Here is an 82,412-nt window from a genome sequence, read left to right on the forward strand (position 1 = left end):
GTTGAGCACCTTCAGCGCGCTGGTACCCGGGGTGGCGGCCTTGATGTCCTCGCTGCCGATGGTCTGCACCTGGCGGGTTTCGCCGGTGGCGACCACCGAGATCGTCTGCAGCTGCTTGGCGTTGTCGGCAGCCGACGCATCGGCCGGTGCGGCGACGGGGACGTCGGCGGCGAAGACGTTGCCGTGCAGAACGGCGAACAGGGCCAGCGCGAGGCCGGTGCGGCGTAGCGGGAAGCGGGAAGACATGCGTAGGCATCCTCGGCGCGCAGGTCCGCGGACCTGTCGCCAACGTGGGAGATGGGGGTGAACGAGCGCCGTCGCGTGACGGATCGCCACAAGCATGGGCGGCGCCCGTGAAGATTCGTTTACATCCGTGTGTACGCAAGAACGGACGTCTAAACGCAACTGTCACATGACGGCGCGCGCCGCGCGCGATCAGCGCGTGTCCACTGCCTCGCGACCCAGCGCCGGGTCGTCGGTGAAGAAGGCATCGATGCCGGCGGCCAGATAGACCTTGAGCTCGGCGACCATGCCGCGGGCGTTGACCGTGTCCGGACGGTCGCCCTCCCAGAACGCTTTCGCCAGGAAGGTGTTTTCCGGGCGGAAAGTGTATGGATGCACTTCCAGCCCTGCCGCGTGCGCATCGTGGACCAGCGCGGTGGGACGGCCCAGTTGGCCATCGGCGGTGTACGGGATGATCGCCTGGTAACCGGGGCCGATCGCATCGGCATAGCGGGCGATCGTCTTGAGCCCGGCCGGGGTGGTCATCTGGCCATAGGTGAGCGTGCCGCCGGCGGCGAGCACGTCGCCGGGGCGCACATCCGGATCGTCGATCAGCTGCAGCAGGCGGATGTTCGGGTGCGTGCGACCGAGCTTCCCGCGCAGGTACTTCAGGTTGCCGATCTCGAACGACTGGATCTCCACCGGCGCGGTGCGCGTATAGGCGTGCGCGGCCAGCGTGACCAGCAGCCTGTCCTCCATCGGCAGGCCGATGCCGCGGAAATAGGTCCCGTGCTTGATCTCCGGTATCAGCCCGACCGGGCGCCCCCGCGCGGCCGATTCGGCGGCGGTGAAATCGATGATCTCGTCCAGCGTGGGGATCTGGAACTGGCCGTCGTACGCGGTGCCGCGCAGCTCGGGCAGCCGCTCGCGGGCGCGCAGGGTCTTCAGCTCGGCGAGGGTGAAATCCTCGGTGAACCAGCCGGTGACGCGGTGGCCGTCGATCACCTTGGCGGTGCGCCGGCCGGCGAACTCCGGATGGCCGGCCACGTCGGTGGTGCCGCCGATCTCGTTTTCGTGCCGGGCCACCATCACTCCGTCGCGGGTCATCACCAGGTCCGGCTCGATGAAGTCGGCGCCGTCGGCGATCGCCCTGGCGTAGGAGGCCAGGGTGTGCTCCGGCCGCAGCGCGCTGGCGCCGCGATGGCCGATCACCAGCACGCGCTGGACCAGCGCCGGTTCGGTGGCATACGACGCGCTGGACATCGACAGCATCCCGAGCAGGAGGGCATGAAGGGCTGGACGGTACATCGGCGCGACTCCGGCTGCGGATCCGCCTTGTAGCCGGTGAACCTTACCGCCTGATGGCAGGCCGCCGCGAGCCTACAGCTTGAGGTACATCCCGCGCCGATCCATCGCCCACACGATCGCCCACCACAGCGCCACGAAAGCGATCGCCCAGGCGAGCGAGGCCACCCGGGGGCCGGCCAGCGGCGTGATCCAGCCGGCGAAGCCATGCTGGTAGAGCAGCGGCTGCAGACCGCTGGCCGGCAGCAGGATCTGCATCAGCTCGGAGCCGGCGTAGGCGGCGATCGCATTGACGCCGAAGCGACGACCCAGCGCGGGCCAGCCGCGCCGGTCGATCAGCACGTGGCAGGTCAGCAGCGCGAGCATCGCCCAGCCGGCGGTCCACAGCACGAAGCTCGGCGTCCACAGGTTCTTGTTGAACGGCTGCACCGTGGCGGCCAGCCAGCCCGCAACCACCGCCATCACACCGGCGATCAGCAGGGCTCGACGCGCTCCGGCGCGCAGCCAGGTACCGGCACACAGGCCGAGCAAGGTGCTGGCGATGGCCGGCAAGGTGCTGAGCAGCCCCTCCGGATCGTGCACCTGCCCGGTGACGGCGTTGTGGTCCCAGACATAATGACCGAACACCATGCCGTCGACCCGGTCGACCGGGTTGTCCCACCTGGCCGTTCCACCGAAGTGAAGCAGCACGGCATAGCCCGCCAGCAGGCTGCCGAGCGAGATCCACCAGGCCCGGCGCGGCGTGTGGATGGCCAGCGCCGCGGTCACCGCGAAGCACACGCCGATCCGCTGCAGCACGCCCGGCCAGCGCATGTCGCGCCCCGGCAGCAGCCAGGCCGCCAGCAGGTTGATCGCCACGCCGAGCAGGAGGATGCGCAGCGCCCGGCCCATCGCCGCCCGCAGCAGCGGGGCGCGCGCGTCGCCACGCTCCAGCCGCGGCCCGAGCGCCAGCGCGATCGACACACCGACGATGAACAGGAAGAACGGAAAGATCAGGTCGGTCGGCGTGCAGCCGTTCCACTCGGCATGCTCCAGCGGCCAGTAGACGCGGCCCCAGTCGCCGGGGTCGTTGACCAGCAGCATCGCGGCCACGGTGAGCCCACGCAGCGCGTCGACGCTGGCGAGGCGGCCGGAGGACGAAACGGCAGCGTTCGACACGGCGGGGGCCTCCGCTCAGGGCGTCGGCGCGGCGTCGCGCAACTGCACGCGGTCGAACGCGTACAGCGGCCCGTCGGTCGGCGCGGTGAGCGCGAAGCACAGCGTGTGCCGCCCCGGCGGCGGCGCGATGGCCGCGTCGAAGGCCAGCGAGCGCGGGGCGCTGGCCGGGTCCGGCAGGGTCCAGCGGGTCAGCTCGACGCCGTCGCAGGTGTCCAGGTGCACCACCAGCTCGCCGAACGGCGTGGCGTGCGGGCGCTGCACCACCAGCTTCGCCTCGTGTGCCAGCGCATAGTTGTTTGGCAGGCGCTGCAACGCCACGTGCAGGCCGTGGATGCCGTCCAGCGGCGCGTCGGCCCACTGCTGGCAGGCGTTGAACAGCGGCAGCTCGTACACCGGCGACAGCGAGGTGACATCCGGCAGCGGCTGCACGCGCAGGCGGAACGGGCTGCCCGGGCAGTTCGCCAGCGCCGTGGTGCCGCGGGTGAGCAGCGCGGCGCGATCGATCACCCGGCTGCGCGGCGCGCCGAGCACGCTGCCATCGGCGGCATAGGCTGCGGCGCGCACGGTCACCGGCAGGCTCACCTCGAACGGGGCGGTGTAGACCGGCGCGCGCGCGCCGGGGGTACTGCCGTCGAGGGTGTAGCGCAGCGTGCCGTACCTGGCTTGGTTGGACAGCGTGACGCGGGTACGACCGGAGGCCAGTGCGGCGTCGGCGTCCACGTCGATGTCGGGTGCGAAGGCACTGTCGGCATAGCCGATGCCGGCCGCGCGGTAGCGCGCCAGCTGCGCCGGCAGACGGGCGAGGAAGTCGTGCCAGTCGCGACGGGCCGGCGTGGTCCAGGTCGCCTCGGCCAGCGCGTCCAGCCGCGGGAATACCGCGTGCTCGACGTGGGCGAAGCTCGGCATGTGCTCGGTCCACACGTTGGCCTGCGCACCCAGCACGTGGGTCGCTTCGGTCGCATCGAGCTGCTTGGGCACCGGCTCGAACGCATAGATGTCGGCCAGCGACTTCACCGGGATGCGACCGGTGGTCTCGTCGGCGCGGTCGCTCTGCAACTGGTCGAAGTAGAGGTCCGGCGCGGGTGACAGGATGACATCGTGCCCTTTGCCGGCCGCTTCCACGGCCCCCTTGCTGCCACGCCAGGACATCACCACCGCATCGCCGGGTACGCCGCCCTCGAGAATCTCGTCCCAGCCGATCATGCGGCGGCCGTGGGCGCCGAGGTAGCTACCGAGCTGGTTCATGAACCAGCTCTGCAGCGCATCGTCGCTGGCCAGGCCGAGGCGCTTGCGCTGGGCCTGCACCGCCGGCGAGGCCTGCCACTGGTCCTTCACCGCCTCGTCGCCGCCCAGGTGGATGTAGTGCGAGGGGAACAGCGCCATCACCTCGTCCAGCACGTGCTCCATGACCCGCACGGTCGCGGGACTCGGGTTGTACAGCGTGGTGTTGACGCCCCAGTCGACCGACACCTTCGGCCGCTTGCCGGTGACGCCCAGACGCGGGTACGAAGCCACCGCGGCGGTGGCGTGGCCCGGCAGGTCGATCTCCGGCACCACGGTGATGTGGCGGGCCGCGGCGTAGGCGACCAGTGCGCGGATCTGCGCCTGCGTGTAGAAGCCGCCGTAGCGCTTCGGCTCGCCATCATGGCCGGCGTCGGGCGGCGTGCGCCAGGCGCCGATGCGGGTGAACTCGGGATAGCGCTTGATCGGGATGCGCCAGCCCTGGTCGTCGACCAGATGCCAGTGCAGCACATTGAGCTTGTGCTCGGCCATCTGCTCGATCAACGTGCGGATCTCGTCCGGCGTCTGCATGTGGCGCGCGGAATCCAGCATCAGACCCCGCCAGGCGAAGCGCGGGGCATCGTCGATGGCAAGCGCCGGCAGCGGCGCGCCGGCCGGCACCGAGGTCAGCACCTGCCACAGCGTCACGGCGCCGTAGAACAGGCCGGCGTCGGTGCGCGCGCGGATCTGCACGCCGTCGGGTGCGATCACCAGCCGGTAGCCCTCGGCGGCAGCGACCGATCCATCGCGCACGAAGCGCACCGCGGCAACATGGCCATCGGTCGCCAGTGGCAGCGCAAGTCCACGGCTGGCCTGTGCCCTCTTTGCCAGCCATTGCGCGGCACCGGCAGCGGCCCGATCGCCATCGGGGACGCCCAGCGCGTCACCGGAGCGGAGCACGAAGCTGCCCGACGCGCGCTGAAGGGACGCGACCTGCGGGATCAGCGACAGCGGCGGCACGGCGGGGGCCGGCGGCACCACGGCGACGGGGGCGGCGGGACGGGTTGCGGTGGTCGGCGAGCACGCCGCCACGAGCGAACCGGCGACGACCAGGGCCAGGCGGATCAGGGTCGGGCGGCGGGGCATCGATCACTCCTGCAACGGTGGCAACCTGCATGCTGCCACGCAGTTCAAAAAAAACGGGCCCGAAGATCGGACCCGCGGGGAGTAGAAAGAAACTCTTCTAAAGGGAGGCGGCCATCCATGGCCGGGGCCCTACGCGACATCGGGGTCGAGGCGATGCCGCGCAGGACAGGTCAGAGCTTGAAGCGCAGGTTGAGGTAGTACTGCCGGCCGTTGACATAGAACGCGTACGGCTGTTTTCCGTAGGCGTCGTTCTTGGTGTAGTACTTCAGCTTCGGGTTGTTGAGGTTCATCGCGTCCAGCGACAGCGACATGTAGTCGGTCAGCTGCACGCCGAACGACGCCGCAAGGTTGCCGATGCCCTGCTGGAAGTAGGTGTCGGTGCGGCTCACGCCGGCGTAGAACTGCGAGCGGTAGGTGTAGCTGATGCGGGCATTGAAGCGCTTGTTCTCGAAGTAGCCCGACACGTTGTAGGTGTTCTTCGAGGTGCCCTGCAGCGGCTTGTTGCCGGTGGCGTGGCCGTCGGCGTAGGTGTAGTTCGCCTGCACGCCGAAGTTGTCGCCGATCGGCTGGATGTAGTTCAGCTCCAGCCCGCGTACCTGGCCCTTGACGTTGGTCGGCACGCTGATCAGGTAGTCCGAATAGACGTCCTGGCCGGCGTTCTGGGTGGCCTGCAGATCCTTGAAGCTGCGCACCTCGTTGCCGAAGTTGACGTAGTCCTTCAGGTTCATCGCATAGACGCCGGCCGACAGCAGGCCGCGCGGCGCGAAGTACCACTCCACCGCCGCGTCGAAGTTGGTGGAGATCAGCGGCTTGAGCTTCGGGTTGCCGCCGCTGCCGGTGTGGGTCAGGTCGTCAGCCGACACCGAACCGGCCAGCGCGGAGTAGTCCGGACGGGTCATCGTCTGCGAGGCGGCGAAGCGGGCCACCCACTGGTCGTTGATGTCGAACTTCAGGTTGGCGCTGGGCAGGAACTTGCCGTAGTTGTGCTTGTAGACGTTCCAGTAGTAGGCGCCGAACGCCGAGCCGGTGATCGGCCCGGTGACGCTGCTGGCCTCCGCATCCGGCGCGGTACTGGTGTAGCCGATGGTCTCGTCGGTCTTCACGTAGCGCACGCCGACGTTGCCGCTGGCGATGCCGGACTGCCAGTTCAGCTGCACATAGGCGGCCGAGTCCTTCTCCTGCACCTTGTAGATGTCGTTGAAGTAGAAGCGGCTGACCGGGTCGCGGTTGGCGAACTGCGCGTCGATCTGCGCCAGCTGGCCCGGCGTGTAGTACCAGATGTTCGACGGGAAGGTGGCGCCCAGCGAGCTGCCGAAATCGCCCGGGTAGTTCTGGTGGCTGGTCGGATAGGCGGCCGGGTTCTGCCAGTCGGTGGCGAAGTTCGGACCCTGCGCCACCTCGAACGGGTTGCTGCGCTCGTGCTTGGCGTAGCGACCGCCGAACTGCAGCGAGGTGAGCGCGCCGTCGTCGAAGTCGAGCTCGCCGTCGAACTGCGCCCAGTCCTCCTTGTCCTTCACCTTGATGCCCTGGCCACCGAAGATCCAGCCGGCCTGCGGGTAGATGCCCGAGGGCGAGCTGTTGTCGCCGCCCAGGGTCCAGTTGGTCGGCTGGCCGATGCCGCGCATCCCCCAGCTGGCGCCCGCGCCCACGGCGGTGCCCAGTTCGATCACGTCCTGGGTGGGGCTGGCGCCGGTACCACGCGTGGTGCCGACCTGGCCCTTCAGGTCGAAGTGGTCGGTGACACGCCAGTCGGCGTCGAGGGTGAGGTACTTGGATTCGGACGAGGCGCCCGGACGCGAGATCTGGTCATACACGCCATAGGGCGTGGTGCTGCCGGCAACCGGCGCGAAGTTCGCGCTGGTGAGCACGCCGTTGCTGACGGTGTAGCCCGGCTGCAGGCCCGCGCCCGATGGCACGAACTGGCTGGCCCACATCAGGTAGTTGCGGTTGTAGTTGTCGGCCTTGAGCTTGGAGTAGAAGCCGCTCAGGTCCAGCGTGAGGTTGTCGGTGGGCTTGATCTCGAAGTCGACCACGCCACCCTTGCGCTCGCGCTGCTGGGTGAACAGTGCCGCGCCGGTGAGGTTCGGGTAGTAGACGCCGGCGAGATCCGGATGCGCGACGGCGATCGGATCGGTCGCCTGGATCTGGCTGTAGCCGCCCACGATCTCCTGGCCGTTGCGCTGCAGCGAACGCTTCTCGTAGAACGCCTGCACCAGCACGCCGGCGGTGTTGGAGTCGTTCTTCCAGTTGAACAGGCCACTGAACTGCGGCTTGGTGTCGCTCGGCAGATCGGAGTACACGCCGCCGATCGAGGCCTCGGCGGTCATCGGCTTGGCAAACTCCAGCGGCTTGCGGGTGATGATGTCGACCGAACCGGCCGCGCCGCCTTCGACCAGGCGCGCCTCGGAGGTCTTGTGCACCACCACCTGGCTGACCACTTCGGCCGGCAGCAGGCTGTAGCTGACGCTGCGGCCCACGGTCTGCACCTGGCTCAGCACGAACCAGTCGCCGGTGCCGATGGTGTGGCCGTTGACCAGGGTCTGGGTCAGGCTGGGATTGGTGCCGCGCAGGCTGACGCGGTCGTTCTCGTCGAAGCCACCCTCGCTGGCACTGGCCGAGCTGATGTTCACGCCGGGCAGGCGCTGCAGCGTGTCGGCCACGTTCTTGGCCGGCAGCTTGCCGATGTCCTCGGCGGTGACGATCTCGACGTGCGAGGCGGCATCCTTCTTCAGCGCGAGCGACTCGGCCTCGCTGTCGCGGATGCCGGTGACGGTGATGGCAGCCAGCTCCTTCACCTTTTCCTTGCGCGGCGCCGTGTTCTGGCTGGTGTCCTGTGCGTGCAGCGTTCCGCCGATGCACAGGCTGGCGATGATGCTCGCGGCTAACAGCGTCTTGCGATGTGACATGGTGTCCTCCCCTCAGAGCCATTCGGCGACGGTCCTCTTGCGGGATGCCGCGGCCGGTGAAGTTGCTGGGCTTGCGCCCGTTGACGTGGAACTACTGCATCGTGGGTGTTGCGAAACCGGAAACAGCACGACGGCGTGCTCAGCACTCCGTCGCCGAATGACTCTCCAGGTACAGTCCCGCCGCGCCGATCACGCCATGCTGGCCGTGCTCCATCAGGCGTACCGGGACCTGCTGCAGGTAGGCGTGCATCACGCCCTTGTTGAAGAACCGCGTGGCGAACGAGCTGGTCAGCAGCAGCTCGCGGATCTGCGGCAGGATCCCGCCGGCCAGGAACACGCCCCCGCGTGCCCCGTACAGCAGGACCAGGTCGCCGACGAAGCTGCCGAGCAGCCCGCAGAACACTTCCAGCGCCTCCACCGCCTGCGCGTCGGTGCGATCCAGCGCGGCGCGGGTGATGTCGGCCGGGCGCGCCAGCGTCGGCTCGCGGCCTTCCAGCTCGCACAGCGCCTGGTAGAGATTGAGCAGGCCCGGGCCGGACAGCGCGTGCTCGAACGACACGTGCGAACGCTCGCGGGCAAGGATGCGCAGGATCGCGATCTCGCGCTCGTTGCCCGGCGCCAGTGCGATCTGCCCGGCCTCGGTGGCCAGCACGGTCGGACCCTGCGGCCCCGGCAGCAGCACCGCCGAACCCAGCCCGGTACCCGGCCCCATCACCAGCACCGGACCCGGCGCGGCTGGCGCGGTGTTGTCGATCACGCCGATGGTGTCGGCGCGGGTGAGGAACTGGGTGGCGAAGGCGACCGCCTCGAAATCGTTGACCACCGCCAGCCGCGCCAGCCCGAGCCGCTCGCGGATCTCGCGGATCGACACCGGCCACGGCAGGTTGTCGTTGACGATGGCGTCGCCCAGCACGTAGCCGGCACTGGCCACCGCGCACTGCTCGATCGGCGCTGTCGGCGCCAGGTGGGTGACGAAGTCTTCCAGCACCGCAGTGAGGCTGGGCCAGTCCGCGCAGGCGTAGCGGTGGTAGGCATGCACCTGCACCGGCTGCGCGGTGCCAGGCGTGCGACTGACCAGGCCGATGCGGGCGTGGGTTCCGCCCACGTCGGCCGCCAGGAACGGTCGCGTGGCGCCCGCCGCCATCGTTGCTGCGCTTTGTCCCGCCACGTCCGCCACGCCGGATTCCCCCGTGTTCCCTCCGGTCCCTGGCGGCAAGCGCCCGTGGGACCCCATGGCGACCGAGTGTGTCTACGCCGTGACAACGTTGTCAACCATTTCCTTCGGCACGGTCGCGGTGATCGATGGCGCGACGCAACAAGCCCCTCCGGCGAGCGGCTGACCGGACACCCCCAGCGGACTCCCGGGGCGCATGAAAAGGCGGGGTTTCGGCGGCATGGGTCACAAAATCGCGCTGCCGCATCGCATCACTCGCGGGTATGGGCAGGCGTCCGGCAGCGCGCCGGACGGGTCATCTTCGCCCCGACACGATCCGTCGGGCCCGATTGACAACGTTGGCCATGGACGTCCATAAAGCGAGCCTGGGAAAGGCGAAGCCGGGGAGCATCGCCCGACCATCCATCACGCCGTTGCAGACCGTTCCGGGGAGTTCCGCATGTCGTCCACCACGCTCGACGCCGCGCCGATGGCCGGCCGCTCCACGCTCGGGCCGATGATCATCATCGGCGTGCTGTTCTTCATCTTCGGCTTCGTCACCTGGCTCAACGGGCCACTGATCACCTTCGTCAAGCTGGCGTTCAACCTCGACGACGTGAACGCCTTCCTGGTGCCGTTCGCGTTCTACATCTCCTATCTCGTCTTCTCGCTTCCCTCGTCGGCCGTGCTCCGGCGCATCGGCATGAAGAAGGGCATCGCTGCGGGCCTGTTCGTGATGGCGGTCGGCGCGGCGACGTTCGGCCAGTTCACCACCATGCGCATCTATCCGGGCGCACTGACCGGCCTGTTCGTGATCGGCGCCGGCCTGTCGATGCTGCAGACCGCGTCCAATCCGTACATCTCCATTCTCGGCCCGATCGAAAGCGCGGCGCAGCGCATTGCCTTCATGGGCATCTGCAACAAGATCGCCGGCATTGCGGCGCCGTTCGTGATCGGCGCGCTGGTGCTGAGCGGCATTGACAACATCGACGCCCAGGTCAAGGCGGCGCCGACCCCGGAAGCCCGCGAGGCGCTGCTGAACGCCTTCGCCGGCAAGGTGCACCTCCCCTACCTGGTGATGGCCGGCCTGCTGGTGCTGCTGGCGATCTGGATCGCCTTCTCCTCGCTGCCGGAGATCAAGCCCTCCGGCGCGAATGCCGAGACGGCGATCGGCCACCGCGACGGCAGCCTCTTCAGCTTTCCGCATCTGTGGCTGGGCGTGCTGTGCCTGTTCCTCTACGTCGGCGTGGAGGTGATGGCCGGCGACGCGATCGGCACCTACGGCGCCAGCTTCCACCTGCCGCTGGACCAGACCAAGTTCTTTACCGCATTCACCCTGGGCGCGATGCTGGTCGGCTATCTGGCCGGGCTGGTGCTGATCCCGCGCTTCATCAGCCAGCAGCGCTACCTGGCGGTGTCGGCGGTGCTCGGCGTGCTGTTCTGCCTGGGCGCCTATGCCACCTCCGGCTATATCTCGGTCGGCTTCGTGGCGGCGCTGGGCTTCGCCAACGCCATGATGTGGCCGGCGATCTTCCCGCTGGCGATCAACGGCCTGGGCCGGCACACCGAGGCCGGTTCGGCCTGGATGATCATGGGCATCGCCGGCGGCGCGATCCTGCCGCAGGCCTTCGCGCATCTGAAGCTGCACATCGACTTCCAGCTCGCCTTCGTGCTGCTGATGGTGCCGTGCTACCTGTACATCCTGTTCTACGGCCTGCGCGGGCACCGCGTCGGCCAGCACGCCGGCTGAGATCGCGATGACGGCGGCGCACCCCGTATCCGCCACCGGCCGGGCCGGGTGGGCTACGATGCGTCGCCCCCTGCCAGGAGTGTCCCGCGTTGCGCCATGCCACCATCAAAGACGTCGCCAAGCGGGCAGGAGTCTCGCTGAAGACCGTCTCGCGGGTGATCAACCAGGAGGCGTCCGTGCGCGCCGACACCCGGCAGAAGGTGGAACGTGCGGTGGAGGCGCTGGGCTACCGGCCCAACCTGTCCGCGCGCAGCCTGCGGGCGGCGCACTCCTATGCGATCGGCCTGGTCTACGACAACCCGAACGCGCACTACGTGATCAGCCTGCAGGAGGGCGTGCTGTCGGCCTGCCGCGAGCGCGGCTTCGGCCTGCAGATCCATCCCTGCGACGCGAGCTCGCCGCACCTGGCGGACGAACTGGTCTCGCTGGTCAAGCGTGCGCGGCTGGCCGGCCTGGTGCTGGCGCCGCCGATGTCCGAGCAGGCGGAGCTGATCGCCACGCTGAAGGAACACGACGTGGCCTTCGTGCGCATCATCGCCTCGCGCGAGGATCCGCGGGACGGCTACCCCTGCGTCTACGTGGACGACCGCGACGCGGCCTACGCGATCACCGAGCACCTGATCCAGCTCGGCCACACGCGCATCGGCTTCCTGTGGGGCGAACCGCATCACCGCTCCAGCCCCGAGCGCTACCAGGGCTACGCCGACGCACTGAAGGACTACGGCATCCCGCTCAACAAGAAGCTGGTGCTGCCCGGTCGCTACGCCTTCGACGACGGCTTCCGCGGTGCGCGCAAGCTGTTCACGCTGAAAGAGCCGCCCACCGCGATCTTCGGCAGCAACGACGAGATCGCCGCCGGCGTGCTGGCCGCGGCCCGCTCGACCGGGCTGGACGTGCCGTGGGATCTCTCCATCGCGGGCTTCGAGGACAATCCGTTCTCCAAGCAGGCCTGGCCGGCGCTGACCACGGCGCGCCAGTCCACCCGCGAAATCGCCCGCCACGCCGCGCTGCGGCTGATGGACGAGCTGGCCCATCGCGAGGCCGGCGAGGACACACCGCCGCCAGCCAACGAGGGCTTCGTGCCCGAGCTGGTGGTGCGCGGCTCCACCGCGCCGCCGCGCGGCGCCGCGCCGCGCAAGCGCGCGGACTGACCGCCGGCTGCGCGCCGGCCCAACCCCATTCCCGCCACCGCCATCCACGTCGCCCGCCCGGCGCCGTGGCGCGCGGCTGCGCGTTCCCTTTTGCCTGACGGATGCCCCGATGAAAGACGCAAGCACCACCCTGATGTACCGCGAGGCCGGCGAGAGCGCCGAGGTGATCGAGCGCCAGTTCGCCCGCAATGCCGAGCGGCTGGCCGAGCTGGGCGAGCGCCTGCGCGCGGATCCGCCGCGCTTCATCGTCACCTGCGCCCGCGGCAGCTCCGATCACGCCGCGGCCTACGCCAAGTACGTGTTCGAGACCCAGCTCGGGCTGGTCACCGCCTCGGCCTCGCCGTCGGTGTCCTCGATCTACGACGCACCGCTGAAGCTCGAGGGTGCGCTGTTCGTGGCGATCTCGCAGTCCGGCAAGAGCCCGGACCTGCTGCGCGCGGCGCAGGCGGCGAAGGACGCCGGCGCCACCGTGCTGGCGCTGGTCAACGTGGAGGACTCGCCGCTGGCGGCGATGGCCGACACCTTCATCCCGCTGCATGCCGGCCCGGAAAAAAGCGTTGCGGCTACCAAGAGCTACCTCGCCTCGCTCGCCGCGGTGCTGCAGCTGACCGCCTGCTGGCGCGGTGACGGTGCACTCGACGCGATGCTGGCGGAGCTGCCCGGCCAGCTGCGCGCCGGCTGGAACGCCGACTGGTCGCCGATGGTGGATGGCCTGCGCGATGTGCAGAACCTGTTCGTGGTCGGCCGCGGCCTCGGTTTCGGCGCGGCGCTGGAGGCCGCCCTCAAGCTCAAGGAGACCTGTGGCCTGCACGCCGAGGCATTCAGCGCCGCCGAAGTGAAACACGGCCCGATGGCGCTGGTCGGCGCCGGCTTCCCGGTGCTGTTCTTCGCCCAGGACGACGGCACGCTGCCGAACACGCTGGCGGTGGCCGGCGAGTTCCGCCAGCGCAACGCCCGCGTGCTGCTGGCCGCGCCCGGGGTGGACGACGACGACTGCCTGCCACTGGCGGCAGGCGTTTCGCCGCTGACCGCGCCACTGCTGGCGGTGCAGAGCTTCTACAAGGCGGCCGCGGCGCTGGCGCTGGCGCGCGGGTACGATCCGGACGTACCGCCCCACCTGCGCAAGGTCACGGAGACCGTCTGATGTCCGCCACCACCGCCCTGGTCAATGGCCGCGTCATGGGTGAGCACGGCCCGCGCGACGGGCTCGCCGTGCTGCTGCGGGACGAACGCATCCTCGCCGTGTGCCCGGCCGACGACCCCCGCGTGGCTGCGGCGCAGCGGCACGATCTCGGCGGCCGGCTGCTGCTGCCCGGCTTCATCGACGTGCAGGTGAATGGCGGCGGCGGCCTGCTGTTCAACGACGCCCCCACGGTCGAGACACTGCGCGGCATCGCCGCGGCGCACCGGAAGTACGGCACCACCGGCCTGCTGCCCACCCTGATCACCGACACGCCGACGGTGATGGCCAACGCGCTGGATGCGGTGGACGCGGCGATCGAGCGGGGCGTGCCGGGCATCCTCGGCATCCATCTGGAAGGCCCGTTCCTTGCCGGCGCGCGCAAGGGCATTCACGACAGTGCGCTGTTCCGCCCGCTGGGCGAGGACGACCTGGCGCTGATCTGCAAGCCGAGGCTCGGCGTGGTGATGCTGACCCTGGCGCCGGAGTGCGTTTCCACCGACACCATCCGCCGGCTCAGCGAGGCCGGCGTGGTGGTGGTGGCCGGGCACACCGGTGCCGACTACGCCACCACCCGCGCCGCGCTCGACGCCGGCGTGCGCGGCTTCACCCACCTGTACAACGCGATGACCCCGCTGACCAGCCGCGAGCCCGGCGTGGTCGGCGCCGCGCTGGAGGACGCCGACAGCTGGTGCGGCCTGATCGTCGACGGCCATCACGTGCATCCGGCCAGCCTGCGCGTGGCGATCGCGGCGAAGGCCCGCGGCAAGAGCGTGCTGGTCACCGACGCGATGCCGCCGGTCGGCTCGGATCGGCCCGATTACGTGCTCAACGGCCAGACCATCGTGATGAAGGACGGCATCTGCCAGAGCGACGACGGCGTGCTGGCCGGCTCCGCGCTGGACATGGCCACCGGCGTGCGCAACCTGGTGCAGCTGGTCGGCCTGCCGCTGGCCGAGGCCTCGCGCATGGCCAGCGCCTATCCCGCCGACTGGATCGGGCTGGGCGCCACCCACGGGCGCATCGCGGCCGGCCAGCGCGCCGACCTGGTGCTGCTGGACGACGCGCTGACCGTGCAGGGCAGCTGGATCGGCGGCGCGTTCGCGGCCTGAGCGCCACTGCCACGGGACTGCAACCGGGGCGATGCGATCATCCGTAGTCCATCGCGTCGCCACCGTTGCATCGAGGTCCCCGCATGTCCCTGCTCCGTCGCCTGGCCGCCCCGCTGCTCGGCCTTGCCGCTCTGTGCGGCACGGTCCACGCCGCGCCCGCCGCGCACCACCGCGTCATCGTGTTCGTGTGGGATGGGATGCGTCCCGACGCGATCAATGCCGAGGACACGCCGAACCTGCTGGCGCTGTCGCAGCGCGGGGTGTTCTTCACCGACAACCACTCGACCTACCCGACCTTCACCATGGCGAACGCGTCGAGCTTTGCCACCGGCGCGTTTCCCGGCCCGATCGGCTTCTACGGCAACAGCTTCTGGGCGCCCGGCGGCGACGGCCTGAACGCGAGGGGCAAGGCGGCGGACTTCCAGAACCCGATCTACACCGAGGATTACGCGGTGCTGCGCGACCTCGACCGGCTCGAGCACGGCGAGCTGCTGCAGGTGCCGACGCTGCTGGCCACCGCGCACCGGGCCGGGCTGACCACCGCGGTGATCGGCAAGTCCGGCCCGGCCTTCCTGCAGGACTACAAGCTGCCGGACCAGGGTGGCGACAACGTGCTGCTGGACGAGAACACCGTGCTGCCGCTGCGCTTCGCCAAGGAGCTGCAGCGCGCCGGCTACCCGCTGCCGGCGAACACGATCCACGCCTATGCACCGTCGCAGCTGCAGCTGGCCGCGGACAACGGCGCGCCCACTGCGCCGGGCAAGCTCGCCACCCTGCGCGACGGCGTCACCTCCGACGCCACCGCCGGCGGCGAGACCACGCCCGGGCCGGCCAACGCCTGGATGATGCAGGTCTATCTCGACGAGGTGCTGCCCAAGCACCGGCCGGACATCAGCGTCGTCTGGCTGCGCAATCCCGACACCACCCAGCACCAGTACGGCGTGGGTTCGCCCGAGTTCCACCGCGCGCTGCAGGCGCAGGACGAACTGCTGGGCCGGCTGCAGGCGAAGCTGCGCGCGCTGGGCATGGCCGACGACACCGACCTGGTGGTGGTGTCCGACCACGGCCACAGCAACGTGGCCGGTCCGGCCGACCTGTTCCCGCTGCGCACGATCAACGACGGCCGCGTCGGCGGACGCGACCCGGAGTGGGGCTACTCGGTCTCCGGCAGCCTGCGCATGGCCGACGACCTCACCCGTGCCGGCTTCCACGCCTACGACGGCCAGGGCTGCACCTACGCGCCGGTGATGAGCGGCATCCGCGCCGACGGCACCCGCCTGCACCCGACCCGCTACGACGACGACGGCAGCATCTGCGGCAAGCCGGGTCCGTACACCACGCCCAGCTACAAGGTGCCCGACGAGCTGCCGGCCGACGCAGTGGTGATCGCGCCGAACGACGGCACCGACTACTACTACGTGCCCTCGCACGACCCGGCGCTGGTGCGGCGGCTGGTGCGCTTCCTGCAGTCGCGCGCGGTGGTCAACACGGTCTTCGTCGCGCGTCGCTACGGCGCCCTGCCCGGCACGCTGCCGGCCGAAGCGGTGCACCTGGGCAACGCGAAGCGCGGACCGGACGTGATCATCAGCTACGCCTGGGATGCCCACGCCGTCGTGCAGGGCTTCCGCGGCACCGAGGTCGGCACGGTATCGACCGAGCGCGGCCAGCACGGCAGCTTCAGCCCGATCGACGTGCACAACACGCTGGTGGCCAGCGGCCCGGACTTCCGGCAGGCGATGCGCGATCCGCTGCCCAGCGGCAACGTCGACCTGGCGCCGACGCTGGCCGCGGTGCTCGGCCTGACCCTGCCGACCGCGCAGGGACGCGTGCTGCACGAGGCGCTTTCCGGTTCGCTGGCGCGACCGGTATCGGACTACACGGTGGCGCCCGCCGCGATCCGCCCGGCGACGGCGGCGACCGGGCTGAAGACGGTGCGCATCGACGGCGCGCCGCTGCCGGCCACCCGTTTCAGCTTCACCGTGAAGCAGAAGGTGCTGCGCTTCGACGGCCGCCGCTGGACCTACTTCGACCAGGCCGCGGCGGATCGCCACTGAGCCGGTCCGGCGACCGCCTCACTGGTAGACGTGCAGGCGGTCGAAGATCCAGGCGTGGTACGAGGCCAGCAGCGCGGGCTGGGCGCAGTCGGTGTACAGGCCGCCGCAGCGGTCGCGCAGCGCGGTCTCGGCCGCGAAGTACGGATCGGCCGGCAGGCCGGCGGCCTGCAGCACCATGCTGGGCAGGAACGCGATGTCCAGCACCGGATAGCGCGGCAACAGCGGCGGATCGGCCAGGTTGCTCTTGAGCATGTAGTAGGTGAGGTAGTCCCGCTTGGCGTCCAGCGCCGGCGGCACGCCGGCCGGCAGCGTGCGCGCGAGGTCGCGGATCAGCCCGCCGAAGGCTGGCTGGTGGTCGCCGAAGCTGAGCAGCACGGTCGGCTGCGCGCGGCCGAGGAAGTGCCCCTCCAGCCCGCGCATGGCCCGGTCCGAGGCCTGCAGCCGGGCCAGGTAGGTGTCGAAGTTGAGCGCCGCCGGCGCCGGCAGGTCGTGCAGCAGGCCGCGGTTGTACGGCGGCGGCAGCGAGGACAGCGGATGCAGGTCGTGCGGGCCGTGCTGGGCCAGCGTGAGGATCATCATGAACACCGGGCGGCCCGGCCGCTTCAGCTCGCCGTAGACCTTCCACGCGGCGTCGAAGATCTGCGCGTCGCTGCTCTTCCACGCCACCAGGCCGAGGTCGTTGACGTCGTAGAAGCGGTCGAAGCCGTAGTCGCGGTAAGCGTTGCGGCCGTTGATGAAGCCGCCGGCGGTCGGATAGATCGCCACCGTGAGGTAGCCCAGCCGCTGCAGCTGGCGCGGCAGCGTGTCGCGCACCCGCGGCGCCAGCACGTACGGCGCGTACATGCCGCCGGGTCCGAAGATGCTCTGCGGCAGCCCGGTCAGCGAGGCGAACTCGCTCACCCAGGTGCCGCCGCCGAAGGTATGCACGCGCAACGCACCGTTGGCGCGGGTGCGCGCGTCGGGACGGAACATGCCGACCCGGCACGGCGGCAGGTTGCAGGCGGCGAAGCCGGAAGGGTCGAAGGTGCTCTCCTCCAGCACCTGCACGATGTCGGGATACCCCGCGGCCCCGGCCGGGGTGGCCGGACGCACGCCCGCCGCGGTGGCGGCCCATTGGCGCTCGGCCTGCGCGTCGCCCGAACGCGGCGGCAGGTGGATGTCGTCGTCCTCGAGGTTGACGAAGAAGTTGGTCAGCTGGGCCGGATCGGACAACTTCTCCCACGCGTTCCGTCGGTGCGCCGCGGCGAACGGCCCGTCCGGCGCCAGCACCACGTGCATCGCCAGCACGCCGACGGCCACGCCCAGCAGGCGGGTGGCCAGCGCACGGCGCGGCGCGAGCGCACGATCCACCGGACGCTCGCGCCGCCACAGCCACACCGCCAGCAGCGGCAGGCCCAGCACGACGGCGACGGCACCCAGCAGCAGCGGCGGGTAGTGCTCCAGCGTCTCCAGCAGGCTGGCTCGCACGAAATAGACGAAATCCGCCGGCATCAGCGACGAGTCGAGGTAGCGCAGCTTGAACTGGCCCAGCACCTTCAGCAGCACGAACGCGCCGCCGCCGAACAGCAGCGCCAGTGCCGGCCGCGCGGTGGCGGCCAGCAGGATCGCGGCGGTGGCCAGCATCACCGACAGCACGAACAGGCGTTCGCCGGCGGCCGGCTCCTGCCCCGCGGTCCAGATCACGCAGGCGACGAAGCCGGCAAGCACCAGCCAGCGCCACCACGAGGGCGGCGGCGCGCGGACATCGGACGTTGGCATCGATCCACCCCTGTGCGGACCATGATTGATCGTGACGCGGATGTTACGGCCACATGACGGGCGCTGCCGCGTGCCATCCGCGCCCCCTTTGCCGGCCGTTCGGCGACCCGCCCGTGGGCCGTCGGTCACGCCGATCTGCTAGGTTTCGCCTCCCCGCCCGCCAACGGCCCCGCCCCATGCGTCCATCCCGTCCCGCCCCCACCGCCTCCTTCGCCCTGGCCGCGCTCGGCGCCGCCCTGCTCGCCGGCTGCAGCCAGCTCGGCCTGCGCCCCGCCCCGCTTCCGGACGGCGCGCGGGCCGACGTCGCCGTGCTGGAGACCACCGACATCCACTCCAACCTGCTCGGCTACGACTACTACAAGGAAAAGGCCGACCCGACGCTGGGCTACGAGCGCACCGTCACGCTGATCCGCCAGGCGCGGCGGGAATTTCCCAACACCTTCCTGTTCGACGACGGCGACACCATCCAGGGCAGCGTGCTGGCCGATTACCAGGCCCTGGCCAAACCGGTGACCTGCGACCAGGAGCTGGCGGTCTACCGCGCGATGGACGCGGTGGGCTACGACGGCGGCACCGCCGGCAACCACGAGTTCAACTACGGCCTGGGCTTCCTGTCGCAGGTCACCGGCACGCCGATGAACGTGGACGGCGGCACGCACAAGCGTTGCGCCGGCCCGCATTTCCCGCTGGTGCTGTCCAACGTGTACAGCGCTCGCGACGGCCAGCCGATCTTCAAGCCGTGGACCGTGGTCACCAAGACCATCGAGGCCTACACCCCCGACGGCAGCCGGATCGAGGTGCCGCTGAAGGTGGGCATCATCGGCTTCACCCCGCCGCCGATCCTGGACTGGGACAAGCAGAAGCTCCAGGGCAAGGTCACCGTCAGCGGCGTGGTCGAGGCGGCCAGGAAGTACCTGCCGCAGCTCGAGGCCGCGCATCCCGATCTGGTGGTGGCGATCCTGCACGGCGGGCTGGACACCCATCCCTACACGAACCGGATGGAGAACGGCGGCTGGTACCTGGCCGGCGTGCCGGGCATCGACGCGCTGCTGCTGGGCCACTCGCACACCGAGTTCCCCGGGCCGCACTACGCCGGCATGCAGGACGTCGATGCCACGCGCGGCTTCGTGCGCGGCGTGCCGGCGGTGATGGGCGGGTTCTTCGGCAAGGACCTGGGCGTGATCAAGCTGGCGCTGGTGCGCCGTGACGGGCGGTGGGTGGTCGACAAGGCCGACAGCCACAGCGAAGTTCGGCCGATCTGCCAGCCCGCCGCCAGGGGCAAGGCGCCGGACTGCGTCACCCCCGATCCCGCGATCGCCCCGCTGGTGGCCAGGGTGCACGAGGCCGCCATCGCCTACGTCAACACGCCGATCGGCGACACCACGGTCCGGCTCAGCAGCTACTTCGCCGACGAGGGCAACATGACCGCACTGGCGCCGATCAACGCGGCGCAGGCCGACTACGTGCGCCATGAGCTGCCCAAGACCCACCCGGAGCTGGCCGGGGTCCCGGTGCTGTCGGCCGCGGCGGCATTCCGCACCGGCTTCGGCGGTCCGGACGACTACACCGACGTCGCGCCCGGCCCGCTGACCCTGCGCAACGCGGCGGACCTCTACTTCTACCCCAACACCCTCGCCGCCGTGAAAACCGACGGGGCCGGCCTGAAGGCCTGGCTGGAGCAGTCGGCCCGCCGCTTCAACCGCATCGACCCGACCAAGGCCGGCCCGCAGGCGCTGATCAACCCGCACTACGTGGGCTACAACTTCGACCAGATCCAGGGTGGCATCGCCTACACCATCGACCTCACGAAGCCCGCCGGCCAGCGCATCACCTCGCTGACCTACCACGGCAAGCCGGTCACCCCGGACCAGCCGTTCATCGTGGCCACCAACAACTACCGCGCCAACGGGGGCGGCCGCTTCCCCGGCCTGGATGGCAGCGGCATCGTGCTGGCCTCGCCCGACGGCGCCCGCGAGATCCTGGCCCGCTGGATCGAACACAAGCAGCACCTGGGACCGGGCGACCTGGAGCCGACCTCCTGGCACTTCGCCCCGCTGCAGACCCGCGGCCCGGTGGTGTTCAAGGGCGCCGCCGGCAAGCAGGCCGTGGCCGCCGCAGCCGGCCTGACCGGCATCCGCCAGCTCGCCGACCACGGCGACGGCACCGCGACCTATGCGATCGACCTGTCGCCATGAAATCGGGGTAGGGGGGTAGGGCGCCTCGGACGTTGAACGAGGTGTGGGCCGGATGCCGACCGGCAACCGGCCCGGATGCCCCCCGCGCATGGAGAGCGGCCCAAAGACTTCCGCATGGACGCGGAAGCACTTTTATTTCGTTAGCCACAAGCCGCGGCGGTTGCGATATCGTGACGACTGTTTCCCTGGTCAATACACGGTGTCGCGGCATGGCCCTGGGTCCGGCCGGCCCGAAGCGAACACTCGCGCAGGCCGATGATGCAAACGAGTTCGAAGGCTTCGTGCGATCGCAGCGCGACGGACTCGTGCGCTTCCTGCAACGCCGGACCCGTTCGGCCGACGATGCCGAGGACCTGGCCCAGGAAAGCCTGACGCGGCTGATCCGCTATCGCGGCTACGCACCGGATACCTGGTCCGGCCTGCTCTACCGGATCGCGGTGAATGCGCTGCACGATCGCGGCCGGCGTGCGGCCAGCCGTTTCGATGCCCAGCACGTGAGCCTGGACGAAGAGACGGTCGAACTGGCCACGAGCGAGCCGTCGCACGAGCAGCGCACCGCTTCCGAACAGCAGCTCGCCGCCTTGCAGCGCGCATTGCTGCGCCTGCCCGACCGCTGTCGCCAGATCTACCTGCTCAACCGGATCGAAGGAATGAGTTACACCGAAATCGCCGAACACTGCGGGATCAGCGTGAAGGCGGTGGAGAAACACATCAGCCGGGCCCTGCGCCTGCTGCGCGAGCGCCTGGGCGCATATCACACGGAGGTCAGGCCATGAACCGGCGAGCAACGGAACACGCAACCCCCGACGTCCCCAGCAGTGCCGAGGACTGGCTGGCCCGGCTGCATTCGCCGGCCCGCAGCCCGCAGGACGAGGACGCCTTCGAGCGCTGGCGATCGGCCGACCCCGACCACGCTGCCGCCTACGCGGAGGTGGAGTACCTGCACCGCAATGCCGCGCTGCTCGGCGGCGACCCGATGCTGCGCGCGGTGGCGCGCGCCGCGCGACGCGACTTCAGCCGGCGCCGCGCAGCCCGGCCACCCCGGCGCGCCTGGTGGCTGGCCGCCGGCATCGCCGCCAGCCTGCTGCTTGCGGTCAGCGTCGTGCAGATCATGACCGACCGCCCGGACCTGGGCGGCCAGACCTACGCCGCCGGCGTCGGCCTGCCTCGCGCGATCACCCTCGCGGACGGCACCGAAGTGGCGCTGGATGCGGATACCAGCCTGGTCGCGCGCTTCGATGGCCACCGGCGCGAAGTGATCCTCCGCAATGGCCGCGCCCAGTTCCACGTGGCGCATGACCCCGCCCGCCCGTTCATGGTGGTGGTCGACGGCAACCTGGTCCGCGATATCGGCACCACGTTCCAGGTCAGCCGCAGCGCCGACGGCGTCACTGTCGGTCTGCTGGAAGGCCGCGTCTCGGTCAGCCGCGATGCGGTGGGACATGCCTGGATCAGCGACCTCAAGCCCGCCGAGCAGGTGCACATCGACGCCAGTGGGCAGGCCGGCCCGGTCACCCCGCTGGACGTGGACGCAGCGCGCGGCTGGACCCGGGGCGAGTTCACTTTCAGCGAGCAGCGCCTGGACGAGCTGCTGCGGGCCATGAACCGTTACTCGCAAACCCAGCTGCGCCTGGGCGATCCGTCGCTGGCCGGGCTCAGGGTCAGCGGCCGTTTCCACGCAGGCGATCAGCAGGCGCTGGCCGAGGCGCTCGCCCAGGGCTGGAAGCTGCGCGCAGTGCGCACCGGTGCAAAGGAACTCACCCTGCTGCCGCCTGCCGAGGCACGCTGAACGGCATGCCCCCGCGCCAGTCCGCGCCCGCCGCGCCGCTTCGCCGGTCCGTCGCAGTCGCGCTGGCGCTCATGTTCGGAATGGCCTGCGCCGTAGCGCATGGCCAGGGTGCGACCCGACACTACCAGCTGCCTGCGGGCACGCTCGACCAGTCCCTGCGTGCGCTGGCCCGCAGCGGAAACATCCAGCTGCTGTATCCGCCGGAGCTCACCGCCCATCGCCGGGCCGGGCCGCTGGAGGGCGACTTCACGCCAGCCGATGCCCTGGCCGAACTGCTGCGCGGCAGCGGCCTGGAGGCGCAGCGGGTCACGGCGGACACCTTCGTGCTCCGGCTTCCCGCGGCACGAACGGCGCCCGCGCTGCCCGTGGGGCGCGCGCTCCCGGCGGTCCCCCTGCAGGACGTTCCGGTACCGCTGCTGCCGGTGGAAGTGACCGGCACGCATCTGCGCCGCACCGAGGTGGAGACAGCCTCGCCACTTACCGTCATCACGCGCCAGCAGATCGAGCGGAGTGGCTACCAGACGCTGTTCGAACTGCTGCGCGCCCAGCCGGGCGTGCGGGTAAACAATGCCCCGGTGGCGATGACCGACAACGCGCTGTATCAGGCCAACGGGTTGTCCGGGGCCACGGGCGCCGCGGCAGTCGACCTGCACGGACTGGGGGCCACCGCCACGCTGTTCCTGGTCGACGGCCAGCGCATGGCCGGCTATGGCCTGGCGCAGGGCGAATTCGCCCTGGTCAACGACCTGGAGAGCATCCCGCTGCCATTGGTCGAGCGGATCGAGGTACTGCGCGACGGCGCGTCGGCGATCTATGGTTCCGACGCCATGGCGGGCGTGGTCAACATCATCCTGCGCAAGCAGTTCCAGGGCGTCGCGGTGGATGCCAATACCGGCATCTCCTCCCGTGGCGATGCGGCCCAGCACCGCGGCACGATCAGCGCCGGTACGGCATTCGGCCACGGCGGACACGTGATCCTGGGGCTGGACTACCTCGAGCGCTCGCCGCTGCTCGGCCGGGACCGTGCCTGGGCACGCAACTCCGGCGAGGACAGCAACGGCTACTACTACTTCGACGGTGGCCAGATCGGCTACGACAGCCAGGGCGGCGGCTGCACCCGCACGTCGCTGGACGGACCGTGCGTCAACACCTCCGGCCCGGTCACCACGCTGCAGACACAGCTCGACAGCCGCTCGCTGCTCGCCCACGTCGATCATCCGCTCGGCTCGCTGCGGGCCTACGCCGATCTGCGCTGGAACATGGTGCGCCAGCACCAGCAGACCGGCCCGGCCACCGAGCAGATCGGGTTCTACGATCCGGCGACGCCGCAGAACACGCAGGTAGTCAACTACGCATTCAGCGACGTCGGGCCGATCCGCGACTTCACCCAGTCGCGCAGTACCCAGGTCAGCATCGGTCTCCATGGCACGCCGGGCGACTGGGCATGGGATCTGCGCCTGGACAGCCAGCACAATGCCGGGACCGACCGGGTACAGGGCCTGTTGCGCTCCAGCGTGCTCGATCAGGCGCTGGCCGATGGCAGCTACCAGCCGGGAGGACACAACGATGCGGCCGTGCTGGCGGCGCTGGCGCCCGCGCTGATGCGCACCGGCCACACCAGCCAGACCGGCTTCAGCCTGCGCACCGATGGCCCGCTGACCGAGTGGCGGGAGGGTAGCGTCGGGCTGGCCGCGGGCATCGAGGGCTACCGCGAAAAACTGGACGACCAGCCCGACCCGCTGCTGATCTCCAACGACGTGTTCCAGTTCCAGTCGCCTTACGTGCGGCGCGGCGACCGCTGGATCTCGGCGGCCTACGTCGAGCTGGAAACGCCGCTGGCCCGGGGGCTGGCCATGAACCTGGCTGGTCGCGCGGACCACAGCGGCGGTTTCGGCTGGGCCTTCTCCCCGAAGCTGGGGCTCAAGTGGGACCTGACCGAGAGTGTCAGCCTGCGCGGCACCCTGGCGCGCGGCTATCGCGCGCCGACGTTGCCCGAACTGGACCGACCGCAGGCGCTGCTCCCCACCGGCGTGCGGGTGGAGGTCCCGGACAACCTGCTGCCGTGCCAGAGCCGGGTGGCGACCTCGCCGGGCTACTCGTTGTGCACCCTCCGACTGGACAGCGTGAGCAACCCGGCGCTGCAGCCCGAACGCTCGCGCAGCCTCACCCTGGGCGTGGTGTGGGCGCCGAGTCCGGCCCTGGGCGTGGCGCTGGATGTCTACCAGGTCGATCGCCGGAACGAGATCCGGCCACTGCCGGTGTCCTACGCGCTGGACCACCCGGATGCCTATCCGGAGCTGTTCCGCCGCAACGACAAGGGCGTGCTGTACGCGTTCGACCAGCAACTGGTGAACCTGGGCAGGACCATGGTGCGTTCGTTCGACCTGGACGCGCGCTACCGGCTCGATACCGCGCGCCACGGCAGCCTCGCCTTCAGCCTCGGCGTGGACTGGCTCTCCAAGCTGCGACGGCAGATCGAACCCGGCGCGACACCGCAGTCCTACGATGGCTACGCGGACCAGCCCAAGGCGACCGCGCTGGCCGGCGTCGAATGGACGCTGCGCAACTGGGTGGCCACCGCCAACCTGCGCTACACCGGGCACTACGCCTTCCAGTCCAGTGCCGACAGCCCGCTCGCCTGCCCCAAGGCCCTGCGCGATACCGGGCATTGCGACACGCCGGCCTTCACCCTGCTCGACCTCAACCTCGAATACGGCGGCATTCCCCACTGGCGCTTCGGCCTGAACATCCACAACGCCCTGGATCACCAGCCGGTCTATTACGGCCGGCCTTCGCTCGCCTACAGCCCTTCATTCGACGACGTGGTCGGCCGATACTTCCTCCTGAGCGTCCACTACCAGCGCTGACCATGGCGCCGGCATGGTTGCAAATGCACCTGTTGACGCCGCCACAAACCCGCCCGTAGTGTCTGAACCATGTCGATCGACAACGCCCCCGCCAGCCTCCGCCCCGCTCGCCTCCCCGGCGTGGCGTGCTGCGCCGGCGGGCGCTGCGTCGACACCCCCTGCGTCGCCACCATTACCACCACGACCATTACTACCCGGTCCGGGTGGGTGTCCGTGCGCGACTAGTTTCATCACACGCAACGGCCCCGCCCTCGACGAGGCGGGCCGGCATCCACACCGACACGCCAGCGAGCACGGGCCTCATCCGGAGGCTTACCGTGAATTCCTGTGCACCCCAGCTGCTCGAACACCCCAAACCGCTGCCGTCGGCGTTTGCGCCGGCGGCTCCGGTCTCCCGTTGCCGCGAGCTGGCCGTCGGCGTGATCGGCCCCGGCCGCGTCGGCAGCGCCCTGCTCGACCAGCTGCGTGCCGCGCAGCCGCGGCTGCAGCGCGAGGGCCGCGTGCGGTTGCGCCTGTGCGGCGTGGTCGCCAGCAAGCGCATGTGGCTGGACTGCGACGACGCCGAGTTGAACAGCCGCCACGGCGGTGCACAGGTCTGGCGGCCCAATGACCTCGATGCCTTCGCCGCCCACGTGCGCGGCATCGAGCCGCGCGACGCACTGCTGATCGACTGCAGCGCCAGCGATGCGGTGGCCTCCCGTTATCCCGCCTGGCTGGCCGCCGGCCTGCACGTGGTCACCCCGAACAAGCTGGCCGGCAGCGGTGCACTCGAGCGCTGGCAGGCGATCCGCGCCGCCAGCGCCGCCAGCGGCGCGCGCTTTCGCTACGAGGCCACGGTCTGCGCCGGCCTGCCGGTGGTACAGACGCTGCGCGACCTGCTCGACACCGGCGACGAGCTGACCGCCGCCGAAGGCATGTTTTCCGGCACGCTGGCGTGGCTGTGCAACCGCCACGACGGCTCGCGACCGTTCTCGGCACTGGTGCACGAGGCGCATGCGCTGGGCTACACCGAACCGGACCCGCGCGACGACCTGTCCGGCATGGACGTGGCGCGCAAGCTGGTGATCCTGGCGCGCGAGGCCGGCTGGGCGCTGTCGCTCGATGACGTCGCGGTGGAGAGCCTGGTTCCGGCCGCGCTGGCATCGCTGTCGCGCGACGACTTCCTGGAGCGGATGGCAGAACTCGATGCGCCGATGGCCGCGCGGCTCGCCGAAGCGCGGGCTGAAGGCGGCGTGCTGCGTCACGTCGCCCACCTGGATGCCCGCGGCCGCGCCAGCGTCCGGCTGGCGGTGCTGCCGGCCGACCACGCTTTCGCCCATTCGCGGCTGACCGACAACGTGGTGCAGTTCACCACCCGTCGCTACTGCGATAATCCGCTGCTGGTGCAGGGCCCGGGTGCCGGTCCCGAGGTCACCGCCGCCGGCATCTTCGCCGACCTGCTGCGCATCGCCGAATCGCTCGAGGTGCGCGCGTGAATGCCCAACTGCGAGACCGCATGAGCCAAGCTCCGCAACGCGCCCTCCATGCCTATGCCTTCGCGCCCGCCTGCGTGGGCAATGTCGGCGTGGGCTTCGACATCCTCGGCCATTCGATGGCCGGTGCCGGCGATCGCGCCGAAGTGCGCCGCATCGACGAGCCGGTGGTGCGCATCGCCGCGATCGAGGGTGTGGTCACCGAGCTGCCACGGGATCCACAGCGCAATACGGCAGGCATGGCGCTGATCTCCCTGCGCCGCGCACTGAGCCTGCATCATGGCTTCGAGCTGACCCTGCACAAGGGCATCGCACTGGGTTCGGGCATGGCCGGCTCGGCGGCCTCCTGCGTGGCCGCGCTGGTCGCCGCCAACGCCCTGCTGGAGCGTCCGCTGCCGCCCGAGTCGCTGTACGAGTTCGCGCTGGACGGCGAGGCCGTGGCCAGCGGCAGCCGCCACGGCGACAACATCGGCCCGATGCTGCTGGGCGGTCTGGTGCTCGCCACCCACGACCGGCTGGTGCGCATCCCGGTGCCGGCCAGCTGGCACTGCGCCCTGGTCCATCCGCATTTCGTGCTGGAAACGCGCAAGGCGCGCGCCGCACTCGCCGGCGACTACCCGCTCGGCGGCTTCGTGCAGCAGAGCGCCAACCTCTCGCTGGTGCTGGCCGGTTGCTACCGCGGCGAGGCGGCGCTGGTGCGTGAAGGCCTGAAGGACGTGCTGGTCGAACCACGCCGCGCGCCGCTGGTGCCGAACTTCGCGCGGGTCAAGCAGGCGGCGATGGACCACCGCGCCATGGGTGCCAGCATTTCCGGCGCCGGTCCCAGCGTGTTCGGCTGGTACGAGCAGCGCGCCGATGCGGAAAAGGCGGCCGCTGCCATGCGCGGCGCCTTCGCCGAGGCGGGGCTGGACAGCGATGCCTTCGTCGCTCCCGTCGATGGCCCCGCCGCCTGCGTGCTCGACACCCTCGACGCCGGGGTCGATGCATGAGCGAGGCGTTGCGTTACGTCAGCACGCGGGGTGACTGTCCCGCCGCGGGACTGAGCGCGGCCATCGCCGCCGGACTGGCGCCCGACGGCGGCCTGTACGTACCGCAGACGATGCCCCGGCGGGACATCGCGGACTTCGATCCGGCCGGCACGCTGGCCGACACTGCCACCACCCTGCTCGCGCCGTTCTTCGCCGGCGATCCGCTGGCCGATGCGCTGCCGGCGATCTGCGCCGAGGCACTGGATTTTCCGGTACCGCACCGCGCGCTGACGACCGACGGCGCCCATGTGCTGGAGCTGTTCCATGGCCCCACCGCCGCGTTCAAGGACATCGGCGCGCGCTTTCTCGCCGCCTGCCTGGCGCGCCTGCCGCGGGCCGACACGCGTCCGCTGACCATCCTCGTCGCCACCTCCGGCGACACCGGGGCTGCGGTCGGTGCCGCCTTCCACGACCGTCCGGGCGTGCGCGTGGTGATCCTGTACCCGGACGGCAAGGTGTCGCCACGACAGGCGCACCAGCTCGGCTGCTTCGGCGACAACGTGACTGCCCTGCGCGTGGCGGGCCGCTTCGACGACTGCCAGCGCATGGTCAAGGCGGCGCTCAATGACGCCTCGCTGCAGGCCGTGGTACCGCTTTCCTCGGCCAACAGCATCAGCCTCGGCCGCCTGCTGCCGCAGATGAGCTATTACGCGCATGCCGCGCTGGGCTGGTGGCGGGAGCGCGGGCAGCCGCTCGACCTGATCGTGCCCACCGGCAACCTGGGCAATGCGCTGGCCGCGCTGTGGGTGCGCGAACTGGGCCTGCCGGTCGGCCGGGTGCATCTGACCTGCAATGCCAACGCGACGCTGCCCGAGTTCCTCGCCGGCGCCGACTACCGCCCGCGCGAGGCGGTGGCGACCATCGCCAACGCGATGGACGTGGGCGCGCCAAGCAACGTCGAGCGGCTGCGCTGGACCTTCGACGACGCGACCCTGCGCCGCGAGCTGCCGGCCACCTGCGTCGACGACGCAGCGATCCGCGACACCATCGCCCGTCACGCCCGCGAGCATGGCGAGGTGTTCTGCCCGCATACCGCCACGGCCATGCACGTGCTCGACACGCTGCGGGCGGCAGGCGACCGCGATGACTGGACGGTGGTCGCCACCGCCCATCCGGCCAAGTTCGAGAGCGTGGTGGAACCGCTGGTCGGCCATCCGGTGGCGGTGCCGCCGGCGCTGGCGGCCATGCTGGCCCGCCCGTCACTGGCCGATCCCCTGGCCGCCGACGACGGGACGCTGAAGGCCTGGTTGAAGTCGGCGCTACGCTGATCCATACCTTCGCGAACGGAACTGCGGCGATGCGTCACGACGCATCGCCGCGGCTCTCCATGGCAGCCAGGGCCGCCCCTGTGACGCAGCAGCGGGAGAAACGCAGATCCATGCGGATCGGGCGGAACCCTTGCGCACCAAGGCCTGGATGGTTTCCACGATTGGCCATCTGGACGTCCGAATGAAAATTTCCGCTTGGATTCACATGAAACTGTTGACGCGGCCTTTTCCGCTGCCCTAAGGTCGATCGCATGTCGCAGCGCAGCAGCCACCACAGCCTCGCCCTGAGCCGTCGTCCCACGACGGTCGGCGACCCGCTGCCGGCCGGCGGCACCCTCCTTCTTATTGGCCTTGTACTCGTACTCCTCATTACCAGCGGAGGTGCGGGCTAGCGGCTGCGTCCCAGGCAAAAGGAAACACACCTGAGACCCCCCAAGACCCCGCACCGACACCGGAGCGGGGTTTTTTTTCGCCTGCGTTCCGCCCCCTCCCGGAGATCCCGATGAACCGCGACAACGACGTAGCCGTAGCCGATCCGAACGATGCCGACCGCGTACGCATCTTCGACACCACCCTGCGCGATGGCGAGCAGGCGCCCGGCTTTTCGATGGACCGCCGGGCCAAGCTGCGCATGGCGCAGGCGCTGGAGGCGCTGGGGGTGGACGTGCTCGAAGCGGGCTTCCCGCAAGCCTCGCCGGACGATTTCGCCGCCGTCGCCGAGATCGCGCGCACGCTGAAGACGACCACCGTCTGCGGCCTGGCGCGCTGTCAACCAGGCGACATCGACACCACCGGCCGGGCGCTGGAGAAGGCGCAGCGCTCGCGCATCCACGTGTTCCTGTCCACCAGTCCGCTGCACCGCGAGCACAAGCTGCGCATGAGCAAGGCGCAGGTGCTCGATGCCGCCGTCGCCGCCGTCGAGCGCGCGCGCCAGCTCTGCCACGAAGTCGAGTTCTCCGCCGAAGACGCCCTTCGCACCGAGCCCGACTTCCTGGCCGAGGTGTTCAGCGCCGCGGTCGCCGCCGGTGCCACCACGCTCAATGCGCCGGACACCGTGGGCTACACCACGCCGGCAGAGATCGCCGAGCTGTTCGGCTACCTGCGCCAGCACGTGCGCGGCGCGGACAAGGTGGTGTTCTCCAGCCATTGCCACGACGACCTCGGCATGGCGGTGGCCAACTCGATGGCCGCCATCGGTGCCGGCGCGCGCCAGGTGGAGTGCACCATCAACGGCATCGGCGAGCGCGCCGGCAATGCTGCGCTGGAAGAGATCGTGATGGCGCTGAAGGTGCGCAAGCCGTACTTCGGCGTGGACACCCGCATCGACACCCGCAAGCTCTACCCGACCTCGCGCCTGCTGGCGCAGCTGACCGGCCAGCCGGTGCCGCGCAACAAGGCGATCGTCGGCGAGAACGCCTTCGCGCACGAGTCGGGCATCCACCAGCACGGCATGCTCAAGCACCGCGGCACCTACGAGATCATGCGCCCGCAGGACGTCGGCATCGGCGAGACCCGGCTGGTGCTGGGCAAGCACTCCGGTCGCGCCGCGCTGCGCCAGCGGCTGGAATCGCTGGGCCAAGCCCCCGACGAGGCGGCGATGGACGACATCTTCGCCCGCTTCAAGACGCTGGCGGACAAGAAGCGCGAGGTGCACGACGAGGACCTGGAAGCGATCGCGCTGGGCCAGGACCCGGAGGCCACCGGTCCGTGGCGCATCGTTCAACTCAACAGCACCACCCATCTGGGCAGCGCGTCCGCCTCGGTGAAGCTGGCCCACGACGACGGCCACGAGGTCAGCGAGGCGGCGATCGGCGACGGCCCGGTCGACGCCGTGCTGCGCGCGATCGAGCGCGCCACCGGCCACGCCGTCGAGCTGACCGACTTCAGCGTGCGCGCGGTCAGCGAGGGCGGCGACGCGCAAGGCCAGGCCCAGCTCACCGCCCGCCATGCCGACCGCGCCTGGCGCGGCCACGGCATCAGCACCGACATCGTCGAAGCCACCGCGCTGGCCGCGCTGGCCATCGTCAACCGCATCGAACGCCAGCAGCCGGTCCCCGAGCCGGCGGCCGTGGCGCACCTGTGATCCCGCCCATGCCGCACCCAGCCACCGCACGGAGCCACCGATGAGTACGCCCTTCCTCTGGCACAACGGCCGCATCAAGCCCTGGGCCGACGCCACCGTCCACGTCACCACCCACGCGCTGCACTACGGCTCGTCGGTGTTCGAGGGCGAGCGCGTCTACGCCACGCCGCAGGGCCCGGCCTATTTCCGTCTGGCCGACCACACCCGCCGCCTGTTCGAGTCGGCGCGCGTGTACGACATCGACATCGGCTTCAGCGAGCCGGAGATCAACGCCGCCTGCCTGGAGGTGATCCGCGCCAACGCCATGCGCGCGGCCTACGTGCGGCCGATCGTGTTCCGCGGCGCCGGCGGCCTCGGCGTGCTGCCGAAGGACGGCTCGCCGGTGGACGTGGCGATCATGGCGATGGAATGGGGTGCCTACCTGGGCGACGCCCGCGAGAAGGGCGCCAACGTCTGCGTGTCGTCCTGGCACCGTCCGGCACCGAACACCCTGCCGAGCTGGGCCAAGGCCGGCGGCAACTACCTGTCCAGCCAGCTGATCGCCGCCGAGGCGCGGCGCGGCGGCTACGACGAGGGCATCGCACTGGGCCACAACGGCCTGCTCAGCGAGGGTGCGGGCGAGAACCTGTTCCTGGTCAAGAAGGGCAAGCTGCTCACCCCGCCGTCCAGTGCCGGCATCCTCGCCGGCATCACCCGCGACTCGGTGATCACCCTGGCCGAGGACCTGGGCCTGACGGTGGAAGAGCGCGACCTGCCGCGCGAGGCGCTGTACTCGGCCGACGAGGTGTTCATGACCGGCACCGCCGCCGAGATCACGCCGGTGCGCTCGGTCGACCGCAAGCCGGTCGGCGCCGGCGAGCCGGGTCCGGTGACGCGCGCGCTGCAGCAGCGCTTCTTCGGCCTGTTCGACGGCAGCACCGAGGACCGCTGGGGTTGGCTGGAGGTGGTGCCTGCGGTCGCTTCCGAGGAGATCGCCGCATGAGCCCGCGCACCCTGTTCGAAAAATTGTGGGACGCCCACCTGGTCGCGCCGGAATCGGCCGACACCCCGGCGATCCTCTACATCGACCTGCACCTGGTGCATGAGGTGACCTCGCCGCAGGCCTTCGACGAACTGCGCGGTCGCGGCCTGTCGCTGCGCCGCCCGGACCGCACCCTGGCCACGCTGGACCACTCCACCCCGACCCTGCCGCCCGGCCCCGACGGCGAGCGTCCCTACGCCAACGCGGAAGCGAAGGCACAGGTCGCCAAGCTGGAGACGAACTGCCGCGAGTTCGGCATCGAGCTGCACGGCTGGGACAGCAGCGACCGCGGCATCGTGCACGTGATCGGCCCGGAGCTGGGCGCCACCCAGCCGGGCATGACCATCGTCTGCGGCGACAGCCACACCTCCACCCACGGTGCCTTCGGCGCGCTGGCCTTCGGCATCGGCACCACCGAGGTCGGCCATGTGATGGCCACCCAGTGCCTGCTGCAGCGCAAGCCGAAGACGCTGGCCATCCACGTCGACGGCGCGCTGCCGAAGGGCGTGGGCGCGAAGGACCTGATCCTGCACATCATCGGCCGGATCGGCGTGGACGGCGGCACCGGCCACGTCATCGAGTACCGCGGCCCGGCGATCGAGGCGCTCTCGATGGAAGAGCGCATGACCGTCTGCAACATGTCGATCGAGGCAGGCGCGCGCGCCGGCCTGATCGCCCCGGACGAAACCACCTTCGCCTGGCTGAAGGGTCGTCCGCACGCACCGCAGGGCGCGGCCTGGGACGCGGCGGTCGCCGCGTGGCGGCAACTGCCCAGCGACGAAGGCGCGCGCTACGACCGCGAGGTGCGCATCGACGCCAGCCAGATCCGACCCACCGTCACCTACGGCACCCATCCCGGCATGGCGATCGCGATGGACACCCCGGTGCCGGCGCCGCGCAACGCGGTCGAGCAGCGCGCGCTGGACTACATGCAGGCCCGCGCCGGCCACGCCATGCAGGGCATGCCGGTGGACGTGGTGTTCGTCGGCAGCTGCACCAACTCGCGCCTGTCCGACCTGCGCGAAGCGGCCGAGGTACTGCGCGGCCGCCACGTCGCCAACGGCGTGCGCATGCTGGTGGTGCCCGGCTCCGAGGCGGTGCGCCGCGATGCCGAGCGCGAAGGCCTGCACGAGGTATTCACCGCCGCCGGCGCCGAGTGGCGCGTACCGGGCTGCTCGATGTGCATCGCCATGAACGGCGACCTGGCGCAGCCGGGCCAGCTGGTCGTATCCACCTCCAACCGCAACTTCGAGGGTCGCCAGGGCAAGGGCGCACGCACCGTGCTGGCCAGCCCCGCCACCGCGGCCGCCTCGGCCGTGGCCGGACGCATCACTGATCCGCGGGAGTACCTGGTGGAGGAGGCGGCGTGAGAAGCAGGAGCGAGGGCAGAGGAGTGAGAAGTGAGAGAGAGCAAAAGCCGTACGCCGGCGACTTCTCTCGGCGCGCGCCCGCTCTTCGCCCTTCGCTCACTCCTCACTCCTCTCCACTCACTTCTCCCAGGAGCCAGCCATGAAGCCCGTCACCCGCATCCACTCGCGCACCGCCGTGCTGGCGGACGAGAACATCGACACCGATCGCATCATCCCGGCGCGCTTCCTCACCACCACCACCCGCGAAGGGCTGGGCAAGCTGTGCTTCCACGATTGGCGCTACCAGGCCGACGGCAGCGACAACCCGGCCTTCCCGCTGAACCGTCCGGAAGCGCGCGGCTGCGCGATCCTGGTCGCCGGACGCAACTTCGGCTGCGGCTCCTCGCGCGAGCACGCGCCGTGGGCGCTGCTGGACTACGGCATCCAGGCGGTGCTGTGCAGCGAGATCGCGGACATCTTCCGCAACAACGCGCTGAAGAACGGCCTGCTCGCCATCGTGGTGTCCGAGGCCGAACACCGCTGGCTGCTCGAGCACCCCGGCGTGGAGCTGGCCATCGACGTGCGCGAGCAGCACATCAGCCTGCCCGACGGCGGCCGCATCGCCTTCCAGCTCGAACCCTTCGCCCGCCACTGCCTGCTGGAGGGCGTCGACCAGCTCGGCTTCCTGCTGCAGCACGCCGAGGCGATCACCCGTTACGAACACCTGCACGAGGAACACGCTGCATGAAGGCGCATATCGTCACCCTGCCCGGCGACGGCGTCGGCCCCGAGGTCACTGCCGCCGCGGTGGCCGTGCTGGAGGCCGTGGCCGAGCACTACGACCACCAGTTCAGCTTCGAGGAACACCTGATCGGCGGCTGCGCCATCGATGCCAGCGGCGAGCCGCTGCCGGCCGCGTCGCTGGAGGCATGCAGGAAGGCCGACGCGGTGCTGCTCGGCGCGGTCGGCGGGCCGAAGTGGTCCGACCCGAACGCGCCGGTCCGCCCGGAACAGGGCCTGCTGGCGCTGCGCGCGGCGCTCGGCGTGTACGCCAACCTGCGCCCGCTGCAGGTGCACCCGGCGCTGGCCAACCTGTCGCCGCTGAAGAACGAGAAGCTCAAGGATGTCGACGTGCTGTTCGTGCGCGAGCTCACCGGCGGCGCCTACTTCGGCGCCAAGACGCGCACCGCAGACGCCGCCACCGACGAGTGCAGGTACACCGAAGCCGAAATCGAACGCGTGGTGCGCCGTGCCTTCGCGCTGGCCCGCGAGCGCCGCCATCACCTGACCTCGGTCGACAAGGCCAACGTGCTGGAGACCTCGCGCCTGTGGCGCAACGTGGTGCAGCGCATCGCGCCGGAATACCGCGACGTGAAGGTCGAGCACCAGCTGGTCGACTCGATGGCGATGCTGCTGCTGACCCAGCCGGGCCGCTACGACGTGGTGGTCACCGAAAACCTGTTCGGCGACATCCTCACCGACGAGGCCGCCGCACTGGCCGGTTCGCTGGGCCTGCTGCCGTCCGCTTCGCTGGGCGAAGGCAAGCGCGGTCTGTACGAACCGATCCACGGCTCGGCGCCCGACATCGCCGGCCAGGGCGTGGCCAACCCGACCGGCGCGATGCTCTCCGCCGCGATGCTGCTGCGCCACTCGCTCGGCCTGGAGGAAGAGGCCCAGTGCGTGGAGGCGGCGGTATCGCAGGTGCTCGAGCACGGCCCGCGTACCCGCGATGTCGGCGGCAAAGGCAACACCGCTGCCGTGCGCGACGCCGTGCTGATGGCGGTGGAAGACCACGCCAGCACCCACCACGCCTTCTTCGCCGGTGGCCGCGCATGCGGTTGATCCCGGCCCACGCTTGCTTTCCCCGCGCGTCCGCGACCGGCCCCTGTCACGTGTGCGGCGACACCTCCCCGGCGCCCGCACTCGCCGGCCGGGACGCACGGGGGAGCTTTTCTATCCGTTCCACGGGAGCCACCGATGCGCAGTGATGTGATGAAGACCGGCCCGGATCGCGCGCCGGCACGGGCGATGATGCGGGCCACGGGCCTGGACGACGCGGCCATCGCCAGGCCGCTGGTGGCGATCGTGCACACCTGGTCGAACGTCAGCCCGTGCAACCTCAACCTGCGCGAGCTGGCCGAGGCCGCCACCGCCGGCGTGCGCGCCGCCGGCGGCACGCCGATCGAGTTCAACACCATCGCGATCACCGACGGCATGGCGATGGGCACGCCCGGCATGCGCGCCTCGCTGGTCAGCCGCGAGGTGATCACCGATTCGATCGAGCTGGCCGTGGACGGCCATTCGCTGGACGCGATGGTGGTGCTGTGCGGCTGCGACAAGACCATTCCCGCCGCGGCGATGGCGCTGGCGCGGCTGAACATCCCCGGCGTGGCGTTGTACGGCGGCACCATCGCCCACGGCAACCACGACAACCACCCGATCACCATCCAGCAGGTGTTCGAGGCGGTCGGCGCACACGGCGCCGGCAAGATCGACGACGCCGAGCTGACCTCGGTGGAACGCGACGCCTGCCCCGGCGCCGGCGCCTGCGGCGGCCAGTTCACCGCCAACACCATGGCGATGGTGCTGACCACGCTGGGCCTGTCGCCGATGGGCTTCAACGACATCCCGGCCACCCATCCGGCCAAGCAGCAGGCCGCCTATCGCTGCGGCGAGCTGGTAATGGAATGCCTGAAGGCCGAGCGCCGTCCGTCCGACCTGCTCAGCCGCACCGCGTTCCAGAACGCCGCGCGCATGGTCGCCGCCACCGCCGGTTCCACCAACGCGGTGCTGCACCTGCTGGCGATCGCCCGCGAGGCCGGCGTGGAGTGGACCATCGAGGACTTCGAGCCGGCCTCGGTGCACACCCCGGTGATCGCCGACCTGCTGCCCGGCGGCCGCTACACCGCGGTGGAGATGTTCGGTGCCGGCGGCGCCGCCCGCGTGGCGCAGGAGCTGATCGCCGCCGGCATGCTCGCCGACACGCCGACCGTCACCGGCCGCTCGCTGTTCGCCGAAGCCGAGGCCGCCCCGCGCGCGGACAACCAGGACGTGATCCACCCGGTGAGTGCGCCGCTGAAGCCGCGCGGCGGCTACTCGATCCTCTACGGCAACCTCGCCCCCGAGGGCTGCATCCTCAAGCTGGCCGGCAAGACCGGCACCCAGTTCGAGGGCCCGGCCCGCGTGTTCGAGAGCGAGGAAGCCGCGTTCGCGGCCGTGCAGTCCGGCGGTATCGCCAAGGGCGACGTGGTGGTGATCCGCAACGAAGGCCCGGCCGGCGGCCCCGGCATGCGCGAGATGCTCGGCGTCACCGCCGCCCTGGTCGGTCGCGGCCTGGGCAACGACGTCGCCCTGATCACCGACGGCCGCTTCTCCGGCGCCACCCACGGCTTCATGGTCGGCCACATCGCGCCGGAAGCCGCGCGCGGCGGCCCGATCGGCCTGCTGCAGGACGGCGACCGCGTGGTGATCGACGGCGAGAAGCGCGAGCTGCGCACCACCGCCGACCTCGACGCCCGCCGCGCCGGCTGGACGCCGCCGCCGCCCAAGGTCACCCACGGCGCCCTGGCCAAGTACGCACGACTGGTCGGCTCCGCTTCCGACGGCGCGATCACCCGCGCCTACGCCCCCTCCACCTCGGCCGCACCGGCGGCCCACGTTTCCGAAGAACACACCCAAGGAGTCACCGCATGAGCACGAACCAAGACAACCTCCTCGCCAAGGGCCGCATCGCCGTGCTCGGCTACGGCAGCCAGGGCCGCGCCCATGCGCTGAACCTGCGCGACTCCGGCCTCGACGTGGTGGTCGGCCTGCGCCCGAACGGCCCGACCTGGCACAAGGCCAAGGCCGAGGGCTTCACCGTGGTCGAGCCTGCCGAAGCGGTGAAGGGTGCCGACCTGGTCGCCGTGCTCACGCCGGACATGGTGCAGCCGACGCTGTACACCGAGTCGATCGAGCCGAACATCAAGCCCGGTGCCGCCCTGCTGTTCGCGCACGGCTTCAACGTGCACTTCGGCCAGATCACCCCGCGCAAGGACATCGACGTGATCCTGGTCGCGCCGAAGGGCCCGGGCGCGCTGGTGCGCACCGAGTACGAGCGCGGCCGCGGCGTGCCGAGCATCTGGGCGGTGTACCAGGACGTCAGCGGCCAGGCCGAGGCCAAGGCGCACGCCTACGCCGACGGCATCGGCGGCGGCCGCGCGCTGCTGATCAAGACCGACTTCAAGGAAGAGACCGAGACCGACCTGTTCGGCGAGCAGGCGGTGCTCTGCGGCGGCGCCAGCGAGCTGGTGAAGGCCGGCTTCGAGACCCTGGTGGAAGCCGGGTACCAGCCGGAGATCGCCTACTACGAGGTGATGCACGAGCTGAAGCTGATCGTCGACCTGTTCTACGAAGGCGGCCTCACCAAGATGCTGCAGTTCGTCTCCGAGACCGCGCAGTACGGCGACTACGTCAGCGGCCCGCGGGTCATCGACGCCGGCGTGAAGGCGCGCATGAAGGACGTGCTGACCGACATCCAGGACGGCACCTTCGCGAAGAACTGGACCGAGGAATACAAGGCCGGCCTGCCCAACTACAAGCGCATCAAGCAGGCCGACCTCGACCACCCGATCGAGCAGGTCGGCGCCAAGCTGCGCGCCCGCATGCCGTGGCTGCAGACCGGCAACGCCCAGCCGGCCGCCGCCGGTGAACCGCTGAAGAAGGTCGGCTGAAGCCGCCGACCCGCCGGCCGCGCGTGATCCGCGCGCGGCCGGACCGAACGCAACGCTTGAGGAACCGTCCCGTGAACCTGCAGACCGTGAAGTCCGATCCCGCGCCGATCCAGCCGCCGCCCGGCGTGCACCCGCTCGCCGGCACCCCGATGAGCGGTGCCGAGATCGTGGTGCAGGTACTCGCCGACGAAGGCGCGGACGTGCTGTTCGGCTACTCCGGCGGCGCCATCCTGCCGGTGTACGACGCGGTGTTCCGCTACAACGCCGAGCACCCGCGCGAGGACGGCCGCGATGCGATGCCGCTGATCGTGCCGGCCAACGAGCAGGGCGCGGGCTTCATGGCGGCCGGCTACGCCCGCGCGTCGGGCAAGGTCGGCGTGGCGGTGGTCACCTCCGGCCCCGGCGCCACCAACACGGTGACCCCGGTGCGCGACTCGATGGCCGACTCGATCCCGATGGTGGTGATCTGCGGCCAGGTGCCCACCGCGGCGATCGGCAGCGACGCGTTCCAGGAGGCGCCGATCAGCAGCATCATGAGCGCCTGCGCCAAGCATGTGTTCCTGGTCACCGATCCGGCGAAGCTGGAACCGACCCTGCGCACCGCCTTCGAACTGGCCCGCAGCGGGCGCCCCGGACCGGTGGTGGTGGACATCCCCAAGGACGTGCAGAACGCCGCACTGACCTTCCAGGGCGAGGGTCAGCTGGCGATTCCCGGCTACCGGGCACGGATGCGCGCGGTGGAACAGGCCCACCTCACCGATGCCGACTGCGCCGCCTTCTTCGCCGCGCTGGGCCAGGCCAAAAGACCGCTGATCTACGCCGGCGGTGGCGTCATCGCCGCAGAAGCCGCCGAGGCGCTGCGCGCGTTCGCCGAGGCGTTCGGCCTGCCGGTCACCACCACCCTGATGGGCATCGGCGCGGTCGACACCACCTCTCCGCTGGCCCTGCACATGCTGGGCATGCACGGCACCGCCTACGCCAACTACGCGGTGGAGGACTGCGATTTCGTGCTGGCGCTGGGCGCGCGCTTCGACGACCGCGTGGCCGGCGTGCCGGCGAAGTTCGCGCCGCGCGCGCGCTTCGTCGCCCAGGTCGACATCGATCCGGCCGAGATCGGCAAGGTGAAGGCGGTGCAGTGGCACCACTGCGGTCCGCTGGTGCGGACGCTCGACCGGCTGCGCCGCTACGGCAAGGCGCAGGGCTTCCGCCCGCAGTCCGACGGCCGTTACGCGGCGTGGCACCGGCACGTGGCCGAACTCAAGCGCGTGCATGCGATGAACTACGACCGCGCCAGCACGATGATCCAGCCGTACGCAGTGATCGAGGCGATCAACCGCATCACCGACGGCCGCGCGATCATCGCCACCGGCGTCGGCCAGCACCAGATGTGGGCGGCGCAGTACTTCGACTTCCGCGGGCCGCGCCAGTGGCTCACCTCCGGCTCGATGGGCACGATGGGCTTCGGTCTGCCGGCGGCGATCGGCGCGCAGTTCGCGCGACCGGACGCGCTGGTGATCGACATCGACGGCGACGCCAGCATCCGCATGAACTTCGGCGAGCTGGAGACCGTCACCACCTACGGCCTGCCGCTGAAGGTGGTGGTGTTCAACAACGCCGGCGACGGCATGGTGCGGCAGTGGCAGAAGCTGTTCTTCGAGAGCCGCTTCGCTTCGTCGGACAAGACCCTGCACACCAAGGACTTCGTCAAGGCCGCGCAGGCCGACGGCTTCGCTTGGGCGCAGCGGCTGGACCAGCCGGCCGACATCGAACGGGTGATCGCCGACTTCCTCGCGTTCGAAGGCCCGGCCTTCCTCGAGGTGATCATTGATCCGGACGCCGGCGTCTACCCGATGGTCGGCCCCGGCATGACCTACGCGCAGATGATCACCGGCGAGCACATCGCCTCGCGCACGCCGCCCGAGGCTGCCGATGGCGCGCCGGCGGACATGTTCTGAGGGGGCGACCGACGGCACGACGAACGGAGTCGCTGGATCCCGGCTTTCGCTGGGATGACGAAGTGTGAGACCGCGATGCAGCTGCGGATGGGTTGCCGGGTCTGCCCGAAACCTCCAGCCCGTCATCCCAGCGCACGCCTGGATCCAGTGACTCTCCAGTCCAGGCCCGGTGCCCACCTGCGCCAGACCACCGACATCAAGGCAACAAGCGCGTTACGGAATCCCCATGAAGCACACCCTCTCGATCCTGCTGCAGAACGAATCCGGCGCGCTGGTGCGCGTCGCCGGCCTGTTTTCCTCGCGCGGCTACAACATCGACTCGCTCAACGTGGCGCCGACCGCCGACATCGAGGTGTCGCGGCTGACCCTGGTCACCCATGGCGGCGACGATTCGATCGACCAGATCCTCAAGCAGGCGCGCAAGCTGGTGGACGTGATCGAAGCGGTGGAGCTGCCGTCGCCGGTGGCGGTGCCGTCCGACCCGGCCGCAGGCGCGTGAACGCGATGGGCGACGACGGCCTCGACCTGCTGCGCCGCGTGCTCACCGCGCGTGTGTACGAGGTTGCGCGCGAGTCCGAACTCGATCCGGCGCCGGCGCTGTCGCGGCGACTCGGCAATACCGTGCTGCTCAAGCGCGAGGACAACCAGCCGGTGTTCTCGTTCAAGCTGCGCGGCGCCTACAACAAGATGGTCCACCTGGACGCGCCGGCACGCGCCCTGGGCGTGATCGCCGCTTCCGCCGGCAACCACGCCCAGGGCGTGGCACTGGCCGCGGCGCGGCTGGGGGTGCGTGCCACCATCGTGATGCCGCAGACCGCGCCGCAGGTGAAGGTGGATGCGGTGCGCACGATCGGCGGGGAGGCGGTCACGGTGGTGCTGGCCGGCGACTCCTACAGCGAGGCGCAGGCCGAGGCCGCCCGCCTGCAGGCCGAACACGGCTATACCCTGGTGCATCCGTTCGACGACCCCGACGTGATCGCCGGCCAGGGCACGGTGGGCATGGAAGTGCTGCGCCAGCACGCCGGCCCGCTGCACGCGATCTTCGTGCCGGTCGGCGGTGGCGGCCTGCTCGCCGGTGTCGCCGCCTTCGTCAAGGCGGTGCGGCCGGAGGTGAAGGTGATCGGCGTGCAGAGCACGGCGGCGAACGCGATGACCCGGTCGCTGGCCGCCGACGAACGGGTGGTGCTGGACGAGGTCGGCCTGTTCGCCGACGGCACCGCGGTGAAGCAGGTCGGCGCGCTCACCTTCGCGATCTGCCGGCAACATGTGGACGACATGATCTGCGTCGACACCGACGCGATCTGCGCGGCGATCAAGGATGTGTTCGCCGACACGCGTACCGTGCCGGAACCCTCCGGCGCGCTGGCCATCGCCGGCCTGAAGCAGTACGCCGCCGCGCACGGCCTCAGGGACCAGACACTGGTGGCGGTGTGTTCCGGCGCCAACATGAATTTCGACCGGCTCAGCTTCGTCGCCGAGCGCGCCGAGGTCGGCGAGCGGCGCGAGGCGCTGTTCGCGGTCACCATCCCGGAGGAGCGCGGCAGCTTCCGCCGCTTCTGCGAGGTGCTGGGCGGGCACAGCCTGACCGAGTTCAACTACCGCATCGGCGACACCCGCGAAGCGCACCTGTTCGTCGGCGTGCGCACCGGCGGGCGCGAGGAGAGCGAGGCGCTGGCGCGCGCCTTCCGCGCGCAGGGCTTCGGCGTGCTGGATCTGTCCGACGACGAGCTGGCCAAGCTGCACCTGCGGCACATGGTCGGCGGCCGCTCGCCGCTGGCGCAGGACGAACGGCTGTACCGCTTCGACTTCCCCGAGCGCCCCGGCGCGCTGCTGCGCTTCCTGGCGCAGCTGCACCCGGACTGGAACGTCAGCCTGTTCCACTACCGCAACCAGGGCGCCGACCACGGCCAGATCCTGGTCGGCCTGCAGGTGCCGCCGGCCGAGCGCGCGCTGTTCGCACGCTTCCTCGCCACGCTGGGCTATCCGCATCGCGACGAGAGCGCCAACCCGGCCTATCGCCTGCTGCTGTGCGAGGCACCGGCAGAGGTCCGGACCGAGGCGCTGCGGGCGATCTGAGGCGTGTCGCCGCTCAGAACAGGTCGACGCTGCCGGCGGTCACATCCCCGTCCAGCGCGCCACGGGCACGCAGGTCCTCGTAGCTGAAGACCTGGTTGCGGCCGCTGTTCTTGGCGAAATACAGCGCCTTGTCGGCGCGGTCCAGCACGGTGGCCGGATAATCGTGCGGGCCGATCACCGCGAAGCCCACGCTCACGGTCACCTGGCCGACCTGCGGAAACTCATGATCCTGCACCCGCGTGCGGAAGCGCTGCAGGGCGGCAGTGGCTGCCTCCCGGTCGATCGCGGACATCAGCACCACGAACTCTTCGCCGCCGAAGCGGAACAGCGCGTCGCCGTGGCGGAAGCTGGCGCGCATCTGCTGGGCGATCATCAGGATCACCTCGTCGCCGTAGAGGTGACCCCAGGTGTCGTTGATCCGCTTGAAGTGATCGATGTCGAGGATCGCCAGCCAGGTCTGTCCCGCCTGCTCGCCCTCGCGAGGGCGCGTGCCATGGAGCTGCCGCTGCAGGTGGCGATCGAAGCTGCGGCGATTGTACAGGCCGGTGAGCTTGTCGCGTTCGCTCTCGTCGAGCAGACCGACGTAGTTGGCGTAGATGCGGGCGAAGCCCTCCACCAGCGGCCGCAGCATTTCCAGCGGGTGCTCGGACTCCAGCATGAGTGCGCCGATCATCCGGCCATCGTGGCGGATCGGCACCAGCATCCCGTAACCGCCGTCGCGCAGGCGTACGCAACCGCCGTCACGCTCGCCCTGTTGCAGCAGCAGATCGGTGGAGGCGTCCGCCGACCGCGGCACCAGATCGATGTTGAAGCGACCCAGCGCGTTGCGGGAGCAGCGCACCAGGCTCTCCTGCGGTCCGCTGCGCTCGCCCGCGCGCTTGTACAAGGTCACCGAGCGCGCGTCGGCCAGCTCGGCCAGCGACAGGGTGAGGCTGTGATCCAGCGCCTCGGTGTCGCGCTGGTGGGTGAAGTGCGCCACCGAGTCCACCAGGCGTGCCTGCGTAGCCTCGCCCCCGGACACCCAACCCGGCACCTCCGCAGAACGCGGCGGCACGGGATCGACGGTGGCGACTGGATCGATGGACACGAGACTCCCGGACTCGGACTGCGTTCGGGCACCCTCCCCGGGTACCCGGCATCGGGTGATGCCAGTGGGGGCTTATCGACCCGATGCGCAACAACTTGAGGTGGCCGCACCGGTGGTACGGCCCGGGACGCGGTGTCCGGCCGGCCCCGCGCGCTAGACTTCGCCGATGGCACCGACCTCGCGCAAACGCCCCCACCGCCCCGCCCCGCCTTCGCCGGCCACCCGAAACCGACCGGCACCCAGCCGCGCCACGCCGCGGCCCGCTGACGCGTCGAAACGCGCCACCCGGGTGCTGGATGTGCTGCTTGCCCCGCTGCCGCCCGGCGCACGCGCGAAGGCCCACGATTACCTCGTGCTGACCCGCATGGATCGTCCGATCGGCGCCCTGCTGCTGCTGTGGCCGACCTGGTGGGCGCTGTGGCTGGCCGCGGACGATTTCCCGCCGTGGCCGACGCTGGTCATCTTCACCCTGGGCGTGTTCGCCATGCGCGCAGCCGGCTGCGCCATCAACGACTACGCCGACCGCGAACTGGACCCGCAGGTGGCGCGCACCGCCGGCCGGCCGATCGCCAGTGGGCGGGTCACCCCGCGCGAGGCGCTGGTCGTGTTCGGCGCACTGCTCGCGTTCGCCTTCGTGCTGGTGCTGTTCACCAACGCGCTGACCATCAAGCTGTCGTTCGCCGGCGCCGCGCTCGCGGCGCTGTACCCGTTCACCAAGCGCTACACCTACATGCCGCAGGTGGTGCTGGGCGCGGCGTTTGGCTGGTCGATCCCGATGGCCTTCGCCGCGGTGTCCAACACCGTGCCGCCGCTGGGCTGGCTGCTGTTCCTGGGCAACGTGGTGTGGTCGGTGGTGTACGACACCGAGTACGCGATGGTGGACCGCGAGGACGACATCAGGGCCGGCGCCAAGTCCACCGCGATCCTGTTCGGCGATGCGGACCTGCCGATCCTCGGCATCCTGATGGCCACCTTCGCGCTGGCGATGCTGTTCGTCGGCCAGCGCGCCCATCTGGGCTGGCCATACTGGCTGGCGCTGCTGGCCAGCCTCGGGCTGTTCGGGCATCAGCTCTGGCGCATCCGCACGCGCGACCGCGAGGCCTGCCTGGCCGCCTTCCGCCACAACAACTGGCTCGGCCTGGTGTTGTGGGTGGGGATCGTCCTAGCGCTGGCGCTGCGCTGACGGCAACGGTCGCGGCCGACCCGCTGCCTTGGGCACGTGCGGCGGCCGCTCCCGCTGCGAGGCCTCCACCGCTGCGGCGCGGGGACGCGCCGGGCTGCCCGAGGGAGTCGCTTCCTTGCCGGCGACGCGGAACACGCTGACCGCCTCGCCAAGCACCCGGGACTGGTCGAGCAGACCGCCAGCCGAGGCGCGGATTTCCGACGCCATCGCCGCATTGCGCTGAGTCACCACGTCGAGGTTGGCGATGGTGTCGTTGATCTGGCCGATCGCCGAGGCCTGCTCGTCGGCGGTGGCGTGGATCTCCCCCACCAGCATGCGCGTGCGCGCTACGGCCTCGACGATGGAGCCGACCTGTTCGTCGGCATGCTCGACCGAGCGGCGACCCTGCTGCACGTGCTCGCCGGCGGTGCCGATCAGGCGCCGGATGTCCCGCGCGGCGCCAGCGCTGCGCTGCGCCAGCTGACGCACTTCCCCGGCCACTACCGCGAAGCCGCGGCCGTGTTCGCCGGCGCGGGCCGCCTCGACCGCCGCGTTGAGCGCCAGCAGGTTGGTCTGGAACGCCAGCTCGTCGACCAGCGCTGTGATCTCGCCGATGTCGTCGGATGACTTGTGGATGGCGGCCATCGCCGTACGGACGTCCTCAATGGCTACCCGACCCTGGCCGGCCGCCTCGGCCGCGGTGTCGGCGGTGTGCGAGGCCTCGCGCGAGCGTTCGCGGTTCTGCTGCAGCGTGGCGGTGAACTCCTCCATCGTCGCCGCGGCCTCCTCGAGACTGGCCGCCTGCGACTCAGTGCGTTCGGCTAGGTCGCTGACCGCGCCAGAGATGTACTGGGCCGTGCCGCCGAAACGGCCCACTTCCTCGCGCACATCGCCCACCACCGCCTGCAGGTTGACGCTGAGCTGGGTCAGCTCGCGTCCCACGGCCCGGGCGAGGAAGCTGTCGCGGCTGAACATCGGGCGTGACAGGTCGCCGGCCGCCACCGCTCGCGCGTTCGCCGCGAGGTCCTCCAGCGTACGCTGGACCGAGGTGCGGTAGAGCGCGAGGCCTCCCACGGCCTCCAGCACCACCACGAGGGGCACCAGCCAACCGGCGTACGCGGCCGCCCACGGGCTGCGGGCCACCACCAGCGGCAGCGCAACGATCGCAGTCATGCCCAGCAGGGTGCGCAGCGCGGTGGACCCTGCCACCCGGCGGACCAGCGCGCGGGCCACGCCTGGACGCTCGATGCGGCCCTCGCGCAGGCGTAGTGGCAGCGGCTGGTCGGCGCGCTCGGCCTCGACCATACGCGCGTAGATGGCAACCGTCTCGGCGATCTCCGCTGGCGATGCCCACGTGCGCACCGACATGTAGCCGGTGATGTCGCCGCCCGCGGTCACCACCGGAGTGACGTTGGCGCGGACCCAGTAGTGGTCGCCGTTCTTGCGACGGTTCTTCACCAGAGCAGTCCATGGCCGGCCAGCCTTGAGCGTCTCCCACATGTCGCGGAACGCTTCGCGTGGCATGTCCGGATGGCGGATCAGATTGTGCGGGCTGCCGATCAGCTCGTGGCGCTCAAAGCCGCTGACGGTGACGAAAGGCGGATTGCAGTAGGTGATCTGCCCCCGCAGGTCGGTGGTGGAGACCAGCGCATCGCCGGGATGCAGCTCATAGTTGTTCTGGGTAACCGGAAGGTTGACGCGCATGGCAGATTGCACCTCGGGCCCGTTTCGTCGGGCGTTCGGTGCGGGTATCGGCGCAGCGCGGGGACAGCTTGATTGACGCTGATCAAATTTCCGCGCATTGGTCCCTGGCGCTCAGCCGCGCGGCGCTGGTGCACGCGCCAGTGCCCATGCATCGACCCGGCCGACCCCGGCCCGCCGCAGGACGCGCGCGCACTCGGCAAGCGTCGAACCGGTGGTCATCACATCGTCGACGATCGCCACGTGGGCCGGGAGCACGACTCCCTGGCGCAACGCGAATGCACCGCGCACATTGCGGCGACGGGCGACGGCGTCCAGCTCGCTCTGTGCCCGCGTGTCGCGCGGACGCTGCAGCAGGTCCTGGCGCAGCGGAACGCCGAGCCCACGGGACAGCGGGCGCGCCAGCTCCAGCGCCTGGTTGTGGCCACGCTGGCGCAGTCGTCCACGATGCAGCGGCACAGGGAGGATCAAGTCCGGCAACGGCACCGGACAGGATTCGCGCAACCACAGCGCCGCCAGCGAGCGCCCGGCGGCGAGATCGCGTCCGAACTTGAAGCGCGACTCCAGCCGGTCCAGCGGCCAGCCATAGCGGAACGGCGCCCATGCCGCGTCCCACGGCGGCGCGCGTCGCTGGCATCGTCCGCACAACGCCGCCGGCATGGCCAGCGGCAGGGCGCACCGGGCGCAGCACGACCGGTTGCGCGGCAGTTCGGCGGCGCAGTCGCGGCACAGGTCCAGGTCGTCGTGGCCGGCCGCGCCGCACAGCAGGCACCGCGCCGGCAGCAGCCAGCGGCCGAGCTCGGCCAGTCGGGAACGGAGCGCCTCCATGCGCGGGCGGGACCGGTCAGTTCGACGGCTTGAACATCGCCGCGTCGAGGATCGACCACAGGTGGATGATCCAGCCCAGCAGGAACCACCACAGCACCGCCGCCAGCACGAACATCACGATCGCCTTGAGCAGACGGCCCTGTACGAGCTGGCCCAGCCCGGGGATGAAGAAGCTGCACACTGCCGCGATCACGTTGCCGGTGCTGCCCTGTCCTGCGCTCATGCCGTCATCTCTCCGATGGTGTCCCCGTGATGGTAGCGGACCCTTGCACGGCCCACCGTCAACCATTCGTACGCGCATCGAGTTGACACTCCGGAAGCGGCTTCCCACACTCGCGGCCTGCCCGATGGAGCCCCTCCCATGACCGCACCTGCCCTGCGCCACGACTGGACCCGCGAGGAAGTCGCCGCGCTGTTCGCCCTGCCGTTCAACGAACTGCTGCACCGCGCGCACAGCGTGCACCGCGCGCACCACGATCCGAACGCGGTGCAGGTGTCGACCCTGCTGTCGATCAAGACCGGCGGCTGCCCGGAAGACTGCGCCTACTGCCCGCAGGCGGCGCGCTACGCCACCGGCGTGCAGGCGGAGAAGCTGATGAGCGTGGATGCCGTGGTCGCCCGCGCCCAGGCCGCCAAGGCCGCCGGCGCCAGCCGCTTCTGCATGGGCGCGGCCTGGCGCAGTCCGAAGGACCGCGACGTGGCGAAGGTCGCCGAAATCGTCTCGGCGGTGAAAGGGCTGGGCCTGGAGACCTGCGCCACGCTGGGCATGCTCAGCGGCGAACAGGCCGCCACGCTGAAGCAGGCAGGGCTGGACTACTACAACCACAACCTGGACACCGCGCCGGAGTTCTACGGCGAGATCATCCACACCCGCGAATACCAGGACCGCCTCGACACGCTCGAGCACGTGCGCGAGGTCGGCCTGAAAACCTGCTGCGGCGGCATCGTCGGCATGGGCGAAACGCGCGGCCAGCGCGCCGGCCTGCTGCAGACCCTGGCCAACCTGCCCGAGCATCCCGAGTCCGTGCCGATCAACCAGCTGGTGCAGGTGGAAGGCACGCCGCTGCACGGCACCGAGGCGCTGGACCCGTTCGAGTTCGTGCGCACCATCGCGGTGGCGCGCATCCTGATGCCGGCCTCGATGGTGCGGCTGTCGGCCGGGCGGCAGCAGATGGACGACGCGGTGCAGGCGCTGTGCTTCTTCGCCGGCGCCAACTCGATCTTCTACGGCGAGAAGCTGCTGACCACCGGCAACCCCGACGTGGAAGCCGACCGGGCGCTGTTCCGCCGGCTCGACCTGCACGCGCTGGAAGTGGTGGAGGAGTCCGGCACCGTGCACGCCGACATCCTGGAAGCCGGCACCAGTGCCGCCGGCTGCGGCCAGGGTTGCGGCTGCGCCGCCTGACCCTGCGGCGATGACCCGCCCCGACCTGCTCGCGCGGCTGGCCGTCCAGACGGCCGAACGCGCGCGCGCTGCCCTGCTGCGCCGCACACGCTCGGTCGAGCATGCCGAAGGCCCATGGCTGGAGATCGACGGCCGCCGCCTGCTCGGCTTCTGCAGCAACGACTACCTGGGGCTGGCACAGCATCCGCAGCTGATCGCCGCGTTCAAGCGCGTCGCCGACGACGAGGGCGTCGGCAGCACGGCGGCACACCTGGTCTGCGGCCACCGGCGCGAGCACGCGAAGCTGGAAGAGGCGCTGGCCGACTGGACCGGCCGCGAGCGCGCGCTGTTGTTCTCCACCGGCTATGCCGCCAACCTCGGCGTGCAGCAGGCCCTGCTCGGCGGCGTGGATGGCGCCATCTGCGTGCAGGACAAGCTCAACCACGCCAGCCTGATCGACGGCTGCCGCCTCGCCGGTGCCGAACTGAAGCGGTATCCGCACGCAGACCCGGCCGGCGCGGCCCGCCAGCTGGCCAGCCGCGCCAGTGCGCCGGCCCTGCTCGCCACCGACGGCGTGTTCAGCATGGACGGCGACGTCGCGCCGCTGGCCACGCTCGCCGCGCTCGCTGCGCGCGAGGGCGCCACGCTGATGGTCGACGACGCGCACGGCCTGGGTGTGCTGGGCGAACAGGGTGCCGGCAGCGTCGCCGCCGCCGGCCTTGGCGAGACGGAAGCCCCCGTGCTGATGGCCACGCTGGGCAAGGCGTTGGGCTGTGCCGGGGCCTTCGTCGCCGGATCCGCGGCGCTGATCGAGGGACTGACCCAGTTCGCCCGCCCCCACGTCTACTCCACCGCGATGCCGCCGGCGCTCGCCGCAGCCGCGCTCGCGGCCGTGAGACTGGCCCGTGAGGAGGACTGGCGGCGCGAGAAACTCGCCGCCCTGGTCGCGCGCTTCCGCCACGGCGCGGCCGAGCTTGGCCTGCCACTGATGGATTCACCCACCGCGATCCAGCCGCTGCTGCTCGGCGATGCCGGAGCCGCGCTGGCCGCCTCGCAGGCGCTGGAGGCGCAGGGCCTGCTGGTCACCGCGATCCGCCCGCCGACCGTGCCGTCCGGGCAGGCGCGCCTGCGCATCACGCTGAGCGCCGCGCACGAGGAAAACCACGTGGACCGCTTGCTGGAAGCACTCGGACGCGTTCGTCCGGCGGCTGCCGGCCGATGATCAGTCCCGTCGTGGCGGCGCCAGCGTCTGCTGCGCCAGCTGCAGGCGAACCAGCCGCCGGAACGATTCCGACGGTGCAACGGGCGCGCCGCGGAACGCGGCCGCGAGGTTGCGCCCGACCTGCACCGGCGTCACCACCAACCCCCATGGCAGGCCCCACCACCCCAGCACCGCGGAATACAGCGCGCTGGCGATCTGGCTGCGTCGCCCGCAACGACGGCAGCTCACGCTCTGCCGGGTGTGCCACTGGGTCAGCAACACGAAGGAATGCACGCGATGGTGGCGATAGACGTCGATCGGACCGGGCCGGTTGCAGCGCGGGCAGGCACTGCGGTGCCAGTCCTCGACGTGCTTCTGCAGCACGTGCTCGGGTACCAGCTCGGCGCGCGCCAGCAGCGGATGTCGCCCCGCGCAGGCGGCGCTGCAATAGCGCACGCCATCGATCCTTCGCCCCCCGAACAGGATCGTCTTGCCGCAGTGGTTGCAGTCGGCCACGTTCCCCTCTCCCTGTCGTTGCCGCCAGGCAGTCTAACCGCTGGCCGCACCGACGGAAGGGGACAGATTCCTAGTCGACCTATAATGCGCAGTTGCCCGACCCCCATTCCCATGTCGATCGTCAATCTCTCCGCCTACCGTTTCGTGCCGCTGGACGACCTGCCCGCCCTGCGCGAGCGGCTGCGCGAACGCGCCGAGGCGCTGGCACTGAAGGGCACCGTGCTGCTGGCGCCGGAAGGCATCAACCTGTTCCTGGCCGGTCCGCCCGAAGCCACCGGGGCCTTCATGGACTGGCTGCGCGAAGACCCGCGCTTCGCCGGCCTGGAAGCGAAGGCCTCGCCCTCCGACGACGCGCCGTTCGGTCGCCTGCGCGTGCGGCTGAAGAAGGAGATCATCACCCTGCGCCAACCGCAGCTGCGCCCGATTGAGGGGCGCGCGCCGGCGGTGGACGCGACCACGCTGGCGCGCTGGCTGGACCAGGGCCACGACGACGACGGCCGCGAGGTGGTGCTGCTGGACACCCGCAACGCCTACGAGACCGACGTCGGCAAGTTCCCGCAGGCGGTGGACTACCGCATCGCCCGCTTCACCGAATTTCCCGAGGCGCTGGCCGCCGACCGCGCGCGCTACGAAGGCAAGACGGTGGTGTCGTACTGCACCGGCGGCATCCGCTGCGAGAAGGCCGCGCTGTACATGCAGGCGCAGGGCATGGAGCGCGTGTTCCAGCTCGAGGGCGGCATCCTGAAGTACTTCGAGGAAACCGGCGGCGCGCACTGGCAGGGCGACTGCTTCGTGTTCGACGACCGCGGCGCGGTCGACCCCACGCTGGCCCCTGCCCCGCCGACGGACGCCGCCACGCCATGAGCCTGTTCATCGAGACCCGGGGGCGCGGCCCGGTGCCGCTGGTGCTGATCCACGGCTGGGCCATGCACGGCGGCGTGTTCGCGCCGCTGGCCGAGGCGCTTCAGGACACCTGCACGCTGTACGTGGTCGACCTGCCCGGCCACGGCCGCTCGCGCGACTGCGGCCTGCCGCTGGAGCCGTTCGCGATCGCCCGCGCCATCGCCGACGCCGTACCGCCCGCGGTGTGGCTGGGCTGGTCGATGGGCGGACTGGTAGCGCTGGCCGCCGCGCGCGAGCCCACCATCCCCGCACGCGGCCTGGCCATGCTTTGCGCCACGCCCAAGTTCGTGCGCGGCGAGAACTGGCCACAGGGCAGCGACGGCGCACTGGTGCACCAGCTGGCGCTGGATCTGGAGACCGACTACCACGCCACGCTGGAGCGCTTCCTCGCGCTGGAGGCGATGGGCAGCGCCGATCCGCGCGCCGAGCTGCGCCGCCTGCGCGAATCGGTGTTCGCCCACGGCGAGCCGGACCTGCGCGTGCTGCAGGAAGGCATCGCCCTGCTGGAGCACACCGACTGGCGCGGCGAGCTGGCCACGCTGTGCCTGCCCAACATCTGGATCGCCGGCCGCCGCGACCGCCTGGTGCATCCGGATGCGATGCGCTGGTCGGCCACCCGCGCGCAGGGCGACTTCCACGAGATCGCACACGCCGGCCACGCGCCCTTCCTCGGCCACGTCGATGCCGTGGTGGACGCGCTGCGCCCGCTGCTGGAACAAATCCGATGAGCGACACCTTCCATCTCGACCGCGCCCGCGTACGCCGCAACTTCGCCCGCGCCGCGCGCAGCTACGAGCAGCACGACGCGCTCCAGCAGGAAGTGCAGAAGCTGCTGCTCGAGCGTCTCGGCTTCTATCTGGAAACGCCGCAGCGCGTGCTCGACGTGGGCGCCGGTACCGGTCGCGGCAGTGCGCTGCTGAAGGAGCGCTACGGCAAGGCCGAGGTGATCGCGGTGGACCTTGCGGTACCGATGCTGCAGGCCGCGAAGCAGCACAGCCGCTGGCTGAAACCGTTCCAGCGCGTGTGCGCCGACGCCACCGCGCTGCCGTTCCCCGACCACAGCGTCGACGTGCTACACTCCAACCTGTGCTTCCAGTGGATCGACGACCTCGGCGCACTGTTCGGCGAGTGTGCGCGCGTGCTCAAGCCGGGCGGCCTGCTCGCCTTCTCCACCTTCGGCCCGGACACGCTGAAGGAGCTGCGCGCGGCCTGGGCCAGCGCCGATGAGCGGTCGCACGTCAGCCGCTTCCTGGACATGCACGACGTCGGCGACGCGCTGATCAGCGCCGGCCTGCGCGATCCGGTGCTCGACGTGGACCGCTTCACCCTCACCTACAGCTCGCCGGCGATGCTGCTGAAGGAGCTCAAGGGCCTCGGCGCCACCCACGCGGACACCGCGCGCGAACGCCACCTCACCGGCAAGAGCCACTATCGCCGCATGCTCGAGGCGTACGAAGCGATGCGCGTGGACGGCCGCATTCCGGCCACCTGGGAAGTGGTGACCGCGCACGCCTGGGGCCCGCCGCCGGGACAGTCGCGCCGCGGCGCCGGCGGCGGCGAGATCGCCACCTTCTCGGTGGACAGCCTGCGCGGCTCGCGCCGGCGCTGAGTCCGCGCCCTGCCGTCAGTGCGTCGGTGGCGTGTAGCTGCAGTCGCCTACGTGCTGGCCGACGTAGCGGGTATCGAGCGTGGCATCGTGGCCGGCGACCGCGGTCGTCGTGCGCATCTCGCCGTCGAAGCCACTGTCGGCCAGCTGGTGGAACGTACCGTCACTGCTGACCTTCTGCGGCCGGGTGCAGGCCACATGGAAGGTGATGGTGTGGCCGCGCTGGCGGTAATCGCTGACCTTGCAATCCGAGCCGTTGCGGGTACTGACCAGCTGGCGCGGATCGAACCCTGCCGGCGCCGTGCAGACCTCGCGACTCATCACGCGCGGTGGCATCGCCATGCCCTGCATGTGCAGGGTGGTGGTCGTGGTCAGCTTCATCAGGCGGCCCTGGCTGGCCGCCAGTACGCACGACGGAACGGACAGCACCAGCACCGCGCATGCGCAAAGGACGCGACGTGAAAACATGGAACTCCCCACCCGGATGGCTTCCTGACGATCGGACACTAACACGTCGCCAGAACCGTCCGCGGCGCTGAAGCGGCCTGCCGCTGGCGTCAGCCGCCGCGCACGTCGCCGGCATTCGGGATGCCGGATGCACGTCGGTGGAGCGACGCATGGCCCGGATCGACGCTTCGTCAGTTCGGCAGCGGTTCGGTCACCGGCTTGCGCGCGGTGTATGCGGTGCCCGCCGAAGCGACCACGATCGCCGCGACCGCCAACCACTGCAAGGGTCCGAGCCGCTCGCCCAGGAAGGCGCTGCCGGCCAGGGAGGCGATCACCGGCTCGAGGCTCAGCAGCACGCTGAAATGGCGGGCCGGCAGCCGGGTCAGCGCGATCATCTCCAGCGAATACGGCAGCACCGAGCTGAGTACCGCCACACCCAGCCCGAGCGGCAGCAGCGAAGGCGTCAGCAGCGCCGGACCGGCATGGGCCACGCCGGCCGGTACGGCGAGCAGGGCGCCGATCGCGATGCCCCAGGTGACCGCATCGTTGCCGTAGGCCGCGCCGGCCTTCTGGCCGAACAGGATGTACAGCGCCCAGCCCAGGCCGGCGGCCAATGCATAGGCGACGCCGACCGGATCGAGCGCGTGATCCTGCCGGTGCAGCGGCAACAGCAGGGCCAGGCCGAACACCACCAGCAGCACCCACGCGACATCCAGTGCACGGCGCGACCCGAACAGCGCGATCGCCAGCGGGCCGGTGAACTCCAGAGCCACCGCGATGCCCAGCGGGATCGTGCGCAGGGCCAGATAGAACACCAGGTTCATCGCGCCCATCGACAGGCCGTAGCCCCACAGCACGCGCCAACCCGCACCGCGGCGCCAGCGACGCCATGGTCGGCGCCACAGCAGCAGCACCGTGGCGGCCAGGCCGAGCCGGAACGCGGTGGCGCCCTGCGCGCCGACCGCGGGAAACAGGCGCTCGGCGATGGCCGCACCGCACTGGTACGAGCTCATCGCGACCAGCAACGCGGCGATCGCCACCCACAACGGTGTCTGGCGGTGGGACTCGGACATGCGGGGCATCGCGCGGGGACAGGAGCCGCATGGTGTCAGGTTGCGTGCACCCCGCCCATGCCCCGGCATGCAGGCTGCTGACGGCGGATGGCAGCAGTCGCCTCCGGGGCATCGGCGTCGCGGCCCCGCAAGATATTTCGCGCCGTCGCGCGGCCCTGCTGACGCTTCGCTGCCGTGGCCTTCACGGGCGTCCTGCCATCGTCGGGAACCGGTCATCCGGACGAGGAGCGAACATGCGATTGCAGGGCAAGGTGGCGCTGGTCACCGGCAGCGGCCAGGGTATCGGCCGTGCCATCGCGGTGCGGCTGGCCGAGGAAGGCGCACGCGTGGTGGTCGAGGATCGCAGCGACGACGCGGCCGCGGAGGAGACGCTCGCCCGGGTTCGCCAGGCCGGCAGCGACGGCTGCGTGATCGGCGGCGACATCGGCGACGCGGCGGTGGACGCCCGCGTGATCGCGCAGGCCGTGACCGCGATGGGCCGGGTCGACGTGCTGGTGAACAACGCAGGCATCGAGAAGCGGGCCGATTTCCTCGACGTGACGGAAGCGGACTTCGACGCCGTGCTCGGGGTGAACCTCCGGGGCACGTTCTTCGCGACCCAGGCGTTCGCCCGGCACGTGCAAGAGCGCGGCGGCGACGGCGCGGTGGTGAACATCAGCTCGGTGCACGAGGAGCTGCCGTTTCCCCATTTCGCCAGCTACGCGGCAAGCAAGGGTGCGGTGAAGATGCTGATGCGCAATCTGTCGATCGAACTGGCGCCACTCGGCATCCGCGTCAACAACATCGCTCCCGGCGCGGTGAAGACACCGATCAACGCGGCGCTGCTATCGAACGGCAAGGAGCTCGACGCGCTTCTCGGGAATATCCCGCTGCGCCGCCTCGGCCGCCCGGAAGACGTGGCCAACGCCGCGCTGTTCCTGGCCAGCGACGAGGCCGCCTACGTCACCGGTACCACGCTGTTCGTCGATGGCGGCCTGCTGTGGAGCTACAACGAACAATGAGTCCCGACGGAAGCCTTCCGCGCGACACCCTCGATCGTGTCGCCCATGTCCCGGTGGCCGACCCGTTGACCCCGGCCGACCGCTACCGTGAGCTGTTCGTCGCCGTGCAGCGCGGGCGGGTGTTCGAGGACAGCAAGAGCTTCGTCGACTGCGTGCCGCGCGCCTCGCCCGCGCGCATCCTGGAAAGCTACCGCAGGGACCGCGACCAGCCGGGTTTCGACCTAGCGGCCTTCGTGCATGAGCACTTCCGCGAGGAGAAGGCACCGGGTCACCACTATGCATCCGACCCCGGCCAGTCGCTGAAGCAACACATCGACGGCCTCTGGCAGGTGCTCACCCGGGAGCCGCGCGAGCATCCGGCCAACGGATCGCTGCTGCCGCTGCCGCAGGCCTACGTGGTCCCGGGCGGGCGCTTCCGCGAGCTGTACTACTGGGATTCGTACTTCACCATGCTTGGCCTGGCCGAAAGCGGCCGGCATGACCTGCTGCGCACGATGGCGGACAACTTCGCCTGGCTGATCGAGCACTACGGCCACGTGCCCAACGGCAACCGCAGCTACTACCTCAGCCGCTCGCAACCCCCGGTATTCGCGCTGATGGTCGGCCTGTTCGAGGAACACCGGCTGTGCCAGGCCCTGCGCTACCTGCCGCACCTGCGGCGCGAGCATGACTGGTGGATGGACGGTGCCGACGCGCTGCGGCCCGGCGAGGCCCACCGGCACTGCGTGCGACTGGAGGACGGCAGCCTGCTCAACCGCTACTGGGACGATCGCGATACGCCGCGCGAGGAATCGTTCCGCGAGGACGAGGCCACCGCTGCGCAGAGCGGTCGCCCGGCCGACGAGGTCTATCGCGATCTGCGTGCGGCCGCGGCCTCCGGCTGGGATTTCAGCGCGCGCTGGTGCGACCGCACCGATACGCTGTCCAGCATCCGCACCACGGCGATGCTGCCGGTGGATCTCAACAGCCTGCTCTACAAGCTGGAGAGCGAGATCGCCCGACTGGCGGCGCTCGGCGGTCAAACCGACATCGCGACCGACTTCGCGGCGCGCGCCCGCGAGCGGCAGGCGGCGATGGACCGCTGGCTGTGGGACGCGCAGCGGCAGCACTACGTCGACTACGACTGGCGCCACGGCCAGGCCAGTCCGCGGCTGACCGCCGCCACCACCACGCCGCTGTTCGTCGGTGCCGCCGCGCCGGCGCAGGCCGCCGCGGTCGCCGCGACGGTGCGCGACCGCCTGCTGGTGCAGGGCGGCGTGGCCACCAGCGAAGATGAGAGCGGCCAGCAGTGGGACCGCCCCAACGGCTGGGCACCGCTGCAATGGCTGGCGATCCGCGGCTTCGCGCAGAACGGCGAAGCCGGGCTCGCCCGCGAAATTGCCTCGCGCTGGCTGCACACGGTCGGCAGCCTGTACCAGCGCGAGTGCAAGCTGGTGGAAAAGTACGTGCTGGTGCACGAGGCCGACGGCGCCCACGGCGGTGGCGGCGGCGAATACCCGCTGCAGGACGGGTTCGGCTGGACCAACGGCGTGAGCCGGCGACTGCTGCACGAGGATCACGCCCACCCGGCGCACCGGGCGCGCGCCGGGACACGTGACTAGCGCGCGTCCACGTCGTGCCGGAAACAGTCGACGAGGTGGTCGTCGACCATGCCGGTGGCCTGCATGAAGGCGTAGCAGATGGTGCTGCCGACGAAGCGGAAGCCGCGCTTCTTCAGCGTCTTGCTCATGCGGTCGGACAGCGGCGTGGTGGCCGGGACTTCCGCCGGGCTGCGCCAGGCGTTGCGGATCGGCCGGCCGTCGACGAACGACCAGAAGTAGGCATCCAGGCTGCCGTGCTCGTCGATCACTGCCAGCGCCGCCCTGGCGTTGTCGCGTACCGAGGACACCTTCAGGCGATTGCGGATGATGCCCGGGTCGGCCAGCAGCTTGTCCAGCTGGCGGTCGGTCAACGCGGCGGCGCGGGCGATCTCGAAATCGTGGAAGACCTCGCGGTAGCGCTCGCGCTTGGCCAGCACCGTGCGCCACGACAGACCGGCCTGCGCGCCCTCCAGGCAGAGGAACTCGAACAGCGCGCGATCGTCGTGCAGCGGCGTGCCCCACTCGTGGTCGTGGTAGGCGCACATCAGCGGATCGGTACCGGCCCACGGACAACGTTGCATGGCTTGCTCCGCAAGGAATCGGCGAGCACTGTAGCGCCTCGCCCGAAACCCATGGGAAAGACTTTCGTGGCAGGCTACGCAGTCTCCTGCCGGAGCCACGTTCGATGTTCTCGCCCGCCCACGCCTGGTCCGCCCTGGTCGATGCCTTCTCGCAGCACGGCGTGCTGCCGTTGCTGCAGTCGCTGCACATCGACAAGCTGGCCGGCGACCCGCGCGAGATCGCCGAATCGCTGATGATCGCGGTGGTGCAGGTGGCGATCATCGCCTGTCTGTTCCGCCCGCTGGAAACCTTCTGGCCGGCCGAACGCTGGAGCGACCGCAAGCTGACCCGGGTCGACTTCCAGTACACGCTGTGGATGCTGATCGGGATCTTCCCGCTGTTCTCCTACCTGGTGCTGACGCCGATCGCGAACTATTTCGGCGGCGTCTCGAGCGGGCCGGACACCTCCAGCCGCGACTCGATCCTCGGCATCACCCACTGGTTCCCGGTGCTGGACCACCATCCGCTGGCGCTGTTCGTCGTCTACTACGTGATCTACGACCTGGTGTACTACACCATGCACCGCGTGCAGCACGCGCTGCCGTGGTGGTGGGCACTGCATTCGATGCATCACAGCACGCGGCAGATGAGCTGCTGGACCAACGACCGCGGCAGCCTGGTGGACGGCTTCATCCAGTCGATGATCCTCGCCGTGGTCGGCCTGGCGATCGGCGTGGCGCCGACCGACTTCGCCTGGCTGATGCTGCTGGGCGAACTGGTGCAGAACTTCTCGCACACCAATACGCGGCTGAACTTCGGCCCGCTGTTCGGGCGGATCTTCGTCGACCCCACCTTCCACCGCCTGCATCACATGCGGGTGGACCCGACCCGTCCGAACCTGCACAACTGCAACTACGGCCAGGTGTTCTCGATCTGGGACGTGCTGTTCGGCACCGCGCTGTACGGCGAGCCGATCCGCCCCACCGGCGTCGGCGACCCGGTGGTGGACGAGGACAACGACCACGGCCTGGTCGGCCTGCACTGGGCGGCCTTCAAGCGTTTCTGGGGCGCGGTGCGCACGCTGGACGGCTGGAAGCCGGGCGAGGTCTCGTTCGGCCCCGGTTATCGGCCGGTGCGGGTGGACCATGCCGCGCACGCCGACGCACCCGCCGAGAGCGACACCGGGCCGGTCGCTCCGGAAGCCGTCACCGCAGACTGAGGCGACTCACCAGGGCAGCGCGTCCAGGTCGACGTTGCCGCCGGTGAGCACCAGGCCGACGTGCCGGCCAGCGAAGCGCTCGCCTGACTTCAGCACCGCGGCCAGCACGGTGGCGCTGGAAACTTCCACCACGATTCGCAACTCCCGCCACAGCAGGCGCATGGCGGCGATGGTCTCTTCGTCGCTGACGGTGATCACGTCGATCGCGTGCTCGCGCAGGGCGGCGAGGTTCGGCTGGCCGATCAGGGCCCGCAGGCCGTCGCACAGGGTGTCCGGCACCACACTCTGGACCCGCTCGCCGACGGCCAGCGACCGCGCCGCGTCATCGGCACCTGCCGGCTCGGCGCCAAACAGCGGCAAACCAGGACGCAGGCCGTGCGCTGCGATCGCCACGCCCGACGCCAGGCCGCCACCGCCGACCGGCGTGATCAGCGCATCGAGCGCCGGCACCTGCGCCAGCAGTTCCAGCGCGATCGTGCCCTGCCCCGCCATCACGCGATCATCGGCATACGGATGGACCAGCTGCGCGCCAGTGGCCTGCTGCACCTCGGCAGCGCTTGCCTCGCGCGCGGACTGGTTCGGCGCGCAGCGATGCAGCACCGCGCCGGCCCGTTCGATCAGGGCGAGCTTGGCCTGCACCGCACCCTCCGGCACCACCACGTGCGCCGGGATGCCGCGGGTCGCAGCGGCCAGCGCCAGCGCCGTGCCATGGTTGCCGGAGGAATGGGTGACCACGCCGGCGCGCGCCTCGTCGCCGACCAGCGACCACACCGCGTTGCAGGCACCGCGGAACTTGAAGGCGCCGCCGCGCTGGAAGTTCTCGCACTTGAAGTGCAGCTCGGCACCGGCCAGCGCGTCCAGCGCGGCGCTGCGAAGCACCGGCGTCACCGTCGCGTGCGGCGCGATCCGTGCGGCAGCGGCGCGGATCTGGTCGAAGTCCGGCAGATGGTCGTGGCTCATGCGGTCTCGAACTCCACGCCGCAGCGGAAACTGCGCTGTGCACCAGGCTCGAGGCGGATCGCGTCGGCACAATCGGGGCGGTTGAAGGCGTCGGCCCAGCTTTCCATCGGCTCCACCGCCAGCGAGCGGCGCACGTCGCGGCTGACCGTGTCGGCACTGAACGCAAGCGTCACGCCGCGCTCCTGCCACAGCGCAAGGCCCAGCCCGCTGGCTGGATCGCGCAGTCGGCTGCGGATCAGCCCGTCGGTATCGGCCGCCAGGTCGACGTAGGCGTTGTCGAGCTTGAGCGGTCCGACCGGACGCATCGCGCGGAGGTCCAGCCCCGGCGTCTCGTCCAGTGGCTTTCTGGCCGCCGCGCCGGGAAGCGGAATGTACCGGGCATCGGTGGCCACCGTGGTGGCCGCGGGAATCTGCAGCTCCCAGGTGTCCAGCGGCGTGTCGCCAAGGCGGAAATACGGGTGCCAGCCGAAGAAGCACGGCGCCGGCCGATCGCCCTCGTTGTGCATGGACGCCTGCAGCGTCAGTCCGCGCTCGTCGAGCCGATAGTGGATCGCCAGCCCGATCGCGAACGGATAACCCGGATGCGCGTCGGCGGCGATCCTCGTCGTGAAGCGTGCCTCGGCCATGTGCTCGTCGGCATGCAGCCGCGCCAGCTCGAAGTCGGTACCGCGCACGAAACCATGGCGGGCGGCGCGCTCGCCCTCGGGCACCCCCGGCTGCAGGTCATGCTCGACCCCGTCGAAACGGTAGCGTGCGTCGGCAATGCGATTGGCGAACGGCGCCATGATCGCGAAGCGCGAGCTGGGGCGGGCGGCCAGTTCGGCTTCGTCGCGGTAGCCATCTGCCACATCGACGACACGGCCGGCATGCGTGACCTGCATCGACAACACGGTGGCGCCATGGTGGGCGATCCGCACGGAGCGGCCGCGGGACGTGTCGCTCAACACCACGAGCGGGTATGCCCCGAGGGCGTCGGAACGGGCTTCGAAGCGCATTGCCTTGAACCGGTGGAAGGGGTCCGCCATGTTAGCCTGACCGGCCCCCAGACAGCCTTGCCGCCATGCCCGCACGTCCCGAAACCTCCGCCGCGCCGATCCGCCTGGCCGACTACACCCCACCCGCCTGGCGGGTGAGCGACGTCGCCCTGGAGTTCGACCTCGGCATCGACAGCAGCGAAGTCACCGCCCACCTCACCCTGCACGGCGCGGCCGATGCGCCGCTGCGGCTGGATGGCGAGGGACTGGAGCTGCTGTCGATCGCGGTGGACGGCGCGCCGCTGGATCCGGGCCGGTGGCGTCACACCGACAACGTGCTCGAGGTGAGCGGCATGCGCGACGGCAGCGTGCTGACCACGCGTGTGCGTGTGCAGCCGGCCGCCAACACCGCGCTCGAGGGACTGTACCTGTCCGGCAGCCGCGAGACCGGCTTCCTGCTGACCCAATGCGAGGCCGAGGGCTTCCGCCACATCACCTTCTTCCCCGACCGTCCCGACGTGCTGGCCCGTTACACGGTGACCCTGCGCGCGGACCGGGCACGCTTCCCGGTACTGCTGGCCGGCGGCAACCCGGATGGCACCGGCGAACTGCCGGATGGCCGCCACTGGGCGCGCTTCGTCGACCCGCACCCGAAGCCCTGCTACCTGTTCGCCCTGGTCGCCGGACGGCTGGAGAAGATCGAACGCGACTACGTCACCGCCGAAGGTCGCGCGGTGAAGCTGGTGATCTGGTCCGAGGCCAACGCGATCGACAGCTGCCACTACGCGATGGATGCGCTGGAGCGCTCGATGCGCTGGGACGAACAGGCCTACGGCCGCAGCTACGACCTGGACGTGTTCCACGTCGTCGCCACCCATGACTTCAACATGGGCGCGATGGAGAACAAGGGCCTGAACATCTTCAATGCGAAGTACCTGCTGGCCGACCCGGATACCACCACTGACGACGAATACAAGGCGGTGGAGGCGGTGGTCGCGCACGAGTATTTCCACAACTGGAGCGGCAACCGCGTCACCTGCCGCGACTGGTTCCAGTTGTCGCTGAAGGAAGGTCTCACGGTGTTCCGCGAGCAGCAGTTCTCGGCGGACATGAACTCGCCGTCGCTCAAGCGCATCGAGGACGTCGCCCTGCTGCGCCGCGCGCAGTTCCCCGAGGACGCCGGCCCGCTGGCGCATCCGGTGCGTCCGTCCGAGTATCGCGAGATCAACAACTTCTACACCGCGACGGTCTACGAGAAGGGGGCCGAGCTGGTGCGCATGCTCGCCGGCCGGCTGGGTACCGAGGGCTTCCGTCGCGGCATGGATCGCTATTTCGCGGACAACGACGGCCGCGCGGCGACGCTGGAGGATTTCCTCGGCGCGCTGGGCGCGGCAAACGGCATCGACCTGATGCCCTACCTCGCCTGGTACGGCCAGTCCGGTACGCCGCGGCTGCGCGCGCGTGGCCGCTACGACGAGGGCACGCAGCGCTACACGCTCACCTTGTCGCAGTACACGCCACCGTCCGCATCGCAGCCGGACAAGCACGCCGTGCCGATCCCGGTGAAGCTCGCCCTGTTCGATCGCGACGGCAACATGCTGCCGCTGCACCTGGACGGTCATGCGCACGACACCGAAACCGTTGTGGTGCTCGACGCATCCGAGCGGAGCTTCACCTTCGAGCAGGTACCGCACGCACCGGTGCCGTCGCTGCTGCGCGGATTCTCCGCGCCGGTACTGCTCGAATGCGACTACGCACCCGCCGAGCTGGCGCTGCTGCTCACCCACGACCCGGACGGATTCAACCGCTGGGAGGCCGGTCAGCAGCTGGCGGCGCGCGCATTCGATGATTGCCGCACGGGCGGCGCGGAGGCGCTGGATGCCTGGAGCGGCGCCCTGAAGCGGCTGTTCGTCGAGCCCGGCCTCGACGCCGCACTGCTCGCCGACCTGCTGACCCCGCCGGGCGAGATCGAGCTGGCCGAACGGCAGGAGGCGGTGGATCCGGCACAGATCCATGAGCTTCGCCAGGCCATGCAAAGCCGGCTCGGCCGGGTGATCGGGGCCGAGGCGCTGGAACGGCGCTATCGCGAACTGTATGCCCCCGGCCCGCTGGCGCTGGATGCCGCGGGCAAGGCCCGCCGCCGGCTCCAGCGACGCGTGCTGGAGCTGCTGGCCCTGGTCGCCGTCGACACCGCCCACGCCCTGGCCGACGCGCAGTACCGCTCGGCCAAGGGCATGACCGATCGGCTGGCCGCGCTGGGAGTACTCGTCCGTGGCGGTGCCGCGGAAGCGACCGACGCCCTGGCCGACTTCCGCCGGCGCCACGCGGACAATCCGCTGGCGATGGACAAGTGGTTTGCCGTACAGGCGCAGATCCCCGGAGAACCCGCACTCGGCCGCGTGCAGGCACTGGAACAGGATCCGGCCTTCACGCTGAAGAATCCCAACCGTGCCCGCGCGCTGCTTGGCACGTTCGCCAGCGGCAACCCGAGCGGCTTTCACCGCGCCGATGGCGCCGGCTACCGACTGCTGGCCGAGCGGCTGGCGACGCTGGACTCACTCAATCCGCAGATCGCCGCCCGCCTGGCAACCGCATTCAACGGCTGGCAACGACTCGAACCGGTCCGGCGCGACATGGCCCGGCAAGCCCTGTCCGACCTGGCCGGCCGGCCGGGGCTCTCGCGCAATCTTTCGGAGATCGTGGCCAGCGTGCTGTCGCGCTGAAACCAGTGGACGTGGCGCTTGGGCCCGTCCTGGGCCATCGGCGGAGCGGAGTCGCAACTCGACGCCGGGCCGATGGCCGGGAGCGGTACCTCAGGCGCTGAGCTGCTGCAGCTGCTCGAGCAGACGATGGCGACGCGATTCCAGGCGCGGACGCAGGACAACGCGCTCCTGCTCGGTACGACGGGCCAGCTGCTCCATCGCCAGTTCGACGCGACCGATCTCCATCCACAGATCATGCTGCTGATAGACGGGTTCGAAGTTGAGGCTCAGTTCCATGACACTCCCCCTTGAGATGTTGGTTGGCTTGTCGGGGTAAATGCATCGCGCGTGCCAACCACGTGACGTCGATCACACTTTTTTTGGTACCCGATCACGCGACTGACGCGCTACGTCACGAGCTGCCGTGACTCGGCAAAAAAAGCCGTTCCAGTCACATCGGGTTCACGCGTTCGAGGCCAACATCGGCTCACGCCTCCGGTAGTCCGGACTCGAAGATCAGTCCACGAATTTCCGGTTTCTGGCGTCCGGCAACACGGTCATCCTGGATTCCCCCTGTTCCTGAGACCGCCGGACGCCAGATCTCTAAACCCAAGCCCCGCGCCACCTGGCGCGGGGCTTGGCGTTTTGGAAGAGCAAAAAAAGACGGCGCCCGAAGGCGCCGTCGTCGCTTCCTTTTCCCGGCACGCAATGGAACCCCTGTCGTTCCATCTCGGCGCGCCTTGCGGCGCCGCGTCTGCCCGCGAAAAGTGCTGGGGCACGTTTTGCATGAAACATGCCAGTCGCTCGGATCAATACCCCGGATGCGGGGTCGCCGTACCATACCGCCCTATCGCGTCCACTTTTGGACCCAGCAGGTCAGTTCCATGCGTCACCCGACACCTTATGACGTCATCGTGGTCGGCGGCGGTCACGCCGGCACCGAAGCCGCGCTCGCCGCAGCCCGCACCGGCGCGCGCACGCTGCTGCTCAGCCACAACATCGAGACGATCGGCCAGATGAGCTGCAACCCGGCCATCGGCGGCATCGGCAAGGGCCACCTGGTCAAGGAGGTGGACGCGCTGGGCGGCGCGATGGCGCAGGCCGCCGACCGCGCCGGCATCCAGTGGCGCACGCTCAACGCCTCGAAGGGACCAGCCGTACGCGCCACCCGCTGCCAGGCAGACCGCACCTTATATAAGGCGGCGATCCGTCGGATCGTCGAGACCCAGCCGAACCTGGAGCTGTTCCAGCAGGCGGTGGACGACCTGATCATCGAGTGTGGCCGGATCGCCGGCGTGGTCACCCAGATGGGCGTGAGCTTCCATGCCCCGGCGGTGGTGCTCACTGCCGGCACGTTCCTGGCCGGCAAGATCCACATCGGCCCGGCCCAATATGCCGGCGGTCGGGCCGGCGACCCGCCCGCCACCACCCTGGCGCAGCGCCTGCGCGAGCTGCCGGTGGCCGCCGATCGCCTGAAAACCGGCACGCCGCCCCGTATCGATCTGCGCAGCATCGATTTCAGCGAGCTGGAAGAGCAGCCGGGCGACGATCCGGCGCCGGTGTTCTCCTATCTGGGCGCGCGCGAGGAACACCCGCGCCAAGTCAGCTGCTGGATCACCCACACCTCCGCGCGCACCCACGAGCTGATCCGCGGCGCGCTGGACCGCTCGCCGCTCTACAGCGGCCAGATCGAGGGCACCGGCCCGCGCTACTGCCCGTCGATCGAGGACAAGGTGGTGCGCTTCGCCGAGAAGGATTCGCACCAGGTGTTCATCGAGCCGGAAGGTCTGGACACCCTCGAGATCTACCCCAACGGCATCTCCACCTCGCTGCCGTTCGACGTGCAGCTGGAACTGGTCCGGTCGATCAAGGGCTTCGAACAGGCACACATCACCCGCCCCGGCTACGCCATCGAATACGACTACTTCGATCCGCGCGGCCTGCAGCCGTGGCTGGAGACCAAAGCCATCGGCGGGCTGTACTTCGCCGGGCAGATCAACGGCACCACTGGCTACGAGGAAGCCGCCGCGCAGGGCGTGATCGCCGGCCTGAACGCCGCGCTCGCCACGCAGGGCAAGGCGCCGTGGTATCCGCGCCGCGACGAGGCATACATCGGCGTGCTGATCGACGACCTCACCACCAACGGCACCATCGAGCCGTACCGCATGTTCACCTCGCGCGCCGAGTACCGGCTGCACCTGCGCGAGGACAACGCCGACCTGCGCCTGACCGAGACCGGCCACGCGCTGGGCGTGGTGCCACAGCCACGCTTCGACGCGCTGCGCGCCAGGCGCGAGGCGGTGGAACGCGAAACGCAGCGGCTCGGGGCGCTTTGGGCAGCGCCGAACAATGCGCTGGGTGCGGCGATCGAGAGGCACCTGGGCATCGCGGTCAGCCGCGAGACCAACGCACTGGACCTGCTGCGCCGGCCGGAGCTGGACTATGCCAAGCTGACCTCGGTCCCCGAGCTGGGTCCGGCGGTCGAGCACGAGCATGTCGCCGCGCAGGTCGAAGTGCAGACTAAGTACGCCGGTTACCTCGAGCGCCAGCGCGAGGAGATCGAGCGCCAGCGCCGCCACGAACACACCACGATCCCGGCAGGTTTCGACTACGACGCGGTGCGCGGCCTGTCCGCCGAGGTGCTGCTCAAGCTCAAGCGCGCGCAGCCGGCGACGATCGGCCAGGCCGCGCGGATCAGCGGTGTCACGCCCGCGGCGATCTCGCTGCTGCTGGTGCACCTGAAGCGCCGGGCGGCCTAGTCGGCGCTCCACGCCCCGGCTCCATGGCATCATGACGCGGTTCGAAACATCGCGAGGCATGCTCACATGGAAATCTGGATCGGCCGCAACGGCGAACGCCACGGCCCCTACAAGGAAGCCGACGTCCGTCAGTGGCTACGCAGCGGCCAGGTGGCCGGCGACGACCTGGGCTGGTACGACGGCCTGGCCGACTGGCAGCCGCTCGCCTCGCTGTTTCCCGACGAGCTGAACCAGGCGACGGCCGCCACGCCCCCGCCGTTTTCCGCTGCACCGCTGCCGGAACAGGCCACCACGGTGGCGCTGGAAGACTACGCGGGGTTCTGGAAGCGCTTCGCGGCCTACATCGTCGATTCGCTGGTGCTGTACATCCCGAACAAGTTGATCATGACGGCGATGGGGGCGGAGGCCGCGCAGGAGCAGCTGAGCAATGCGATCCAGGGGGCGACCGGCAACCCCGACGCGATCCTGCACGCCTACAGCCAGTTCTACGGGGCGATCGGGCCGGCCAGCCTCATCACCTTCGTCGTTGCGTGGCTCTACTTCGCACTGTGCGAAAGCTCTAGCTGGCAGGCCACGCTGGGCAAGATGGCGCTGAGCATCCGCGTCACCGACCTGCACGGCGCGCGCATCTCGCTGCCGCGGGCACTCGGCCGTTATCCGGCCAAGATGCTCAGCGCGATCATCCTGTTCTTCGGCTTCATGATGGCCGGCTGGACGCAGCGCAAACAGGCACTGCACGACATGATCGCCGGCACGCTGGTGCTCAACGGCCGTGCGGCCGGCCAGCGCAACGACCGCCATCAGGATCAGAGCCCTTCCGGCAGCCGTTTCGACGCCTGACGCCGGGCACCACGACCCGCCACGCCGCGGCCTCGCCGCGGCGTTTCTGTCCGCACCGACCGCGCGAGCCCGCTTGTTATCATCGGCGGCCGCTTCGCTTCGCGCCCACGTGGTGCACCGTTTCAAGGAAACCCCGCTCGACCATGCTCAGCATCGAACATCGCATTGCCCAGGACATCGCCGCCAAGCCCGACCAGGTGCGCGCCGCCGTGGATCTGCTCGACGGCGGCGCCACCGTGCCGTTCATCGCGCGCTATCGCAAGGAAGTCACCGGCGGCCTCGACGACACCCAGCTGCGCCTGCTCGAAGAGCGCCTGCGCTACCTGCGCGAGCTGGAAGACCGCCGCGCTGCGGTGCTGGCCAGCATCGAGGAACAGGGCAAGCTCACCGACGCACTGAAGGGCGACATCCTCGCCGCCGACACCAAGGCGCGGCTGGAAGACCTCTACCTGCCGTACAAGCCGAAGCGCCGCACCAAGGCGCAGATCGCCCGCGAGGCCGGGCTGGAACCGCTGGCGCTGGGCCTGCGCGAGGATCCCACCCGCGACCCGGAAGCCTTCGCCGGCGACTTCGTCGACGCGGACAAGGGCGTGGCCGACGTGCGCGCCGCGCTGGATGGCGCGCGCGCCATCCTGATGGAGGCCATCGCCGAGGACGCCACGCTGGTCGGCGAACTGCGCGACTGGCTGTGGGACAAGGGCCAGATCCGCGCCCGGGTGGTCGAGGGCAAGGAGAACGAGGGCGCCAAGTTCCGCGACTACTTCGACCACGTCGAACCGATCGGCAAGATCCCTTCGCACCGCCTGCTGGCACTGATGCGCGCGCGCAACGAGGGCGTGATCGAGCTGGAACTGTCGCCCGCGCTCGATCCCGAGCAGGGCCACGCCGAAGGCGAGGGTCGCGTGGCTGCGCACGCCAACATCCATGATCGCGGCCGTGCCGCCGACGCGTGGCTGCGCGAGACCGTGCGCCTGACCTGGCGCGTGAAGCTGCACCTGCATCTCACGCTCGATCTTTTCGGCCGCGTGCGCGAGGGCGCCGAGGACGAGGCGATCCGCGTGTTCGGCGACAACCTCAAGGACCTGATGCTGGCCGCACCGGCCGGCGCGAAGACGGTGATGGGGCTGGACCCGGGCATCCGCACCGGCGTGAAGGTGGCGGTGGTCGACCCGACCGGCAAACTGCTGGCCACCGACACCATCTACCCGCACGAGCCGCGGCGGCAGTGGAACGAGTCGCTGGCCGCGCTGGCCCGCCTGTGCCAGAAGCACGGCGTGGACCTGATCGCGATCGGCAACGGCACCGCCTCGCGCGAGACCGACAAGCTGGCCGGCGAGCTGATCAAGGGGCTGGCCAAGAGCCATCCGCAGCACAAGCTCTCGAAGGTGGTGGTGAGCGAGGCCGGCGCCTCGGTGTATTCGGCCTCCGAGACCGCCGCCAAGGAATTCCCCGACCTCGACGTGAGCCTGCGCGGCGCCGTCTCCATCGCGCGCCGGCTGCAGGATCCGCTGGCCGAGCTGGTGAAGATCGAGCCCAAGGCGATCGGCGTCGGCCAGTACCAGCACGACGTCAACCAGGTGAAGCTGGCGCGCGCACTGGACGCCAGGGTCGAAGACTGCGTGAACGCCGTCGGCGTGGACGTGAACACCGCCTCGGCCGCCCTGCTCTCACGCGTCGCCGGCCTGAGCCCGTCGGTGGCCGAGAACGTGGTGAAGCACCGCGACGCCAACGGCCCGTTCGCCAACCGCAAGGCACTGCTGAAGGTGCCGCGCCTGGGCGACAAGGCGTTCGAGCAGTGCGCGGGCTTCCTGCGCGTGCCCAACGGCGACAACCCGCTGGATGCCAGCGCGGTGCACCCGGAAGCCTATCCGGTGGTCGAGCGGATCATCGCCCAGTGCGGCCGCGAGGTGCGCAACATCATCGGCGACACCGGCTTCCTGCGCGGCCTCAAGGCCGAGCAGTTCACCGACGAGCAGTTCGGCGTGCCGACCGTGCGCGACATCCTCAAGGAACTGGAGAAGCCCGGCCGCGACCCGCGACCCGAGTTCGTCGCGCCGAGCTTCGCCGAAGGCGTGGAGGACGTGAAGGACCTGCGCCCCGGCATGATCCTGGAAGGCCGCGTCACCAACGTCGCCGCGTTCGGCGCCTTCGTCGACATCGGCGTGCACCAGGACGGCCTGGTCCACGTCTCGGCGCTGTCGCACACCTTCGTGAAGGACCCGCGCGACGCGGTGAAGGCCGGCGACATCGTCAAGGTCAAGGTGATGGAGGTCGACCTGCCGCGCCAGCGCATCGGCCTGTCGATGCGGCTGGACGACGAACCGGGCCAGAGCCGCGGTCGCCCCGCCGGCCAGGGGGGCGATCCGCGCCGCGACAATCGGGGGCCGCGCCCCGGCGGCGGTCAGCCGAAGCCGTCCGCACCACCGATCAACAGCGCCTTCGCCGACGCCCTGCTGCGCGCCAAGCAGCGCTGATCCCCGGCACGACCCGCGCGGGATGCGCGGGCCATGTCCGTTGGGCCGGAGCGGCATGACCACCGCTCCGGGACACCTGGGCTAGACTGCCGCGACGCGGGGTCATGCCCGCGCAAGGGAATGCGGGAACGATGCGAACGATCCAGAGCTGGTTCGGTTTCGGCGGGCGCCTGCGGCGCGCGCGCTTCCTCGGCATGGCGCTGGCCAGCGCGATCGCCTTCATCGTGCTCTACCTGGCGATCGACCGCTTCAGCCACGCGGCCACGCTGGTGCTTTATCCGCCGGCGTTCGCGATATGGCTGTCGCTGGCAGTGCGGCGCCTGCACGACCAGTCGCGGCGCGGCTGGTGGCTGCTGTGGCTGCTCGTGCCGCTGGCTGGCCCGCTGCTGCTGGGGACGCTGCTGCTGGTCGCCCGCGGTACCCGGGGCGACAACCCGTTCGGCGAAGACCCGCGCCTCGAAGGCCGGGATTACCTGACCGTCCGCATCCACGAGGCCGCCTGATGCGCGCGCCCGAGCAGGCCGGCCTCGTCGTCAACGACGTCACGCGACTGAATCCGGTGCCGGTCTGGGCGGTGTCCGCACCGACCAGCGTGGACGAAATCCGCGACGCCGTGCGCCGCGCCGACGGCCCGATATCCGTCGGCGGTGGACATTTCAGCATGGGTGGGCAGACCGCCAGCCCGGGCAGCCTGCACCTGGATATGCGGCGTCTCAACCGCATCCTGGCGTTCCAGCCCGAGCAACAGTTGCTGCGCGTGCAGGCGGGGGTGCGATGGTGCGACATCCAGCGCTTCGTCGATCCGCACGATCTGGCAGTGCAGGTCATGCAGACCTACGCCAACTTCACTGTCGGCGGATCGCTCAGCGTCAACGCGCACGGTCGCTATGTCGGACTCGGCCCGCTGATCCTGTCGGTGCGACGGATCGCGGTGGTGCTTGCCGATGGTTCGCTGATGGAAGCCTCGCCGGACAAGAACAGCGAGTTGTTCCATGGCTGCATCGGTGGCTACGGCGCACTGGGCGTGATCGTCGAAGCGGAACTGGCATTGACCCGCAACGCGCGCGTGCGGCGCGAACACGCCTGCATGCCCACCCGCGACTATGCCCGCTGGTTCCGCGAAACGGTGCGCCATGCCCCCGACGCCGTGTTCCACAACGCCGACCTGTATCCGCCGCACTACACACACGCACGCGCCGTGACCTGGCGCACTACCAACGAAGCGGCCACGGTGCGCGATCGCCTGCAGGTGCCGCGTCGGCGCTATCCGCTGCAGCGCTACTTCCTCTGGGCATTCACCGAGACGCCCTCGGGCAAGTGGCGGCGCCAGCGCCTGCTCGATCCGCTGATCTATCTCAAGCGGCCGGTGCACTGGCGCAACTACGAGGCCGGTTACGACGCCGGCGAGCTGGAGCCGGGCTCGCGCCGGCACGCCACCTACGTACTGCAGGAATACTTCGTTCCGGTGGCGCGGCTGGACGACTTCGTCCTCCGCATGGCCGGGATTCTCCGGCGGCACCGGGTGAACGCGGTCAATGTCTCGGTCCGCCACGCCTTCGCCGACCCCGGCTCGTTGTTGGCCTGGGCGTCGGAAGAGGTGTTCGCCTTCGTGCTGTATTACAAGCAGCGCACGCGGGAGAACGCGAAGGCTCGCGTAGCAGTGTGGACACGCGAGTTGATCGATGCGGCACTGGCCTGCGGCGGCCGCTACTACCTGCCCTACCAGCCACACGCCACGCGCGAGCAGTTCCACCGCGCCTATCCGCGTGCCCGCGAGCTGTTCGCGCTCAAGCGCCGGCTCGATCCCGACTACCGCTGGCGCAACGTGCTCTGGGACACCTACTACGCACCGGAGCTGGCGCCGGACATGGAGGCCACCGCCGCCCCGCCCGCCAGGGGTGACTTCCAGACCGTCTACGGCACGGTAACCGGCAGCGACGGCTTCTACCGCTTCCTGCAGAACGTCTACCGGCTGTACCCGGAGGACCGCTTCCACACGCTGATCGCCGAGCTGGTGCGCCAGCATCCGGGCGACGACGAAGCCGTCTATCGCGCGCTGCAGGTGCGGCTGCCGGCGATCAAGCCGTTCCTGGCCGAGCTGAGCTACGCACTGCCCTCGCTGGCGCGGCAGAAGCGCGAGATGACCCGTCAGACCCTGCAACTGCTGGGCGAGCGGCGCCGCTTCGACGGCTACCTGGAGATCGGCAGCACCGGGCGCTACCTCAGCCACCTGCGCAAGGCGCTGCAGCTGCACGGCGACCGTGTCCTGGTCAACGACATCGCCCCCGGCCACTCGCCGGTGGATATCGTCGAACGCGGCGGCCTGCGCCAGCACGCCCGCTACGTGCCGCTGGACGACTACGCGCCGCTGCCCGCCCAGGCGCTGGCCGATGCGTCGATCGAGCTGGTCACCTGCTACATCGGCCTGCACCACGCACCGCTCGACCGGCTCGACGATTTCATCGCCTCGATCGTGCGCGTGCTGCGTCCCGGCGGGCTGTTCATCCTGCGCGACCACGATGTGGTCGATGAGGACATGCGCGCCATGGCGGCACTGGCGCACGCGGTGTTCAACGCCGGCCTGGGCACGCCGTGGGAGGAGAACGCGCGTGAGCTGCGACACTTCCGCAGCATCGATGCCTGGATCGAGCGGCTGCAGCGTCACGGGCTGACGCAGGTCGGACCACGGCTGCTGCAGGCCAACGACCCGACGCTCAACGCCCTGCTGTGTTTCCGTCGCGCATGATGACCTGGCTGCGCGCGCTGCTGCTGAGCGGTGCCACCGCGCTCTCGGTGGGTGCCGCTGTCGGCGCGACGGATCCGGGCGCGTTGCACGTGCCGGTGTCAGACCGGCGCGCGCCGGCACAGACCTACCTCACCTTCCCGGAATGGTTCCTGGTATTCAGTCCGGCCGAATACGCCGACCTGCTGCGCCACGAAAGCCCCGACGCCTTCCCCTGGTTCGCCCACATCGGCCAGTTCTGGAGCGCCTACGGCCGGGTGATCGAGGCCACGCGTCACGACCCCTTCGACGGCGAGTACCACACGATGATCGTCGTCATCGGCACCAGCACCACCGTCGAGTACGGCCTGCGCGGAACCTACGAGACCCTGGTTGGGCGCCTGACCGCACTGACCGCGGCGCCGGATGCCACGCCCGAGGACCAACTGGCCGCGCGCGAAGCGCAGGACTACGTCGACTTCATCCGCGTGCGGCCGTGGTACGAGTTCGACTTCGCCGCGCGGTTGAAAGCCCTGTGGACAAGCACGCCGCTGACCGGGCCGCACCTGCTGCGCAAATGGGAACGCCGCTACCTGCTGACCTCCGAGTGGGGTGCCAAGGCCATCTACGGCTGGCTGATCGGCAAGGCGACCCACGCCGCCTACGAGGTGCCGAAGGACACCACGCTGGCCGTGGTCCGGGGGCTGCCCGCCGACCTCGCGGTGCCGGGCATGCAACGCCTGCGCACACAGGGCAACGAGGCGCTGGTGGCGCTGCCGCGCTACCAGGCGTTTACCGCGGTCGCCACGGCCCTGGCGCGGCGCGGCGTGCAGTTCGTGGAGATCGCCGGCAACCGGGGAGCGATCCTGGTCAGCCGGATCGTGCCGGTGTCGGCCCCGGTGCCGAGCGCCGGTCACGTCCTCATCCGCCAGCCGATCCTGACCCGGCCGGGCTGGCAACGGCAGGCGCTGGAGGTTCCGGTGACGGATCTCTCCGGCGTTCTTGCCGACGGCGACACGGTCGAACACGTGTTCGACTACTGACGGCGGATCGGCCACCATGCCCGCCCCGGCGCGATGCAACGCAGCATGCGCTCCGGTATGGAAGGGATTAACGTAACCCGGTCATAACAAAACCAACCCGGCTTCAGGAGCTTCAACACATGCCCCGTACCCGTCTTCTCGTCGGCGCCATCGTCGCCGGTCTGCTGGCCAGCCAGGCAGCCAGCGCCACCCAGTTCAGCCAGGTCGTCATCATCGGCGACAGCCTCAGCGACGGCGGCAACCTGTCGCTGGCTCTCGGCGCGCCGTCGCCCACGCGCTTCACCACCAACCCGGGCGAGACCGCCCCCGAGCTGGTCGCCGATGGCCTGGGTCATCCCACCACCGCCTCGCTGCTGGGTGGCACCAACTTCGCCTTCGGCGGTGCGGGCCTGGTCAACAACTCGTCGGCCGGTCCGATCCCGACCCTGCCGCAGCAGCTGGGCATGTACCTGACCGCGACCGGCGGCCAGGCCGACCCCAACGCGCTGTACCAGGTGTGGGGCGGCGCCAACGACATCTTCTACCTGACCGCGACCACCACCGACACCGCGGCGCTGGTCACCGGTACCGCCACCGCGGCACAGACCGAACTCGGCCTGCTCGGCCAGTTGCAGGCCGCCGGCGGCCGCTACGTGGTGGTGTACAACCTGCCGGACATCGGCAAGACCCCGTCGGCGATGGCCGGTGGCGCTGCGGCATCGGCCGGCGCGACCCAGCTCTCGGTGATCTACAACAGCACGCTGAGCAGCGGCCTGTCGCAGCTCAGCGCCGGCGGCCTGAACGTCATCCCGGTGAACACCTACGGGCTGATCAACGAAGTGATCGCCAACCCCGGCGCCTACGGCTTCAGCAACGTCACCGACGCCGCCTGCGGCCTGACCTCGAGCTCCGTGCAGTGCGGCCCGCAGGGCTCCGGCCTGCCCTACAGCTATGCGGCCGGCACCGATCAGAGCTATCTGTTCGCCGACGGCGTGCACCCGACCACTGCCGCACACCGCCTGCTTTCCCAGGTGGTGCTGGCCGAGATCGCCGCGCCCGGCCAGGTGTCGATGCTGGGCGAGGCTCCGCTGGCGTCGACCGCCGCGCAGTACCGGGCGATCCGCAACGAAATGCTGGCCGACGGCCAGGGCAGCGGCACGCGCATGTTCGCCGCACTCGACTACGGTCACCAGCGCTTCGACGCGACCGACGCCTCGCCGAAGACCAGCAGCAACAACGCCAACCTTACCGTCGGCGCGGACGTGCGTACCGGCGACCACACCACCGTGGGCGTCTCGCTGGGCCTGGGCCAGAACAAGGCCGACTTCCGGGGCAATACCGGCGGCTACAAGCTGCAGGACATCTCCGGTCAGCTGTTCGCCACGTACTCCAACGGCGGCGGCTACGTCGGCGGCTTTGCCAGCTTCGGTCAGTCGAACTTCAAGGACATCGAACGGCGCATCCAGATCGGTCCCGCCGTCCGTGTGGAAAGCGGCAAGGCCGACGGCTCGCACCTGGGCGCTGGCGTCGAGGGCGGCTGGTGGTTCAACGTCGGCCAGTCGCTGAAGACCGGTCCATTCGCCCACGTCGAATGGCAGACCATCAAGGTCAACGGCTACAGCGAGAGCGGCAGCGACTCCACCGCGATGTACTTCGGTCGCCAGCAGCGCGATGCGCTGATCAGCTCGCTGGGTTGGCGCCTGATGGGTTCGTGGAAGGTCAACGACCTGCAGATGGCTCCGTTCGTCGAACTGGCCTGGAACCGCGACAGCAAGGCCGACCCGCGTACCGTGATGGCCGGCCTGAACACCATGGGCGGCACGTTTGCGCTGTCCGGCTTCGCGCCGGACAAGACCTGGGGCAGTGCCGACATCGGCCTGTCGGCCCAGCTCACGCCGAGCGTGAGCAGCTGGATTTCGGTCAACAGCCGCTTCAGCGACAGCACCCAGAAGAACACCGGCGTGAACCTGGGATTCAAGGTCGCGTTCTGACCCGGCCGCCCGGCCAACAAAAAAGCCGTCCGCGATGCGGACGGCTTTTTTTTAGCTCTCGTTCGGGAGCGCCGGTGGGCGCGATCCCGGAAGGGCAACCGCGCGGCTTACTTGCCGGCGAGCTTCAGGATGTTCTCGGCCTGGCTCTTGAGGCTGGCCGCTTCGCTGTCGGAAAGGTCGCTGGTCTTGCCGCCACTCAGCACCTGACGAAGCACCGGCTTGCCATCGACGTCCCAGCTCACGCGCTCGGTGCTGCTGACCTTGGCGTCCTTGCTGGACTTCTTCTGCTGCACGGCCACCCACGGCTTGCCTGCCTTGTAGGCGTAGTCGGTGTCGGTGAAGCCCTTGTCGCCGTAGTCGACCTGCTCGCGGATGAACTGGACCTGCCCGTCGCGGCGGAACACCTGCCAGCCACGCGAAGCGTCCTTCTCCAGCTTCGTGCCCGACTTGATCTTCATGCCGCCGATCTGCTTCTTCAGGTCCTCGAACGCGGCGAGATCCTTCTCGGCCGGAGTCTGCTGGGCGACCAGCTGGATCGAGACCTGGTTGCTGGCGCCCTTGGTCAGCACCGGCGCCTGCAGCGGCATCTCGTAGTTGCGGTCGCCGTCCACCATGTGCGCCTTGACCACGTACAGGTTGTTCGGGTTGATCTTGGCCGGATCGAAGTCCAGTTCGAAGCTGACCGGGAACGACCCGACCGGCGAGATCGTCTTGGTCACGATCGGCGCGTTGGGGGCTGCGGCAGTCGCGTCGCCGTTGGCGTCGGTCGGCGCCGCCGACACGTCGACCAGGCTTACTTCCAGCGAGGCCTGCGGCGAGAGCTGTGCCGGTTCGCGCAGGGTGATCTGGCCGGTCACCTTGTTGTTCGCCTGCGGAGCCGCAGCCGAAGCGGCGTCGGCGGGGCCACCGTTCGCCTGGGGCGATTGGGTGGAGCTGTTGCAGCCGGCCAGTGCCAGCGCCGTCACCGAAACCAGCGACCAAATTACCTTGCGCATCGTGGAACCTCATCGAACGGTTTGAAACGGGCACGAGCCCTGTCTGGCGCGCTCGCGCCTCGCAAGGCACCGCGGGGGAAGTGGTCAAGCTTAGCCCAAAAAAGCTTGACGGGAAAAGTCAAGATGCCGCTCCGCACGGATGCCATCGCCCGGAGCCGACGGCGAAAGGGAGCGGAAAGCCGCAAGATGTTGTCTGTAGAGGGCTGCACGGCAGCGGCTTCCCCCTTCTCGAAGGAACGATCAGGCCTGAATAGCTGTCCAGATTCAGCTGGCGTGTCGGGATTCCGTTCCGGCGCCTTCCCTTAGCGGTCATCAACCCCTGGCACGATCATGAATACTCGCCGCGCATCGCTTCTTCCCCCCTCGCTTTCCGAGACCAGCCGCCTCGAGCCGGTCCCCAATCCCAGCAACAGCTTCGCCGAGCGCATCCGCCTGCTCATCCAGCGCGTCGGCAGCGCCACCGAGATCGCGCGCATGTGCGGCTTTTCCGAAGGCGTGGTGCGAAGTTGGCGCGACGGCAACAGCGATCCCTCGCGCGCCCGCTGCGTCACGCTCGCCAAGACTCTGGGCATCTCCCTGGTGTGGCTGGTTGCCGGTGAAGGCGCGATCCAGCCGGACGCCGTGAACAAGGCCGCCGAGGAGCAGTCGACGACCGAAGTGAGCGGACCGACCCGCAACCGGGAACCGTCGCTTGCACAGGGTCTTGGCGCCAGCCATCAGCAGATCAGCGATGGGCACGGCGACGATCGGCGCCTGGCCGCGGCCCGCCGACTGCTGCAATCCAACCTGGCGCTGGCCGGTGCACAGCCGGACCCGGCCGAGCAGGAGCGGATGCTCGCGGCGCTCTACGAGATCGTCGGTCCGGAAGGTACCCGCATCGATGCCGATGCGCTGCTGGCATTCCAGCAGGCGCTGGCGGAGCGGAACCCACAGGACATCCGCACTCTGGCCTGAAGCCGCTCCATCTTCATCCCGGCCAAGCAAAGAAGGGCAGCGCCTGGCGCTGCCCTTCTGCTGCCCGCCCTACAGCAGCGCGATGTCGGCCACGGCGCTGAACTGCGATTTCAGGTGTGCGAGCAGGGCCAGGCGGTTGGCGCGCACGGCCGGGTCTTCGGCATTCACCAGCACGGCATCGAAGAACGCGTCCACCGGCCCCTGCAGCAGGGCGAGGCGCTCCAGCACACGGCCGTAGTCGCGCGAGCCCCACGCCTCCCGGGTCTCCCGGTCCGCTGCTTCCAGCGCGTCGGCGAGCGCGTGCTCGGCGGGCAGCTCGAAGCGCGTGGGGTCGACGGTCCGGGCCACGGCCGAACCGGACTCCTCGGCCTGCTTGCGCAACAGATTGGCCACCCGCTTGTTGGCAGCGGCCAGGCTGGTTGCTTCGGGGCGACGGGAAAAATCGGCCAGCGCACGCAGGCGGCGGTCGAAATCGGCCAGGCTCCCCGGCGCAACGGCCAGCACGGCCTCGAACGACTGCCCGTCGAAGCCCCGCTCGGTGTAGTAGCCGCGCAAACGGTCGAGCACGAACTCATGCAGTTCGCGGCGCAGCTCGGCGCGACGCTGTCCGGCGTCGAACGGCGGCTGGCTACCGTCCTTGCCGGGCTTGATGCCTGCCTGCAGGGCGGCATCCGGCAGCAGCTCCAGGGCCTCGGCGAAGGCGGCGTCCAGGTCGATCTCCAGGCCGGCTTCGACCAGGGTGCGGGCCAGACCCAGCGCGGCGCGGCGCAGCGCGAAGGGATCCTTGCTGCCACTGGGTTTCAGGCCGACCGCGAAAATGCCGGCCAGCGTGTCCAGGCGCTCGGCCACGGCGACCACCCGACCCACGGCATCCGCCGCGATGGCATCGCCGGCGAAGCGCGGCTGGTAGAAGCTGTCCAGCGCCAGCGCCACCGCCTCGGGCTCGCCCTGCCGGCTGGCGTAGTAGCGGCCCATCACGCCCTGCAGCTCGGGGAACTCGCCCACCATGCGGGTCAGCAGGTCGCACTTGGCCAGGCTGGCGGCGCGCGTGGCGGCGCCGGCATCGACACCAACCCGACTGGCGATGACACGGGCCAGCTCGGCCACGCGTACGGTCTTGTCCCACAGGCTGCCCAGCGACTGCTGGTAGGTGACGTTCTTCAGCGCCTCCTGGTAGCTGGCCAGGGGCGTTTTCAGGTCTTCGTCCCAGAAGAACTTGGCGTCGGCGAAGCGCGGGCGGATCACCCGCTCGTAGCCCTTGCGGATCTCCGTGGGGTCGCGGCTGTCGACGTTGGCGATGCCGATGAAATGCTCGGTGAGCCGCCCCTGGGCGTCGAACACCGGAACGAACTTCTGGTTGGCCTCCATCGTGGTGACCAGCGCCTCCGGCGGCACCGCGAGGAACTCCGGTTCGAAGGTGCAGGCGATCGCCACCGGCCACTCGGTGAGGTTGGCGATCTCCTCCAGCAGCGCGTCGTCGAGGCGCGGCACGCCGCCGGTCTGCACCGCGACGCGTGCCACCTCCTCGCGGATGCGGGCACGACGGGCGGCCGGATCGGCGATGACCTTGGCGGCGAGCAGCGCGTCTTCCCAGCTGTCGGCATCGACCACGTGGATCGGCTGCGGATGCATGAAGCGATGGCCACGCGACTTGCGGCCGCTCTTCAGGCCAAGCACCTCGCCGTCGATGATGGTGGTTCCGTGCAGCATCACCAGCCAGTGCACCGGACGCACGAAGCTGTAGTCATGGTCGGACCAGCGCATCGGCTTGGGAATCGGCAGCGCCTTCAGCGCCTCGGCGACGATGTCCGGGACCAGATCGGCGACCAGCTGGCCGGGCTTCACGCTTCGGTAGACGAACCACGCGCCCTTGTCGGTCTCGAGCTTTTCCAGCGCGTCCACGCCGACGCCGCAGGACTGGGCGAAGCCCAGCAGCGCCTTGGCCGGCTGGCCATCCGCGCCGATGCCCGCAGACACCGCGGGGCCGCGACGCTCGATCACCTGCTCCGGCTGGGCGAACGCCACATCCGGTACGTAGACCGCCAGGCGACGCGGTGTGGCATAGACCCGGGCGGCATCCAGACCGGCATCGATGCCGCGTCGGGCCAGCCCGTCGCAGACACCACGGGCGAAGGCGGCAGCCAGTTCGTCCAGCGCCTTCGGCGGCAGCTCCTCGGTGCCCAGTTCGATCAGCAACGGTTTGGCGGCGCTCATGCAGCCTGCTCCTTGGTGTTCTTCAGGCCCGGGAATCCGAGCTTTTCACGTTGTGCCACATACGCTTCGGCCACCGCGCGGGCCAGCGTGCGCACGCGCAGGATGTAGCGCTGGCGCTCGGTCACGCTGATCGCGCGACGGGCATCGAGCAGGTTGAAGGTGTGACTGGCCTTCATCACCTGCTCGTAGGCCGGCAACGGCAGGCCGGCGGCGATCAGCTGGTTGGCGGTGGCCTCGCACACGTCGAACCAGCGCAGCAGCTCGGGAACGTTGGCGTGCTCGAAGTTGTAGGTGCTCTGCTCGACCTCGTTCTGGTGGAACACGTCGCCGTAGGTGACCACGCCGCGCGGGCCGTCGGTCCAGACCAGGTCGTAGACGTTGTCCACGTTCTGCAGATACATCGCCAGGCGCTCGAGACCGTAGGTGATCTCGCCGGTGACCGGGCGGCACTCCAGGCCGCCGGCCTGCTGGAAGTAGGTGAACTGGGTCACCTCCATGCCGTTGAGCCAGACCTCCCAGCCGAGGCCCCAGGCGCCGAGTGTCGGCGACTCCCAGTTGTCCTCGACGAAGCGCAGGTCGTGCACCAGCGGATCGAGGCCGAGCTCCTTCAGCGAGCCGATGTAGAGATCCAGGATGTTCTCCGGATTCGGCTTCATCACCACCTGATACTGGTAGTAGTGCTGCAGGCGGTTGGGGTTCTCGCCGTAGCGTCCGTCGGTGGGGCGGCGGGACGGCTGCACATAGGCCGCGGCCCAGGGCTCCGGCCCCAGCGCACGCAGGAAGGTGGCAGGATGGAACGTGCCGGCGCCGACCTCGGTGTCGAGGGGCTGCAGCAACACGCAACCCTGCGCCGCCCAGTAGCGGTTGAGGGTCTGGATGACGTCCTGGAAGGTGCGCGCGGACATGGCTTTCCGTGACCTGGGATAAAGCGCGTTAGTATAGCCGGGACCGCATCGCGGCCGGCTTTTCGGCACCCAGGACACCAGGAGTTCCTCCCCCTTCATGGCCACTTCCCCGCAAGGCGCTCCGCTGCTCGGCCGGCGTCATCGCCTCGAGCTGGACGAAGTGCTCGCCGCCCTGGTGGTGGACGGTTACCTCGCTGCCGACGATGCCCGGCAGGTGCGCATGGGCCATCGCGCGGGACGAAGCACGGTGGAGTTGCATCCGCTGGTCGTGGTGTCCCAGGCCAAGTTGCCCAACCGCCGGGAACCGGGGCGACCGCTCGGGCTGGAGACGCTGACCGAGTGGGTGGCCCGACAGGCCGACCTGCCCTACCTGAAGATCGACCCGATGCGCATCAACGTGGCGGCGGTGACCCAGACGGTCAGCCTCGCCTACGCGCAGCGTCATCGCATCCTGCCGGTCGCCGCGTCGCCGGAGGCCATCACGTTCGCGACCTGCGAGCCGTTCGACGCCGGCTGGGCGCGGGATCTGGCGCACATGCTCCGGCGCGACGTACTGCGCGTGGTCTCCAACCCGCTGGACATCCACCGATACCTGCAGGAGTTCTACGGGGTCCAGCGTTCGATCCAGCTGGCGCAGGACGCCAAGGGCGCGGGTGGCTACGATGCCTCGGCCGTGCTCAATTTCGAGCAGCTGGTCGAACTGGGCAAGACCGGGGAGGTCGGCGCCGACGACCGCCATGTCGTGCATATCGTCGACTGGTTGCTGCAGTACGCATTCGAACAGCGCGCCTCGGACATCCATCTCGAGCCACGGCGCGAAGCCGGCAATCTGCGCTTCCGTATCGACGGCGTGATGCACAAGGTGTTCGAGCTGCCGCCGCCGGTCATGACCGCGGTGACCTCGCGGATCAAGATCCTCGGCCGCATGGACGTGTCTGAAAAGCGCCGGCCCCAGGACGGTCGCATCAAGACCCGCTCCGCTGCCGGCCGCGAGGTGGAGTTGCGCCTGTCCACCATGCCGACCGCATTCGGCGAAAAAGTGGTGATGCGCATCTTCGATCCGGACATCGTGTCGAAGAGTTTCGAGCAGCTCGGCTTTTCGGAACAGGAAGGATCGACCTGGCGGTCGATGGTGGAGCGGCCGCACGGTATCGTGCTGGTGACCGGCCCCACCGGTTCGGGCAAGACCACCACGCTGTACTCCACGCTCAAGCACCTGGCGACACCGGAGCTCAACGTGTGCACGGTCGAGGACCCGATCGAAATGGTCAGCCCCGAGCTGAACCAGATGCAGGTACAGGCATCGATCGACCTCGACTTCGCCGCCGGTGTGCGCACCCTGCTGCGGCAGGACCCGGACATCATCATGATCGGCGAGATCCGCGATCTGCCCACGGCGCAGATGGCGGTGCAGGCTTCGCTGACCGGCCACCTAGTGCTGTCTACGCTGCACACCAACGACGCTCCCAGCGCGATCACCCGCCTGCTCGATCTGGGCGTTCCGCACTATCTGATCCAGTCCACTCTCACCGGCGTGGTGGCGCAGCGACTGGTGCGCACGCTCTGCGCCTACTGCAAGGAACCGGCCGCACAGGATCCGGACGAGTGGGTCGCTCTCACCCATGGCTGGACCGTGCCCCTGCCGGAGACGGTCTACCGGCCGGTCGGCTGCCTGGAGTGCCGCAACACCGGCTTCATGGGGCGTACCGGCATCTACGAGATGCTGTCGCTGGGTCGGTCGCTGCGTGCCCTGGTTTCGCCGCAACTCGATCTGGCCAGTCTGAGCCGCGCGGCGCTGGCCGAGGGCATGCGCCCATTGCGTATTTCCGCCGCCGACCAGGTGGCGCTGGGCCTGACCACGGTAAAGGAAGTACTCACCGTGCTCCCGCCGATCGACCCGTCGGACACCTCAGCTGCCGCATGAAGCCTCCGGTCCTTGTCATCCGGACCGGATCCGCTCCCGCCCCGATACGTGGGCGACACGGTGATTTTCCCCAGTGGTTTCGGGTCGCCACAGGCCTGGGGCGCGAACGCGTACGGGAGATCGATGTGGTTTCCGGGGAGACGCTGCCCGCTCCGGACGAGGTAGCTGGCGCGTTCATCACCGGCTCGGCGTCCATGGTGACCGATCGTTCGGCATGGAGTGAGCGAACCGCTGGGTGGATCCGCTCCGCGATGGATCGTGGGCTGCCGTTGTTCGGGGTCTGCTACGGCCATCAGTTGCTGGCGCACGCCCTCGGCGGCCGCGTCGGCTATCTGCCCGGGGGACGCGAGATCGGCACCCTGCCCATCGAGCGGTTGGCCGAAGCGGTCGATGACCCGGTGGCTGGCGCGCTGCCGGGTCGCTTCCACGCTCATACCACCCACGAACAGAGCGTACTGGAGCTTCCCGCGGGGGCCCGCGTGCTCGCGCGCTCCGCCCGGGATCCTCATCACCTGCTGCGATACGGCCCGAACGCGCTGAGCGTGCAGTTCCACCCCGAATTCAACGCCGAGATCATGCGCGCGTATATCCATCGCAAGCGACATGACATGCGACGGGAAGGCAGTGATACACGGCAGGTCTATGCGGCGGTCAATCCGACTCCCTACGCTCGCAGGCTGCTGCGCAGCTTCGTCCAACGACGTCCCCCCACTTTTGAGTAGCACCGTGGTTTGGAGTCCAATCCCCCAACTGATGGAGATTGGACGTGAAAAAGC

Annotated in this window: 63 protein-coding genes (1 of these 63 only partly in view); 42 read left to right on the forward strand and 21 right to left on the reverse strand. The window is 70.0% G+C overall.

Annotated features, from left to right (window positions below; all coding sequences use genetic code 11):
• The 6 genes from C693_RS0102370 to glk all read right to left on the reverse strand — a co-directional run.
• On the reverse strand, window positions 1-246 hold the start of the coding sequence (locus C693_RS0102370; RefSeq protein WP_017460647.1) for a TonB-dependent receptor family protein. The gene continues 2,067 nt to the left of window position 1, outside the view; the window shows 246 of its 2,313 coding nt (coding positions 1-246); its start codon is at window positions 244-246; the stop codon falls past the left edge of the window.
• A 189-nt stretch (window positions 247-435) separates the two neighbouring features.
• Entirely contained in the window at window positions 436-1,530 is a 1,095-nt protein-coding gene (locus C693_RS0102375) for a glycerophosphodiester phosphodiesterase family protein (protein WP_017460648.1), read from the reverse strand.
• Window positions 1,531-1,602: 72 nt separating this feature from the next.
• Window positions 1,603-2,685: an acyltransferase family protein gene (locus C693_RS0102380; RefSeq protein ID WP_017460649.1), complete on the reverse strand. Its 1,083-nt coding sequence runs from the start codon at window positions 2,683-2,685 to the stop codon at window positions 1,603-1,605.
• Between the two features lie 15 nt (window positions 2,686-2,700).
• Window positions 2,701-5,052, reverse strand: coding sequence for a beta-N-acetylhexosaminidase (locus tag C693_RS0102385; RefSeq protein ID WP_017460650.1), 2,352 nt, complete (start codon window positions 5,050-5,052; stop codon window positions 2,701-2,703).
• A 170-nt stretch (window positions 5,053-5,222) separates the two neighbouring features.
• A complete protein-coding gene (locus C693_RS0102390) occupies window positions 5,223-7,958 on the reverse strand; it encodes a TonB-dependent receptor (RefSeq protein ID WP_017460651.1) in 2,736 nt (911 codons plus the stop codon).
• A 139-nt stretch (window positions 7,959-8,097) separates the two neighbouring features.
• Window positions 8,098-9,102, reverse strand: coding sequence for a glucokinase (gene glk / locus C693_RS0102395; protein WP_017460652.1), 1,005 nt, complete (start codon window positions 9,100-9,102; stop codon window positions 8,098-8,100).
• Window positions 9,103-9,601: 499 nt separating this feature from the next.
• Here glk and C693_RS0102405 point away from each other — a divergent pair, with 499 nt between their 5' ends.
• The 5 genes from C693_RS0102405 (at window position 9,602) to C693_RS0102425 (ending at window position 16,358) form a co-directional block, all read left to right on the forward strand.
• On the forward strand, window positions 9,602-10,861 hold the full coding sequence (locus tag C693_RS0102405) for a sugar MFS transporter (RefSeq protein WP_198506821.1): 1,260 nt from the start codon (window positions 9,602-9,604) through the stop codon (window positions 10,859-10,861).
• Between the two features lie 89 nt (window positions 10,862-10,950).
• On the forward strand, window positions 10,951-12,012 hold the full coding sequence (locus C693_RS0102410) for a LacI family DNA-binding transcriptional regulator (RefSeq protein ID WP_017460655.1): 1,062 nt from the start codon (window positions 10,951-10,953) through the stop codon (window positions 12,010-12,012).
• 109 nt (window positions 12,013-12,121) lie between these two features.
• Window positions 12,122-13,156: an SIS domain-containing protein gene (locus C693_RS0102415; RefSeq protein ID WP_017460656.1), complete on the forward strand. Its 1,035-nt coding sequence runs from the start codon at window positions 12,122-12,124 to the stop codon at window positions 13,154-13,156.
• A complete protein-coding gene (gene nagA / locus C693_RS0102420) occupies window positions 13,156-14,304 on the forward strand; it encodes an N-acetylglucosamine-6-phosphate deacetylase (RefSeq protein ID WP_017460657.1) in 1,149 nt (382 codons plus the stop codon). Before C693_RS0102415 ends, nagA begins: the two co-directional genes overlap by 1 nt.
• A gap of 83 nt (window positions 14,305-14,387) precedes the next feature.
• Complete coding sequence (locus C693_RS0102425; RefSeq protein WP_017460658.1) at window positions 14,388-16,358, forward strand: alkaline phosphatase family protein; 1,971 nt, start codon at window positions 14,388-14,390, stop codon at window positions 16,356-16,358.
• An 18-nt stretch (window positions 16,359-16,376) separates the two neighbouring features.
• Here C693_RS0102425 and C693_RS0102430 read toward each other — a convergent pair whose 3' ends face one another.
• Window positions 16,377-18,116, reverse strand: coding sequence for a sulfatase-like hydrolase/transferase (locus C693_RS0102430; protein WP_017460659.1), 1,740 nt, complete (start codon window positions 18,114-18,116; stop codon window positions 16,377-16,379).
• 176 nt (window positions 18,117-18,292) lie between these two features.
• Here C693_RS0102430 and C693_RS0102435 point away from each other — a divergent pair, with 176 nt between their 5' ends.
• From C693_RS0102435 to ilvA, 17 genes are all read left to right on the forward strand, one after another.
• The gene (locus C693_RS0102435; RefSeq protein ID WP_017460660.1) at window positions 18,293-20,311 is read left to right on the forward strand and encodes a bifunctional 2',3'-cyclic-nucleotide 2'-phosphodiesterase/3'-nucleotidase; all 2,019 of its coding nucleotides are present in this window, start codon (window positions 18,293-18,295) and stop codon (window positions 20,309-20,311) included.
• A gap of 209 nt (window positions 20,312-20,520) precedes the next feature.
• A complete protein-coding gene (locus C693_RS0102440) occupies window positions 20,521-21,087 on the forward strand; it encodes an RNA polymerase sigma factor (protein ID WP_017460661.1) in 567 nt (188 codons plus the stop codon).
• Window positions 21,084-22,100 (forward strand): FecR family protein, encoded by a 1,017-nt coding sequence (locus C693_RS20935; RefSeq protein WP_017460662.1) that lies wholly within the window; start codon window positions 21,084-21,086, stop codon window positions 22,098-22,100. Before C693_RS0102440 ends, C693_RS20935 begins: the two co-directional genes overlap by 4 nt.
• A gap of 71 nt (window positions 22,101-22,171) precedes the next feature.
• Window positions 22,172-24,967 carry a TonB-dependent receptor gene (locus C693_RS0102450; protein ID WP_198506820.1) on the forward strand — a complete coding sequence of 932 codons (2,796 nt, stop codon included), beginning with the start codon at window positions 22,172-22,174 and terminating at the stop codon, window positions 24,965-24,967.
• Window positions 24,968-25,284: 317 nt separating this feature from the next.
• Window positions 25,285-26,442: a homoserine dehydrogenase gene (locus C693_RS0102455; RefSeq protein WP_017460664.1), complete on the forward strand. Its 1,158-nt coding sequence runs from the start codon at window positions 25,285-25,287 to the stop codon at window positions 26,440-26,442.
• 20 nt (window positions 26,443-26,462) lie between these two features.
• Window positions 26,463-27,428 carry a homoserine kinase gene (locus C693_RS0102460; RefSeq protein WP_017460665.1) on the forward strand — a complete coding sequence of 322 codons (966 nt, stop codon included), beginning with the start codon at window positions 26,463-26,465 and terminating at the stop codon, window positions 27,426-27,428.
• A complete protein-coding gene (thrC, locus tag C693_RS0102465) occupies window positions 27,425-28,735 on the forward strand; it encodes a threonine synthase (RefSeq protein WP_017460666.1) in 1,311 nt (436 codons plus the stop codon). Before C693_RS0102460 ends, thrC begins: the two co-directional genes overlap by 4 nt.
• Window positions 28,736-29,237: 502 nt before the next feature.
• Window positions 29,238-30,818, forward strand: a complete 1,581-nt coding sequence (locus C693_RS0102470; protein ID WP_017460667.1) for a 2-isopropylmalate synthase — start codon at window positions 29,238-29,240, stop codon at window positions 30,816-30,818.
• Between the two features lie 40 nt (window positions 30,819-30,858).
• Window positions 30,859-31,800: a branched-chain amino acid transaminase gene (locus tag C693_RS0102475; protein ID WP_017460668.1), complete on the forward strand. Its 942-nt coding sequence runs from the start codon at window positions 30,859-30,861 to the stop codon at window positions 31,798-31,800.
• Window positions 31,797-33,209 carry a 3-isopropylmalate dehydratase large subunit gene (leuC, locus tag C693_RS0102480; protein WP_017460669.1) on the forward strand — a complete coding sequence of 471 codons (1,413 nt, stop codon included), beginning with the start codon at window positions 31,797-31,799 and terminating at the stop codon, window positions 33,207-33,209. The genes C693_RS0102475 and leuC overlap by 4 nt, the downstream gene beginning before the upstream one ends.
• 139 nt (window positions 33,210-33,348) lie before the next feature.
• The gene (leuD, locus tag C693_RS0102485; RefSeq protein WP_017460670.1) at window positions 33,349-33,936 is read left to right on the forward strand and encodes a 3-isopropylmalate dehydratase small subunit; all 588 of its coding nucleotides are present in this window, start codon (window positions 33,349-33,351) and stop codon (window positions 33,934-33,936) included.
• Window positions 33,933-35,030, forward strand: a complete 1,098-nt coding sequence (gene leuB, locus C693_RS0102490; protein ID WP_017460671.1) for a 3-isopropylmalate dehydrogenase — start codon at window positions 33,933-33,935, stop codon at window positions 35,028-35,030. The genes leuD and leuB overlap by 4 nt, the downstream gene beginning before the upstream one ends.
• A gap of 135 nt (window positions 35,031-35,165) precedes the next feature.
• Window positions 35,166-36,881, forward strand: a complete 1,716-nt coding sequence (locus C693_RS0102495) for a dihydroxy-acid dehydratase (RefSeq protein WP_017460672.1) — start codon at window positions 35,166-35,168, stop codon at window positions 36,879-36,881.
• Window positions 36,878-37,900 (forward strand): ketol-acid reductoisomerase, encoded by a 1,023-nt coding sequence (gene ilvC, locus C693_RS0102500; protein ID WP_017460673.1) that lies wholly within the window; start codon window positions 36,878-36,880, stop codon window positions 37,898-37,900. Before C693_RS0102495 ends, ilvC begins: the two co-directional genes overlap by 4 nt.
• A 149-nt stretch (window positions 37,901-38,049) precedes the next feature.
• Window positions 38,050-39,855 carry a biosynthetic-type acetolactate synthase large subunit gene (gene ilvB / locus C693_RS0102505; protein WP_085939828.1) on the forward strand — a complete coding sequence of 602 codons (1,806 nt, stop codon included), beginning with the start codon at window positions 38,050-38,052 and terminating at the stop codon, window positions 39,853-39,855.
• Window positions 39,856-40,081: 226 nt separating this feature from the next.
• Window positions 40,082-40,354, forward strand: coding sequence for an acetolactate synthase small subunit (gene ilvN, locus C693_RS0102510; protein WP_017460675.1), 273 nt, complete (start codon window positions 40,082-40,084; stop codon window positions 40,352-40,354).
• A 5-nt stretch (window positions 40,355-40,359) separates the two neighbouring features.
• Entirely contained in the window at window positions 40,360-41,931 is a 1,572-nt protein-coding gene (ilvA, locus tag C693_RS20940) for a threonine ammonia-lyase, biosynthetic (protein ID WP_017460676.1), read from the forward strand.
• A gap of 13 nt (window positions 41,932-41,944) precedes the next feature.
• On the opposite strand, the gene C693_RS0102520 is transcribed toward ilvA, so the two are convergent.
• Window positions 41,945-43,018 (reverse strand): GGDEF domain-containing protein, encoded by a 1,074-nt coding sequence (locus C693_RS0102520; RefSeq protein WP_017460677.1) that lies wholly within the window; start codon window positions 43,016-43,018, stop codon window positions 41,945-41,947.
• A 289-nt stretch (window positions 43,019-43,307) separates the two neighbouring features.
• Between C693_RS0102520 and ubiA the strand changes: the two genes are divergently transcribed.
• A complete protein-coding gene (gene ubiA / locus C693_RS0102525) occupies window positions 43,308-44,201 on the forward strand; it encodes a 4-hydroxybenzoate octaprenyltransferase (protein ID WP_017460678.1) in 894 nt (297 codons plus the stop codon).
• On the opposite strand, the gene C693_RS20945 is transcribed toward ubiA, so the two are convergent.
• The 3 genes from C693_RS20945 to C693_RS0102540 form a co-directional block, all read right to left on the reverse strand.
• Entirely contained in the window at window positions 44,181-45,884 is a 1,704-nt protein-coding gene (locus tag C693_RS20945; RefSeq protein ID WP_017460679.1) for a methyl-accepting chemotaxis protein, read from the reverse strand. The two genes, ubiA and C693_RS20945, sit on opposite strands and share 21 nt — an antisense overlap.
• 111 nt (window positions 45,885-45,995) lie before the next feature.
• Window positions 45,996-46,709, reverse strand: coding sequence for a ComF family protein (locus tag C693_RS0102535; RefSeq protein WP_017460680.1), 714 nt, complete (start codon window positions 46,707-46,709; stop codon window positions 45,996-45,998).
• A gap of 16 nt (window positions 46,710-46,725) precedes the next feature.
• A complete protein-coding gene (locus C693_RS0102540; protein ID WP_017460681.1) occupies window positions 46,726-46,932 on the reverse strand; it encodes a hypothetical protein in 207 nt (68 codons plus the stop codon).
• Between the two features lie 138 nt (window positions 46,933-47,070).
• Here C693_RS0102540 and bioB point away from each other — a divergent pair, with 138 nt between their 5' ends.
• Both bioB and bioF read left to right on the forward strand, forming a co-directional pair.
• The gene (gene bioB, locus C693_RS0102545) at window positions 47,071-48,114 is read left to right on the forward strand and encodes a biotin synthase BioB (RefSeq protein ID WP_017460682.1); all 1,044 of its coding nucleotides are present in this window, start codon (window positions 47,071-47,073) and stop codon (window positions 48,112-48,114) included.
• Window positions 48,115-48,124: 10 nt separating this feature from the next.
• Complete coding sequence (gene bioF, locus C693_RS0102550) at window positions 48,125-49,315, forward strand: 8-amino-7-oxononanoate synthase (RefSeq protein ID WP_026107126.1); 1,191 nt, start codon at window positions 48,125-48,127, stop codon at window positions 49,313-49,315.
• On the opposite strand, the gene C693_RS0102555 is transcribed toward bioF, so the two are convergent.
• Entirely contained in the window at window positions 49,316-49,810 is a 495-nt protein-coding gene (locus C693_RS0102555) for a hypothetical protein (protein ID WP_017460684.1), read from the reverse strand.
• A 111-nt stretch (window positions 49,811-49,921) separates the two neighbouring features.
• Here C693_RS0102555 and C693_RS0102560 point away from each other — a divergent pair, with 111 nt between their 5' ends.
• Genes C693_RS0102560 through bioC form a run of 3 tightly spaced genes read left to right on the forward strand, consistent with a single transcriptional unit; the run spans window position 49,922 to window position 52,322 of the window.
• Window positions 49,922-50,674, forward strand: coding sequence for a sulfurtransferase (locus C693_RS0102560; protein WP_017460685.1), 753 nt, complete (start codon window positions 49,922-49,924; stop codon window positions 50,672-50,674).
• Window positions 50,671-51,441 carry a pimeloyl-ACP methyl ester esterase BioH gene (bioH, locus tag C693_RS0102565; RefSeq protein WP_017460686.1) on the forward strand — a complete coding sequence of 257 codons (771 nt, stop codon included), beginning with the start codon at window positions 50,671-50,673 and terminating at the stop codon, window positions 51,439-51,441. Before C693_RS0102560 ends, bioH begins: the two co-directional genes overlap by 4 nt.
• Window positions 51,438-52,322, forward strand: coding sequence for a malonyl-ACP O-methyltransferase BioC (gene bioC, locus C693_RS0102570; protein WP_017460687.1), 885 nt, complete (start codon window positions 51,438-51,440; stop codon window positions 52,320-52,322). The genes bioH and bioC overlap by 4 nt, the downstream gene beginning before the upstream one ends.
• Window positions 52,323-52,337: 15 nt before the next feature.
• On the opposite strand, the gene C693_RS0102575 is transcribed toward bioC, so the two are convergent.
• Window positions 52,338-52,787 (reverse strand): DUF3617 domain-containing protein, encoded by a 450-nt coding sequence (locus C693_RS0102575; protein ID WP_017460688.1) that lies wholly within the window; start codon window positions 52,785-52,787, stop codon window positions 52,338-52,340.
• 170 nt (window positions 52,788-52,957) lie between these two features.
• Window positions 52,958-53,839 (reverse strand): EamA family transporter, encoded by an 882-nt coding sequence (locus C693_RS0102580; protein WP_017460689.1) that lies wholly within the window; start codon window positions 53,837-53,839, stop codon window positions 52,958-52,960.
• 233 nt (window positions 53,840-54,072) lie between these two features.
• On the opposite strand from C693_RS0102580, the gene C693_RS0102585 reads away from it, so the two are divergent.
• Window positions 54,073-54,840, forward strand: coding sequence for an SDR family NAD(P)-dependent oxidoreductase (locus C693_RS0102585; RefSeq protein ID WP_017460690.1), 768 nt, complete (start codon window positions 54,073-54,075; stop codon window positions 54,838-54,840).
• Window positions 54,837-56,441: an alpha,alpha-trehalase TreF gene (gene treF / locus C693_RS0102590; RefSeq protein WP_017460691.1), complete on the forward strand. Its 1,605-nt coding sequence runs from the start codon at window positions 54,837-54,839 to the stop codon at window positions 56,439-56,441. The genes C693_RS0102585 and treF overlap by 4 nt, the downstream gene beginning before the upstream one ends.
• On the opposite strand, the gene C693_RS0102595 is transcribed toward treF, so the two are convergent.
• A complete protein-coding gene (locus tag C693_RS0102595; protein WP_017460692.1) occupies window positions 56,438-57,001 on the reverse strand; it encodes a DNA-3-methyladenine glycosylase I in 564 nt (187 codons plus the stop codon). The two genes, treF and C693_RS0102595, sit on opposite strands and share 4 nt — an antisense overlap.
• A gap of 104 nt (window positions 57,002-57,105) precedes the next feature.
• Between C693_RS0102595 and C693_RS0102600 the strand changes: the two genes are divergently transcribed.
• Entirely contained in the window at window positions 57,106-58,200 is a 1,095-nt protein-coding gene (locus C693_RS0102600) for a sterol desaturase family protein (protein WP_017460693.1), read from the forward strand.
• Between the two features lie 6 nt (window positions 58,201-58,206).
• Here C693_RS0102600 and C693_RS0102605 read toward each other — a convergent pair whose 3' ends face one another.
• Together C693_RS0102605 and C693_RS0102610 are read right to left on the reverse strand one after the other, a co-directional pair.
• Window positions 58,207-59,160, reverse strand: a complete 954-nt coding sequence (locus tag C693_RS0102605; RefSeq protein WP_017460694.1) for a pyridoxal-phosphate dependent enzyme — start codon at window positions 59,158-59,160, stop codon at window positions 58,207-58,209.
• Window positions 59,157-60,185, reverse strand: a complete 1,029-nt coding sequence (locus tag C693_RS0102610; RefSeq protein WP_017460695.1) for a hypothetical protein — start codon at window positions 60,183-60,185, stop codon at window positions 59,157-59,159. The genes C693_RS0102605 and C693_RS0102610 overlap by 4 nt, the downstream gene beginning before the upstream one ends.
• A gap of 35 nt (window positions 60,186-60,220) precedes the next feature.
• Here C693_RS0102610 and pepN point away from each other — a divergent pair, with 35 nt between their 5' ends.
• Window positions 60,221-62,857, forward strand: coding sequence for an aminopeptidase N (pepN, locus tag C693_RS0102615; RefSeq protein WP_017460696.1), 2,637 nt, complete (start codon window positions 60,221-60,223; stop codon window positions 62,855-62,857).
• 90 nt (window positions 62,858-62,947) lie between these two features.
• On the opposite strand, the gene C693_RS0102620 is transcribed toward pepN, so the two are convergent.
• Window positions 62,948-63,133: a hypothetical protein gene (locus tag C693_RS0102620; RefSeq protein WP_017460697.1), complete on the reverse strand. Its 186-nt coding sequence runs from the start codon at window positions 63,131-63,133 to the stop codon at window positions 62,948-62,950.
• Window positions 63,134-63,720: 587 nt separating this feature from the next.
• Here C693_RS0102620 and mnmG point away from each other — a divergent pair.
• From mnmG to C693_RS0102655, 7 genes are all read left to right on the forward strand, one after another.
• Window positions 63,721-65,595, forward strand: a complete 1,875-nt coding sequence (mnmG, locus tag C693_RS0102625; protein ID WP_017460698.1) for a tRNA uridine-5-carboxymethylaminomethyl(34) synthesis enzyme MnmG — start codon at window positions 63,721-63,723, stop codon at window positions 65,593-65,595.
• A gap of 66 nt (window positions 65,596-65,661) precedes the next feature.
• Complete coding sequence (locus C693_RS0102630) at window positions 65,662-66,435, forward strand: RDD family protein (protein ID WP_017460699.1); 774 nt, start codon at window positions 65,662-65,664, stop codon at window positions 66,433-66,435.
• A gap of 143 nt (window positions 66,436-66,578) precedes the next feature.
• Complete coding sequence (locus tag C693_RS0102635) at window positions 66,579-68,909, forward strand: Tex family protein (protein ID WP_017460700.1); 2,331 nt, start codon at window positions 66,579-66,581, stop codon at window positions 68,907-68,909.
• Between the two features lie 131 nt (window positions 68,910-69,040).
• The gene (locus C693_RS20950; protein ID WP_017460701.1) at window positions 69,041-69,412 is read left to right on the forward strand and encodes a DUF805 domain-containing protein; all 372 of its coding nucleotides are present in this window, start codon (window positions 69,041-69,043) and stop codon (window positions 69,410-69,412) included.
• Entirely contained in the window at window positions 69,412-71,655 is a 2,244-nt protein-coding gene (locus C693_RS0102645) for an FAD-binding protein (protein WP_017460702.1), read from the forward strand. Before C693_RS20950 ends, C693_RS0102645 begins: the two co-directional genes overlap by 1 nt.
• Complete coding sequence (locus C693_RS0102650) at window positions 71,652-72,674, forward strand: hypothetical protein (RefSeq protein WP_157798543.1); 1,023 nt, start codon at window positions 71,652-71,654, stop codon at window positions 72,672-72,674. The genes C693_RS0102645 and C693_RS0102650 overlap by 4 nt, the downstream gene beginning before the upstream one ends.
• Before the next feature lie 119 nt (window positions 72,675-72,793).
• On the forward strand, window positions 72,794-74,644 hold the full coding sequence (locus C693_RS0102655) for an autotransporter domain-containing protein (RefSeq protein ID WP_017460704.1): 1,851 nt from the start codon (window positions 72,794-72,796) through the stop codon (window positions 74,642-74,644).
• A gap of 107 nt (window positions 74,645-74,751) precedes the next feature.
• Here the strand turns inward: C693_RS0102655 and C693_RS0102660 are convergent, their stop codons facing one another.
• Complete coding sequence (locus C693_RS0102660; protein ID WP_017460705.1) at window positions 74,752-75,639, reverse strand: YbaY family lipoprotein; 888 nt, start codon at window positions 75,637-75,639, stop codon at window positions 74,752-74,754.
• A gap of 330 nt (window positions 75,640-75,969) precedes the next feature.
• On the opposite strand from C693_RS0102660, the gene C693_RS0102665 reads away from it, so the two are divergent.
• Window positions 75,970-76,593 carry a helix-turn-helix transcriptional regulator gene (locus C693_RS0102665; RefSeq protein WP_017460706.1) on the forward strand — a complete coding sequence of 208 codons (624 nt, stop codon included), beginning with the start codon at window positions 75,970-75,972 and terminating at the stop codon, window positions 76,591-76,593.
• Window positions 76,594-76,662: 69 nt separating this feature from the next.
• Here the strand turns inward: C693_RS0102665 and glyS are convergent, their stop codons facing one another.
• Both glyS and glyQ read right to left on the reverse strand, forming a co-directional pair.
• Complete coding sequence (gene glyS / locus C693_RS0102670) at window positions 76,663-78,807, reverse strand: glycine--tRNA ligase subunit beta (protein ID WP_017460707.1); 2,145 nt, start codon at window positions 78,805-78,807, stop codon at window positions 76,663-76,665.
• Window positions 78,804-79,712: a glycine--tRNA ligase subunit alpha gene (gene glyQ, locus C693_RS0102675; RefSeq protein WP_017460708.1), complete on the reverse strand. Its 909-nt coding sequence runs from the start codon at window positions 79,710-79,712 to the stop codon at window positions 78,804-78,806. Before glyQ ends, glyS begins: the two co-directional genes overlap by 4 nt.
• Before the next feature lie 97 nt (window positions 79,713-79,809).
• Between glyQ and C693_RS0102680 the strand changes: the two genes are divergently transcribed.
• Both C693_RS0102680 and C693_RS0102685 read left to right on the forward strand, forming a co-directional pair.
• A complete protein-coding gene (locus C693_RS0102680; RefSeq protein ID WP_017460709.1) occupies window positions 79,810-81,636 on the forward strand; it encodes a GspE/PulE family protein in 1,827 nt (608 codons plus the stop codon).
• Window positions 81,633-82,358 carry a glutamine amidotransferase gene (locus C693_RS0102685; RefSeq protein ID WP_026107129.1) on the forward strand — a complete coding sequence of 242 codons (726 nt, stop codon included), beginning with the start codon at window positions 81,633-81,635 and terminating at the stop codon, window positions 82,356-82,358. Before C693_RS0102680 ends, C693_RS0102685 begins: the two co-directional genes overlap by 4 nt.
• The last annotated feature ends 54 nt before the right edge of the window (window positions 82,359-82,412 follow it).

This window comes from Dyella ginsengisoli LA-4 (assembly GCF_000334915.1).
Taxonomy (GTDB): domain Bacteria; phylum Pseudomonadota; class Gammaproteobacteria; order Xanthomonadales; family Rhodanobacteraceae; genus Dyella_A; species Dyella_A ginsengisoli_A.

Excerpts from the sequence above, each read along its gene's own strand:
- glyQ (WP_017460708.1), bottom strand. The coding sequence starts at position 79,712 with ATGTCCGCGCGCACCTTCCAGGACGTCATCCAGACCCTCAACCGCTAC.
- leuD (WP_017460670.1), top strand. The coding sequence starts at position 33,349 with ATGAAGCCCGTCACCCGCATCCACTCGCGCACCGCCGTGCTGGCGGAC.
- C693_RS0102655 (WP_017460704.1), top strand. The coding sequence starts at position 72,794 with ATGCCCCGTACCCGTCTTCTCGTCGGCGCCATCGTCGCCGGTCTGCTG.
- C693_RS0102660 (WP_017460705.1), bottom strand. The coding sequence starts at position 75,639 with ATGCGCAAGGTAATTTGGTCGCTGGTTTCGGTGACGGCGCTGGCACTG.
- bioB (WP_017460682.1), top strand. The coding sequence starts at position 47,071 with ATGACCGCACCTGCCCTGCGCCACGACTGGACCCGCGAGGAAGTCGCC.
- C693_RS0102425 (WP_017460658.1), top strand. The coding sequence starts at position 14,388 with ATGTCCCTGCTCCGTCGCCTGGCCGCCCCGCTGCTCGGCCTTGCCGCT.
- C693_RS0102580 (WP_017460689.1), bottom strand. The coding sequence starts at position 53,839 with ATGTCCGAGTCCCACCGCCAGACACCGTTGTGGGTGGCGATCGCCGCG.
- leuC (WP_017460669.1), top strand. The coding sequence starts at position 31,797 with ATGAGCCCGCGCACCCTGTTCGAAAAATTGTGGGACGCCCACCTGGTC.
- C693_RS0102475 (WP_017460668.1), top strand. The coding sequence starts at position 30,859 with ATGAGTACGCCCTTCCTCTGGCACAACGGCCGCATCAAGCCCTGGGCC.
- C693_RS0102610 (WP_017460695.1), bottom strand. The coding sequence starts at position 60,185 with ATGGCGGACCCCTTCCACCGGTTCAAGGCAATGCGCTTCGAAGCCCGT.
- ilvA (WP_017460676.1), top strand. The coding sequence starts at position 40,360 with ATGGGCGACGACGGCCTCGACCTGCTGCGCCGCGTGCTCACCGCGCGT.
- treF (WP_017460691.1), top strand. The coding sequence starts at position 54,837 with ATGAGTCCCGACGGAAGCCTTCCGCGCGACACCCTCGATCGTGTCGCC.
- C693_RS0102375 (WP_017460648.1), bottom strand. The coding sequence starts at position 1,530 with ATGTACCGTCCAGCCCTTCATGCCCTCCTGCTCGGGATGCTGTCGATG.
- C693_RS0102645 (WP_017460702.1), top strand. The coding sequence starts at position 69,412 with ATGCGCGCGCCCGAGCAGGCCGGCCTCGTCGTCAACGACGTCACGCGA.
- leuB (WP_017460671.1), top strand. The coding sequence starts at position 33,933 with ATGAAGGCGCATATCGTCACCCTGCCCGGCGACGGCGTCGGCCCCGAG.
- thrC (WP_017460666.1), top strand. The coding sequence starts at position 27,425 with ATGAGCGAGGCGTTGCGTTACGTCAGCACGCGGGGTGACTGTCCCGCC.
- C693_RS0102635 (WP_017460700.1), top strand. The coding sequence starts at position 66,579 with ATGCTCAGCATCGAACATCGCATTGCCCAGGACATCGCCGCCAAGCCC.
- C693_RS0102665 (WP_017460706.1), top strand. The coding sequence starts at position 75,970 with ATGAATACTCGCCGCGCATCGCTTCTTCCCCCCTCGCTTTCCGAGACC.
- C693_RS0102560 (WP_017460685.1), top strand. The coding sequence starts at position 49,922 with ATGTCGATCGTCAATCTCTCCGCCTACCGTTTCGTGCCGCTGGACGAC.
- bioC (WP_017460687.1), top strand. The coding sequence starts at position 51,438 with ATGAGCGACACCTTCCATCTCGACCGCGCCCGCGTACGCCGCAACTTC.
- pepN (WP_017460696.1), top strand. The coding sequence starts at position 60,221 with ATGCCCGCACGTCCCGAAACCTCCGCCGCGCCGATCCGCCTGGCCGAC.
- C693_RS0102460 (WP_017460665.1), top strand. The coding sequence starts at position 26,463 with ATGAGCCAAGCTCCGCAACGCGCCCTCCATGCCTATGCCTTCGCGCCC.
- C693_RS0102595 (WP_017460692.1), bottom strand. The coding sequence starts at position 57,001 with ATGCAACGTTGTCCGTGGGCCGGTACCGATCCGCTGATGTGCGCCTAC.
- C693_RS0102680 (WP_017460709.1), top strand. The coding sequence starts at position 79,810 with ATGGCCACTTCCCCGCAAGGCGCTCCGCTGCTCGGCCGGCGTCATCGC.
- C693_RS0102385 (WP_017460650.1), bottom strand. The coding sequence starts at position 5,052 with ATGCCCCGCCGCCCGACCCTGATCCGCCTGGCCCTGGTCGTCGCCGGT.
- C693_RS0102585 (WP_017460690.1), top strand. The coding sequence starts at position 54,073 with ATGCGATTGCAGGGCAAGGTGGCGCTGGTCACCGGCAGCGGCCAGGGT.
- C693_RS0102630 (WP_017460699.1), top strand. The coding sequence starts at position 65,662 with ATGGAAATCTGGATCGGCCGCAACGGCGAACGCCACGGCCCCTACAAG.
- C693_RS0102650 (WP_157798543.1), top strand. The coding sequence starts at position 71,652 with ATGATGACCTGGCTGCGCGCGCTGCTGCTGAGCGGTGCCACCGCGCTC.
- C693_RS0102600 (WP_017460693.1), top strand. The coding sequence starts at position 57,106 with ATGTTCTCGCCCGCCCACGCCTGGTCCGCCCTGGTCGATGCCTTCTCG.
- C693_RS0102390 (WP_017460651.1), bottom strand. The coding sequence starts at position 7,958 with ATGTCACATCGCAAGACGCTGTTAGCCGCGAGCATCATCGCCAGCCTG.
- ilvN (WP_017460675.1), top strand. The coding sequence starts at position 40,082 with ATGAAGCACACCCTCTCGATCCTGCTGCAGAACGAATCCGGCGCGCTG.
- C693_RS0102535 (WP_017460680.1), bottom strand. The coding sequence starts at position 46,709 with ATGGAGGCGCTCCGTTCCCGACTGGCCGAGCTCGGCCGCTGGCTGCTG.
- C693_RS20945 (WP_017460679.1), bottom strand. The coding sequence starts at position 45,884 with ATGCGCGTCAACCTTCCGGTTACCCAGAACAACTATGAGCTGCATCCC.
- ilvC (WP_017460673.1), top strand. The coding sequence starts at position 36,878 with ATGAGCACGAACCAAGACAACCTCCTCGCCAAGGGCCGCATCGCCGTG.
- C693_RS0102415 (WP_017460656.1), top strand. The coding sequence starts at position 12,122 with ATGAAAGACGCAAGCACCACCCTGATGTACCGCGAGGCCGGCGAGAGC.
- glk (WP_017460652.1), bottom strand. The coding sequence starts at position 9,102 with ATGGCGGCGGGCGCCACGCGACCGTTCCTGGCGGCCGACGTGGGCGGA.
- C693_RS0102405 (WP_198506821.1), top strand. The coding sequence starts at position 9,602 with ATGGCCGGCCGCTCCACGCTCGGGCCGATGATCATCATCGGCGTGCTG.
- C693_RS0102620 (WP_017460697.1), bottom strand. The coding sequence starts at position 63,133 with ATGGAACTGAGCCTCAACTTCGAACCCGTCTATCAGCAGCATGATCTG.
- C693_RS20935 (WP_017460662.1), top strand. The coding sequence starts at position 21,084 with ATGAACCGGCGAGCAACGGAACACGCAACCCCCGACGTCCCCAGCAGT.
- C693_RS0102440 (WP_017460661.1), top strand. The coding sequence starts at position 20,521 with ATGGCCCTGGGTCCGGCCGGCCCGAAGCGAACACTCGCGCAGGCCGAT.
- glyS (WP_017460707.1), bottom strand. The coding sequence starts at position 78,807 with ATGAGCGCCGCCAAACCGTTGCTGATCGAACTGGGCACCGAGGAGCTG.
- bioF (WP_026107126.1), top strand. The coding sequence starts at position 48,125 with ATGACCCGCCCCGACCTGCTCGCGCGGCTGGCCGTCCAGACGGCCGAA.
- nagA (WP_017460657.1), top strand. The coding sequence starts at position 13,156 with ATGTCCGCCACCACCGCCCTGGTCAATGGCCGCGTCATGGGTGAGCAC.
- C693_RS0102450 (WP_198506820.1), top strand. The coding sequence starts at position 22,172 with ATGTTCGGAATGGCCTGCGCCGTAGCGCATGGCCAGGGTGCGACCCGA.
- C693_RS0102575 (WP_017460688.1), bottom strand. The coding sequence starts at position 52,787 with ATGTTTTCACGTCGCGTCCTTTGCGCATGCGCGGTGCTGGTGCTGTCC.
- C693_RS0102470 (WP_017460667.1), top strand. The coding sequence starts at position 29,238 with ATGAACCGCGACAACGACGTAGCCGTAGCCGATCCGAACGATGCCGAC.
- C693_RS0102430 (WP_017460659.1), bottom strand. The coding sequence starts at position 18,116 with ATGCCAACGTCCGATGTCCGCGCGCCGCCGCCCTCGTGGTGGCGCTGG.
- C693_RS0102435 (WP_017460660.1), top strand. The coding sequence starts at position 18,293 with ATGCGTCCATCCCGTCCCGCCCCCACCGCCTCCTTCGCCCTGGCCGCG.
- C693_RS0102685 (WP_026107129.1), top strand. The coding sequence starts at position 81,633 with ATGAAGCCTCCGGTCCTTGTCATCCGGACCGGATCCGCTCCCGCCCCG.
- C693_RS20950 (WP_017460701.1), top strand. The coding sequence starts at position 69,041 with ATGCGAACGATCCAGAGCTGGTTCGGTTTCGGCGGGCGCCTGCGGCGC.
- C693_RS0102495 (WP_017460672.1), top strand. The coding sequence starts at position 35,166 with ATGCGCAGTGATGTGATGAAGACCGGCCCGGATCGCGCGCCGGCACGG.
- C693_RS0102540 (WP_017460681.1), bottom strand. The coding sequence starts at position 46,932 with ATGAGCGCAGGACAGGGCAGCACCGGCAACGTGATCGCGGCAGTGTGC.
- mnmG (WP_017460698.1), top strand. The coding sequence starts at position 63,721 with ATGCGTCACCCGACACCTTATGACGTCATCGTGGTCGGCGGCGGTCAC.
- bioH (WP_017460686.1), top strand. The coding sequence starts at position 50,671 with ATGAGCCTGTTCATCGAGACCCGGGGGCGCGGCCCGGTGCCGCTGGTG.
- C693_RS0102605 (WP_017460694.1), bottom strand. The coding sequence starts at position 59,160 with ATGAGCCACGACCATCTGCCGGACTTCGACCAGATCCGCGCCGCTGCC.
- ilvB (WP_085939828.1), top strand. The coding sequence starts at position 38,050 with ATGAGCGGTGCCGAGATCGTGGTGCAGGTACTCGCCGACGAAGGCGCG.